At 71.0% G+C, this 85,128-nt stretch carries 76 protein-coding genes and 2 tRNA genes (1 of these 78 only partly in view); 43 read left to right on the top strand and 35 right to left on the bottom strand.

What is annotated here, in order from left to right:
• Window positions 1-334: 334 nt before the first annotated feature.
• Window positions 335-1,078 carry a glycine-rich domain-containing protein gene (locus IEY70_RS03315; RefSeq protein WP_189063546.1) on the bottom strand — a complete coding sequence of 248 codons (744 nt, stop codon included), beginning with the start codon at window positions 1,076-1,078 and terminating at the stop codon, window positions 335-337.
• Between the two features lie 213 nt (window positions 1,079-1,291).
• The gene (locus tag IEY70_RS03310; protein ID WP_189063545.1) at window positions 1,292-2,428 is read right to left on the bottom strand and encodes a GTP pyrophosphokinase; all 1,137 of its coding nucleotides are present in this window, start codon (window positions 2,426-2,428) and stop codon (window positions 1,292-1,294) included.
• A gap of 45 nt (window positions 2,429-2,473) precedes the next feature.
• Between IEY70_RS03310 and IEY70_RS03305 the strand changes: the two genes are divergently transcribed.
• From IEY70_RS03305 to IEY70_RS03280, 6 genes are all read left to right on the top strand, one after another.
• On the top strand, window positions 2,474-4,417 hold the full coding sequence (locus IEY70_RS03305) for an N-acetylmuramoyl-L-alanine amidase family protein (protein WP_189063544.1): 1,944 nt from the start codon (window positions 2,474-2,476) through the stop codon (window positions 4,415-4,417).
• Window positions 4,418-4,752: 335 nt separating this feature from the next.
• On the top strand, window positions 4,753-5,442 hold the full coding sequence (locus tag IEY70_RS03300; protein ID WP_189063543.1) for an SDR family oxidoreductase: 690 nt from the start codon (window positions 4,753-4,755) through the stop codon (window positions 5,440-5,442).
• Window positions 5,443-5,453: 11 nt separating this feature from the next.
• The gene (locus IEY70_RS03295) at window positions 5,454-6,473 is read left to right on the top strand and encodes an NAD(P)/FAD-dependent oxidoreductase (RefSeq protein ID WP_373290738.1); all 1,020 of its coding nucleotides are present in this window, start codon (window positions 5,454-5,456) and stop codon (window positions 6,471-6,473) included.
• Between the two features lie 9 nt (window positions 6,474-6,482).
• Window positions 6,483-7,112 carry an HAD family hydrolase gene (locus IEY70_RS03290; protein WP_189063541.1) on the top strand — a complete coding sequence of 210 codons (630 nt, stop codon included), beginning with the start codon at window positions 6,483-6,485 and terminating at the stop codon, window positions 7,110-7,112.
• Between the two features lie 408 nt (window positions 7,113-7,520).
• Window positions 7,521-10,016, top strand: coding sequence for an ATP-dependent helicase HrpB (hrpB, locus tag IEY70_RS03285; RefSeq protein WP_189063540.1), 2,496 nt, complete (start codon window positions 7,521-7,523; stop codon window positions 10,014-10,016).
• A gap of 3 nt (window positions 10,017-10,019) precedes the next feature.
• Window positions 10,020-10,733, top strand: a complete 714-nt coding sequence (locus IEY70_RS03280; RefSeq protein ID WP_189063539.1) for a class I SAM-dependent methyltransferase — start codon at window positions 10,020-10,022, stop codon at window positions 10,731-10,733.
• A 118-nt stretch (window positions 10,734-10,851) separates the two neighbouring features.
• Here the strand turns inward: IEY70_RS03280 and IEY70_RS03275 are convergent, their stop codons facing one another.
• The gene (locus IEY70_RS03275) at window positions 10,852-11,481 is read right to left on the bottom strand and encodes a Rad52/Rad22 family DNA repair protein (RefSeq protein WP_189063538.1); all 630 of its coding nucleotides are present in this window, start codon (window positions 11,479-11,481) and stop codon (window positions 10,852-10,854) included.
• Window positions 11,482-11,633: 152 nt separating this feature from the next.
• On the opposite strand from IEY70_RS03275, the gene hisB reads away from it, so the two are divergent.
• The 3 genes from hisB (at window position 11,634) to IEY70_RS03260 (ending at window position 13,987) form a co-directional block, all read left to right on the top strand.
• A complete protein-coding gene (hisB, locus tag IEY70_RS03270; RefSeq protein WP_189063537.1) occupies window positions 11,634-12,221 on the top strand; it encodes an imidazoleglycerol-phosphate dehydratase HisB in 588 nt (195 codons plus the stop codon).
• On the top strand, window positions 12,218-12,862 hold the full coding sequence (hisH, locus tag IEY70_RS03265; protein ID WP_189063536.1) for an imidazole glycerol phosphate synthase subunit HisH: 645 nt from the start codon (window positions 12,218-12,220) through the stop codon (window positions 12,860-12,862). The genes hisB and hisH overlap by 4 nt, the downstream gene beginning before the upstream one ends.
• A gap of 84 nt (window positions 12,863-12,946) precedes the next feature.
• A complete protein-coding gene (locus IEY70_RS03260; RefSeq protein WP_189063535.1) occupies window positions 12,947-13,987 on the top strand; it encodes a branched-chain amino acid aminotransferase in 1,041 nt (346 codons plus the stop codon).
• A 50-nt stretch (window positions 13,988-14,037) separates the two neighbouring features.
• Here the strand turns inward: IEY70_RS03260 and IEY70_RS03255 are convergent, their stop codons facing one another.
• A complete protein-coding gene (locus IEY70_RS03255) occupies window positions 14,038-14,850 on the bottom strand; it encodes a hypothetical protein (protein WP_189063534.1) in 813 nt (270 codons plus the stop codon).
• A gap of 129 nt (window positions 14,851-14,979) precedes the next feature.
• Between IEY70_RS03255 and IEY70_RS03250 the strand changes: the two genes are divergently transcribed.
• The 9 genes from IEY70_RS03250 to IEY70_RS03210 all read left to right on the top strand — a co-directional run bounded on the left by IEY70_RS03250 (window position 14,980) and on the right by IEY70_RS03210 (window position 24,136).
• Window positions 14,980-16,977, top strand: coding sequence for a 1,4-alpha-glucan branching enzyme (locus IEY70_RS03250; RefSeq protein WP_189063533.1), 1,998 nt, complete (start codon window positions 14,980-14,982; stop codon window positions 16,975-16,977).
• Between the two features lie 110 nt (window positions 16,978-17,087).
• Window positions 17,088-17,396 carry a hypothetical protein gene (locus IEY70_RS03245; protein ID WP_229777584.1) on the top strand — a complete coding sequence of 103 codons (309 nt, stop codon included), beginning with the start codon at window positions 17,088-17,090 and terminating at the stop codon, window positions 17,394-17,396.
• Window positions 17,397-17,694: 298 nt separating this feature from the next.
• Window positions 17,695-18,705 carry an FAD:protein FMN transferase gene (locus tag IEY70_RS03240; protein WP_189063532.1) on the top strand — a complete coding sequence of 337 codons (1,011 nt, stop codon included), beginning with the start codon at window positions 17,695-17,697 and terminating at the stop codon, window positions 18,703-18,705.
• A 49-nt stretch (window positions 18,706-18,754) separates the two neighbouring features.
• The gene (locus tag IEY70_RS03235) at window positions 18,755-19,381 is read left to right on the top strand and encodes a DUF2271 domain-containing protein (protein ID WP_189063531.1); all 627 of its coding nucleotides are present in this window, start codon (window positions 18,755-18,757) and stop codon (window positions 19,379-19,381) included.
• Entirely contained in the window at window positions 19,359-20,018 is a 660-nt protein-coding gene (locus IEY70_RS03230; RefSeq protein WP_373290736.1) for a PepSY-associated TM helix domain-containing protein, read from the top strand. Before IEY70_RS03235 ends, IEY70_RS03230 begins: the two co-directional genes overlap by 23 nt.
• Window positions 20,019-20,146: 128 nt before the next feature.
• Window positions 20,147-20,935: a nitroreductase family protein gene (locus IEY70_RS03225; RefSeq protein ID WP_189063529.1), complete on the top strand. Its 789-nt coding sequence runs from the start codon at window positions 20,147-20,149 to the stop codon at window positions 20,933-20,935.
• 245 nt (window positions 20,936-21,180) lie between these two features.
• Window positions 21,181-21,561, top strand: a complete 381-nt coding sequence (locus tag IEY70_RS03220) for a hypothetical protein (protein WP_189063528.1) — start codon at window positions 21,181-21,183, stop codon at window positions 21,559-21,561.
• A gap of 260 nt (window positions 21,562-21,821) precedes the next feature.
• Window positions 21,822-23,033 (top strand): trans-sulfuration enzyme family protein, encoded by a 1,212-nt coding sequence (locus IEY70_RS03215; RefSeq protein ID WP_229777582.1) that lies wholly within the window; start codon window positions 21,822-21,824, stop codon window positions 23,031-23,033.
• A 98-nt stretch (window positions 23,034-23,131) separates the two neighbouring features.
• Window positions 23,132-24,136: an NADP-dependent oxidoreductase gene (locus IEY70_RS03210; protein WP_189063527.1), complete on the top strand. Its 1,005-nt coding sequence runs from the start codon at window positions 23,132-23,134 to the stop codon at window positions 24,134-24,136.
• 189 nt (window positions 24,137-24,325) lie between these two features.
• Here IEY70_RS03210 and IEY70_RS03205 read toward each other — a convergent pair whose 3' ends face one another.
• From IEY70_RS03205 to mnmC2, 3 genes are all read right to left on the bottom strand, one after another.
• Window positions 24,326-25,327, bottom strand: a complete 1,002-nt coding sequence (locus IEY70_RS03205) for an isocitrate/isopropylmalate dehydrogenase family protein (RefSeq protein ID WP_189063526.1) — start codon at window positions 25,325-25,327, stop codon at window positions 24,326-24,328.
• A gap of 97 nt (window positions 25,328-25,424) precedes the next feature.
• Window positions 25,425-26,420, bottom strand: coding sequence for an NAD(P)/FAD-dependent oxidoreductase (locus IEY70_RS03200; RefSeq protein ID WP_189063525.1), 996 nt, complete (start codon window positions 26,418-26,420; stop codon window positions 25,425-25,427).
• Entirely contained in the window at window positions 26,420-27,148 is a 729-nt protein-coding gene (gene mnmC2 / locus IEY70_RS03195; RefSeq protein WP_189063524.1) for a tRNA (5-methylaminomethyl-2-thiouridine)(34)-methyltransferase MnmC2, read from the bottom strand. Before mnmC2 ends, IEY70_RS03200 begins: the two co-directional genes overlap by 1 nt.
• A gap of 143 nt (window positions 27,149-27,291) precedes the next feature.
• Between mnmC2 and IEY70_RS03190 the strand changes: the two genes are divergently transcribed.
• The 6 genes from IEY70_RS03190 to IEY70_RS03165 all read left to right on the top strand — a co-directional run bounded on the left by IEY70_RS03190 (window position 27,292) and on the right by IEY70_RS03165 (window position 34,677).
• Complete coding sequence (locus IEY70_RS03190; RefSeq protein ID WP_189063523.1) at window positions 27,292-29,304, top strand: elongation factor G; 2,013 nt, start codon at window positions 27,292-27,294, stop codon at window positions 29,302-29,304.
• Window positions 29,305-29,353: 49 nt separating this feature from the next.
• The gene (locus IEY70_RS03185) at window positions 29,354-29,710 is read left to right on the top strand and encodes a DUF6915 family protein (protein ID WP_078302309.1); all 357 of its coding nucleotides are present in this window, start codon (window positions 29,354-29,356) and stop codon (window positions 29,708-29,710) included.
• Window positions 29,707-31,779: a hypothetical protein gene (locus IEY70_RS03180; protein ID WP_189063522.1), complete on the top strand. Its 2,073-nt coding sequence runs from the start codon at window positions 29,707-29,709 to the stop codon at window positions 31,777-31,779. The genes IEY70_RS03185 and IEY70_RS03180 overlap by 4 nt, the downstream gene beginning before the upstream one ends.
• 37 nt (window positions 31,780-31,816) lie before the next feature.
• The gene (locus IEY70_RS03175) at window positions 31,817-32,833 is read left to right on the top strand and encodes a threonine aldolase family protein (protein ID WP_189063521.1); all 1,017 of its coding nucleotides are present in this window, start codon (window positions 31,817-31,819) and stop codon (window positions 32,831-32,833) included.
• A gap of 94 nt (window positions 32,834-32,927) precedes the next feature.
• Entirely contained in the window at window positions 32,928-33,896 is a 969-nt protein-coding gene (locus tag IEY70_RS03170) for a CPBP family intramembrane glutamic endopeptidase (protein WP_189063520.1), read from the top strand.
• A gap of 52 nt (window positions 33,897-33,948) precedes the next feature.
• Window positions 33,949-34,677 carry a hypothetical protein gene (locus IEY70_RS03165; protein WP_189063519.1) on the top strand — a complete coding sequence of 243 codons (729 nt, stop codon included), beginning with the start codon at window positions 33,949-33,951 and terminating at the stop codon, window positions 34,675-34,677.
• 61 nt (window positions 34,678-34,738) lie between these two features.
• Here IEY70_RS03165 and IEY70_RS03160 read toward each other — a convergent pair whose 3' ends face one another.
• Complete coding sequence (locus IEY70_RS03160; RefSeq protein ID WP_189063518.1) at window positions 34,739-35,239, bottom strand: DUF456 domain-containing protein; 501 nt, start codon at window positions 35,237-35,239, stop codon at window positions 34,739-34,741.
• 94 nt (window positions 35,240-35,333) lie between these two features.
• Window positions 35,334-35,410 (bottom strand) — tRNA-Met (locus IEY70_RS03155).
• Between the two features lie 219 nt (window positions 35,411-35,629).
• Between IEY70_RS03155 and fni the strand changes: the two genes are divergently transcribed.
• A complete protein-coding gene (fni, locus tag IEY70_RS03150; protein WP_189063517.1) occupies window positions 35,630-36,682 on the top strand; it encodes a type 2 isopentenyl-diphosphate Delta-isomerase in 1,053 nt (350 codons plus the stop codon).
• Window positions 36,683-37,022: 340 nt separating this feature from the next.
• Here fni and IEY70_RS03145 read toward each other — a convergent pair whose 3' ends face one another.
• Both IEY70_RS03145 and ruvA read right to left on the bottom strand, forming a co-directional pair.
• Window positions 37,023-38,456, bottom strand: a complete 1,434-nt coding sequence (locus tag IEY70_RS03145) for a low temperature requirement protein A (RefSeq protein WP_229777581.1) — start codon at window positions 38,454-38,456, stop codon at window positions 37,023-37,025.
• A complete protein-coding gene (gene ruvA / locus IEY70_RS03140) occupies window positions 38,453-39,055 on the bottom strand; it encodes a Holliday junction branch migration protein RuvA (RefSeq protein WP_189063516.1) in 603 nt (200 codons plus the stop codon). Before ruvA ends, IEY70_RS03145 begins: the two co-directional genes overlap by 4 nt.
• Window positions 39,056-39,157: 102 nt before the next feature.
• Here ruvA and IEY70_RS03135 point away from each other — a divergent pair, with 102 nt between their 5' ends.
• Window positions 39,158-39,781, top strand: coding sequence for a GNAT family N-acetyltransferase (locus IEY70_RS03135; protein ID WP_189063515.1), 624 nt, complete (start codon window positions 39,158-39,160; stop codon window positions 39,779-39,781).
• Window positions 39,782-39,784: 3 nt separating this feature from the next.
• Here the strand turns inward: IEY70_RS03135 and IEY70_RS03130 are convergent, their stop codons facing one another.
• A complete protein-coding gene (locus IEY70_RS03130; RefSeq protein WP_189063514.1) occupies window positions 39,785-41,005 on the bottom strand; it encodes an MFS transporter in 1,221 nt (406 codons plus the stop codon).
• A 346-nt stretch (window positions 41,006-41,351) separates the two neighbouring features.
• Here IEY70_RS03130 and metG point away from each other — a divergent pair, with 346 nt between their 5' ends.
• The 4 genes from metG (at window position 41,352) to IEY70_RS03110 (ending at window position 47,181) form a co-directional block, all read left to right on the top strand.
• Window positions 41,352-43,394 (top strand): methionine--tRNA ligase, encoded by a 2,043-nt coding sequence (gene metG, locus IEY70_RS03125; protein ID WP_189063513.1) that lies wholly within the window; start codon window positions 41,352-41,354, stop codon window positions 43,392-43,394.
• Between the two features lie 144 nt (window positions 43,395-43,538).
• Window positions 43,539-44,381 (top strand): RNase adapter RapZ, encoded by an 843-nt coding sequence (gene rapZ / locus IEY70_RS03120; RefSeq protein ID WP_189063512.1) that lies wholly within the window; start codon window positions 43,539-43,541, stop codon window positions 44,379-44,381.
• 146 nt (window positions 44,382-44,527) lie between these two features.
• Window positions 44,528-45,796, top strand: coding sequence for a gluconeogenesis factor YvcK family protein (locus IEY70_RS03115; protein WP_189063581.1), 1,269 nt, complete (start codon window positions 44,528-44,530; stop codon window positions 45,794-45,796).
• A 134-nt stretch (window positions 45,797-45,930) separates the two neighbouring features.
• Complete coding sequence (locus IEY70_RS03110) at window positions 45,931-47,181, top strand: glutamate-5-semialdehyde dehydrogenase (protein WP_189063580.1); 1,251 nt, start codon at window positions 45,931-45,933, stop codon at window positions 47,179-47,181.
• Window positions 47,182-47,253: 72 nt separating this feature from the next.
• On the opposite strand, the gene dxs is transcribed toward IEY70_RS03110, so the two are convergent.
• The 4 genes from dxs to IEY70_RS03090 form a co-directional block, all read right to left on the bottom strand.
• Window positions 47,254-49,152 (bottom strand): 1-deoxy-D-xylulose-5-phosphate synthase, encoded by a 1,899-nt coding sequence (gene dxs, locus IEY70_RS03105; RefSeq protein WP_189063511.1) that lies wholly within the window; start codon window positions 49,150-49,152, stop codon window positions 47,254-47,256.
• Window positions 49,153-49,884 (bottom strand): hypothetical protein, encoded by a 732-nt coding sequence (locus IEY70_RS03100; protein WP_229777580.1) that lies wholly within the window; start codon window positions 49,882-49,884, stop codon window positions 49,153-49,155.
• A 272-nt stretch (window positions 49,885-50,156) separates the two neighbouring features.
• A complete protein-coding gene (locus IEY70_RS03095) occupies window positions 50,157-50,828 on the bottom strand; it encodes a PspA/IM30 family protein (protein WP_189063510.1) in 672 nt (223 codons plus the stop codon).
• 188 nt (window positions 50,829-51,016) lie between these two features.
• Complete coding sequence (locus IEY70_RS03090; RefSeq protein ID WP_189063509.1) at window positions 51,017-51,805, bottom strand: hypothetical protein; 789 nt, start codon at window positions 51,803-51,805, stop codon at window positions 51,017-51,019.
• 163 nt (window positions 51,806-51,968) lie between these two features.
• On the opposite strand from IEY70_RS03090, the gene mnmE reads away from it, so the two are divergent.
• Window positions 51,969-53,300, top strand: coding sequence for a tRNA uridine-5-carboxymethylaminomethyl(34) synthesis GTPase MnmE (gene mnmE / locus IEY70_RS03085; protein WP_189063508.1), 1,332 nt, complete (start codon window positions 51,969-51,971; stop codon window positions 53,298-53,300).
• 268 nt (window positions 53,301-53,568) lie between these two features.
• Here the strand turns inward: mnmE and ychF are convergent, their stop codons facing one another.
• The 4 genes from ychF to IEY70_RS03065 all read right to left on the bottom strand — a co-directional run bounded on the left by ychF (window position 53,569) and on the right by IEY70_RS03065 (window position 57,536).
• Window positions 53,569-54,666, bottom strand: a complete 1,098-nt coding sequence (ychF, locus tag IEY70_RS03080) for a redox-regulated ATPase YchF (RefSeq protein ID WP_189063507.1) — start codon at window positions 54,664-54,666, stop codon at window positions 53,569-53,571.
• Window positions 54,667-54,877: 211 nt separating this feature from the next.
• Window positions 54,878-55,309, bottom strand: a complete 432-nt coding sequence (locus IEY70_RS03075) for a hypothetical protein (RefSeq protein WP_189063506.1) — start codon at window positions 55,307-55,309, stop codon at window positions 54,878-54,880.
• A gap of 137 nt (window positions 55,310-55,446) precedes the next feature.
• Window positions 55,447-56,856, bottom strand: coding sequence for a HAMP domain-containing sensor histidine kinase (locus IEY70_RS03070; protein WP_229777579.1), 1,410 nt, complete (start codon window positions 56,854-56,856; stop codon window positions 55,447-55,449).
• Window positions 56,853-57,536, bottom strand: coding sequence for a response regulator transcription factor (locus IEY70_RS03065; RefSeq protein WP_189063505.1), 684 nt, complete (start codon window positions 57,534-57,536; stop codon window positions 56,853-56,855). The genes IEY70_RS03070 and IEY70_RS03065 overlap by 4 nt, the downstream gene beginning before the upstream one ends.
• Before the next feature lie 163 nt (window positions 57,537-57,699).
• Here IEY70_RS03065 and IEY70_RS03060 point away from each other — a divergent pair, with 163 nt between their 5' ends.
• From IEY70_RS03060 to IEY70_RS03035, 6 genes are read left to right on the top strand one after another with little or no spacing between them, the layout of a single operon-like run.
• A complete protein-coding gene (locus IEY70_RS03060) occupies window positions 57,700-59,190 on the top strand; it encodes a TolC family protein (protein ID WP_189063504.1) in 1,491 nt (496 codons plus the stop codon).
• A complete protein-coding gene (locus IEY70_RS03055) occupies window positions 59,187-60,275 on the top strand; it encodes a TolC family protein (RefSeq protein WP_189063503.1) in 1,089 nt (362 codons plus the stop codon). The genes IEY70_RS03060 and IEY70_RS03055 overlap by 4 nt, the downstream gene beginning before the upstream one ends.
• The gene (locus IEY70_RS03050) at window positions 60,272-61,645 is read left to right on the top strand and encodes an efflux RND transporter periplasmic adaptor subunit (RefSeq protein WP_189063502.1); all 1,374 of its coding nucleotides are present in this window, start codon (window positions 60,272-60,274) and stop codon (window positions 61,643-61,645) included. Before IEY70_RS03055 ends, IEY70_RS03050 begins: the two co-directional genes overlap by 4 nt.
• Window positions 61,642-62,409 carry an ABC transporter ATP-binding protein gene (locus tag IEY70_RS03045; RefSeq protein ID WP_189063501.1) on the top strand — a complete coding sequence of 256 codons (768 nt, stop codon included), beginning with the start codon at window positions 61,642-61,644 and terminating at the stop codon, window positions 62,407-62,409. The genes IEY70_RS03050 and IEY70_RS03045 overlap by 4 nt, the downstream gene beginning before the upstream one ends.
• Window positions 62,406-63,737: an ABC transporter permease gene (locus IEY70_RS03040; protein WP_229777578.1), complete on the top strand. Its 1,332-nt coding sequence runs from the start codon at window positions 62,406-62,408 to the stop codon at window positions 63,735-63,737. The genes IEY70_RS03045 and IEY70_RS03040 overlap by 4 nt, the downstream gene beginning before the upstream one ends.
• 18 nt (window positions 63,738-63,755) lie before the next feature.
• The gene (locus tag IEY70_RS03035) at window positions 63,756-64,355 is read left to right on the top strand and encodes a hypothetical protein (RefSeq protein ID WP_189063500.1); all 600 of its coding nucleotides are present in this window, start codon (window positions 63,756-63,758) and stop codon (window positions 64,353-64,355) included.
• 75 nt (window positions 64,356-64,430) lie between these two features.
• On the opposite strand, the gene guaA is transcribed toward IEY70_RS03035, so the two are convergent.
• Window positions 64,431-65,948: a glutamine-hydrolyzing GMP synthase gene (guaA, locus tag IEY70_RS03030; protein WP_189063499.1), complete on the bottom strand. Its 1,518-nt coding sequence runs from the start codon at window positions 65,946-65,948 to the stop codon at window positions 64,431-64,433.
• Between the two features lie 205 nt (window positions 65,949-66,153).
• Window positions 66,154-68,406 carry a PEGA domain-containing protein gene (locus tag IEY70_RS03025; protein ID WP_189063498.1) on the bottom strand — a complete coding sequence of 751 codons (2,253 nt, stop codon included), beginning with the start codon at window positions 68,404-68,406 and terminating at the stop codon, window positions 66,154-66,156.
• A gap of 142 nt (window positions 68,407-68,548) precedes the next feature.
• Between IEY70_RS03025 and IEY70_RS03020 the strand changes: the two genes are divergently transcribed.
• Genes IEY70_RS03020 through IEY70_RS03010 form a run of 3 tightly spaced genes read left to right on the top strand, consistent with a single transcriptional unit; the run spans window position 68,549 to window position 70,841 of the window.
• Window positions 68,549-69,613: an Mrp/NBP35 family ATP-binding protein gene (locus IEY70_RS03020; protein ID WP_189063497.1), complete on the top strand. Its 1,065-nt coding sequence runs from the start codon at window positions 68,549-68,551 to the stop codon at window positions 69,611-69,613.
• Window positions 69,610-70,266 carry a helix-turn-helix transcriptional regulator gene (locus tag IEY70_RS03015; protein WP_189063496.1) on the top strand — a complete coding sequence of 219 codons (657 nt, stop codon included), beginning with the start codon at window positions 69,610-69,612 and terminating at the stop codon, window positions 70,264-70,266. The genes IEY70_RS03020 and IEY70_RS03015 overlap by 4 nt, the downstream gene beginning before the upstream one ends.
• Window positions 70,263-70,841 carry a 2'-5' RNA ligase family protein gene (locus tag IEY70_RS03010; protein ID WP_189063495.1) on the top strand — a complete coding sequence of 193 codons (579 nt, stop codon included), beginning with the start codon at window positions 70,263-70,265 and terminating at the stop codon, window positions 70,839-70,841. Before IEY70_RS03015 ends, IEY70_RS03010 begins: the two co-directional genes overlap by 4 nt.
• Window positions 70,842-71,054: 213 nt before the next feature.
• Here the strand turns inward: IEY70_RS03010 and IEY70_RS03005 are convergent, their stop codons facing one another.
• The 8 genes from IEY70_RS03005 to IEY70_RS02970 all read right to left on the bottom strand — a co-directional run bounded on the left by IEY70_RS03005 (window position 71,055) and on the right by IEY70_RS02970 (window position 79,517).
• Window positions 71,055-72,149 (bottom strand): bifunctional 3-deoxy-7-phosphoheptulonate synthase/chorismate mutase, encoded by a 1,095-nt coding sequence (locus IEY70_RS03005; protein WP_189063494.1) that lies wholly within the window; start codon window positions 72,147-72,149, stop codon window positions 71,055-71,057.
• Between the two features lie 84 nt (window positions 72,150-72,233).
• Window positions 72,234-72,644 (bottom strand): globin domain-containing protein, encoded by a 411-nt coding sequence (locus tag IEY70_RS03000; RefSeq protein WP_189063493.1) that lies wholly within the window; start codon window positions 72,642-72,644, stop codon window positions 72,234-72,236.
• A 146-nt stretch (window positions 72,645-72,790) separates the two neighbouring features.
• The gene (locus IEY70_RS02995) at window positions 72,791-73,564 is read right to left on the bottom strand and encodes a DUF2705 family protein (RefSeq protein ID WP_189063492.1); all 774 of its coding nucleotides are present in this window, start codon (window positions 73,562-73,564) and stop codon (window positions 72,791-72,793) included.
• Between the two features lie 40 nt (window positions 73,565-73,604).
• Complete coding sequence (locus IEY70_RS02990; protein WP_189063491.1) at window positions 73,605-74,543, bottom strand: ABC transporter ATP-binding protein; 939 nt, start codon at window positions 74,541-74,543, stop codon at window positions 73,605-73,607.
• Window positions 74,544-74,709: 166 nt separating this feature from the next.
• Complete coding sequence (locus tag IEY70_RS02985; RefSeq protein ID WP_189063490.1) at window positions 74,710-76,146, bottom strand: superoxide dismutase family protein; 1,437 nt, start codon at window positions 76,144-76,146, stop codon at window positions 74,710-74,712.
• A gap of 1 nt (window position 76,147) precedes the next feature.
• Window positions 76,148-77,386: a PQQ-dependent sugar dehydrogenase gene (locus IEY70_RS02980; protein WP_189063489.1), complete on the bottom strand. Its 1,239-nt coding sequence runs from the start codon at window positions 77,384-77,386 to the stop codon at window positions 76,148-76,150.
• Between the two features lie 109 nt (window positions 77,387-77,495).
• Entirely contained in the window at window positions 77,496-78,377 is an 882-nt protein-coding gene (locus IEY70_RS02975) for an alpha/beta fold hydrolase (protein WP_189063488.1), read from the bottom strand.
• 255 nt (window positions 78,378-78,632) lie between these two features.
• Window positions 78,633-79,517, bottom strand: coding sequence for a 1,4-dihydroxy-6-naphtoate synthase (locus IEY70_RS02970; protein WP_189063487.1), 885 nt, complete (start codon window positions 79,515-79,517; stop codon window positions 78,633-78,635).
• A gap of 173 nt (window positions 79,518-79,690) precedes the next feature.
• On the opposite strand from IEY70_RS02970, the gene IEY70_RS02965 reads away from it, so the two are divergent.
• Entirely contained in the window at window positions 79,691-80,221 is a 531-nt protein-coding gene (locus IEY70_RS02965) for a DUF6174 domain-containing protein (RefSeq protein ID WP_189063486.1), read from the top strand.
• A gap of 97 nt (window positions 80,222-80,318) precedes the next feature.
• On the opposite strand, the gene ribF is transcribed toward IEY70_RS02965, so the two are convergent.
• Both ribF and IEY70_RS02955 read right to left on the bottom strand, forming a co-directional pair.
• Window positions 80,319-81,230, bottom strand: coding sequence for a riboflavin biosynthesis protein RibF (ribF, locus tag IEY70_RS02960; RefSeq protein ID WP_189063485.1), 912 nt, complete (start codon window positions 81,228-81,230; stop codon window positions 80,319-80,321).
• The gene (locus tag IEY70_RS02955) at window positions 81,227-81,784 is read right to left on the bottom strand and encodes an NUDIX domain-containing protein (protein ID WP_189063484.1); all 558 of its coding nucleotides are present in this window, start codon (window positions 81,782-81,784) and stop codon (window positions 81,227-81,229) included. Before IEY70_RS02955 ends, ribF begins: the two co-directional genes overlap by 4 nt.
• Before the next feature lie 59 nt (window positions 81,785-81,843).
• Between IEY70_RS02955 and dgt the strand changes: the two genes are divergently transcribed.
• Window positions 81,844-82,974 carry a dGTP triphosphohydrolase gene (gene dgt / locus IEY70_RS02950; RefSeq protein ID WP_189063483.1) on the top strand — a complete coding sequence of 377 codons (1,131 nt, stop codon included), beginning with the start codon at window positions 81,844-81,846 and terminating at the stop codon, window positions 82,972-82,974.
• A gap of 92 nt (window positions 82,975-83,066) precedes the next feature.
• Window positions 83,067-83,143: transfer RNA gene (locus IEY70_RS02945), tRNA-Ile, on the top strand.
• A 173-nt stretch (window positions 83,144-83,316) separates the two neighbouring features.
• Here IEY70_RS02945 and IEY70_RS02940 read toward each other — a convergent pair.
• The 3 genes in view from IEY70_RS02940 to lipA are tightly spaced (at most 59 nt apart) and all read right to left on the bottom strand, a layout consistent with a single transcriptional unit that may run on beyond the window.
• On the bottom strand, window positions 83,317-84,171 hold the full coding sequence (locus IEY70_RS02940; protein ID WP_189063482.1) for a CBS domain-containing protein: 855 nt from the start codon (window positions 84,169-84,171) through the stop codon (window positions 83,317-83,319).
• A 49-nt stretch (window positions 84,172-84,220) separates the two neighbouring features.
• Window positions 84,221-84,907 carry a hypothetical protein gene (locus IEY70_RS02935; RefSeq protein WP_189063481.1) on the bottom strand — a complete coding sequence of 229 codons (687 nt, stop codon included), beginning with the start codon at window positions 84,905-84,907 and terminating at the stop codon, window positions 84,221-84,223.
• Between the two features lie 59 nt (window positions 84,908-84,966).
• Window positions 84,967-85,128, bottom strand: the end of a protein-coding gene (gene lipA, locus IEY70_RS02930) for a lipoyl synthase (RefSeq protein ID WP_189063480.1). It continues 831 nt past the right edge of the window; 162 of the gene's 993 nt are visible here — the last part of the coding sequence; the start codon falls outside the window, past its right edge; the stop codon is at window positions 84,967-84,969.

Raw genomic sequence — 85,128 nt, 5'->3', positions numbered from 1 at the left:
CACTCAAGAACGGCTGGCACGTCAGTTTTCACTTCATCTCATAAAATCTGTCAGGCGGTCAGGGCCCAGGCGTGACGCGGTCGCCTGCTCGTCCGGCCTCCCGGTCGTGACGACCAGCTGATGACGGGACAGGCGTTCCAGATCACGGTCGGAAGGTCCCGGTTGCCATCCTGGAAGTTCAAAGCGCATACCGCAGCGTAAAACCCGCTGAACGGAAAGAGTATTCGCCGTCTGGCCTACCCTGGATGGCGCACACCCAGCGCAGAGGCGACCGGATGGCACCCGCTCAACGGGTGACCCGGCCGTTCCGTCAGCCACGCAACTGGAGTCCGTTTCAGCTGCTGCACCCGCCACCGCAACTGCTTCCGCAACTGCTTCCGCAACTGCTGCCGCCATCTGAACCGCTGCCGTCCGAACTCCCGCCGTCCAGACCGCCGATGTCCATGCCGCCACCGTCACTGCCGCTGCGGTTCTGCCTGGAGCTGGTGCCCGCCGGGGTCGCCTGTGCGGTCGTCAGGAGAATCAGTGCCAGCACGAATACGCCCAGCGCGGCCAGCACCCCGAAGCGCGTGGACAGGAACGTCAGGAACGCCACGCCGCCCGCCAGGGCCGCCAGCAGCAGCGCCGACAACCTCACCCCCCCAGCCGTGCTGGCCGTGTGCGTGAATGTGTGCGCGGCTGGGGCCGCCCTGACTGCCGGGTCGGGCCACACGTCGACCGGGGCCACCTCGCCGAACACGCGGGCGTAGCTGTCCAGCGTGCGGCGGTACTGCGCGGCGAAGTCCGTGTCGCCCGCCTCGCCGGTGGCGGGTTCGTGGTGCAGCGGCGCGGGCAGCAGCGGCGTCAGGCGCTCCCAGTAATCACGGGTGAAGGTCAGGTGCTCGTGCCACAGGGCGTCCACCGCCCGTGACGGCGTGACCGGATGCCCGGCCGTGGCGGCCAGGATCAGGAACCGGCGGTACTCCTGCGCGACGCATTCCGTGAAGGCTGGCCCCCAGCCGTGTTCCTGCGCGGCGCGGCGCAGCATGGCGGGCGGGAACGCGTACCCGGCCAGCGGGCTGTGCGGGGCGTGGATCATGGGGACGGAGTTGACGGTCCCCTGACCGTTAGGGGGCGACATCCCGGCTGTTCGTGTCATACCCGGCTCCTGGCAGGACCCCGGAGGAAGGGCGGCCTGGAGGGCGCGGAGGCGGGGCCGCCCGCGCGGGTTCCTGCTGATCGCAGCGTGATCCGCTCCTGTCAACGGACCGTCAGGCCCTCCCTGGCCGGGCTGCCCCCGGACCCTTCACGTTCAGGGGGGCGTCTGTTCAGTCGGTGGCAGCTCCGGGAGGGTGCGGGCGTCGGGGGCCGCCTCGTTCAGGAACGCCCGGTACGCCTCCTGCACGGCCTGCACGAGTTCCTGACTGCCCAGCACGCCGCGCATGTCCAGCATCGCCACGATCTCGTGCGGGTCCAGGCTGGGATTCGCGCAGGCGCGCAGCAGCGCGTAATGCACCACGCTGGTGCCGGGCCGCACGCCGCCCGCCGGGGTCCACGCCTCACGCAGCAGCGGCATCAGCTGCCGCGCGAACCGCCGCACGTCCTCCCGCGAACGCCCCAGTTCCTTCTGGAGCGCCCCGACCGAGTTCACGCCCACGTAATGCAGCAGCCGCGCCAGCCGCTGCGGCCGGTCCGGGTCCGGCCAGCCCACCAGGAGCCGCACCTGCAACGCCCCGGCCACGTCCTCGTCCAGCGGCCGGACGGGCGGGATGTTCAGCAGGTGCTTCATGCTCTGCGCGTCGATGAACACGCCCTCCGGTTCGGTCTGCACCCGCTCGGGCAGCGTCGCGGCGTAATCGCGGGACAGACGGTGCAGGGCCATGAATTCCTCGTCCGCCATTTCCAGCAGGCCCGCCAGCCGGTAGAAGCGGCGCTGCACCTCACGCGGAATCGCGTCCCGGTTCTTGTACCCCAGGTCATGCTCGATCTCGGCCCAGGCGTGTTGCAGGATCGAGCGGATCTGCACCTCGAACCCCATGCCCGCGAACGCCGCCAGCCCCGGCGTGTCCGGCGTGAGCCGCACCACGTAATGCACGCCCATGTACCCGAACCGGTCCGGGTCGTGCATCTTGCTCTTGTCGATGGAATGCTCCCAGTCCACCGTGTGGTTCGCCTCGATCAGGCGCGACACGGCCCCCACGTCCGACTCGAAGTACGTGATCACGCGCACCGCCACGAGGTCCGTCACGTCCGGCAGCGACCGGTACCGGCCCGGCTTGCGGCGCAACTTGTCCTCCAGACTCAGGGGTTTCTTCACGCGGCCCGTCACGTGATGAATGCCCAGCCCCGCGCGTTCCAGCATCGCCAGCGTGTGCGCCACCGCCGCGTCCCGCAACGCCTCGAACTGCGGCAGGTTCGACTTGTACTCACTGACCAGCCCGTCGTTCATGAATACCCCCAGCATACCCCCGCCGGGCCGTGCTACACCCTGAAGATGCGCCCCGCCCCGCCCCTGCTGGCCCTGATCGTCCTCCTGAGCGCCGGGACGCCGACCGGCCGGGCCGCCCCGCCCGCCCCGACCGGCGTGTTCGTCGCCTACCCCCCGGACGACCACCGCGTGCCGTTCGATCACGTGATCCTCGAAGGCCGCGTGCCGCCCGGCTCGACCCTCAACGTGTCCGGCCGCGCCGTACCCACCGGCCCGGACGGCCTGTTCATGGAGTGGTGGCCGCTGAAGCCCGGCGTGAACACCCTCACCCTGACCGCCCGGCAGGCAGGGCGCGTGACCGGCAGCCGCACCCTGCGCGTCACCCGCGCCGCCGCGCCCATCCTGCCCGCCCGGCCCACCCGCATCCTGCCCGGCAGCGTCACGCCCGCCCGGCCGGTCGAATTCTGGGACGCGTCCGGCGACACGCCCGCCGAACGCCGCGTGACCGTCAGCGTGCAGGGCAGCGCCGGAGCGCGCGCCACCGCCCGCCTGGGCAGCGCCGCGCCCACGCCGCTGCGCGAGGGGCCGCCCGGCACGTACCGCGCCGACCTGACCGTTCCCGCCACCCCGCAGGCCAGCACCCCGCTGACCGTCACCCTGACCGGCCCGGACGGCCGCACCGTCACCGCCACCGCACCCGGCCGCGTCACCGTGCAGAGCGGCGCCGCCCGCACCGGCACCCAGCGCCCCGGACAGGTCCCCGGCCCCGCCCTGAACGCCAGCAGCACCGTCCTGACCACCCTGACCGGCCAGTCCCTGCTGTACCCCCGCACCAGCATGACCTTCACCGTCGTCGGCCGGCAGGAAGGCGACCTGCGCGTCCGCCTGAGCGGCGGCCAGAGCGCCCTGATCACCGCCACGCAACTCGACCTGGGCGCCCCCGGCACCGCCCCCCTCCCCTGGACCGGCGGGACCGTCCAACTGGACGAACCCCTTTCCGCTCTGACCAGCCCACCTGCCCTGGAACCCGTCCCCACCCCGGCAGCCGTGCCCGGCGTGCCCGCCCTGCCCGTCACCAGCGACCCCGCCGCGCCGCCCACACTGGCAGCGGCACCCGTACCGGCCCCCCCGGCACCCACCCCCGCCAGCGCCAGCAGCGACCTGACCCTCCTGATCCCCACCGGCCCCGCCCGGCCCCCCTTCACCCTCGAACAGACCGACCCGCGCACCCTCGTCCTCACCCTGTTCGGCCCGCCCATCACACCCCTCACCCCGCCCGCCCCACACCCCCTGCTGGCCCGCACCGACCTGAACACCACCCCCGGTACCACCCGCCTCACCCTCACCCTGAACGCCCCCGTCTGGGGCTTCACCGCCGACCACGACGGCCCCCACCTGCGCCTGAATGTCCGCACGCCCCCCACCACCGACCCCACCCGGCCCCTCCAGGGCCGCACCATCACCCTCGACCCCGGCCACGGCGGCACCCAGGGCGGCGGCGCCGGCAGCCTCGGCACCCCAGAAAAGAACCTCGTGCTGCCCATCACCCTCCGCGCCGCCGAACTCCTCCGTGCCCAGGGCGCCACCATCCACCTCACCCGCACCACCGACACCACCGTCGGCCTGTACGAACGCGGCCAGCTCGCCCACGACACGGGCAGCGACCTCCTCATCAGCGTCCACGCCAACGCCCTCCCCGACGGCCGCGACCCACGCGGCATCCGCGGCCCCGAGATCTACTACACCCACCCCCAGGCCCAACCCCTCGCCGCCGCCCTCCTCACCGCCCTGCGCACCGGCCTCCCCGACCTCGGCCCCGGCACCGGCCTGAAACCCGGCGCGGACCTCGCCCTCACCCGACCCACCAGCCAGCCCAGCGTCCTGATCGAAACCGGGTACCTGACCGACCCCGGCAACCTGCGCCTGCTGAGCAGCCCGGCCGGGCAGGAACGGCTCGCTCAGGCCATCGCGGCGGGGGTCGTGGCGTACTACCGGGGGCTTGGGCGGTAGGCGTTGTAGGTGGGCGCCTGCCGCGGGCTTCCCCACCCCCCAGCCCCCTACCCCAGGGGGGCAGGGGGAGCAGCGTTGCACTGGGCAGGTATTTCGCGGGCGTTCGTTGTGGGTGTCGGGCGGGTTCGGCCACGCCTCACACGCCATCCTTCGCACCTGTTGCGTTCGCCCCGCGCGCTGCGCGCACGACGGGCCTGGTTGCCATGACGGTCGCATTCAAGGCTCCCCTTGAGGGGAGCTGTCAGCGAAGCTGACTGAGGGGTCGCCTGCGAAGCAGCTGGGTCCTGCGTAGCAGCTGTGTTCCGCTGCGGAGCAGCCTCCCGTACCATCTGGTTATGAGTGTCGTTCGGCCGGTGACGTTGGTGACGGGAGCTGCGGGTGGGATTGGGGCGGCGTTGGCGCGGCGGTTGGCTGCGGGGCATGACCTGATCCTGTCGGGGCGGAATGTGGGGGCGTTGGAGGCCCTGTGTGCGGAGGTGGGGGGTTCGGCGTTGGTGCTGGACCTGACCCGCCCGGAGTCGTTCGAGGGGGCGCTGGCGGGGGTGGGGCGTGTGTCGAACGTGGTGCATAACGCGGGTGTGGTGGAGCTGGGTGCGGTGGCGGAGCAGGGGCATGCGGTGTGGTCGCACACGCTGGCGGTGAATGTGGTCGCCCCGGCGGAGTTGACGCGGGTGCTGCTGCCGCGCGTGCGTGCCGAGCGGGGGTCGGTGGTGTTCGTGAACAGCGGCGCGGGCCTGCGCGCGAACGCGGGGTGGGGCAGTTACGCGGCCAGCAAGTTCGGCCTGAAGGCGCTGGCGGACGCGCTGCGGGAGGAGGAGGCGAGCGCCGGGGTGCGCGTGTCGAGCGTGTACCCGGGCCGCACGGCGACGCCCATGCAGGCGAAGGTGCGCTCCCAGGAGGGCGCGGCGTACACGCCGGAGGCGTTTATCGATCCGGATTCGGTGGCGGCCACCATCGAGTTCGTGCTGAACGCCCCGCGTGACGCGACGCTGCCGGACGTGAGCGTGCGCCCCGGCCCGCGTTGATGGCGGATTCGGTGGCGGAGTTGCCGCCCCCACGGGCGGGTCGGGTGCAGGCGGACCTGCTGGACGTGGTGATCGTCGGGGCTGGTCCCTCGGGCCTGAGTGCCGCGCTGACGCTGGGCCGTTCGCGGCGGCGGGTGCTGCTGCTGGACGGCGGGCCGCCCCGCAACGCGAGCGTGTCGGCCGGGCACGGACTGCTCACGCGCGACGGAATGCACCCGGCGGACCTGAAAGCGCAGGCGCTGGCGGACCTCGCGCCGTACGACGTGACCGTCTGCTCCGACGGTGCGCGCGAGGTTCGCCGTGAGCCGGACGGGGCGTTCGCCGTGCGGGTCGGTCAGGACTGGCACCGCACGCGCGTGCTGCTGTTCGCCACCGGCGTGCGGGACGTCCTGCCGCCCGTGCCGGGCCTGCGGGAACGCTGGGGGCAGGGCGTGTTCCACTGCCCGTACTGCGACGGCTGGGAACATGAGGGCCGCGCCCTCGCCGTGTACGGCTGCGGCCAGAGCGCCCACCACCTCGCCCTGACGGTCCGGGCGTGGTCGGACCGCGTGACCCTCCTGTGCGACGGCGACCCGGCCCTCACGCCCGAACAGACCCGCGACCTGCGCCGCGTCGGCGTCCGCATCCGCACGGAACCCGTCCGGCACCTGCGCGGCGGCCCACTCGAAGACCAGCCGGTGTGCGTCACGTTCCGGGGCGCGCCGCCCCTCAGCGTGGACGCCGTGTTCCTCGCGCCCGAACAGCAGCAGGGCAGCCACCTGCCCGCCTCGCTCGGCTGCCAGCTCAGCGACCGGGGCCGCGTGCAGGTCGACGACCAGCAGGAAACCAGCGTCCCCGGCGTGTTCGCCGTTGGCGACATGACGGGCGCCCCGCAGTACGTGGTGCAGGCCGCCGCCGCCGGAATGCACGCCGCGCAGGTCATCAACACCCGCCTCATCCACGCGGCCGTGCATTCCCTGGGCGCCGCGTTCCACAAGACCCCCGGTGACAGGGCAGAAGTGACCCGCCCCCCCGAACCTGACGATGAGTAGCATCCCCGCATGAGTACGCGGGCCATCCTCTTCGACCTCGACGGCACCCTCCACGACCGCGCTGCCACCCTCCGCGCGTGGCTGGCCGAACACACCCGGCAGTTCAGCCTCCCCGCTACCTACGCCCCCCGCTTCCTCGAACTCGAAGATCACGGCTACCGTCCCAAAGCCCAGGTCATCCCCAGGCTCGTGCAGGAACTCGGCCTCCCACACGACCCCCAGACCCTCCTCGACACCTACGCCCACCACGTCCGGCACGCCGTCCCCATGCCCCACGCGCACGCCGTCCTGCGCGAACTCCGCGCGCGGGGCGTGCGGGTGGGTGTCGTTACCAACGGCTGGGAAGACCTCCAGCGCACCTGCGCTGACCGCTGCGGCCTCACCTCCCTCACCGACGACCTCGTCATCAGCAAAGCCGTCGGCCTCAGCAAACCCGACCCCGCCATCTACCAGCTCGCGCTGAATCGCCTCGGCGTCAGCGCCCAGCACACATGGTTCGTGGGCGACTCGCCCCGCAACGACATCGCCGGGCCGCAGGCGGTGGGGCTGCGCGCCGCGTGGCTCCCCACCACGCACCCGCTTCAGGGCGAGGTTCCGGACGCAGTTCTTCGTGATCTGCGGGATGTGCTGGAGTTGTAGGTGGGCTTTCCCCACCCCCCAGCCCCCTACCCCAGGGGGGCCACGTCTTCGCCGCGCAGGGCGGCCTGCGCGTTGACGCCAGATCTACACCCGCGCCTGGAACCTGGCAGCGGGGGAGCCTACGTTGGCACTGGGCAGGTATTTCGCGGGCGTTCGTGGTGGGGATTGGGCGTTTACGGCCACGCCTCACACGCCATCCTTCGCACCCGCGCCATGCGCCCCGCGCGCTGCGCGCACGACGGGCCTCGTGGCGACGACGGTCGCCTTTCAAGGCTCCCCTCTAAGGGGAGCTGTCAGCGAAGCTGACTGAGGGGTTCTGCGAAGCAGCTGTGTTCCGCTGCGAAGCAGCCGCCCCTCCCACGCTCCCTTCCCACGCTCCGTACCCCTGCGGCGCGTACCATCGGGGGTGTGAGTTCTTTCGTGTTGCCGATTGCGGAGGTGGTGCCTGCGGTGCGTGGGGCGCTGGCGGCGCATTCGTTGGTTGTGGTGCAGGCGCCTCCGGGGGCGGGGAAGAGTACGGGGTTGCCGCTGGAGTTGCTGGGGGAGCCGTGGTTGGCGGGGCGTGGGATCGTGATGCTGCAGCCTCGGCGGGTGGCGGCGCGGGCGGTGGCGGCGCGGCTGGCGGAGGGGCTTGGGGAGGAGGTCGGTGGGACGGTCGGGTACCGGGTGCGGTTCGATTCGCGGGTGTCGGCGGCGACGCGGTTGGAGGTGGTGACGGAGGGCATCCTGACGCGGCGCCTTCAGCGTGATCCGGAGCTGGCGGGGGTGGGGCTGGTGATTCTGGATGAGTTTCACGAGCGGAGCCTGAACGCGGATCTGGCGCTGGCGCTCCTGCGGGAGGTGCAGGGGGCGCTGCGGGATGACCTGCGGGTGCTGGTGATGAGTGCCACGCTGGACCCGGGTTTGCCGGGGCGGCTGGGGGCGCCGCTGATCGAGAGTGCGGGGCGGGCGTTCCCGGTGGAGGTTCGGTACCTGCCGGTGGACCCGGTGGGCCGGGTGGAGGATCTGGTGGCGCGGCAGGTGCGGGTGGCGCTGGAGGCGGAGCCGGGGGACGTGCTGGCGTTCCTGCCGGGCGTGCGGGAGATCCGCGCGGCGGCGGCGGCGCTGTCGGACGTGGACGCGGCCGTGCTGCCGCTGTACGGGGACCTGCCGGTGCGTGAGCAGGCGCGGGCGCTGCGGCCCGATCCGGGTGGGCGGCGCAAGGTGGTGCTGGCGACCAGCATCGCCGAGACGTCGCTGACCATCGACGGGGTGCGGGTGGTCGTGGACGGTGGCCTGAGCCGCACCCAGCAGTTCGATCCGGCCAGTGGGCTGTCGCGGATGGTGACGGGTCGGGTCACGCGGGACGCGGCGGCGCAGCGGGCGGGCCGCGCGGGTCGCACCGCGCCGGGCGTGGCGTTCCGGTTGTGGAGTGAGCGGACGCAGCCGCTGCTGCCTGCCGCGCGCCCGCCGGAGGTCATGGAGGCGGACCTGGCGCCGTTGACGCTGGAACTCGCGCAGTGGGGCGTGCCGGACCCGGCGGACCTGCACTGGCTGGACGTGCCCCCGGCGCGGCGCATCGAGACGGCGCGGGGCGTGCTGCGGGACCTGGGCGCGCTGGACGCGGCGGGCCGCGTGACGCCGGAGGGCGCGCGGCTGCTGGACTTCCCCACGCACCCGCGTCTGGCGCACCTGCTGACCGCGCCGGGCGACGCGGCGCTCGCGGCGGACGTGGCGGCCCTGCTGGAGGAACGCGACCCGCTCCCGCCGGGGTCCGGTGCGGACCTGACGGACCGCGTGGCGGCCCTGCGTGCGTGGCGGCGCAGTGGGCGCACGCCCGGTGACGTAGCTGTGCTGGAGCGGGTCGAGCGGCTGTCCCGGCAGTGGCGCACCCTCCTGAAGGTCCGGCCGGACGACTCGGCCCCGGACGGGTTCGCGGTGGGCGCGTTGATCGTGCGGGCGTACCCGGAACGCGCCGCGCTCGCCCGCGAGGAGACCAGCGGTCTGCGCCGGGGGCGGTTCCTGCTGGCAGGCGGGCAGGGGGCCGCGCTGCCCGAGGGGGACGGTCTGGCGGGCGTGCAGGCGCTGGCGGTGGCGCACCTGGACGCCGCCCCCCTGAGTGCCGCGCAGGCCGAGGGGCGCATCTTTCTCGCGGCGCCGCTCGACCTGGCCGCGCTGGAGGCGGGGGCCGCGTGGGTGGACGAGGTGCGCTGGGACGCCCGCACGGGCACGCTGGTCGCGCAGCGCGAGCGGCGCTTCGGGGCGCTGGTCCTCGAAACCCGGCCCCTGCGTGACCTGCCCGCACAGGCGCGGCTGGACGCACTGGCCGGGGCGATCCGCGAGGGGGGGTTGCACCTGCTGACCTTCAGCGCCGAGGCGCAGGCACTGCGGGACCGCGTAGGGTCCGTCCGGGCGTGGCGGCCCGACGAGACCGACTGGCCGGACCTCAGTGACGCCGCGCTGCTGGACACCCTGGAGGACTGGCTGGGACCGCACCTGGGCGCGGCCCGTTCGCGGGAGGACCTGGGCCGCCTGAACCTCCTGCCGGCCGTGCAGGCGCTGCTGCCCTGGCCGCTCCCGGCCCGACTGGACGAACTGGCACCCACGCACCTGACGGTGCCCACCGGCAGCCGCGTGCGCCTGACGTACCGTCCCGGCGAGGCGCCGATCCTGGCCGTGAAGTTGCAGGAACTGTTCGGGCTGGCCGACACGCCCAGCGTGAACGGGGGCCGCACGCCCGTGCTGCTGCACCTGCTCTCGCCTGCCGGGCGGCCCGTGCAGGTCACGCAGGACCTGCGTTCCTTCTGGAACTCCTCGTACTTCGAGGTGCGCAAGGACCTGCGCGGCCGTTACCCCAGACACCCCTGGCCCGACGATCCCTGGACGCACGCCCCCATGAAAGGCACCAAGAAACGGGGCGTGTAGGCCGTGCCGTCCCGTCTGGACGCCCTGATCGCCGCGCTGTACGGCCCGGTCGGCTGGCCCCGCGCCCGGGGGGTCGCGCGCAGACTGCGGCCGTATGTCCCCGCTGGCAGCACCCTGCTGGACCTGGGGGCCGGGACCGGGCACACCGGGGCGCTGCTGGCCCGGCGGGGCTGGACCGTCACCCTGGCGGACGTGCCGCCGCATCCCGGCGCGTGGGGGCAACGCCTGATCGCGCACCCGTGCGCCCGCACGCTGGCGCGGCGCGGCGGCCTGACCCGCGTGCTGTTCCAGGGCCGCCTGCCGTTCCCGGACGGTCAGTTCGGCGTGACGCTGCTGGCGTTCGTGCTGCACCACTGCCCGGACCCGCTGGCCGTGCTGCGCGAGGCGGCGCGCGTCTCGGGCCGCGTGATCGTCATCGAGGACCTGGAGGCGGGTGGGTGCAGGCCGGGCCGCGCCGGACAGTGGCTGGACGCCCTGCTGAACCTGGAGGCCGGGCACCCGCACGCGCACCGCTCGCAGGCCGACTGGCACGCCCTGTTCCGCGCCGCCGGATTGCAGCTGCACGCGCAGGAGCACTGGACGACCCGCCCGCTGGGCGTGCGCACCGGGCACACGCTGTTCGACCTGCGCCCGGCAGGGGAGAGCCGTGCAGGAGAGAGGCGGGCAGGGGAGAGCCGGGCAGAAGAAAGCCCGCTGGGAGAGGCGGGCCGGGGCTGAAGGCTGAAGAGTGTCTACAGCAGGCGGGCGAGGGTGCCGCTCAGCAGCATCAGCAGCAGCAGGGTCAGGGTCGCGCCGAGCAGTTGCCGGGCGTCCGGGCGGCGCCGGTCGCCGCTGGTCACGCGGCCCGTCCGGTGTGGCCGTTCTTCGGTTGCCCCAGCGGGGGCTGCTGGTCGGGGTGCAGGCTGCCCAGCGCGGCTTTCAGGTGGCGGTACACCTCGCGTTGCAGGTCGAGGTCCTCGGGCAGTTCGTAGCGCAGCTGGTCCATGGCCTGCATCAGGTGCGCGCCGCCGGGCGTGCGTTCGTGGTCGGGGCGCGCCCAGTCGGGCAGTTCCGGGGTGTGGGTGGGCTGGCGTTTGGTGTCGTCCCAGTCGCCCCAGGTGCGGGGCAGGTCGTACAGGTAGCGGCCGATGCCGAAGTGCACGGCGCAGCGTTTCAGGGCGTCGCTGGCGGCGGCTTTCAGGGTGCTCAGGTCGCCGTCCGGGGCCTGTCCGATGTCCTCGCGGCTGACGCCCAGGACGGTCAGGCGGCCCTTGACGGTGGGGATGGGTGTGCCGGGGATGACTTCCACGCTGAATTCCCAGTGGTCTGGGCAGATGGCGTCCAGGCGGTCCTGAACGGCGCGGGCGTCGATGTGGGCCAGGAGTAGTGCGCGGCTGCGATCCTTGCTGATGGCGACGGCTTTCCACGCCACCATGTGAGCGGGAAACGGGGACTGGAGTCGTTTCTGGACATCGCTCAGTTTCATGGATTTAGTCTATAACAGAATGCAATTACGGTCAAGACAGAATGACCGGGTGTCTGGAAGCCCGCATCTGCTCCCCAGCACCGCCCCTCCCCGCGCCCCTTCCATCGACAACCCCACACTCCTGGCCCGCCGCGCCCTCTACCATGCGTGCCATGAGTCGCGCGGCCACCGTCACCCGAACCACCAGCGAAACCGACATCAGCGTCACGCTGGACCTGGACACCACCACCTACGAGCACCCGCACACCGGGCACGGCTTCCTGGACCACATGCTCGACGCGCTGGCCCGCCACGCCCGCATCGGCCTGACGGTGCGCGCCACCGGCGACCTGCACATCGAACCGCACCACCTGATCGAGGACACCGGCATCACCCTCGGGCAGGCGCTCTCGCAGGCGCTCGGCGACCGCCGGGGCATCGAACGCTACGGCAGTGCCTTCGTGCCCATGGACGAAACGCTGGCGCACGTCGTACTCGACCTGTCGGGCCGCGCACACCTCGCCTTCGAACCCGAGACCCTGAACGTCTGGGGCGACGCGGGCGGCATGACCCACTACCACCTGCGCGAATTCCTGCGCGGCCTGTGCAACCACGCGGGCATCACCATGCACGTCCGGCTCCTCGCGGGCCGCGAGGCTCACCACGTCATCGAGGCCATCGTGAAGGCCGTCGCCCGCGCCCTGCGCGACGCCGTGCAGGTCACCTCGCAGACCATGCCCAGCACCAAGGGCAGCCTGTGACCGCCCCCGCCTCCGAACGCCCGGAAGTCCTGCTGCTCGACTACGGCGCCGGGAACGTCCGCAGCGCCGCCAAGGCCCTGGAACGCGCAGGCATGACCGTGCGCGTCAGCAGCGACCCCGCCGACGTGCCCGGCGCCCGCGCGCTGGTCGTGCCCGGCCAGGGGCACTTCCGGCAGGTCATGGACGCCTTCGACAGCAGCGGCTTCCGCCAGCCCGTTCTGGACGCCGCCGCCGCTGGCACGCCCATCCTGGGCATCTGCGTGGGCATGCAGATGCTCCTCGAAGGCAGCGAGGAAGCGCCGGGCGTGGCGGGCCTCGGCCTGATTCCCGGCACCGTCCTGCGCTTCCCTCAGGACACGCAGCGCAAGGTGCCGCAGATGGGCTGGAACAGCCTCGACAAGGTCGGCGACAGCCCCCTGCTGGCGGACCTCGCCTGCCCCGCCTACGCGTACTTCGTGCACTCGTACTACGTGCCCCTGACCGTCGAGGTGGACGCCGGGGCACTCACCGAGTACGGCGTGCCGTTCTGGGCGGCGCTCAGCCACGGCAACCTGCACGCCACGCAGTTCCACCCGGAAAAGAGCGGCGAGGTCGGACTGGCCATCCTCGAACGCTTCCGCCGCAACGTGCTGGAGGGTTGACGGCCGGTAGACCCCGTGGGCGCCGTCCCGCTATCCGCAACGGGCAATAGACCCGCCGCCCGTGCCTGAGCCACAATGAACGGCATGACCACCCACACCCCCCGCCCGCCCGTGGACCTCGACTGGAACACACTGGGATTCAGTTACATCCGCACCGACGAACGCTACCTCTCGCACTGGCGTGACGGCGCGTGGGACCACGGAACCCTGACCCTCGACAACGTCCTGCACATCAGCGAGGGCAGCACCGCACTGCACTACGGCCAGCAGTGCTTCGAGGGCCTCAAGGCGTACCGCGCCGCCGACGGCAGCATCAACCTCTTCCGCCCCGACCAGAACGCCGCGCGCATGCAGGCCAGCTGCCGCCGTATCCTGATGCCCGAAGTCAGCACCGAACAGTTCATCGACGCCTGCCGTCAGGTCGTGAAAGCCAACGAACACTGGATTCCCCCCTACGGCACGGGCGGCGCGCTGTACCTGCGCCCCTACGTGATCGGCGTGGGCGACAACATCGGCGTGCGCACCGCCCCGGAATTCATCTTCGGGGTGTTCGCCATTCCCGTCGGCGCGTACTTCAAGGGCGGCCTGACCCCCCACAACTTCATCACGTCCGGCATGGACCGCGCCGCGCCGCACGGCACCGGCGCCGCCAAGGTCGGCGGGAACTACGCCGCCAGCCTCCTGCCCGGCGCGCAGGCCAAGGACCGCCACTTCGCGGACGCCATCTACCTCGACCCCGCCACGCACACCAAGATCGAGGAAGTCGGCGCCGCGAACTTCTTCGCCATCACCCGTGACGGCCAGACGTTCATCACGCCCAAATCCCCCAGCATCCTGCCCAGCATCACCAAGTACAGCCTCCTCTGGCTCGCCGAACACCGCCTGGGCCTGAACGTCGTCGAGGGCGACGTGTTCATCGACCGCCTCGACGAGTACGCCGAGGCCGGCGCGTGCGGCACCGCCGCCGTCATCACGCCCATCGGCGGTATCCAGCACGAGGACACCTTCCACGTGTTCCACAGCGAAACCGAGGTCGGCCCCGTCACCCGCCGCCTGTACGACGAACTCGTCGGCATCCAGTACGGCGACCGCGAGGCCCCGGAAGGCTGGATCGTCAAGGTGTAACGGCACCGGAGGCGGGGGGCGGGTTCGCAGTGCGCGGGCCGCTCCCCGCCTCATGCTGGCCGGGAGAGGTAGATGGGGGTGACGGTCACGGCTTGCAGGCCCAGATCTGTGTCCGCCTGCGTTTCTGCGGGCGTATCGCCCCAGGCCTGCATGACCAGTCGCTGCACTCCTTGCAGGTGCGCGGCGTCGCAGGTGGCGCGCAGCAGCGCGTGCCGTAGCGCGGTGTGTCGCAGGTCAGGGTGGACGCCGGGACTGCCGACCGTCAGGGTGTCGCCGTCCAGCCACGCGCGGCAGATGCCGACACCCCGACCGGCCCCGTCCAGCGCGATGTACCCCACGCGGTCGTCGGCTCCGTGGGCGTCCGGAACGATGTCGGTGTCGCTGACCAGCGTGTGGCCCAGGCGGTCGGCGTAGGTGCCCTGCGCCTCCCGCCGGACGGTCAGAGCGGACACGGCGGCCAGCGGCAGGACTCGCAGCCCCGCCGGGACTGACATTTCCGGGGTGGGCAGGGGTCCGTGCCACTCCGTGTACTGCCCCGCGTGTTGCCAGCCGAGCGTCCGCAGGGTGCTGCCGGGCAGCAGGCTGTCGTCCGCGTAGGCACTCAGGGGTGTGCCGGATGCCGAGGCGGCGCGCAGCAGGGCCGCCGCGACCTCTGCCTGCCGCGGGCCGGGCCGGGCGCCGCCCAGCACTTCCAGGTCCGCGCGGGGGGTGCGGCGCAGCGCGATCACGCCTGCGTCATCGGCCGCCAGCCACGCGGCTGTGAGCTGGGGCAGCAGGGGGCGCAGGTCGTCGGCGCCGCATCCCAGCAGGTCGGCCAGGGCCGGGAGGGCCGCGTCGGGTGGGGTGGCTGGCAGGCGTGTCACAGCGGGCAGCATACGCGGCAGGTTTCGCCTCTCACGGCGCACATGCCGCCCCGGTCACGCTCTGACCGTTCCTTCATGTTCGCCGCATGGGCGGCGTGTGTGGCGTGGGGCGCGGCTACACTCGGGGGCATGAGTGAAGCGCTTCCGCTGGATCATGGTCATCTTCAGAAGCTCGTCACGGCGGATCTGGTGCGGCCCGATCACCTGCTGGGCGCGCACGTCGTGACCGAGGACGGCGTGACGGGCGTGCGTTTTGGCGTGTGGGCTCCGAACGCGCATCACGTGAGCGTGGTGGGCGATTTCAACGGCTTCAACGGGTTCGATAACCCCATGCAGCGCCTGGACTTCGGGTTCTGGGGGGTGTTCGTGCCGTCGGCCCGGCATGGGCAGCGGTACAAGTTCCGCATTACCGGCCCGGACGGCCGCACCGAGGACAAGATGGACCCGTACGGGTCGTTCTTCGAGGTGCGTCCGGCGACGGCCAGCATCGTGTGGGATCAGCCGTTCGACTGGACGGACGGCGCGTGGATGGCGGAGCGCAGCGCGGGCCTGGATCATGCGGTCAGCGTGTACGAGGTGCACCTGCCGTCCTGGGCGCGGCGGGAGGACGGCTGGTTCCTGAATTACCGTGATCTGGCGCACCGGCTGGGCGAGTACGTGACGTTCATGGGGTACACGCACGTGGAGTTGCTGGGCGTCATGGAGCACCCGTTCGACGGGTCGTGGGGGTATCAGGTGACCGGGTACTACGCGCCCACGAGCCGCATGGGCAGCCCGGAGGACTTCAAGTACCTCGTGAATCACCTGCATTCGCTGGGGGTCGGCGTGATTCTGGACTGGGTGCCGGGGCACTTCCCGACGGACCCGGCGGGCCTGGGCCGGTTCGACGGCACGCCGCTGTTCGAGTACGCCGACCCGCGCAAGGGGTACCACTACGACTGGAACACGTACATCTTCGATTACGGCCGGAACGAGGTCGTGATGTTCCTGATCGGGTCGGCCCTCAAGTGGTTGCAGGACTTCCACGTGGACGGCCTGCGTGTGGACGCCGTGGCGAGCATGCTGTACCTGGATTTCTCGCGCACCGAGTGGATTCCGAACGTGCACGGTGGCCGTGAGAATCTGGAAGCCATCGCGTTCCTCAAGCGCCTGAACGAGGTCGTGCATCACATGGCGCCGGGCTGCATGATCGTGGCCGAGGAGAGCACGTCGTTCCCCGGCGTGACCACCCCCAGCCCGCACGGCCTGGGCTTCGATTACAAGTGGGCGATGGGCTGGATGAACGACAACCTCCGGTACTTCGAGGAGGACCCGTTGTGGCGCCGGTACCATCACCACGCGCTGACGTTCTTCAACGCGTACCGCACCAGCGAGAACTACGTCCTGGCGATCAGTCACGACGAGGTCGTGCACCTGAAGAAGAGCATGGTCATGAAGATGCCCGGCGACTGGTACGCGCAGCGCGCCGGGTACCGCGCGTTCCTGGCGCTGATGTGGGCCACGCCCGGCAAGAAACTGCTGTTCATGGGGCAGGAGTTCGCGCAGCCCACCGAGTGGAACCACGATCAGGCGCTGCCGCTGCACCTGGCCGACCAGCCGGACCACCGGGGCGTGCTGGAACTGGTGCGGGACCTGAACGGCCTGTACCGGGGCCGCCCGGACTGGCACGTGGCCGACACCCGCGACGAGGGCCTGCAGTGGATCAGCGCGGACGACGTGGAGAACAGCGTGTACGCCTTCCTGCGGCGCGACCCGGTGGGCGGCGCCTGGAGTCTGATCGTGGCGAACCTGACGCCCGTGTACCGCGACCTGTACCCGGTGGGTGTGCCGGTGGGCGGCGAGTACCGCGTGCTGCTGTCCACCGACGACGGCCGGTACGGCGGGTTCGGCACGCAGCAACCGGACCTGACCGCCCACGCCGAAGGCTGGAACGGGCAGCCGCACCACCTGCGGCTGAATCTGCCGCCGAACAGTGTGCTGGTGCTGTCCTCCGCGACCGCCGACGACGCGGCGCAGGCACGGGCAGCGCAGGCACAGGCGGCGCAGGCAGATGCAGTGCCGGTACAGACCACCGGGAAGGCAGCCGGTCAGGATGCTGGCGCGACGGATCCGGGCCTCGCCCCCTGAACAGCTGAGCCGACTGAACAGCTGAATCCTGCCCCCTGAGCGCAGGTCGCCCCGGAGAGAACGGATGCCGGGGCGACCTGCGCCTGTGGCGGGTCTGCTTTAATGCGGCGGTGACGGATTCTCCTTCTCCCTCCTCCGGTTCCGGTGGTCCGGGACCGCAGCGGCCCGCGCCGGACGCGTTGACGGCCGCGAGTTTCGCGCTGCTGGCGGTGCTGGCGGGGCTGCTGCTGTGGCCTCTGATCAGTGGCGGTCCGGCGCCCAGCGCGTACCTGATCGCGGGGTTGCTGGTGGTGCGGCTGGGCATTCAGTTTCTGCGGTCCCGCCGGGACGAGCGGTTGCGGCGGCCCGCGAGCTGGGCGCTGGACATCCTGCTGATCGCGCTGATCTTCTACTCGGCCAGCAACCAGCCGCCCACCTGATGCGGACTCCGATTGAATGGGCGGCAAAGACCGTTCAATCCGAGCGGATGCGAGAAGGAGAGAAACGGGTTCCGGACGTGGAGCTGGCAACCCGGCGCCCTTCCGGGTTGTCAGCGAAACAAACGGAGTCCGTATGATGCGGCGCGGTCGGGTGGTGCTGGCGGGCCTGCTGGCCCTGGCGGGGGCCGGGGTGGTGTGGGCGGCGTGGCGTGCGGCGGCGCGGCAGGCCCGGCGTGGCGGGGGGGGCCGACGGGGGGGTTCTCATTTTTTAACCCGGTTCAAAACAATCTCGGTCAGAATGCCGTTCGTGATTCCGGCCGCCCTGCTGAACGTCCTGCGCCCCCCGCAGCGACTGCACAGCACCTACGAACGACTCCTTGGAACAGAAGTGGAACTTCAGATCGTCGCCGCCACGCACGCCCAGGCCCGCGACGCCGAACACGCCGCCCTGACCGAGATCGAACGCCTCACCCTGATCCTCAACCGCTTCGACCCGAACAGCGAACTGTCCCGCTGGCAGGCCGCGCACGCCCCGCACGTTCCCCTGAGCCTCGACCTGCTGAACGTCCTGCGCCTCGCCGACCACTGGAACGCCCTCAGCGGCGGCGCGCTGCACCCCGGCGCGGACGCCTTCGGGGAACTCTGGAAGCAGGCCAGCCTCAGCGGGCACCCGCCCACCCCGGCCACCCTGGCCCGGCAGGCCAGCGCCCTGCGCGCCGAACCGTGGGAACTGCACCCGGACGGCAGCGGCACCCTGATCGCCCGGTACCCCATCGGCCTGAACGCCCTGGCCAAGGGGTACATCGTGGACTGCGCCGCGACCGTCGCCTCCCGCTGCGCGGGCGTGCGCAGCGTCCTCGTGAACGCCGGAGGTGACCTGCGCGTGATCGGCGGTCGCGGCTTGACCGTGGCCGTCGCCGACCCCTTCACTGCCCGTGACGACGCCCCGCCGCTGACGCAGGTGCGGGTGCGCGGGGGTGCGCTGGCCACCAGCGGCTCCTCGCACCGGGGGTATCAGGTGGGCGACCAGTGGTACTCGCACGTGATCGATCCGCGCAGCGGGCAACCGGTCCGGGACGTGCCGGGCGTGACGGTCATCGCGCCGGAATGCGTGAGCGCCGACGCCCTGGCCACCACCCTGAGCGTCCTGCCGTTCCAGGCGGGACTGGCCCTGGCGGAATCCCTGCCGGGCTGCGAGGCGCTGATCATCACGGCGGGCGGCGAGCAGCACGCCACCAGCGGCTGGCGCTGCGCAGGCCCACGACCGGCCCGGCTGAAACCCGTCCTGGCGCGCGCCGGGCGTCGTTAACAGTTTCTTAGCAGAGCTGCGGCATGCTGCGCTGGCAAGGAGACCCGCCATGACCCACACCGACCAGACCGACGCCCACCCGACCGATATCGACGTTGCCACGACCACCGGCCGCACCACCAACAGCGGCCGCCGCAGCTTCCTGGGCACGCTGGCCGCCGCCACCGCCGCCCTGACCCTCTCCCGCGTCGCACCCGCACAGGCCGCCGCCGCCAGCACCGCCAGGAAATGGGCGACCGGCATGACCCTGGACATCAACTTCACGGTCGCCACCAAGGCCACCGGCCGCGTCAAACGCCCCTACGTGGCCGTCTGGATCGAGGACGAGGCCGGGAACACCGTGCGCACCCTGACCGTCTGGGTGCAGCAGTCCCGCATGAACCCCCGCTGGTTGCAGGAACTGCGCCGCTGGACCCGCCAGAACAGCGGCATGCTCTCCACCGTGTCCTCGGCCACCCGCAACCCCGGCACGTACGCCGTCGCCTGGGACGGCAAGACCGACAAGGGCGCCATGGCCACCCAGGGCACCTACTACGTGTGCGTCGAGGCGGCCCGCGAGCACGGCCCGTACTCGCTGGTCCGCGAGAAGGTCACGGTCGGCGCCGCTTCCTTCAAGAAGACCCTGGGGACCAACAACGACATCGAGGCCTCCAGTGTCACCTTCAGCAAGGCCTGAGCCGGGCGGGGACACCGGGGCCGCGCGGGTCCGGCCCGCGCCCCGCCCCCGCACCCTGAAAGCCCGCATGAACGTCTGGCTGCGCTGGACACACACGTACACCAGCATGATCAGCCTGCTGGTCGTGCTGTTCTTCAGCCTGACCGGCATCACCCTGAACCACCCGGACTGGGTGTTCGGCACGCAGGAAACCACGAAAACGGTGACCGGCACCCTCCCGGCCGGCTGGATCAGCGGCAGCGAGGTCAACTGGCTGACCGTCGCCGAGGAACTCCGCGCGCAGCAGGGCCTCAAGGGCCGCGCCAGCGACCCCCGCGTGGACGGCCAGGAGGCCAGCATCTCGTTCCTGGCGCCCGGCTACAGCGCCGACACCTTCATCGACACGCAGACCGGCCGGTACGAGACGACCATCCTCGCGCAGGGCGCCGTGGCCGTCATGAACGACCTGCACAAGGGCCGCGACACCAGCCCGCTGTGGAAATGGGTGATCGACCTGAGCGCCGTGTTCCTGACCGTCATCTCACTGACCGGCCTGGGCATCCTGCTGTACCTGAAAAAGACCCGGGTGCAGGCCCTGACCGTCATGGGTGTCGGCGCCGCCCTGACCGTGCTGCTGGCGTGGCAGGCCAGCCGGTAGGGTCCCCTCTGGCTGGGGCGGGCGGCGCAGCGTGATTCAGGCGCAGCGTGATCCAGGCGCACCGTAACCCAGGCGGGCCGTAATCCAGATTCCCGTTCCCGCGCGGCGCAGCGCGTATCGTTGCCCGCATGACTGTTGCAACGAAGACCTACACCCCAGCCGAAGTCACCGCGTTCTACGACGCGCACCGCACCGTCCGCCAGTACCAGACCACGGCGGACGGTTCACCGCTGCCCCTGCCCGCCGATCACCTCGAAGCCATCCTGCACGCCACGCAGCGCGCCCCGACCGACGCGACCGCGCAGCTGTACTCCCTGATCCGCATCACCCGCCCGGAACTGCGCGCCCGCATGGCCGAACTGACCACCAACGCGCACATCGCCACCGCCAGCGAGGCGTTCGTCGTGTGCGCCGACGTGCGCCGCGTCGAACGGGTATTGCAGGTCAGCGGCAAGCAGGCCGGACAGTGGCCCGCCATCGCCATTCACTTCGGCATCGGGGACGCCGTCATGGCCGGCACGAACCTCCTGACCGCCGCCGAGATGCTCGGCTACCAGGGCTGCTGGATCGGCGGCGTCCTGAACGGCCTGGACGCCATCATCGACGAACTGGGCCTCCCGCAGGGCGTGCTGCCCTTCGCCGCGCTGACCATCGGCACGCCCGCCGAGAACGCCCCGTACCGCCCCCGCGTGCCGCGCCCGCTGGTCATTCACACCGACACGTACCACGACGGCAGCGACGAGGAAATCCGCGAGGCCGTGCAGGTCATGAACCCCATCGCGGCGCGCGGCGATCAGCCCGGCGACTGGGCCCGCCTGCTCACCATGTACTTCGGGCAGGGCGGCGGCATGGAAGCCCGCGAACCCGGCCTGGTCGCCGCCCTGAAGAAACAGGGCCTCTGGTCGGGCAACGAGTAATACGGACTCCGATTGCATGGCTTATAAAGCCGTTCAATCCGAGCGGATGCGAGCAGGAGCCGAAGCGGGCTGCCGGACGTGGAGCCGGCAGGGGCGGTGAAGTTCCGGATTGTCGGCGGAACAAACGGCAGTCCGTGTAAAACCGCCGTCCCAGGATCAGCAGTCACCCCGCGCCAACTGTCCGGCGCGGGGTGTTTGCCGTGCGGGCCGGGAACTCCGCCGCCGCCCGGCACGTACCGATGAGCATGATGAAATCACCCCTGCGCCGCGCCGACACCGCTCTCGCCGCTGAACCTGCCACGCAGAGCCGCACGCAGGCCCTGCTGGCCCTGGCGGGGCAGGGCGCGGCGCTGGGCGTGCTGGCCAGCCTGATCGGCGCGGCCCTGACCGGCTGGTCCGATCCCGCGCGGGCCGCGCTGGGAGCCGACCGCGCGGGCGTGGCGCTGCTGATCCTGGCAGGCCTGCTGGCCTGGGGCAGCTTCCAGAGTGGCGGGGCTGACGCGGCCGTCAGCGCCGGTCTGGGCCGGGGGCACGCGCCGGTCCGGACAGCCATGCGTCCGCTGCTGCGCCTGCTGGCCGCCGCCGCGACCTGCTTCCTGCTGGAGTACGCCCTGCGGCTGGCCTGATACGGACTGCCGTTTATTTCGCCCTCCACCCGGAGGGGCGCCGGGTTGCCAACTCCACGTCCGGAACCCGCTTCGACTCCTACTCGCTCTGCTTCGCAGCTCTACGAGTCCGCTCGGATTGAACGGCTCTATAAGCCATTCAATCGGAGTCCGTATCACTCGCATCCGCCCGGATCGAAGGGTGGTGCATTCCCCTCTGGCCGCACACCTGCCTGCCCCGGTGCGGGCCGCGTGGGCGCGCCGCTCCGTACAATGCGCACGTGAGCCAATCCAATCCCGATGCCCCCGGCGAACCCGCTGCGCCCGTGAAGTACGACCTGACTACCCTGGCCGCCCGCGCGGGCGAGGAGGCCCGCCCGAACCGCGCGGCCGCGCTGGTGGAACCCATCTACCAGAGCACCGTGTACGCCTTTGCGGATCTGGACGACCTGGACCGTGCCATGAGCGGCGAGGACCCCGCCAGCTTCTACTACCGCAACGGCACCCCGAACGCCGCGACCCTGGAACGCGCCCTGGCGACCCTGGAAGGCACCGGGGCGGCGCTGGTGGCCGGGAGTGGCATGGCGGCCATCAGCGCCGCGCTGCTGGGCGTCCTGAAGGCCGGGGATCACGTGATCACGGACGCCCGCGTGTACGGCGTGACGTACGCGCTGCTGGCCGAGGAGTTCCCCCGCCTGGGCATAGAGGTGTCCTTCGTGGACGCCTGCGACCTGAACGAGGTCGAGGACGCCTTCCGGCCGAACACCCGCGTGGTGCACGTGGAGAGCCTCACGAACCCGCTGCTGACCGTGCCGGACGTGCCCGCCCTGGCCCGCCTTGCTCATGAACGCGGCGCGCTGCTGAGCGTGGACAACACCTTCGCCAGTCCGGCCGTGTTCCGCCCGGCCGAGCACGGCGCGGATCTGGTGACGCACTCGGTCAGCAAGTACCTCAGCGGGCACTCCACGGCGTTCGGGGGCGTGCTGTGCGCCTCGCCGGAACTGGTCGCGCTGGCCCGCACGCGCCTGCTGCGGCTGGGCGGCACGATCAGCGCGTTCGACGCCTGGATGACCATGCAGGGCCTCAAGACGCTGGGCCTGCGCATGCGCGCCCACAGCGGCAACGCGCAGGCGGTCGCGGACGTGCTGGTCAACCACCCGCGCGTGAAGGCCGTATACCACCCGGGCCTGAGTGACCACCCGCAGTTCCACCTCGCCATGGACCTGTTCCCGCAGGGCTTCGGCGGCATGCTGAGTGCCGACATCGAGGACGCGCCCCGTTTCGTGAAGGCGCTGGCCGGGCGGATTCCGCTGGCGCCCTCGCTGGCGGACGTGATCACCACGCTGTCCTGGCCGTGGGGTACCTCGCACCGCCCGCTGCCGGAACCCGAACGCCGCCGCCTGGGCATCACGCCGAACCTGCTGCGCCTGAGTATCGGCATCGAGGACATCGGCGACCTGCTGGGCGACTTCGAGGCCGCGCTGGACGCGTAAAAGATCTGTGGTTCAGGGGGGTGTCCTCGGGTGCGGAACACCCCTAACGTCACCTGCCTCACCGTGTCGGGTTCTCATGAAGGTGCACAGTGGGCCGCATGACGACTTCACGTGAAGTGCAACTCGCGGCCCGACCCCAGGGCGAACCCCAGCACAGCGATTTCAACATCGTTGACATCGAACTGCCCGCCCCCGGCCAGGGCCAGATCCAGGTGCGCAACCTGTTCCTGACCGTCGACCCGTACATGCGCGGCCGCATGAACGACGTCAAGAGCTACACCCCCCCCTTCGCGCTGGGTGAAACCATGACCGGCGGCGCCGTCGGCGTCGTCACGCACAGCGAGGACGCCCGCGTGCCCGTCGGCGCGCACGTCCTGCACGACCAGGGCTGGCGCACCCACGCCAACATCGACGCCGGGCGCGTCAAGGTGCTGCCGGAACTCGACGGCGTGCCGTTCAGCGCGTACCTGGGCGTGCTGGGCATGCCCGGCCTGACCGCCTACGCGGGCCTGCTGCGCACCGCTGAATTCAAGCCCGGCGACGTGGTGTTCGTGTCCGGTGCGGCCGGAGCGGTCGGCAGCGCCGTCGGCCAGATCGCCCGCCTGAAGGGCGCCTCGCGCGTGATCGGCAGCGCAGGCAGCGCCGAGAAGGTCGCGCACCTGACCGGCAACCTCGGCTTCGACGCCGCCTTCAACTACAAGGAAGGCCCCGTCGCCGAGCAGCTCAAGGCCGCCGCGCCGGACGGCATCGACGTGTACTTCGACAACGTCGGCGGCGAGCACCTCGAGGCCGCGATCAGCGCCATGCACTCCATGGGCCGCATTGCCATCTGCGGCATGATCAGCCAGTACAACTCCACCGAACCCACCCCCGGCCCGCGCAACATGGTGCAGATCATCGGCAAGCAGCTCACGGTGCGCGGCTTCCTGGTGACCCCCCACTACGACCTGTTCGACACCTTCGCGCAGGAAGTCGGCGGGTGGATCGCCAGCGGCGAACTGAAATTCGACGAGACCGTCGTGGAAGGCATCGACCAGACGCCCGAGGCGTTCATGGGTCTCCTGAAGGGCCAGAACACCGGCAAGATGATCGTCAAGCTGTAAGACGGACTCCGATTGAATGGCTTTGTAAGCCATTCAATCCGAGCGGAGCGAGTAGGAGCCGAAACGGGTTCCGGACGTGGAGTGGGCAGATCGGTGACCTTCCGATCTGTCCACGAAACAGACGGAACCCGTGCACAGGAGGGGGGCCGGACGCTCAGCGTGTCCGGCCCCCTTCTCGTTGCGCTGCGTTTAGGCCAGCGCGGCGATGACGGCGTTCGTGAATTCCTCGGTGCCGGCGGTGCCGCCGAGGTCGCGGGTGCGGGGACCCTCGACCATGACCTTGTTCACGGCCGCGTCGATGCGGCGGGCCGTTTCGTGGTCGCCGATGTGGTCGAGCATCAGGACGGCCGCGAGGATGGTCGCGGTGGGGTTGCTGATGCCCTGACCGGCGATGTCCGGGGCCGAGCCGTGCACGGATTCGAAGATGCCGAACTTGTCGCCCACGTTGCCGCTGGCGGCGATGCCCAGACCGCCGACCAGTCCGGCGGCGAGGTCGCTCAGGATGTCGCCGAACATGTTCGTCATGACCATCACGTCGAACTGCTGGGGGTTACGGACCAGTTGCATGGCGGCGTTGTCGACGATCATGGTGCCCGTGTTCAGGCCGTCCACGGTCGCGGCGTGGTCCAGGATGGTGTTGAGGAACAGGCCCTGCGTGACGGGCAGCACGTTGGCCTTGTGCACGACCGTCAGGCGCTTGCCGCGCTTCATGGCGAGGTCGGCGGCGAACTTGCCGATGCGTTCGCTGGCGCCCTTGGTGATGACCGTGTCGGCGATGGCGGTGTCGCCGTAACGGCGTTCCTGCTCGACGTACAGCCCCTGGGTGTTCTCACGGACGATCACCAGGTCGACGTTCTCGTACGCGCCGGGCACGGGGCGGGTCTTGGTGGGGCGCACGTTGGCGTACAGGCCGTACTTCTGCCGCAGGTGGCGGATCGCGCCGGAGAACCCGGCGGGTTTCTCGCCGCTGGGGCTGGTGGCCGCGCCGAACAGGGTGGCGTGGGTGTTCTCCACGGCGTCGTAGGTGGCCTGCGGGACGCTGGTGCCGTGGTCGAGGAAGTACTCGTACCCGGCCTCGGCGTGCACGTACTCGGCGCTGAAGCCGGCGGCGTCCAGCACGCGGCGGGTCGCGGGGATGACTTCGTGGCCGATGCCGTCGCCTTCAATTAAACAGATGCGGTAAGTCGCCATAACCTGCACAGTCTAATGCACCTTTGTATTCGTGTTCACCCTTGCGGGGGGCGCGGCACGTCACCCGCCGCGTGACGCACCCCCGACTGGAAGCGTTTCAACCGGCTGGGCGCGGGGATTCCGGGGAGGTCATGAGCTGAGCGGCCAGTTCGCGGCCCAGCAGTGGCCCCAGCAGGAAGCCCTTGCTGCTCAGGCCGGTCAGTCGCCACGAACCGTCGGGTTGCGGCCCGGCGCGCAGCCCGGACAGACGCGACCCGGTCCAGCGGCCCGTGACCCGCGCGCCCCGCAGCCCGGTCAGCGCCTCACCCTTGCCGAGCAGCCAGCCCAGCGACCCCAGCGGCAACGCCTCCGGCGCCCAGGTGGGGGCGGGCGTCTCGAAGGTCGCGCCCAGCACCCCGCCCACCGCTGCCGGGGCGAGGTACGAGCCGAAACTGACGGGCACGCCGGTCACGGCGCGGTCCAGGGTCAGCAGGGTGCCCATGCGGTGCGTGCCCGCCTCGCCCCGCCACGCGCTGCCCACCGACCCGCCGCAGAAGACCACGGCGTCGGCGTGCAGGGTTTCGGCGGGCAGGGTGTCGCCGCCCGCCAGCGTGACGGTGCGCGCCGTCCACTCCTGCGCCCGCCCCCGCACGACCCGCGCACCCGACGCGCCCAGCAGCGCGTCCGCCAGCGCCCCGCCGTCCAGCCAGCCACCTTCCGGCAGGTGCAGCGCGTGCGCCCAGCTGGGGGCCAGGGCTTCCGGCGCGTCGGCCGGGGCCAGCCACTCGTGGCGCAGCGCGGCCGGCAGGTTCCGCTCGAAACGCCCCCGCGTCCGGTCGTCCGGGATGGGGCGCAGCACGCCCGTCTGCCCGTGCGGCACGGCCCAGCCCGCCGCGCCCAGGTCGCGCAGCAGCGCCCAGGTGAATGCCATGCCCTCCAGCGCCCGCGCGTCCACGCCGCCCGACTGCCCGCGCACCGGGTTCACCAGCGCGCTCGGTACCCGGCTGGCCGCGTGCTGCGCGGCGTCCACGACCGTCACCCCTGCGCCCGCGCGGGCCAGGAAGTACGCCACCGACGCCCCCGTGATCCCCGCCCCGATCACGATGACGTGCATCAGCCCTCCCGCACGGCGCGCAGGCACTCGCGTTTGCCCGGCGCACCGGGGCGGCGTTCCACGCGCAGCCCGGCCGCCTCCAGCGCACGGCGCACGTGCCCGGCAGCGCTGTACGTGCCCAGCACCCCGCCCGGCGCGAGCGTGCCCGCCACCCGCGCCACGAACTCCGGCGTCCAGACCTCCGGGTTGCGGGACGGCGAGAACCCGTCCAGGTACAGCGCGCTGGCCCAGGCGTCCGGCAGCGCGGCGGTCAGCACGTCCGCGAAGGTGACGGTCACGCTCACGCCGCCCGCCTGCACCTGTATCTCCTGCGGCAGGTCCTGCGGGCCCAGGCCCGATTCCGGCCACGCCGCGAGCAGCGCCTCCCAGACCGGGTGCGCCGCGCCCTGGCCGCCGCTTCCCACCTCGCGCAGCAGGGCGCGGGGGGCCGGGTCGAACTCGAAGGCGTGGTAGGCCAGCGTCGCGCCGCGCGCCGCCGCGTCCGCCACCGTCGCGCGGAAGTTCACGCCCAGCCCGAAGCCCACCTCCAGCACACGCGGGGCCGGGTGCAGGTGCGTGCCCGTGCCCTCCAGAAAGACATGCCGCGCCTGCGCCGCCGCGCCGTGCCGCGACCCGTACGCCTCACCGAAACGGACGCTATGCGCCGTGCGCGACCCGTCCGGCGTGAGCAGAATCCCGCCGGGCGCGGCGTCAGGCAGGGTGGGCAGGGGAGAGGCGTCGTCCGGCATCACCCCCCACGATACGGGAGGGCCGGGGTGAGGAAGCGCCCGTGACGCGGGGTGTACACTCGGCAGTACCCAGCTTGCGCGTTCACGGTTGCCGGTGTGCGTTCGCCCGCCTCCCAGTCCCCCACAAAGGATCGGTGGTTCGTGTGCCCGTTCGGATCGTCAGTCTCGCCGCCCACAGCGGCGCCGGTAAAACCACGCTCTCCGAGGCCCTGTTGCTGCGCAGCGGGGCCATTTCACGCGCCGGACGCGTCGAGGACGGCACCGCCCGCAGCGACCACACCGACATCGAGAAAGCCCACGGCTTCAGCGTCACGACCGGCGTGCTGCGCCTGACCCACTGCGGGACGGACATCACGCTGCTCGACACGCCCGGTTACGCGGACTTCGTGCGCGAGATCCGGGGCGGCATCCGCGCCGCCGACACCGCCGTGATCGTCGTCAGCGCCGTCAGCGGCGTCGAGGTCGGCACCGAACGCGTCTGGGCGACCGCCGACCGCTTCGGCATGCCGCGCCTGATCGCCGTGAACCAGATGGACCGCGACCGCGCCGACTACCACGCCGTCCTCGCCGACCTGCGCGCCAGCCTGAGCGGGCCGGTCGCCCCGGCCTTCCTGCCGCTCGGCGAGGGCGCCGACTTCCGGGGCGTGATCGACGTCCTGACCGGCGAGGTCAGCCCCCCACAGGACCTGCCGCCCAGCGACCGCGCCGCCCTGGCAGGCGCGCAGGCCGCCCTGACCGACGCCATCGTCGAGACCGACGACGACCTCATGAACCGCTTCCTGGACGGCAGCCCCATCAGCACCGACGAACTGCACGCCGCCTTCACGCGCGCCGTGCACGCCGGGACGCTGTATCCCGTCATTCCGGTCAGTGCGCACAGCGGCGTGGGCGTGGACGCCCTGCTGGACCTGATGGTCACGGGTCTGCGCAGCGCCCGCGAACGCGGCCCGGTCAGCGGCGTGGACGGCCAGACCCGCGACCCCACCCCGGACGCTCCCTTCAGCGCCCGCGTGTGGCGCGTCAGCCTCGACCCCTTCGTGGGCAAACAGGCGTTCATCCGCGTCTGGAGCGGCACGCTGCGCCCCGGCGACACCATCCGCAACACCACCCAGGGCGGCGACCTGCGCGCCGCGCACCTGTACCTCCCCAACGGCCGCGACCTGACCGAGGTGGGCGAACTGCCCGCCGGGAGCATCGGCGTCCTGACCAAACTCCCGGACCTGCACGCCGGAGACACCCTCGCCGACCCCGCCGACCCCATCCTGTACGACCCGCTGTGGCTCCCGGAACCCGCCCACACCGTCGCCATCCACCCCGCCACCCGCGCCGACGAGGACCGCCTGGGCCCCGCCCTGACCCGCCTGACCGACGAGGACCCCACCCTGCACTACGCCCGCGACCCCCAGACCGGCGAGGGCCTGCTGTCCGGCATGGGCGACCTGCACCTGGGCATCGCCGCCGAACGCCTCGCCGCGCTGGGCGTGAACGTCACCGCCACCACCCCCCGCGTCCCGTACCGCGAAACCATCCACGCGCCCGCCCAGGCACAGGGCAAACACCGCAAACAGAGCGGCGGGCACGGCCAGTACGGTGACTGCCACCTCCGCATCGAACCCGGCGAGGGCTACAGCTTCCGCTCGGCGGTGGTGGGCGGCGCCATCCCCGGCAAGTACCTGCCCAGCATCGAGAAAGGCGTGCAGGACGCCATGCAACGCGGCCCGCTCGCCGGGTACCCCCTCCAGGACCTGCACGTCACCGTCCTCGACGGCAGTTACCACGACGTGGACAGCAGCGACCTCGCCTTCCGCGCCGCCGGCGCCCTCGCCCTGAAAAATGCGCTGGAACACGCCCGCCCCGGCCTGCTCGAACCCACCCGCCACCTGAAAGTCCGCGCGCCCGCCCGCTTCACCGGCGACCTCCTCGGCGACCTCCAGACCCGCCGCGCCCGCGTACAGGGCATCGACACCACCGGCACCGTCACCACCATCACCGCACTCGTCCCACAGGCCGAACTGCACGACTACAGCGCCGCCCTGCGCTCCCTGACCGGCGACCGCGCCGCCTTCAGCGTGACCAGCGGCCCCTACCAGCCCGTCCCGGACCACCTGACCAAGAAGATCATCGAAGCCCGGCAGGAAGAACTGGCACAGGCATGAACTGGGCCGGTCGGCGCGCGGCCCCCGCTCCACCCGCTTACCCTGGGGCATGGCGCACCCGTACCACCACGCGATCAGCTCCAGCCGTCAGTTCGGCGGGACGCCCGACGAGTATCTGCCCATCCACAACTGGTTCGACCAGACCAAGGCGCACCTGCCGGACGTCCGCCACCGCGCCGTCCTGCACTCCAGCCTGGGCATCTTCCTGTGCGAACAGGTGTTCGGCCCCACGCTGACCCTCAGTACCGGAAAGAAAGTCCCCGTACGCCTGATCGGCGAGCAGCACGTCCGCGAGGACATGGGCGGCGAGATCCCCACCGTGCAGGACTGGTTGGGCGACCTGCCCCTGCGCCCCTGGATGGCGCGCGGCGCCGCCCGCCTGAGCGAACAGGAGGATAGCCCGTGAGCGTCTTCCCGCAGGACTTCACCCGCCGCCTGCAGCGCGCCGGGGTGGGTCGCGTGCAGTTCGCGTACCACTGGCACAGCGACGAGAGGCACCTGGATCTGGAAGTGCTTGACGAGGACGGTCAGGCGCTGACCCTGACGTCGGAACTGGAAGGGGAGATCCGGGAAGCCGTGTGGAACGCAGACTTGGGCACGTTCGGCACCTACCTGTGGGACCTCGCCAGCGGTGAAGTGATGCCGTTCGGGCAGCTGACGTACCTGACGGGTGACGTGCTGGGCGGCACCTATCAGGTGACCTTCACTGGCGACCCGGAGAAGACGCTGGCGGCCCGCAGTACCCCCGATCCGACGCGGGCACAGGTGAACGCCTGGGTGGCCTCGCCCGACCCGAAGCTGCGTGTGGCGGTCGCCGGGAACCTGTCCGTGCCGGACGCCTGGGTCACGCCGCTGCTCGGGGACCTGGACCCGTTGGTCGTGCAGGTCATGGCGGCGCGTCCGGGCCGTGCCCCTCTGCTGTCCACGCACCTGACCGACGCTGGGAACCCCATGACTCTGCCCCGCGCGCTGGACACCCTGGCCCGCAGCGAGTGGGCGCAGGTCCGGCGTGCGGTCGCCGCGAACCCCAGCACGCCGGGGCGCACCCTGGCCGACCTCGCGGGCGACCCCGAGTGGCGCATCCGGCTCGCCACGCTGAGTAATCCGTCGGTGGGGGACGACGTGCGCTCGGCGCTGCTGGCGTTCTTCAGCGGAGCGGACGTGAACCTACGCCGCACGGTCGCCAGGAACGAACCCATCCCCCCGGACCTGCTGGGCGCATACGCCACCGACCCGGACCCCACCGTCCGCGCCGCCGTCATGGGCCGCGCCGACCTGCCGGGCGATCTGCTCCAGAAGATGAAGTCCGACCCACACCGACTCGTGCAGGAGGCGCTGACCTACCGCCCGGAGAACGGCCTGGAAGAGGAGGACTCCTTTGATGAGTCCTGGCCGCCCGAGGAGCAGTGGCGGGTCGCACAGATGCCCGGCAACGGCGAACTGTGGGGACGATACGACCTCCAGATGCTCGCGTGGGCCCCCAACCTCCTGCCCGAAATTCGCGCCTTGTTCCTGACCCAGCCGGGTATGTACTGGGCGCTGCTCTGCCGCGATGACGTGACCGACGACGAAGTGCTCCATATGGCCAGAAGTGGACCGGCGAACGAGTGGGTGGTCAGGCTGCCGGACCGGACCTTCCCCCCGGCGTTCTTCCGAACGCTCCTGCCGCAGTTGAGTGAATCAGAGCAGCGTGAACTTGTCACGCGCTCAGACCTCCCGGCGGACGTCCGGGAGGAGCTGCTGACCCACGGCAGCCCGGCCGTGCGGGCCAGCATGGCCGAGAAGGGCGCGCTGGACGAACCCCTGGCTCGTCGCCTCGCGGCTGATCCGGTGGACTGGGTGGCGAAGATGCTGCTGCGCAACCGGACGTTGCCACCCGGGGTGGCCCGCGAGGTGCTGGCCCACCTGGGACCGGGTGTGCTCAACCCATATATCCACACGACGGAGCTGCCGCCCGAACTGCTGGGCGTGTACGCCGAGGTCGCCACCGGGGATGTGCTGGTGAACCTCGCCGCCAATCCGTGTACGCCGCCCCTGCCGATCATCGAGCAGCTGCGGTCACTGGGGGCGGACGGGATTCTGCCTCTGCTGAGCGACCCGACCACCCCACCTGGGATGCTGGCGCGGCTGGTGGGGACCGAGCATGACCTCCTGCTGGTGCGTCACCCGAACTTCATGGCGGATCACCTGCACGCCCTGATCACGCAGAGCGTCCGCAGGCACCGCTTCTGGAATAGCAGTTACGGCGACGAGCACCGGCGGATCACGGAATTGCTTCACGTCATGCTGTCCTCCCCATTCATGACTTCGGACCTGTGGGACACGCTGGTTACAACTCAGCTTCTGAACGGGGAGCAGCGGGCCATGATTGCCTCCCGCACTGACCTGCCGGAGTTCATCGCGCGTCGCCTGAAGGAAGACCCCGTCCAGGCCGTCGCGCGGGCGGTGCGGCGCGACCTCTGGCCGGACCTGTAGGACACGGTCCAGTGCGGCGCGGCGTAGCATCCGGGGCATGACTGCCTCCCGCCTGATTGCCGATCTGCGTTCCGATACCGTCACGACCCCCACGCCCGCCATGCGCGAGGCGATGGCGCAGGCGCGGGTGGGGGATGACGTGTATGGCGAGGACCCGACCGTGAACGAGTTGCAGGTCGAGTTGGCGCGCCTGACCGGGCATGAGGCGGGGTTGTTCATGCCGTCGGGGACGATGACGAATCAGGTGGCGATCGCGCTGCACACGCGGCGGGGCGAGGAGGTCATCTGCGCGGAGGGCTCGCACATCTACGAGTGGGAGCTGGGCATGATGGCGGCGTTCAGTGGCGTGGTGCCGCGCTTCGTGCCCGCGCCGCTGGGTGTGCCCGCGCCGGAGGACGTGCGCGCCGCGATTCGCCGCAGCATCCACCAGTCCCCGAGCGGGTTGATCAGCCTGGAGAACACGCACAACAAGGCGGGCGGGACGGTGATTCCGCTGGCGGTGCTGGACGGGATTCGCACGGTGGCGACCGAGGAGGGTCTGCCGCTGCACCTGGACGGGGCGCGGGTGCTGAACGCGGCGGTGTCTCTCGGTGTGCCGCTGAGGGACATCACGGCCCGGTTCGACACGGTCAGCGTGTGCCTCAGCAAGGGCCTGGGCGCCCCGGTGGGCAGCGTGCTGGTCGGCAGCGCGGCCCAGATGCGGCAGGCGCACCGGTACCGGAAGATGATGGGCGGCGGCATGCGGCAGGCGGGCGTGCTGGCGGCGGCGGCACTGGTGGCCCTGCGGGAAGGCCCGGCCCGGCTGGCCGAGGATCACCGCCGCACCCGTGAACTGGCCGGGGCGCTGGTGAACGCGGGCTTCGACGTGAACATGGCGGCCGTGCAGACGAACATCATCTACGCCACCGTGCCGGACGCTGCCGCGCACGCCGACCGCTGGGCGCAGCAGGGCGTGCTGTGCAACGCGCTGGGGCCGGATTCCGTGCGCTTCGTGCTGCACCACCAGATCGACGACGAGGCGCTGGCCGGAGCGGTCCGCGTCCTGACGGCGTAGGGGGTGGGTGGCAGGCGGACACGCTGTTCCCGCCCCCCGCTCCTCAACTTTCCGTTGACGCGCCGTGCCGGGTGGGCGCGGTAGGCTCGGGGGCATGACCGTTCCGGATTCCGTGCCTGCGCCCGCCGATTCGCCTGACGTGCCCGCGCCGCGTGGGGTGCGGGCGGTGGATGGCAACCGGGCGGCGCTGGCGTTGCTGCTGGTGCAGAACGCGGTATCCGCAGGGCTGATTGCGCTGGGGTTGCCGCTGGGCGTGTCGCTGTTGGGAGCGTTCGCAGTGGTGGTGCTGGTGGGCCTGACCGTGTTCCGGGGGCCGCTGGACGCACTGTTCCGGGATGTGCGCTGGCGCACGCCGCCCGCGTGGGGCGTGGCGGTGGCGGCGTTCGTGCTGGCGTTCCTGGCGTCGCGGGCGTTCGTGCTGGCGTTCGTGACGCTGTTCCCGGAGACGGCCGGCAGCACCCCGCAGTTCCTGAGCAGCGGCGTGGACCTGTGGGTGCTGCTGCTGGCGGCGGGCGTGCTGGTCCCGGTGGCCGAGGAGGTCGCGTTCCGGGGCCTGATGATGCGCGGGCACGAGCGCGCGGTGGGGTTCGGGGTGGCGGCGCTCACGTCGTCCGTGGCGTTCGCGGTGGCGCACGGCGCGCCGGTCAGTGTGGTCGGTATCCTGCCGCTGGCGTACGTGCTGGCGCGCGTGACGCAGCACACGGGCAGCGTGTGGAACGCCGTGATCATTCACGTGCTGAACAACACTGTCGCGCTGGGCCTGGGCGCGTTCCTGGCCGGGCGCCTGCCGACCGACCCGGCGCAGGCGACCGAGATGCTGTCGAACCCGGCCCTGAAGGTGCCGCTGGCGATCGGCGCGGCGCTGTTCGGAACGGTCGTGCTGGTCGTACTGCACCTGTGGCTGACCCCGAAAGCCGATCCGCAGGAGCGGTCCGCGCCGGGCCCGTGGCTCAGCGGGGCGTACGTGGTCGTGCTGCTGTTCGGCCTGAGCGCACTGCTGCTGACCGTGCCGGGCGTCGCCGAGTGGCTGGGCACGGTCCGCGCGTCTCTCCAGGGCCGCTGATCATCCCCGTGCGGGGGTGCCTGCGGTGGTGGGGGCTACCATGGCGGAGCTTATGGCCCGTCCTGATTCCCGACCGTCCCGCCGCCCGCAGGCGTCCCGTCCGGCGGCCGCGCCTTCCGAGGCGGCCCCGCTTCCCACCGAGTTCCTGACCGGCCCGCGCGTGTTCGCGCAGCGGCTGGCCCCGACCGACCCGGTCGCGTGGCGTTACCTGGGCGTCGCGGCGCTCAGCGCGGTGCTGTCCGGCGTGGCGTACGCGGCGCTGGTGCGTCCGTCCGTGACCCTGGCGGCCGAGGTGGCGGGCGGCGCGTCCCCGGTGCTGGTGCACGTGACGAACGCCATCGGCGGGGCGTTCCTGGCGATGTTCACGTTCCTGCTAATGTGGCTGCTGGGCTGGCTGGGTGCCGGGCGGGCGGGCCGGGCGGCCGAGGTGTACGGCGCGAGTTTCGCGCTGCTGCCGCCGCTGTACCTGCTGGTGACGGTCGTGGCGTTCCTGACCCCGCAGGCGGCGTGGATGCCTGCCCCCGACGCGCTGGCGCAGGCCGGGCAGGACAGTCAGGCGGTGCAGCGGCTGGCGCTGGCCGGACTGGCCCGCACGCCCGCCGCGTTCCTGCTGCTGGCCGTGACGATGCTGGGCACGGCCGCGCAGTGCGCGCTGAGCTTCCCGGCGTTCCGTGAGTTGACCGGGCGGCCCGGCCGTGCGCTGCTGGGGGCGCTGCTGCCGCTCGTGCCGGCGCTGGCGGTGGGGTTCATCGCGCTGGCGCCCCTGCTGTTCCAGCGCTGAGACAATGCGCGCAGGGGGCCGCCCAGTTGCCGGGCGGCCCCCTGCGCGTGGTGGGTGCGGTTCAGCCGAAGATGGACCGGGCGGGGTCCCACAGCCGCCACAGTTCGTACAGGCCGATCAGCAGGTGCAGCACGAGTTTGGCGGCCAGTCCGGCGAGCAGGCCGATCAGGGTGCCCCACGCGGCCCGCGCGGCGTCCAGCGGGGGTTTACGCACGACCAGCAGTTCCGCGATCAGTGCGCCGGCCAGCGGCCCGACGATCAGCCCGAACGGAATGAAGATACCGACCAGACCGCCGATCAGCGCGCCCCACACGGCCTGGCGGCTCCCACCATACCGGCGGGCCCCCCACGCCGAGGCGACGTTGTCGACCATGCTGATGGCGACCGTGATCAGTAGGAAGGTCAGCAGGAACGGCAGGTCCGGCCACGGCTGGAACCCGTCGACCAGGGTCGCGGCGACGGACCCCAGGAAGATGATGATGGTGGCGGGCACGGCTGGCACGAACGTGCCGATCATGCCGATCACCCAGGCGGCCAGGAAGATCAGGAAGGCGAGACTCACGCCGTACAGTACGCCGCGCAGCCCCCTGCCGTTCCCGGGCCAGCCAGCAACGGGGCCAGCAACAATGAAAAACCCCCACCGGAGTGGGGGCGTTTGGTTGCAGGGACAGGATTTGAACCTGCGACCTCCGGGTTATGAGCCCGACGAGCTACCAGACTGCTCTACCCTGCGTTACTCTGGTTGAACTTTTTGTGCGTCTGCGTCGCGGTTTCTTTCGTTCCCGCCCTCAGTGCTCAGGAATAGTACCTCGGGTTTCCGGAACTGTCAACTTTGTGTCACGCTGCACGTTTTTGCCGTGCTGCACGTCCCACCCCCGACAGGTGCCGGAGGGGGGCCGTTTCGGGGGGAATCCCACCGCCCATCCCGCCCGCGCCCGCTACGCTGAACCCCGTGACCGACGCCCCCCTCACCCCCGCCCAGAGCGGCCCCCCGGCAGGCAGCGCCATCGAGCAGCGCAAACTGCGGCACATCGAGGCCTGCCTGCGCCCGGACAGCCAGTACGCCGCGCGCACCACCGGCCTGGAGGGCGTGCCGTGGCCGTACCGTGCCCTGCCGGAACGTGACCTGGAGGACGTGGACCTGCGCGTGACCTTCCTGGGCCGCCTGCTGCGCGCCCCGGTCCTGATCGGCGCGATGACCGGCGGGGCCGACGCGGCCGGACGCATCAACCGGAACCTCGCCACGGCCGCGCAGCGCCTGGGCATCGGCATGATGCTCGGCTCGCAGCGCGTGATGCTGGAACGCCCGCATGCCCGCGCCAGTTTCATGGTGCGCGAGTGGGCGCCGGACATCCTGCTCGTCGGGAACCTGGGCGGCGCGCAGTTCCTGCTCGGCTACGACGGCACGCACGCTGCGCGGGCCGTGCAGGAGGTCGGCGCGGACGCCCTGGCCATTCACGTCAACCCCCTTCAGGAGGCGCTGCAACCCGGCGGTGACACCCGCTGGACCGGCCTGACCGACCGGCTGGCCGCGCTGGTGCCCACGCTGCCGTTCCCGGTGATCCTGAAGGAAGTCGGGCACGGCCTGGACTGCCGGACCGTGCAGGGCGTGGCGGGTGCGGGTTTCGCGGCGCTGGACGTGGCCGGGGCGGGCGGGACCAGCTGGGCGCGGGTCGAGCAGCTGGTGCATCACGGGCAGGTGCGCACGCCGGACCTGTGCGACCTGGGCATCCCGACCGCGCAGGCGCTACGTGAAGCGCGGCAGGTCGCGCCGGGCACGCCCCTGATCGCGTCCGGCGGGATTCGCACGGGACTGGACGCCGCCCGCGCCCTGAGCCTCGGCGCGCAGGTGGTCGCCGTGGCCCGCCCACTGCTGGAACCCGCCCTGGACAGCGCCGACGCCGCCGAGGACTGGCTGCGGCAGTTCATTCACGAGCTGCGGGTCGCGCTGTTCGTGGGCGGGTACGCGGACCTGGACGACCTGCACGCCCGCCCCCCCCTCTGATACGGACTCCGATTGAATGGGCTGCAAAGACCACTGGGTCCGAGCGGATGCGAGGAGGAGCCGGGCGGGTTCCGGGCGTGGAGCTGGCAGGGGCGGTGAAGTTCCGGATTGTCAGCGAAACAAACGGCAGTCCGTATGACCAATGGTGCGGACACTGTTCAGGCGCTAGAGGGGAAAAGTATGGAACACGTCTTCTGTAACGCCAATCCTGCTCACCCCCTCCCAGCCTCCCCCCTCAAGGGGGAGGGGTAAACTCTGCGTGTTCATCGCTGGTCTGCCCTGAAGTTATGAACCTGTCCGCACCACTGATGACAGGTAAGGGCCAGTTTCGCCCCCACGCTCAGCGGGTCGGGTCGGGCGGGCCGTCCTCCGGGTCGGCGTCCAGGCTCTGTTCCTCGATGACGTGTTCCTCGATGACGTGTTCCTCGATGACGTTCAGGCGGCGCGTGGCGGGGTCGGTGGACACTACGCCCGCCACCGCCACGCTGAGGGCCGTGACCAGCAGCAGCAGCCGGGGCGTATCCAGGTCCGGGACTGCCAGGGTCGCCGCCAGCACCCCGCCCAGCAGCAGGGTCAGCAGGCTGCGGTCCCGCCGGGTGCGCCGCGTGATGCGCAGGGCGTTCAGTCGCAGGAAGGCCAGGGACAGGAACGCCCCGGCCAGCGGGAACGTCAGCAGTTTCTGGTACGCGGCGTCCTCGGCCGGGTCGGCGCTGCCGAGGGTATGGCCCAGGCCCACGCCCAGCATCACCACGCTGACCGTGAACGGCAGGTGCGCGTACAGCCACGCCAGCAGGTGCCGGACCTGCCCGGCGCGGCGGGTTTCCAGCAGCGGCAGCGTACGCGCCTGCGAGAAGTACAGCTGCCACAGCGCCACGACGGTCAGGACGCCCCCCATGGCGGGCAGCAGCGCGGCGGGCGTCAGGGCCTGCTGGCGGCCCCCGGTGACGATCTCGGTCACGATGGCGCCCAGCGCGATGATCTGCAGCAGTCCCACCCGTTCGGGCAGGTGATCGGCGTGCGGCGGGGCGTGCCGCTCGCCGCTGCGGACCAGCGGCACGCGCAACCCGTCGATCAGCAGCGCGGCCAGCCAGGCCAGCAGTTGCGCGGCGCTGCCGCCCGGCAGGAACGCCGAGGCGACCCACACGGCGGCCGCCAGCGCGAACGTGCCGGCCATTCGCCGTGCGAACAGCGCCCGCCCCTCCACGCCGGCGTCCCCGGTGTCCCCGGCTCCCGGCGGCATCTGATCGGCCGTGACCGTCCGGGACGCCCGCAGGTACAGGCCCGCCTGCAACAGGTGATTCACGCCGTACGCCAGGGCGAACCACACGCCGGTGTCGCTCAGGTCGCCGCGCAGCGTCATGGCCAGCAGCGTCATGGTCAGCAGTTGTGCCAGCGTCACCATCCGGTAGGTGCGCCGCTCGTTGCCGTACCGCGCGGCGAACAGGGTGTTGTTCGCCCAGGCCCACCACACCGCCGTGAACGTCAGGCCGAACACCAGCAGGTTCTCGGGGCTGCGCGCGTCCCCCAGCCGCAGGGCCAGCTGATCGAACGCCACCACGAAGATCAGGTCGTAGAACAGTTCCAGCCACGTGACCCGCTGCGTCGGTTCGCTCTGCGCTCCGTTCCCGCTGTCCCCGCTGGTCGGGTTGGCCGGACTGGCCCCGTCTTCGGCCCCGGCGTCCGGTTCCGGCGGGGCGCCGATCGGTGGGACTGGCCCGCTGACGCCCGCCTGCGCGTCACCTCCCGCCTGGGTGTCGTGATTCCCGGAGGTCACCGCAGGCGACCGAGCGCCCGGCGGATCAGGCCGTCGGCGCTCAGGTCCGCGTCGGCGGCCAGCAGTTCGGCCACGACCGCCCGCACCTGCGCCTCCCGGAACCCCAGGGCCAGCAGGGCGTCCACCGCGTCACGCCCGGCGGTGGTCGTGACCCGCGCCGCCTTGACGCCCGCGCCGCCCGCCGCCGGGGCCGCCAGGTGCTCGGGCACCTTGCCCTGCAATTCCAGGACCAGTCGCTCGGCGGTCTTCTTGCCCACGCCGCTGACGCTGCTCAGGAGTTTCACGTCGCCGCCCAGCAGTCCGGCGGCCAGCGCGCTGACCGGCATGGCCGACAGCATCGCCAGTCCCATGCGCGGCCCCACGCCGCTCACGCTGGTCAGCAGGTCGAACAGCCGCCCGCTGTCGGTGTCGTGAAAGCCGAACAGCAGTTGCGCGTCCTCGCGGACGACGAAGCGGGTGTTCAGTTCGGCCGTCTCGCCCGCCGTGAGTTTTCCCAGGGTGCTGGACGGGCACTGCACCTCGTACCCCACGCCGCCCGCCACGATCACGGCGCTGTGTTCACGAATTTCCCGGACCACGCCGGACAGGTAGGCAATCATCCCCACCAGTGTACATTCCGCTGTGAACAGAAACAGCGGCGGGCGGCAGGTTCGCACCACCTCCCACCCCGCGCGGCCCGCCGGTGTGCTGCACTGCGGGGCATGGTCACCCTGCGCCCCGCCCGCGAATCCGACCGCGCCGCTCTGCTCGGCATCTGCCTGCATACCGGCGACAGCGGCCAGGACGCCACGCACCTGTACCGCGACCCGCTGCTGCTGGGGCAGGTGTACGCCGCGCCGTACCTGAGCTTCGCGCCGGACTTCGCCTTCGTGCTGGAGGACACCCTGGGCGTGGGCGGGTACGTGCTGGGCACGCCGGACACCGCCGCCTTCGAGGACACCCTGGAACGCGAGTGGTGGCCGCCACTGCGCCTCCAGTACCCGGACCCGCAGGCCACCCCGCCCGCCGGGCGCACCCCGGACGAGCGGATCGCGCACCTGATCCACCACCCGCCCCGCGCGCCGCGCGAGCTGCTGGGCACGTACCCGTCGCACCTGCACATCGACCTGCTGCCCCGCATGCAGGGAGGCGGCCGGGGCCGCGCCCTGATGCACACGCTGCTGGACGCACTGCGGGCCGCCGGATCGCCCGGCGTGCACCTGGGCGTCGGGACGCGCAACGTCAGCGCCCAGGGCTTCTACCGGCACCTGGGCTTCACGGAACTGCACCCCGCCGAACTGGCGCACACACCGGGCGCACTCACGTTCGGGTTACGGCTGGACTGAAGGTCAGCCTGCCGTGGTGGCCCGTGCGCGGCGCAGGCTGAAGGCCACCAGCGCGGCGCTCATCACGGCGGCCAGCAGCGCGCCCACCCGGAAGATCAGGCCCTCGTGGCCCGGCTGACTGGTCAGCAGGACCGGGCTCAGGAACTGCCCCAGGAAGATGGCGCTGCTCATGCCCGCCGTGACCCGGCCGCGCCACGCGGGGGGCGTCAGGTCGGCCAGCCAGGTGTACAGGTTCGGGAAGACCAGCCCGCCGCCCATGCCGCCCAGGATCAGGCCCAGCAGCGCGCCCGTGACGGTGTCCGCGCCGGACACGGTCAGCCACCCGGCGGCCAGCAGGATCAGGCCCAGCGCCGCCGTCCGCTGCGAGTGAAAGCGCCCGGTGAACCGCGAGTACACCAGCGAGGTGATCGCCGCGACCAGCGTGAACGCCCCCAGCAGCAACCCGGTCACGGCGGGCGCGGCGCCCAGCGTGCGCAGCAGGAACGGTCCCTGGGTGGGCATCAGGTAGAACACGATCATGTACCCGACCGACAGGGCGTAGATCACGCCGATGCTGGCCCAGCGGGGCCTGGAGTCCTGGGCGGTGTCGGTGGGCAGCGGGGCGGGCAGGCCCCCGGCCAGCCGCAGGGTCAGGGGGATCAGCAGCAGCGCGATCAGGTACAGCGCGAACGGGGCGCGCCACGACGCGGCGGCCAGCAGGCCTCCGAGCGGCATCAGGACCGCGCCGCCGAAGTTCCCGAACGCCGCCTGCTGACTCAGGAACTTCCCGCGGGCCGGGCCGCTGAACAGGTCGTTCACGAGCGCCCCGGCGGCCGTCATGGTGCCTGCCACGGCCAGCCCCAGCACGATCCGTCCGGCCAGCAGCGACCCGATGGAGTCCGCGATCAATCCCGCGCCGCCGCCCAGCGCGTACAGCACCAGCGAGGCCAGCAGCACCGGGCGGCGGCCGTAGCGGTCGGCCAGCACGCCGCTGAGCGGGGCGGTCAGCGCGATGACCAGTCCCACGATGGTCAGGGACAGCTTGACCAGGAAGGCGGCGTTCGGGACGTCCGCGAAGTGCGCCTGCATGGCGGGCAGTGCGGGGGCGATGGTGGCGCCGCTCATGATGGTCAGCGTGGAGAGCAGCAGCAGCGTGACCTGGGTCAGGCGGTCGGGCGCGGCGCCTGCGGCTGTCGGCGGGTGGGCAGAGGCGAGCGTGGCGGGACGGGTGAGGGGTGCGGACATACCCACACAGTAACTTTGTTTTCTCAAGTGCAATGATGGGTAAACCTTCAGTCGGGCAGGCCAGATGGCCTAACGCCCACACGCGCCCCGCCCGGTACAGTGAACGCATGCCGCACCGACCCCGCTGCGCCGCACCCACCTCCCGCGCCCGCCCTGTCCACGGGCGAATGCCGGGCCGCGCTGCCTGACCGCACCCCGCGCTGCCCGCACCCCACGCCGCCCGCACCCCGCGCCGCTCCCGAAACCGCTGGCCGGAGGTCACGCCGGGACGCGCAAAATTCCGTATTCTGACAGGGTTGCCCGACCCTCCTCTCATCAGGGAGCCGGTCGGGAAGGAAGGGAGACCATGAGCCAAGCAGCATCCACCCCGTTTTTCATCACGGCCGCCATCGACTACGCCAACGGCGCCCCACATATCGGGCACGTCTACGAGAAGATCCTGACCGACGCCATCGCCCGCTACCAGCGCCTCGCGGGCCGCCCGGTCACGTTCGTCATGGGCACCGACGAGCACGGCGAGAAGATCAGCAAGGCCGCCGCCAAGGCCGGCGTGACCCCCCAGGAACTCGTGGACGACCTCTCCGAGCGCGCCTTCCAGGGCCTGTGGAAGAACCTGGGCATCAGCTACGACGAGTTCGTGCGGACCACCTCCGCGCGCCACAAACGCTTCGTCCAGGAAATCCTCCAGCGCGTGTACGACGCCGGAGACATCTACTTCGCCGAGTACGAGGGCCTGTACTCGGTGGGCGCCGAACGCTACGTCACCGAGAAGGAACTCGTCGAGAACGCCGACGGCGTCCGCCGCTTCCCCGGCGACAAGGACCCCCCCGAACTGCGGCGCGAGGCGAACTACTTCTTCAACATGGAAAAGTACCAGCCGTGGCTGCTGGACTACCTCCAGGCCAATCCGGACCTGATCCAGCCCGCCGGGTACCGCAACGAAGTCCTGGAAATGCTGAAAGAACCCGTCGGGCCGCTCAGCATCAGCCGCCCGAAAAACCGCGTGCCCTGGGGCATCGAACTGCCCTGGGACGCCGACCACGTCACGTACGTGTGGTTCGACGCGCTGCTCAGCTACCTCACGCCGCTCGTCAGTAACGGCCAGGACGCCAGCGTCAGCGGCACCGCCTGGCACGTGATCGGCAAGGACATCCTCAAGCCGCACGCCGTGTTCTGGCCGACCATGCTGCGCGCCGCCGGGCTGCCCATGTACCGCCGGCTGGTCGTGCACAGCCACATCCTCGCCGAGGACGGCCGCAAGATGGGCAAGAGCCTCGGGAACGCCATCGACCCCGAAGCGCTCGTCACCGAGTACTCCATCGACGCGATCCGCTACACCCTGCTGCGCGAGGCGACCCTCAGCGCCGACAGCCCCTACGGCGAGGGCATCCTGATCTCGCGCCTGAACAGCGACCTCGCCAACGACCTGGGCAACCTGCTGTCCCGCACCATCAGCATGATCCAGAAGTACCGGGGTGGCGTCGTGCCCGCCGCGCAGGACCTCGCGGAGCGTGACCGGAGCATCGAGGCGGCCGCGCTGGCCCTCCCCACCCAGATCCTGGCGCTGGTCGACGACCTGAAGATCAACATGGCCATCGAGGCCGCCATGAACTTCGTGCGGGACCTCAACCGCTACATCGCCGAGAGCGCCCCGTGGAACCTCGCCAAGAGCGACGACACCCAGCGCCGCCTGGACACCGTGCTGTACACCGCCGCCGAGGGCCTGCGCGTCGCCAGCGTCGCCCTGGAAGCCGTGATTCCCACCAAGGCCCGCGAACTGCGCGCCCAGCTGGGACTGGCCTCTCAGACCTACGCCCTGGCGCCCGCCTGGGGCCTGACGCCCGCCGGAACGCGCGTGGTGGGCGGCCCGATCCTGTTCCCGAAACCCGAACCGAAAGAAGCCCCCACCCCCGCCGCGGGCGCCCCGAAGCCCGGCAAGAAAGAGAAACCCATGACCCGGACTGCCCCCACCGAGACGGCCCCCACCGAGACGGCCACCCCCACTGCCCCCGCCAGCGCCGCTGCTCCCGCAACTCCGGCCGCCGCCCCCGCCGCGAACGAGAACCTGATCAGCATCGACGACTTCGCCCGCATCGACCTGCGCGTCGCGGAGGTACTGGCCGCCGAGGCCGTCGCCAAGGCCGACAAGCTCCTGAAACTCACCGTGAAACTCGGTGACGAGACCCGCACGGTCGTCAGCGGCATCCGCCAGTGGTTCGAACCCGAGGCGCTCGTGGGCCGCAAGGTCATCCTGGTCGCCAACCTGAAACCCGCCAAGCTGCGCGGCATCGAGTCGCAGGGCATGATCCTCGCCGCCGAGGACGACCAGGGCAACCTGGACCTGATCGGCACCGGGCTGGACCTGCCCAGCGGCACCCGCGTCCGCTGACCCACGGCACGCCCAGCCCGCCCCGTCCAGTCTGCCCCGCCCGGCCCCGTGCCCGGCGGGGTTACTGCTGCCCCGGCCAGCGGCTGACCGTCCTGCTGACCGGGCCGTCACTTGTGCCGGGGCGCGGCAGGCTAGACTGCCCGCATGCCGTTTGTCGTGGTCTCAGGCCTGTCCGGAAGTGGAAAAAGCACCGCCCTGCGCACCCTGGAGGACGCCGGATTCTTCATCACGGACAACCTGCCCCCGGAACTGTGGGGTGCCATGCACGACCTCGTGGAGGCGCGCGGCCTGGACCGCGTGGCGATCAGCACCGACGCCCGCACCCGCCACTTCCTGGACGCCCTGGAAACCAGTTACGTGCGCCTCTCGCGCCGCCGCGAGGACCTGCGCGTGCTGTTCCTGGAGGCGAACGCGGACGTGCTGCTCAAGCGGTACAACTTCACGCGCCGCGAACACCCGCTCGGCGAGAACCTGATGCTGGACTTCGCGCGGGAACGCGAACTGCTCGCCCCGCTGCGCTCCATCGCCGACACCGTGATCGACACCACCGACCTGAGCGCCAAGGACCTGGGCAGCCGCGTGCTGCAACTGTTCCGGCTGGAACAGGACTTCCACCTGCGCCTGATGTCCTTCGGGTTCAAGCACGCCCCCCCGCGCGACGTGGACATGATCCTCGACGTGCGCTCGCTGCCCAACCCGTACTACGACCCCGCCCTGCGCCCCAAGACCGGCCTGGACGCCGACGTGGCCGACTACGCCTTCAGCGGCGCGGACGCCGAGGCGTTCTACGCCGAACTGCGTGACTTCGTGCGGGTGGCCGCCGAACGCGCCCGCGCCACGGGCCGCCACGGGTACACCGTCGGGATCGGCTGCACCGGCGGGCAGCACCGCAGCGTGGCCGTCACCGCCCGCCTCGCCGGGGACCTGAAGGACCTGAACGTGGACGTCATGGACCACCGCGACATGAAAGTCGGCGAGCACGGGTGAGCGACCCGCCCCTCTCGCAACGCAACGCCCGGCCACGCGACCCGGCCAGCCCACCCCAGGCAGCCAGCCCAGCCCCGGCTGAGCCGCCCCTCTCGCGCCGCGCCCGTCTGAAACCGGGCCTGAAACGCAGCGGCCGCCGCGCCCGCATGTGGATGGCGCCCGGCATCGGCGTGAAACGCTGGCTGGCGCTGTTCGTGATCTGCACCCTGATCGGCGGGGTGGGCGTGCTGCACTTCACCTGGACCGGCCCGCTGCACTTCGTGGCGACCCGCTGGATCCTGTGGGTGAACGCCCTGGTCACGCCGGAACTGATGCCGCTGTACACGGGCGGCGCGGCCATCATGCTGCTCGCGCTGACCGGCGCACTCTGGAGCATCATGATGCTCAACCGCTCGGTCCTGAGCGGCATGGGCACCGCCCCGGAAACAGCCGTGGACGTCCTGTACGAACGCCGGAACCTGGCGCGCGGCCCGCACCTCGTGACGCTGGGCGGCGGGACCGGCATGTCCAACCTGCTCTCGGGCCTGCGCGCCCACACCGGGAACACCACGGCCGTCGTGACCGTCTCGGACGACGGCGGCAGCAGCGGCCGCCTGCGAGAGGCACTCGACATGGTCGCGCCGGGCGACCTGACCGACTGCTACGCCGCCCTGAGCGACAGTCCCGTCATGGCCCGGTTGCTGCTGCACCGCTTCCGGCGCGGCGAGGGCCTGGAAGGGCACACCTTCGGGAACCTGCTGCTTGCCACGCTCAGCGAGGAACAGGGCGGCCTGAGCGCCGCCATGAAGGACATTCACGAGGTGCTGCGCATCCGCGGGAACGTCTACCCCGCCACCACCCACCCGGCCACGCTGGTCGCTCACCTCAGTGACGGCCGCGAGATCCGCGGCGAGAGTCAGTTCGCGCCGCAGGTGGGGAAGGCCACCATCCAGCAGGTCACGCTGGACCCCCCGGACCTGCCGACCCTGCCCGAGGTGCTGGCCGCCATCGAGCACGCCGAGCAGATCATCCTGGGGCCCGGCAGCCTGTACACCAGCATCATCCCGGCGCTGCTGGTGCCGGGCATCGCCCGCGCCATCCGCGAGTCGGGCGCGCCGCTGGTGTACGTGGCGAGCCTGATGACCGAACCCGGCGAGACCGACGACCTGACCCTCGAAGGGCACGTGCAGGCCATCACCCGCCACCTGGGCCGCACGCCGGACTGCGTACTCGTGAACAACGCCATGCTGCCCGCCGAGGTGACCGAACGGTACGCCGCGGAGGGCGCGCACCTGCTGACCCTGCACGGCGCCAGCCGGGACCTGCGCGCCCGCTGCGTGCTGCACCCGCTGCTGCAACCCGGCCAGGCGCGGCACGACCCTCACCTGCTGGCGCAGGCGCTGCTGCAACTCACGCCCCGGCGCACGGTCGGCTGAACCGGCACGCCGCTGCCTACTCCGCGCCGTCACGCGGGCCGCGCGGCGCTGCTACGCTCGGACGTATGAGCGCCGCGCAGTCCACCACCCCCCCGCACGAGACCCAGCCCAGCGGAACGCAGCCCGTGCGGCTGATGGGCGTGCAGGCCCGCGCCGCCGCCCGCGTGCTGCGGTCGCTGCCCACCGCGCGCAAGGTCTCGGCGTTGCACGCCATTGCCGCCGGACTGCGCGCGAATGCTGCCGCCATCCTGGCCGCGAACGCACAGGACGTGCAGGCTGCCATTGAGGCCGGGCTGCCCGAGCCGATGGTGGCCCGCCTGCGCCTGGACGCCCGCATGCTGGACGGCATCGCCGCGGACGTGGAGGCCGTGTCGCGCCTGCCCGACCCGGTGGGCGAGACCACCCCCGCGCAGACCCAGCCGAGCGGCATCCGCGTCAGCACCCGGCGCGTGCCGCTGGGCGTGCTGGGCGTCATCTACGAGAGCCGCCCGAACGTGACCGTGGATGTCGCCGCGCTGGCCCTGATGAGCGGGAACGCCGTGATCCTGCGCGGCGGGAAGGAAACCGTGCGCAGCAACGCCGCGCTGGAAGCTGTCATTCACGCCGCGCTGCGGGCGCAGGGGCTCCCGGCGGACGGGGTGCAGGTCATCCGCGACCCGGCCCGCGAACGCATGCTGGAACTGCTGAAACTGGACGATCTGGTCGACGCGATCATCCCGCGCGGCGGGGCCGGACTGCACCGCTACTGCGTGGAGAACGCCACCGTGCCCGTCATCGTGGGCGGCATCGGCGTGGTGCACGTGTACCTCGATCCCAGCTTCACCCGCGACCCCGAGGACCGCGCGCGCGCCCTGGAGATCGTCCGGAACGCGAAGGTGCAGAAACCCAGCGCCTGCAACGCCCTGGACACCCTCCTGATCCACGAGGACGCCCTGGACGCCCTGCCGGACATCGCCCGCGACCTCCAGGCGCACGGCGTGACCCTGCGCACCGACCCGACCGCCCACGCGGCCCTGAGTGCCGCCGGGATCACCACCGACCCCGCCACGGACACCGACTACGGCACGGAATTCCTGGCCCTGACCGCCAGCGTGAAGACCGTCCCCTCCTTCGAGGACGCGCTGGACTTCATCGCCGCGCGCGGCAACCACACCGACGTGATCCTCACCCGCGACGAAGCCCAGGCGGGGCGATTCATTGAGGACGTGGACTCGGCGGCCGTGGTCGTGAACGCCAGCCCCCGCTTCAACGACGGCGGACAACTCGGCCTGGGCGCCGAGGTCGCCATCAGCACCCAGAAACTCCACGCCCGCGGCCCCATGGGCCTGCGCGAACTGACCACCACGAAATGGATCGTAGAAGGCAACGGCGAAGTAAGGATGTAGATGGTTGAAAGTTGATGGTTGATAGAGGGTCGGCTCCCTTCCATCAACCATCAACTATCGACCATCAACCTGCTACACCCCGAGCGGGACGTCCACGCCGAGTTCGGCCAGCACGGTGCGGATGGCCTGCGCGTCGATGCCGGTGCGGGCGTGGACGCTCTCGACGGTCGCGTGCTCCTGGAATTCGTCGGGGATGCCCAGGACGCGCACGGGGGTCCGGATGCCCTCGGCGTTCAGGAATTCCAGCACGGCGCTGCCGAAGCCGCCGACGACGGTGTTGTCCTCGACGGTGATGATCGCGCGGGCGGTGCGGGCCACGTCGCGCAGCATCGCCTCGTCCAGGGGTTTCACGAAGCGGGCGTTCACGACGCCCACGCCGTCCAGTCCGGCGGCGGCCTTCTGCGCGTACTCCAGGCCCTTGCCGCCCGCCAGGATGACCACGTCCGTGCCGTCCTGCACGCGTTCCCAGGTGCCCCACTCCAGTTCAGGCCAGGTGCCCTCCGGGACGGGGGTGGTGTTGCCGCGCGGGTAGCGGATCGCGAACGGGCCGTCGTGCGTCTGCGCGTACTTCAGCATGCCGCGCAGTTCCGCCGCGTCCCTCGGCAGGCCGATCCGCACGCCGGGAATGGAGCGCAGGAAACTCAGGTCGAACACGCCGTTGTGCGTCGCGCCGTCCGCGCCCACGATCCCGGCGCGGTCGATGGCGAACGTGACGTTCAGGTTCTCGATGGCCACGTCGTGCAGCACCTGATCGTACGCGCGTTGCAGGAACGACGAGTAGATCGCCACGACCGGGCGCAGGCCCTGCAGGGCCATCCCGGCGGCAGCGGTCACGGCGACCTCCTCGGCGATCCCGACGTCCAGGTAGCGGTTCGGGTGCGCCTTCGAGTACCCGACCAGCCCGCTGCCCTCGCGCATGGCGGGCGTGATCACGAACGCGCGCGGGTCCTGCGCGGCCAGTTCGGTCATGGCGTCCCCGAAGGCGTTGCTCCACGAGTACGCCTTGCTGGCACTGAACTCCCCGGTCTGCGGGTCGAACTTGCCCGGGCCGTGCCAGTAGATCGGGTCGGCCTCGGCGTAGCTCAGGCCCTTGCCCTTGGTGGTCACGACGTGCAGGATGGTCGGCCCGTCCAGGTCCACCAGTCGCTCCATGAGCCACACGAGTTCCTGCACGTTGTGCCCGTCCACCGGGCCGACGTAGCGCACGCCCATCGCCGCGAAGGGGTTCACGCTGGCCGGGTCGAAGAAGTGCCGCGTGGAGCTCTTGGCGCGGCTCATGAAGCTGGCCAGGGGTTTGCTGACGGCCTCCATGGCCTTCTTGCCCGCGCCCTCGCCTTCCTGGAACCACTTCTGCACCTGCAGGCCGCGCATGAACTTGTTCATCGCGCCCACGTTCTCGCTGATGCTCATCTCGTTGTCGTTCAGGACGATCAGCATGCGGCGGTTCATGTCCCCGATGGTGTTCAGCGCCGCCAGCGCCATGCCGCCCGTCAGGCTGCCGTCCCCGATCACGGCCGCGACCTTGTAGTCCTGGCCCAGTGCGTCGCGGGCCATGGCCATGCCCAGCGCGTTCGCGAGGCTGGTGCTGGCGTGCCCGACCGTGATCGCGTCGTGCGGGTTCTCGCTGACCTTGGTAAAGCCGCTCAGGCCGCCCTCCTTCTTGATGGTTGCCATCTGGTCACGGCGGCCCGTGAGGATCTTGTGCGCGTACGCCTGATGCCCCACATCGAACAGGATCCGGTCACGCGGCGAGTTCAGTACGTAATGCAGCGCCACGATCAGGTCCGTGGCCCCCAGTGAGGAGGCGAGGTGCAGGCCGCCCACCGAGCAGACGCGCACGATCTCGTCCCGCAGTTCCTGCGACAGCGCGGGCAATTGCTCACGCGACAGGCGCTTGAGATCGGCCGGGCTGTTCACGCGGTCCAGCAGGGGTGTGCCGGTACCGGACGGAAGGATGGATTCGGGACTCATTTACTGACCTCCTGGGCGAGCAGCGAAGTTCCGGGCGGTCAGCAGCAGCCCCTCGGGCGTGCGGACCTCCCCCACGAACGGCGTGAACCACAGTTGCTGCGTGGCGGGAAACAGGCCGCCCACCGTGTCGCTGATCTGACGGGTCACGACCCACACGTCGAACGTTCCGCCGGGCGTCTGCACGGTCCGGCGTTCCTGCACCACGTAACTGTAGGTCAGCAGGCCCTTTTTCTGCACGGCGCCGTCATCGCCGCTGATGGTGATCTCACTCTGGCCCTGCCAGGTCAGACCGGGCCGCCACGCACCCTCGGCCGGGTACTCCTGCCAGGGCGGGTCGAGCCGCACGTTCACGCCGGGCTTACGCAGCCCCAGCAACTGCACGCCGCCCGCGCTGACCGTGCGGAACCACGTCTGCTCCGCGCCGCGCCCCGCCAACTGGAACGACAGGACCTTCTGACCCGCGAACACCGTTGGCCCCAGCGACCGCAGCACGTACGGCGCGGTGCCCGCCGCCTCGCCCTCCAGCAGGTACGACCACGCCAGACCGCTCTCCAGCGGGTAGAACGACACGCCGGTCACGGGCGTACTGGCCTGCACCGTGCCCGGCTGCGTGGCCGCCGGAGCGCAGGCGCCCAGCAGCGCCGGAAACAGCAGCGCCGTGACGGCCGCCATCAGCCGCCGGGACGCCCGGCGCGGGTCGGGGTGCGGGTGGGAATGGGGGAGGCCGCGCATGGCCTTCAGGGTAAACCGCTTCATCCCGCCTATTCTGTCAGGAAACATGACATCTCCTTCATGGGAGGCCTGTGCGGCCCTGGCGGGCGCCCACCAGGGCCGCGCGGGCCGGAACCGCGTCCCAGCCGCGCCCAGGGCGCCACCGGGCAGCCAGGTGGAACGCGGCCTTCACGGGGCGTTCCCGGCGCAGGAACAGCCCGGCGGGCAGCGTTCCAGCCAGAAAAGGGGCGGGCAGGGACGCGGCCCCACCCACCCCGCACCGGAGGCGACGCTCAGCTCTTGTCGCCGGACACCTTGGCTTTCAGGGCGGCCATGGCGTCGTCGAGCGCCTGCCCGCGCCCCAGGTCCTTGAGCTGCGCGTCGAAGTCGTTCTCCTGGCGCAGTTCCTGCATGGCGCGGTTGCGATCCTCCATGCCGGAGACCTTCTGCTCCATCTCCTCGAAGGCGTCCATCGCGCCGCCCGCCCTGTCGAAACCCGAGACGCGGTCCAGGGTCGCCCCGGCCTGCGCGGTCTTCTGCCGGGCGGCCAGCAGGCTCTTCTTGCTTTCCATCTCGTCGATCTTGGCTTCCAGGGCACGCAACTGGGTTTTCAGCTGCTCGACGGTGCTGCTCTGCAACGCCAGTTGCTCCTCGAAACCCGCCGCGAGATCCTTGGCGTTCTGCGAGCGGCGCAGCGCCTCCCGCGCGAGGTCCTCGCTGCCGCCACGCAGCGCCTCCTCGGCCTTCTTCTCGTACTCGGCGGCCATGCGGCGGTTACTGCTGGCCTCGCGGTCCAGTTTGGCGTTCTGGCTCATGGCGTCGGCCACCTCGCTGCGGGCCTCGGCGTACGCGGCGCGCATGTCGCGCAGGGCCTGCTCGATGATCAGGCCGGGGTCCTCGGCGCGGCTGATCAGGTCGTTCACGTTGGCGCGCAGCAGTCGGGACAGTCGGTCAAGGATGCTCATGGTGGTTCCTCCTGGGAGTTCGGCCCGCCGCGTCCGCCGCAGGGCGGTCCGGGCACGCGGGCCAGTCGATGTGGGCTCGCCGCCTATCATGACGCGTTTACGCCCCCGGCAGGTGCGAACGACCCCCTCACGCGCAGAGCATGAAGGGGTCGTAAACGGTGCCGGTGCGTCCGCACCCGCCATTCAGGTCAGAACACGATGGGGCGCAGGCCCACGCTGTCGGCCCCGCACGCGACCGTCAGGTTACTGCCCGCCGGGGTCACGGTGCAGCCCAGGGCGCGCAGGCCAGCCAGCGGGAAGATCAGGTTCCGGCCGTCCGTGACGGGCGCCAGCGGCAGTTCCACGGTTCCCCCGGCGGTCTGCGCGGCCTTCTGCCCGGCCGTGACGGTCAGCAGGCCGTCGTCCTCGGTGCTCAGGCGGTACTTGCCGCCGCCCAGCGACGTGACCTTCACGACGCCCACCAGGTCGCTGCCCAGCACGTACGGCTGACCCTTCGTGACACCGGCCGGCACCGTGACCTTCGCGGCGGGAGCGGCGACCTTCAGGCTGTCCACGACAACCAGCGTTTCCCTGTCACCCAGCGGGCTGAGCAGCACGAACGCGTTCGCGGCGCTCCCGGCGGCCGGGGCGGCCGTCAGCACGCTGGACTTCCCGGTGGTCTTCCACTCGCCTGCCCGCGCGCCCAGTTTGCCTTTCAGCAGGGCGCGCAGCGTGCCCGCCCCGGACTGCGAGTACACGCACACGGCGTTCGCGCTGAGCTTCAGGGACGCCGGGCAGCTGATGATCCGGCCCGTCACGGCGGCACTCACCTCGACTGCCAGCGCGCTGACCGGGCGGCTGGTGGCCGACGACGCACCCTTGACCGGTGCGGCCGGAGTGGTGGCGGGGGCCGCTGCCGGGGCGGTCTGCGCCAGCGCCGCAGAGGACAGCAGCGCGCCCAGCAGCAGGGCGGAGCGCGGGGAGACACGAGGGAACACACGAAGCGAGAACACCTTGGAAGGCAACCCCGAACGCGGGGCAGAAAGCAGGCTTGAACGCATGACCGCATGCTATGGCCGCAGCATGAGGGGCGACTATGAGGAGCGACCAGAAGACGCGCGACCCTGGTGACCCCTGCCGGGGCGGTGCTAGCCTGCGCGGGTGACGCGCTCCGGACTGCAAGACACCATCGCCGCCATCGCCACCGCGCCCGGCAGCGCCGGGGTGGGCATCGTGCGCGTCAGCGGCCCGGACGCCCTGCGCGTCGCGGACGGCCTGTTCCGGGGACGGCGCGCCCCGTCCCGCACGCCCGGCGGCCGCTTCCTGTTCGGGCACCTGACCGGCGAGACCGGCGAGATTCTCGACGAGGGCCTGTGCCTGATCTTCAGAGGGCCGCGCAGCTACACCGGCGAGGACGTCGCCGAACTCCAGACGCACGGCAGCCCCGCCGTGCTGGCCCGCGTGCTGGCCCGCACCCTGGAACTCGGCGCGCGCCCCGCCCGCCCCGGCGAGTTCACGCTGCGCGCCTACCTGAGCGGCCGCCTGGACCTCGCGCAGGCCGAGGCGGTCCTGAACCTGATCGAAGCGCAGACCGACGCCGCCCGCCGCCAGGCCACCCTCGGCCTGACCGGCGCCCTGGCAGGACGTGTCGAGCGGGTCGCCGTGAACGTCACCCGCACCCTCGCCGCCCTGCAGGCCATGCTGGACTACCCCGAGGAAGGCGTGCCCGACGAGGACCGCGCCCAGCCACTCACGGCCGCCGAGCACGACCTGACCGAACTGCTCCGCACCGCCCGCGCCGGACAGGTCGCCACGCGCGGCGCCCGCCTCGCCCTGATCGGCCGCCCCAACGCCGGTAAGAGCAGCCTCCTGAACGCCCTGGTCGGCTTCGAGCGCAGCATCGTCACGCCCGTCGCCGGAACCACCCGCGACTACCTCGAGGAAGGCCTGGAACTCGCCGGGGTGCCCGTCACGCTCGTCGATACCGCCGGCATCCGCGACACCGACGACGCCATCGAGGCCGCCGGGGTCCGGCAGGCCGTCACGCTGGCCGCCGCCGCCGACCTGATCCTGATCCTCGAGGACGGCAGCGCCCCCCGCGAACCCCTGCCCGTCACCCTGAACCTCCCCCCGCACGGCGGCCCCCGCGTCATCCGGGTGCGCACCAAGGCCGACCTGAACCCCGCCTGGACCGACCCCGGCGCCCTGAACGTCAGCGCCGTCACCGGAAACGGCCTGCCGGAACTGCGTGAAGCCATCCGCGCCGCGCTGCTCGGCGACGCCGCACGCGGCGAGGCGTGGCTGACCACCGAACGGCAGGCCGACGCCGCCCGCCGCGCCCTGAACCACATCCAGGCCGCCGCGCACGCCCCGGACGACCTCGCCAGCTACGAACTCGAAGAAGCCCTGCGCGCCCTGGCCGAACTGACCGGCCGCGACGTGCAGGAAGACATCGTGGACGCCGTGTTCCGCAACTTCTGCGTCGGGAAGTAGCGGGAAGCAGATGGAAAGCTGAAGGTGGGGCGTTCCAACTGAACCGGAACGCCCCACCTTCAGCTGTTACCTGCTCCTGCTCGCATCCGCTCGGACCCAGCGGCTTTGTAAGCCATTCAATCGGAGTCCATCATTCGGATTCCGTCTGTTTCGCTGACAACCCGGAACTTCACCGGCTCTGTTAGCTCCACGTCCGGAACCCGTTTTTCTCCTACTCGCATCCGCTCGGATTGAACGGTCTTTGCAGCCCATTCAATCGGAGTCCGTATCACATGTTATGCAGCACGTTCATGATGTCACCGTCTTTCATGACGTAGTCCTTGCCTTCGGTGCGGACCCAGCCCTTGCTCTTGGCGGCGGCCCAGCCTCCGGCCTCGACCATCTTGTCCCACTCGATGACCTCGGCGCGAATGAAACCGCGTTGCAGATCGCTGTGGATCTCGCCGGCCGCTTCGGGGGCGGTCTCGCCGCGGCGGATGGTCCACGCGCGGACTTCCTTCTCGCCGCTGGTGATGAAGGTCATCAGGCCCAGCGTCTCGTACCCGACCTTCACGAGCTGATCCAGGCCGCTTTCCTGCACGCCCAGTTCGTCGAGGAACATGCGGGCGTCCTCTTCGGGCATCTCGGAGAGTTCACCCTCGATCTGCGCGCTGATCTTCACGACCTGCGCGCCCTCGGCGGCGGCGTACTCGCGGACCTTCAGGACGTGCTCGTTGTCCTGCGTCAGGTCGTCCTCGCCGACGTTTGCCACATAGATGACGGGTTTGGTGGTGATCAGCCCGAATTCCTTGGGAATGGGCGCGTCGTACGTGCCGGCACGGGCGGGTTTGCCCTCGCCCAGCACGGCAATGATCTGCTCGGCCAGCGCCGCCTGCTCCTTGGCGTCCTTGTCGTTCCCCTTGGCTTTCTTCTGGAGGTTCTGGAGGCGTTTTTCCAGGCCGCCGAGGTCCGCGAGGATCAGTTCGGTGTTGATGGTCTCGATGTCGTCGATGGGGTCCACGCGGCCCGCCACGTGAATGACGTTCCCGTCCTCGAAGCAGCGGACGACGTGCGCGATGGCGTCCGCCTCGCGGATGTTCGCCAGGAACTGGTTGCCCAGCCCCTCGCCCTGACTGGCGCCCTTGACCAGACCGGCGATATCCACGAACTCCACGAAGGTCGGGATGATCGGTGGGACGCGCTCACCCTTGGTGAACACGCGGCTCAGCGCGGCGAGGCGCTCGTCGGGCACCGTGACTCGGCCGACGTTCGGTTCGATGGTCGCGAACGGGTAGTTCGCGGCGAGCGCTCCGGCGCGCGTGATGGCGTTGAACAGCGTGCTTTTCCCGACGTTCGGCAGACCCACAATTCCAATAGCAAGACCCATGATTTCGACTCCTTCACCCGCCACTCGTGCGCGGGGCAACCCTGAGAGTTTACCGCAGTTCCCCGCAGGCGCACCGGACGACCGGCGCGGCGCTGATACGGATTCCGTTTGAATGGGCTGCAAAGACCGCTGGGGCCGAGCGGATGAGGTCAGCACACTGCGTTGACCGCGCAGGTACCGTGTCGATCAACTGCGCGGCGCTTCGACGTGCTCAGGGGCGCGTGGCGAGCAGATCCTCGCGGTCGCAGGCGCGGCCGTTGTGGTTCAGGTCGCGCGCGGCGCTGTAGGTTCCCTCGCTGCGGCGCAGGTCCTTCAGGCCCAGGGGGACCAGCACGGCGCAGTCGCCTTTCAGGTCCACGGTGGGCCGCATGACCCAGCCGCGCAGGTCGTTGCCGGGCACGCTGACCTCGCACCAGCGTTCGAAGCAGCGGTGCAGGGTCACGGCCCGGCGGGCGGGCAGCAGTTGCAGTTTCGGCGAGCGTGGGTCGGGTCTGGTGTACCACGTCGTCTGAACGGTCACCCACGCGGCGGTCGGGGTGGGCGGCGCGGCCAGGTTCAGTGCGGCCAGTGTGGTGATGGCGCGGGGCGGGTCAACCCTGGCGGCAGTGGTCGGGCTCTGTGTGTGCAGGGTCAGCGCGGACACGCCGCACCCCACGGTGATCAGCGCCGTCAGCGCAGCGCGGCGGCGTGTGGCACGGTCCCTGAGCGGCCCCATTCGACTCTGACTGTAATGCAGTGACGGGTGCAGGGGCCAGCCCTTCCCCCCACCGCACCCCCCCTTCAGGCCGTGTGGGAGGGCGCGGGCACGGTCGAGGAAGGCGCGGGGTCGGTCAGGGCCGGGAGGGTCACGGTGAAGCGCGCCCCGCCCAGGCTGGCGCTGCCCGACAGGTGCGCCGCGCCGCCGTGCGCGTCGGCCAGGGCCCGCACGATCGCCAGGCCCAGGCCGCTGCCGCCGGTGTCGCGGGTGCGGCTGCTGTCCAGGCGGGTGAAGCGCGTGAACACCGCCTCGCGGCTGTCCTCGGGCACGCCGGGGCCGTCGTCCTCGACGTGCAGCAGCGCCTGACCCTGCACCGCCTCGATCTGCACGCTGACGCGGCTGCGCGCGTGCCGCAGGGCGTTGTCCACGAGGTTGGTGGTGATCTGCCGCACCCGCACCGGGTCCCCGTGGATCAGGGTCTCGGTCGCCTGCACGCTGAGCGTCACCTGCCGCGCCGAGGCGCGGTCCTGCAGGTCGCGGACCACGTCGCGGCCCAGCGCGCCCAGGTCCAGCGGGCGGGGGTCCAGGGCCAGGCTGCCGCCCTCGGCGAGCGTGATGGTCCGCAGGTCCCCGACCAGCCGGGTCAGCAGTTGCGTCTGGGTGCTCAGCAGCGCGATCTGCTCGGTGTTCAGCGGGTACACGCCGTCCTCCAGGGCGTCCAGGCGGGCCTGCATGACCGCGATGGGCGTGCGCAGTTCGTGCGCGATGTCCGCGACGGCCTGCTGCCGCTCCTGCTCCAGCTGTTGCAGGTTCTCGGCCATCTCGTTGAAGCTCTGCGCCAGGGCCGCCATTTCACGCTCGCCGCTCTGCATGGGCGCGCGGGCGCCCAGGTCACCGCCGGCCAGCCGGGACGCCGCGCGCGACACGGCCGACACCGGCTGCGCGATCCGCCGGGCCAGCAGCCACGCCAGCAGCGCCGAGGCCGTCACGGCGAGTGCGCCCACCTGCACGAGGCTGCGCTGGATGTCCCGCACGAAATCCTGCGAGCGGTTCGGCACGTCACGCGGCTGGTCCCGCAGTCCGCGTGGGCGGCGGCCCTGCGTGACCTCGGCCTGCTCGCCGCTGGGCAGGGCGATCACGCCGTTCACGTCCGGGCTGCTCTGACCGGGTTCCAGGAAGGGGTCCACGATCATCCCGGTGCGGATCTCCGGGACGGGCGGCGTCGGGACGATCACCTCGCCGCGGTGCAGGGCCGCCTGCCGCTCGCGCATGGCGAGCTTGATGTCGTCGGGCAGTCGGTCCACCTGCCGCTGCACGACCAGGTTCGAGAACACCAGCACGCTCCCCACCGACACGCCCACGACCAGCAGCATCGCCAGCAGCAGCGTCACGGCCAGCGGGCGGCGGCTGCGCTGCCACGCCCAGCGGCGCCCGCCGGCCGGCGCGGCGGGAGGGCGCGTGCCCGCCTGTGGGCGGGGAGGGGGGCGGGTCACGCCCCGGCTTCCAGGCGGTAGCCGACGCCGCGCACCGTGTGCAGCAGGCCGCTGGCGTTCACGGCTTCCAGTTTGCGGCGCACGCTGGCCAGGTGGGCGTCCACGACGCGTTCCAGGGCGTCGCTGTCCGGCAGGGCCGCCGCGAGCAGTTCCTCGCGCGAGAACGCCCGGCCCGGCGATTCGGCCAGTTGCGACAGCAGCCGGAACTCGGCCGGGGTGAGGTTCAGGGTCTCGCCGTTCACGCGGATCACGAAGGCGCGCCTGTCCACTTCCAGCGGCCCGACCCGCACCGGGCGTTCGGTGTCCTCGACCGCGGCAGTCGCGCGGCGCAGCACGGCCCGCACGCGCGCCATGACCTCGCGCGGCCGGAACGGCTTGACGACGTAATCGTCCGCGCCGAGTTCCAGTCCCACGATCTGATCGGTCTCCTCGGCGCGGGCGGTGACCAGGATCACGGGCGTGGCGCTGTCGGCCCGCACGGTGCGCAGCACGTCCAGGCCGCTGCGGCCGGGCAGCATGACGTCCAGCAGGATCAGGTCCGGGTTCAGGGCGCGGAAGGCGTGCAGGGCGGCGTTTCCGTCGGCGGCGCGTTCGGTGCGGTAGCCTTCCTGCCGCGCGTAGGCTTCGAGGACCTCGGCCAGTTGCGGTTCGTCCTCGACAATCAGGATCAGGGCGTTCATGCCTGCATGGTAGGTGAGGTACGTGAAGGACGGGCGAAGCGATCCGGGGAACTTTTCGGGCGTTCCGGGGCGTTCCTGACGTCCTGGGCGGTGTCCGGGCGCCTTCGACAAATCTTCATGGAGGCTGCGCGGAGTCTTCGCGGGCCGCCGCCACACTCGGGGCATGAAGTTCATTCCTGCCCGTCCGTCCCGCCGTGGGTTGCCGCTGGCCCTGGCCCTGAGCGCCGCGCTGGCCGCGGCGTCCGGGCCTGCACTGGCACAGGCCCAGGCCACGCCGCCCACACAGCCGCCCGCGCAGTCGTCCACACAGCCGCCCGCGCAGTCGTCCACACAGTCGTCCGCGCAGCCACCTGCCTCCCAGCCCGCCGAACCACTGCCCTACACGCTGGAGCAGGCGTACGCGCAACTCGCCGGGGCGCCCAGCGTGACCCGCGCCGCCCTGAGCGTGCAGGTCGCGCAGCAGAACCTGGAGGCCGCCCGCAGCGCCCTGGGCCTGACCGTTAGCGTGAACGGCAACGCCAGTTACGTGGGCAGCGGCGCCGGGACCACCAGTGACGGCGCGGCCACCACGACCGCCTCCAGCCTCGGCGGGAACGCCGGGGTCAGCGTCAGCCTGGGCCTGCTGCCCTGGTCGAACAACCAGAGTGGCCTGCGCGCCTCGGAACGCAGCCTCGCCCTGGCCCGCGCGACCCTGCAGGAAGCGCAGCGCAGCGCCCGCCTGAACGTCACGCAGGCGTACTTCGACGCGGTGCTGGCCACGCAGGACGTGCAGATGGGCGCGCAGACGGTCGCGCTGCGCGCCCGGCAGCTTCAGGTGGCGCAGGCGCAGGACGCCGCCGGGAACGCCGCGCCCGAGGCAGTCCTGAGCGCCCAGGCGGCCCTGCAGGCGGCGCAGTCGGCCGCCGCGCAGGCGCAGGGCACGCTGGACACCGCGCAGCGCACGCTGGAATCCGCGCTGGGCGTCAGCCTGGGCCGCGTGACGTTCAGCCCCCCCGCCCAGGCGACCCTGACCCTGCCGGACCTGGGTGCCCTGGTCGCCCGCGCCCGCACCGGCCGCGCCGACGTGATCAGCGCGCAGAACACCCTGGCCGCCGCGCAGGACACCCTGGACACAGCCCAGCGGGACGCCACCCTGCCGGACCTGACCGCCAGCGTCGGCTACGGCGGCGGCAGCGCCGGAACGCTCAGCACCAGCCTGAACCTGAAGCAGGGCACCCTGAGCAGCGCCTACAGCGTCCCGGTCGGCAGCAGCTCTGGCAGCGCGTCCGGGCGCCTGACCGCCAGCCTCAGCGGCTCGTACGTCGTGTACTCCCCGGCGCAGCGCGCCAGCCTCAGCGCCGACCAGGCGGCCGTGACGCAGGCGGCGCTGTCCCTGACCGTCGCGCAGCAGAACGTGGAACTCGACGTCCGCAGCCGCTTCATTGCCGCGCAGCAGGCCCTGACCGCCGTGCAGACCCGCAAGACGCAGGTGCAGGTGGCGCAGCAGCAACTCGCGACCGCGCAGGCCCGCGTGCAGGCCGGAACCGCCACCCCCGACGACGTGCAGAGCGCCGAACTGACCCTCGCGCAGGCGCAACGTGACCTGCTGTCCGCCCGCCTGAGTGCCCAGACCACCCTGATTCAACTCGACAACGCCGCCGGAGGCCCCCAATGACGAACCCCACCCCCACGCCCGCCCGCCCCCGCACTGCCCACCCCCGCCGCCTGCACCTGCTGAGCGCCGCGCTGCTGCTGGCCGTCACCCCGGCCGCCAGCGCCCAGAGCACGCAGACCATCAGCGGCGGCACTGCCGTGACCGCCGCCCTGAAGACCGGGGCCGACGTGAACACCGCGCAGGCCAACCTGACCAAGGCGCAGGCCGCCAACCGCGCCGCGCAGGCCGACCCCGCCACCCTGGTCACCGGGAAACTGAACGCGAAGAACGCCGAGACGCTGGCCCAGGCGCAACTCCGGGCCGCCAGACTCGCCGCCCTTCAGAACACCATCGGCGCGTACAACGCCCTGCTCGAAGCGCAGGAGAACGTGGAACTCCAGACCCTGCAGACCCAGGTGGACCAGAAGGCCGCGCAGGTCGCGCAGGTGAAACTGGGCATCGGGAACGCCACCACCCTGGACGTGCAGAACGCGCAGAACACCCTGAGCGGCAGCCAGCAGACCCTCGCCGACGCCCGCGCGCAGGTGAACCTCGCCGCCGCGAAACTCGGCACGCTGACCGGGCTGGGCAGCGCCGTGCGCGCGGGCAGCGTCATCAACGCCCCCAAACTGGGCGTCACCCTGAGCACCCTGCAGGGCAACCTGGGCGGCCTGAGCAGCCTCGTGAGCGCCGCGAACGACCTGAGCAGCGCCCAACTGACCGTGAAACTCGCCGACAACGACTTCACGCCCGCCCGCACCCTCCAGGACGCCCGCACCGCCCTGGCGAACGCGCAGCGCGCCGCCGACACCGCCAGCAAGAACGCACAGCAGACCCTGGCCAGCGCCTACCAGAACGCCCAGAACGCCGCCGAACTGCTGAGCGTCGCGCAGAGCCGCGAGGCCGCCGCCCTGAAAACCTACACGCAGGACAGCGCCCGCCTGAAAAGCGGCACCATCAGCGCCGTCGAGTTGCAGGGCACGCAACTGACCCTTAAGAAAGCCCAGTTCAGCCGCCTTCAGGCGCAGAACAACGTCACCGAGGCGCTGGCGGCGCTGTCCGTCGCCGCCGGGCAGAACCTGACCGGCATCGGGGGAACGCTGTGAGCGCCGCGTCCGCACGCCCGGCCCGCCCGGCACGCCGCGCCCGCTGGCCCTGGATCGTGGGTGGCCTGCTGCTGATCGGCGCGGTCGGCGGGACCGTCGCGTACCGCGCCAGCAACGCCGACACCGCCCAGGCCGTCGCCACGACCAGCACCGCCCGCGCGCAGCAGGGCGTGATCCGCGTGTCCGTCAGCGGTCCCGGCACGCTGGAAGCCGCGCAGACCCGCACGGTCGGCGCGGACCTGACCGCCACGGTCGGCGCGGTCCCGGCCGTCGGGGAGCGCGTCACGCGGGGGCAACTGATCACCACCCTCAGCAGCGACACCGTCGAGCAGAACGTGGCGTCGGCGCAGCTAAACCTCGACAAGGCCCGCGCCGGACTGGACGCCACGCGCGCCTCGCAGGCCAGCAGCGCCGCGCAGCGCCAGAGCAGCGTCACCGGCGCCCAGAATTCCCTCACGCAGGCGCAGCAGACCCTCACGGACGCCCAGCGCACCCTGAACGGCCAGCAGCAACTGGCGGCCATCGGGGCACTCAGCGCCTCGGCCCTGGCGGACGCGCAGTCAGCCGTCCTGAAAGCCCAGCAGAGCGTGGACAGCGCCCGCGCCAGCCTGAGCGCCGCGCAGACCCAGGCGGGCACGGGCGGCACCAGCGACGCCCAGAACCTCCGCAGTCAGGAGATCGCGGTGCAGCAGGCCCAGGAAAGCCTGAAGGCCGCGCAGCAGGACCGCGCCGACCTGAAGGTGTACGCACCCATCACCGGGGTGGTCAGCACCGTCACCGCCACCGAGGGCACCGTCGTGAACAGCGGCGCGACCATCCTGACCGTCCTGGACGACACCACCCTGAACCTGCCCGTGCAGATCGACGAGACCGAGATCGCCGGCGTGCAGGCCGGACAGACCGCCGAGGTCACCCTGGACGCCTTCGACGGGCAGACCTTCACGGGCAAGGTCGTGCGCGTCTCGCCCGGCGCAACCCAGAGCAGCGGCATCAGCGTGTTCACCGCCACCGTGGGGCTCCCCAACCCCGACGGGCAGCTGCGCGCCGGAATGACCGCCGAGGCCGAGATCATCCAGAGCGAGGAAACCGGCCTGCTCGTGCCGAGCAAGGCCATTCAGACCGTGCGGGGCCGCAGTTACGTGGAACTGCCCGCCGGGCAGGGCGCGGAACCCGAACGCATCCGCGTGGAGACCGGCGCGACCGACGGCACGAACACGGTCATCACCAGCGGCCTGGAAGCCGGACAGCAGGTCGTCGTGCCCGGCGCGGCCCGCACCACCGGTACGGGCAGTGGGAACCGTCAGAACAGCCAGGGCGGTTTCGGGACGGGCGGCCCGCCTGCCGGCGGCTTCGGCGGGGGCGCGCCGTGAGTGCCGCGCAGACCGCCGGTCCGGTCGTGGACATCCGCGACGTGCGCAAGGTGTACGAGCAGGGCGACGTGATCTTCGAGGCCCTCAAGGGCGTCAGCGTGCAGATCGCGCAGGGCGAGATGGTCGCCCTGATGGGCCCCTCGGGCAGCGGCAAGACCACCCTGATGCAGGTCATCGGGCTGCTCGACCGGCCCAGCAGCGGCTCGTACCGGCTGGCCGGGCGGGACGTGACCACCCTCAGCGAGAACGAACGCGCCGAGGCCCGCAACACCGACATCGGTTTCGTGTTCCAGGCCTTTCACCTGCTGCCGCGCCTGAGTCTCGTCGAGAACGTCGAGGTGCCCCTCACGTACGCCGGCGTGCCGCCCCGCGAACGCCGCGAGCGGGCCATGCAGGTCCTGGGGCGCGTGGGACTGGCCGACAAGGCCCGCAACCTGCCCAGCCAGATCAGCGGCGGGCAGAAACAGCGTGTGGCCGTCGCCCGCGCCCTGGCGGGCAGCCCGCGCCTGCTGCTGGCCGACGAACCCACAGGCAACCTCGACACCCGCACCAGCGAGGAGGTCATGGCCCTGTTCGGCGCCCTGCACGCCGAGGGCACCACCGTCGTGATCGTCACGCACGAGGACGACATCGGCGCGTACGCCGAGCGGGTCATCCGCGTGCGTGACGGAGTGATCGAATCCGACCGCCGCCAGACGCCCCGCACGTCCATGCCTCACGCGCCCGCCCACACCGCGCCCCACCTGACCGGAGGGCAGCCGTGACCGCCGCCGACCAGCCCACCCCCGACCAGCCCACCATCGACCGCGCCGCGCCCGCCCCGGCCACTCCCCGGCGGGGCGGCGGTATCGGCCTGGGCGGCGCGTTCACCATCGCGTGGCGCGCCATCGTGGGCACCCCGCTGCGCTCGGTCCTGACGGCGCTGGGCGTGATCATCGGCGTGGCCGCCGTCGTCGCCCTGACTGCCATCGGGCAGGGCAGCACCGCCGGGGTCACCAAGAACCTCGAGAGTCTGGGCACCAACCTGCTGACCGTGCAGAGCGCCCGTGGCGGCGGCGGCGGCAGCCTGGTCCGCGCCGGCCCCCGGCAGACCGTCACCGTCAAGGACGCCGAGGCGCTGGCCGCCGCCTTCCCGGACCGCGTGGCGGGCGTGGCCCCCACCGTGAACAGCAACGTGCAGGCCAAGGTCGGCAGCGCCAACACCCAGGCCAGCGTGGTCGGCACCTGGCCCGCCTACGAGACGGTGCGCAACAGCCCGGTCGAGACCGGCGCGTACTTCACGGACGCCGACAACAGGAGCCGCAAACGCGTCGCCGTGATCGGCCATCAGGTCCTGACCGACCTGTGGGGCGAGGACGCGACGCCCGACCAGGCCATCGGGCAGAAGGTCCGACTGGGCAGCGTGTCCTTCACCGTGACCGGCGTCCTGCCCGACAAGGGCAACAGCGGCTTCGGGAACGCCAACAGTCAGGTGCTCGTGCCGCTCGGCACGTACCTGCAACGCTTCGCGCGGACCAACAGCGCGGGCGGCGAACCCACCGTCAGCAGCGTCTACCTCCAGGCAGTCAGCGCCGACGACCTCACCGCGCTTCAGGCGGACGTGACCGACCTGCTCAGCACCCGCCACGACCAGACCGACCCGGACAACCTCGACTTCCAGGTGCAGAACCAGGCGGACAGCCTCGCCAGCCTCAGCAGCGTGACCGGCACCCTGACCCTGCTCGTCGGCGCGATCGCCGGGATCAGCCTGCTCGTCGGCGGCATCGGCATCATGAACATCATGCTGGTGTCCGTCACGGAACGCACCCGCGAGATCGGCGTCCGCAAGGCCCTGGGCGCCAAGCCGCGCGACATCCTCACGCAGTTCCTGGTCGAGGCCAGCCTGCTGTCCATCGGCGGCGGCCTGATCGGCATGCTGCTCGGCGTGGGCGTGGCGTACCTGGGGAACCTCGCGGGCATCGCCCCGGTCTTCAGCCCGACCCCCATGATCGTCGCGTTCCTGTTCAGCGCGCTGGTCGGCGTGTTCTTCGGGTACTACCCGGCCGCCCGCGCCGCCCGCCTCGACCCCGTCGATTCCCTTCGTTACGAGTAACCCTCAAGGAGATCCACCATGAACAAGACCCTTCCCGCCCGCCTCGTTCCCGCCGCCCTCACCCTGACCGCCCTGACCCTGGGCGCCGCCTCGGCGCAGCAGACCGGCCAGCGCCAGATGACCCCGGAAATGCAGGCCCGCATGAAAGCCATGCAACCTATCACGGACCTCGCGCAGACCGTGCGCCTGCTCCCGGACCTCGAGAAGAACAGGGCCACCGCCCTGACCAAGGCGCAGGCCGCGCAACTGCTTCCCATCCTGACCACCCTTCAGAAGGCGGCGGCCGTGCAGCCCAACGACGCGAAGAAGTACCTCACGCAGATCGAGGATAAGATCCTGACCGCCAAGCAACTCACGGCGCTGGACGGCCTGTTCCTGAAAGCCGAGAAGGAACGCGAAGCGCAGCGCGCCCAGCGTCAGAGCAGCGGCCAGAACGCCGGAACCCGCATTCCCGGCCTGCCCGGCGGCGTGGGCGGCTTCGGCGGTAACCGCAGCGGCGGGCAGAACGCCCAGGGTCAGAACGGACAGGGCGGGCAGCCCGGACAGTTCAACCCCTTCAAACAGGAACGCACGGCCGAGCAGCTGAAAGCCTACGTGGCCCTGCTGAAGAAGAAGTAATACGCACTCCGATTAAGCAGGAGGCCCCCACCGCTGATACGGGTGGGGGCCTCCTGCCTGTGTCGCTTCAGCGGGTCATTCCCACTCGATGGTCGCCGGGGGTTTGCCCGTGATGTCGTACACCACGCGGTTGATCTCGTGGACCTGATTCACGATGCGGTTACTCATGGTCGCCAGGAAATCGTACGGCAGGCGTGCCCACTCGGCGGTCATGAAGTCGTCGGTGGTCACGGCCCGCAGCGCCGCCGTGAACGAGTACGTGCGCTCGTCGCCCATCACGCCCACCGACTGGATGGGCGTGAGGATCGCCAGCGCCTGCGAGCACCCGTCATACAGCCCGAACTCGCGCAGGCCGCTGATGAAGATGTCGTCCACGCGGCGCAGGATGTCCAGCTTCTCCTCGCTGATCGCGCCCAGGCAGCGGATCGCCAGCCCCGGCCCCGGGAAGGGGTGACGCATGCGCACGGCGTCCGGCAGGCCCAGCAGGCGCGCGATCTCGCGGACCTCGTCCTTGAACAGCGTGCGGAACGGCTCGACCAGCTTGAACGCGAGGTCGTCCGGCAGGCCGCCCACGTTGTGGTGGCTCTTGATGTTCGCGGCGCCCTCGCCCCCGGCGGACTCGATCACGTCCGGGTACAGGGTGCCCTGCGCCAGGAAGTCGAAGGGACCGTACTTGCGGGCCTCGCGTTCGAAGGCGCGGATGAACTCGCGGCCGATGATCTTGCGTTTCTGCTCGGGGTCGGAGACGCCGTCCAGGGCCGCCATGAATTCCGCGCGAGCGTCCACGGTGACGAGGTTCACGCCCAGCGGCAGCAGCGCCGCCTCGACCTGCTCGCGCTCACCGAGGCGCAGCAGTCCGTGGTCGATGAACACCGCCGTCAGTTTCTCCCCGACTGCCCTGGCCAGCAGCAGGCCCAGCGTGCTGGAGTCCACGCCGCCGCTGATGGCCAGCAGCACCCGGCCGTCCCCGACCTGAGCCTGCACGTCCGCGATCAGCTCGTCGATGATGTGCTCGGCCGTCCAGTCGCGCGTGACGCCGCAGATGTCCAGGAAGTTGCCCAGCAGTTGCCCGCCCTTGGGCGTGTGCACCACTTCCGGGTGGAACTGCACGCCGTAACGGCGCGTGAGGGCGTTCTCGATGGCCGTGACGGGCGTGTCGGCGGTCTGCGCGACGACCTCGTAGCCCTCGGGCAGCGCCGTGACCGAGTCGCTGTGGCTCATCCAGGCGACGAACTCGCCCTGAATCCCGGCGAACAGCTGCCCGCCGTAACTGGTCAGGTCGGCCTTGCCGTACTCGCGTTTCCCGGCGCGTTTCACGTCGCCGCCCGCCTGCTGCGCCAGGAACTGCATGCCGTAGCACACGCCCAGCACCGGCACGTCCAGGTCCAGCACGCCCGGCGCGGGTTTCGGGGCGTTCTCGTCGTACACGCTGCTGGGACCGCCCGACAGGACGATCCCCTGCGGGTTCTCCTGCATGATGCGTTCCAGCGGCGCGCTGCCGGGAAGGATCACGCTGTACGCCCCGAGTTCACGGAACCGCCGCGCGATCAGACGCGTGAATTGACTGCCGAAATCCAGAATGACAACGCTCATCACCCTGATTGTGTCACACGGACCTGCGAGAACACGGGAATCCCATACCCAGGGAATTCATACGGACTGCCGTTTGTTTCGTTAACAGATCGGAACACCACCGATCTGTCAACTCTGTCAACTCCACGTCCGGAGGGGCGTTTCTCTCCTACTCGCATCCGCTCGGACCCAGCGGCTTTACAAGCCATTCAAGTCAGAGTCCGTATCAGTTGCCCAGATCGATGATCTTCGGTTTCGTGGTGGGCACCGTGACGCTCAGGCTGGCCGGCGCGTACCCGCTGATACTGGTCCTCAGGCGGTACGTGCCGGGCAGCGGAAAGCGCACGGTGCCCGGCGCGCGGCCCAGCGACTCGCCCGGCGTGAGATCCGCTCCGGGCGGCGCGGCCTCCACCGTCAGGGCCACCGTGCGGCCCTGCGCGCCCAGCAACCGGAACTCGACCTCGCAGCACGCCGGATCGGCCTGACTGCCAGCCTCAGCAATGGCGCCCCCGGCACTGGCACCGTCAGTCGCCGTCGCGGGCGCGGACGTCGTCGACTCACCCCCCGGCTGTCGAGGTTCGGGCTGCCGGGCGTCGTTCTGCGGCGTGACCTGCCGGGCAGGCGTGCGTCCGGGCAGGGCGCTCAGCGCCCACCACGCGCCGCCCAGCAGCAGCGCGGCCGCGACCACCAGCAGTGTCCAGCGGGGCAGGCGCCGGCGCGGCCGTTCCGGCGGGACGGGAACCTCGCGCACCACCCGCCAGGAATCGTCCTCGTCCCACCCGATGCGGATCGGGTCGCCCGGCGCGCGGCGGGCCGGGAGGCGCGGGGCCGGTTCCGGCTCGGGTTCCGGCAGCGGCTCGCGGCGCAGGCCCGGCGGCAGGCGGTCCACGTCCCGCATCCGCAGTTGCGGGCGCGGCGCGGCCTCACCGTCCACGGGCGGGCCGTCCCAGGCGGGCAGGTCATCGTCACCCAGCACCGTGCCCAGGACCGCTCCCGGCGCAGTGCCGACCACCCCACCGACCACCGCCCCACCGACCACCGGGCCGCCCCCGATCTGAATGGGCGCGTCACCGCCGCTCTCCGCCAGTCGCTGGGCCCGCTCTTCGCGCAGGCGCCTGGCCTTGCGCGCCGCTGCCGCCTGCGCGTCCAGCATGGCCTGCGCGCGCCGCTCCTCGTTCTGCCGTCGCCGCCGCTCCTGCGGAGTCTCCGGCCCACCCGCCGCCGGGGCAGGAGCGCCGGGCACGGGTGCACTGGGCACGGGTGCACTGGGCACGGGTGCACTGGGCACGGGTGCACTGGGCACGGACGCACTGGGCATCACGCCGGATTCCGGCCGTTCAGTCCCGGGACGTTCAGGTTCCGGTAACCCGGCGGGCGGCGTGTCGGCGGTCGCCTCGCGGTCACTGTCGCCCGGCCCGCTCGATTCCGGCCCGGCAGGGTCCAGCTCAGCGGGGTCCGGCCCAGTGGGTTCCAGCTCAGTTGTTTCCGGCCCGACAGGTCCGAGGACAATGGGAGAACCGTCGTGCGGCGCGCTCACTGGCCCCGCCGACCAGTCCATCACGGGCAGCGGCGCGGGCGGCGCGGGCTCGGCTGGAACAGACCCGGCCAGAGAATCAGATGGGGTTGATTCAGTTGGGGCCGGTTGCGTCGGCGCGGGCAGGGCAGAGGCGTTCGCGTCCCTGCGGCCCTGCCGTCCGCGTTTCGAGCCGCCCCGACCGCGCAGCAGTGGCGTCCGGGTCAGCGGTGTCTGAACTGCTGGCGGGGCAGGGGAGTCCTGCGGCCCGGCGCTGACGGCTCCGGCGGGAGGCTCCTGCCCGGACGCCTCCGCCACGGACGGCTCCGGCCCGGTCGCACCTGCTCCGGACGCCTCCTGCGCTGGTGCGATCTGCTCTGGTACGTCCGGCCCGTGTGCGGCCTGGGTCTGCGGTGCGGGCCGGGCGGCCTGCTCGCTGTTCAGGCGGGCCAGGGCCGCCACGGCGCTCAGATGGCCGGGCTGCTCGGTCAGTGGGCGCAGCGCCTCAGGCAGGTGACCCATCTCCGCGAGAATCACGCCCAGCGCGTACAGGTCGTCGCTGGGCAGCGGCTCGCCGCCCCAGGGCAGGCCCGCCCCGGCCAGCAGCACGCGGCCGTCCACGCTCCAGAGTTGCGCGGCGTTCAGGCCGCCGTGCGTCAGTCCGCGCTCGTGCAGGGCGCCCAGGGCGGCCAGCGCGCCGCGCGCGGTCAGCAGGGCGTCGTCGGCGGGGCGGGCCTGAAGGGGCAACTCGGTCACCACGTAGGCCTGCTCGCCGTCCACGCCGCTGTCCACGACGGGCAGCAGGCCCGGATGGTCCGGCAGTTCCGGCAGGGTCAGGGGGTAGGGCAGCACGTGCAGCAGCACCGGCATGCCCGTCAGTCGGTCCGTGGCGCGCAGCGTGCGGACCGGACTGCCTGTCCGGCCCGGCAGTTCGCGGGCGGCCACGTAAGGGCCAATGGGCTTCACGCCGGTCAGTATACGGGCCTCTGCGCCCGCCTACACGCGCACTTCACCGGCCGCGCCCCGAGCGGGCAGGCACGGGCCGCATGAGCGTACTGTGACGGCGTGGCTTGCCGCGCCCCCGCGTATGCGCTACTAATTGCGGGATATGCGTGAAGCCGTGATGGCCGCCCTGAGCACCGTGAATGATCCGGAACTCCACCGTGACCTCGTCTCCCTCGGCATGATCGAGCACGCCAGCGTGGAGGCGGGTGTGGCCAGCGTGAAGGTGAACCTCACCACGCCCGCCTGCCCCCTGAAAGGCAAGATCGAGGGCGACGTCCGCGAGGCCGTCCTGGCCGTGCCCGGCGTCACGCGCGTGGACGTCACCTTCGGCGCGATGGTCCGGCCCCCCGCGCAGCCCGCCATGACCGGCGTCAAGCACGTCCTGCTGGTCGGCAGCGGCAAGGGCGGCGTCGGCAAGAGCAGCGTCTCCGTGAACATCGCCGCCAGCCTCGCTCGCGACGGCGCCCGCGTGGGCCTGCTCGACGCGGACGTGTACGGCCCCAGCGTCGCGCACATGATGGGTCAGGGCGGCGCGAAAGTCACCGCGAACGCCGAACGCAAGATGCAGCCCATCGAGGCGCACGGCGTGAAGTTCGTGTCCATGGCGAACCTCTCCCCGGCCGGGCAGGCGCTGGTGTGGCGCGGCCCGATGCTGCACTCCGCCATCCAGCAGTTCCTGAAAGACGCCGCGTGGGGCGAACTCGACTACCTGATCGTGGACCTGCCCCCGGGCACCGGTGACGTGCAGCTCTCGCTCACGCAGACCATTCAGGTGACGGGCGCCGTGATCGTCACCACCCCGCAGGACGTCGCGCTGATCGACGCGGCCCGCGCCATCGACATGTTCCGCAAGGCCAGCGTGCCCGTGCTGGGCGTCGTGGAGAACATGAGTTACTTCGTGGCGCCCGACACCGGCCACACCTACGACCTGTTCGGCCGGGGCGGCAGCCGCAAACTCGGCGAGGAGTACCCGCTGCTGGGCGAGGTGCCCATCGACATCGACGTACGCCAGGACGGCGACCGGGGCACCCCGGCCGTCCTGGCGCACCCGGACTCTGCGGCCGCGCAGGCCCTGATCCAGGTGGCCCGCAATCTCGCCGGACAGGTCAGCGTCCGCGCCCTGTCGCAGTCCCTGGCCGACCTGCCCGATCAACTGACCGTCGTATGAGCGCCCCGACCGCCGCCCCACCCGCCGCGCCGGAACGCACCAAGACACGGCTGCTGGAACTCGTGAAACGCCACGGCCCGCAGACCGCGCAGGACCTCGCGCAGGCCCTGGACGTCAGCGTGCCCGCCGCCCGCCGTCACCTGTGCGACCTTCAGGAACAGGGACTGATCGAGGCGCGCACCGAGCGTCCCGGCGGGCGGGGCCGACCCCAGCACGTGTTCGTGCTGACCGAGCGCGGCGAGGCCGCCTTCCCGAAGACGTACTCCAGCCTGTGCGTGGACGTCCTGCGGCACATCGAGGGCCTGTTCGGCGAGGGCGCCGTCCTGAAAGTCCTGGACGCCCGCAACAACGAGATCATCTCGCACTTCGAGCAGGACGTCCCGGCCAACCTGCCGCTGGGAGAGCGCGTGCAGGGCCTCGTCAACCGCCTGAACCGGCACGGCTTCGACGCCGTGGTCCACCAGGAAGGCGAGCAGTGGTACTTCACGCAGCGCAACTGCCCCAACCTGACCGTCGCGCGGCAGTACGCGCAACTGTGCGCCGCCGAGGAAACCCTGTACGCCGCGCTGCTGGGCGTCCCGGTGGAACGTGAGACCCGCATGGCCTGCGGGCAGGGCAACTGCCGCTACCGCATCGGTCCCGCCGCCCCATGACCACACCCAGGGCCGACCCCGCACCCGGCGCGCTGCACTCCATCGTCGCGTGGCCCCCCGAGGCGCTGGACACCTGGATGCGCCGCACCCAGAAACGCCTGAACGTCAGCGGGTTCGGCCTGCCGCACCTGAACATCCGCGCGCCGTTCCAGACGCCCCTGAGCGGCCCGGAACTCGTCCTGGCGTGCCGGGAGGCCCTGCGCGGCCAGAGTGAACTGACCGTCCACGTCAAGGGCTGGAAACAGCTTCAGGGCGTGATCTTCCTGGAATGCCACCTGAGCAGCGACCTGCGCGCCCTGCACGAACGCTGCATGCAAATCGGGCCGTCCAGTCGCGCGCAGTACGACGGCGACCTGTACCGCCCGCACCTGACCCTGGCGCTGGGCGTCCTGCCCTGGGCCGCCGAGTACCTCTGGAACGAGGTGCAGCAGTACACGCCGCCCCTGACCAGCTTCACCGTGCAGGCCCTGAGCCTGACCCGCGAGGAACGCGGCGAGGTGCAGGAACTCCACACCTTCCCCCTGACCGGCCCCGCCACCGACACCCGCCACACCCGCGAAGTCGCGCCCAGCTGAGTTCGCGCCACGCAAAACGCCCGCCCGGTCAAGATGCCGGGCGGGCGCTTTCAGAGTGGCGTTGTCAGGGTCCGTATCATACGGATTCCGTCTGTTTCGTTAACAACCCGGGACAGCACCGGGTTGCTAACTCCACGCCCGGAACCCGTTTCTCTCCTGCTCGCGTCCGCTCGGATGGAACGGTTTTTGCAAACCATTCCATCGGAGTCCGTATCAGACGGTGGCGGGCAGTTTCAGCATGCTGGCCAGCGCGTCGCTGAACTTGTCGTACCCGGCGAAGTCCAGCTGCTGCTCGTTGTCGCTCAGGGCGGTGGCGGGGCTGGGGTGCACTTCCACGTGAATGCCGTCGGCACCGACGGCCAGCGCGGCTTTCGCCAGGGGAATCAGCAGGTCGCGGCGCCCGGCGGCGTGCGTGACGTCCACGATCACCGGCAGGTGCGTTTCCTGCTTGGCGATCGCCACGGCGCTCAGGTCCAGGGTGTTGCGGGTCCACTTCTCGTACGTGCGGATGCCGCGCTCGCACAGGATGACCTCGTTGTTCCCTTCCGAGAGGATGTACTCGGCGGCGTACAGCCACTCCTCGATGGTGGCGCTCAGGCCGCGCTTGAGCAGCACCGGGCGGCGGGCGCGGCCCACCTCGCGCAGCAGCGCGAAGTTGTGCATGTTACGCGCCCCGACCTGAAGGATGTCGGCGTACTCGGCGACGATCTCCACGTCGCGGGTGTCCATGACTTCCGTGATGAACAGCATGCCGTGTTCCTTCGCCACGCGGTTCCCGAGGATCAGGCCGTCCACGCCCATGCCCTGGAAGCCGTAGGGGCTGGTGCGGGGCTTGTACGCGCCGCCACGCAGGATCTTGATGCCCTTGCCCGCCAGGTACGCGGCCGTCTGCTCCATCTGCTCTTCACTCTCGATGGAGCACGGCCCGGCGATGATGGTGGGCGCCGAGTCCCCGCCGATTCGCACGCCGTCGATGTCCAGCACGGTGTCGTCGCTCTTGACCTTGCGGGACACCAGCAGCTGCTTCTTGTCGTTGCTTTCTTCCAGTGCGAGGCTGGCCTTGAAGATCTCCTTGAAGATCGCCTTGACGGCCGCGCTGGTGAACGGGCCGGGGTTCAGGGCCTCGATCTCCTTGAGCTGTTTTTCCTCGCGGGCCGGGTCGTAGTGGTTCGGGCGGCCTTCCTGCGTCTTGGCGTGACCGATCTGCGCGACGACCTCGCCACGGCGGGACAGCAGCGTCAGGAGTTCACGGTTGATCGAATCGACCTCGGCGCGGAGGGCCTCGATGTTGGGTTGCGACTGGGTCATGACGAGCAGTGTAGAAAACAGGCCCATGAACGCGCACGAACCCTACTAGTCAAATGCAAAGAGTTGTCCAAGTTGCCGCGCCGCTCAGGTCTGCGCGCCTTCCGGGGCGTTCACCATGTGCGTCGCCACCCGCGACAGCGCCGTGAACAGTTCCTGCCCGTCCTCCGCGCCGATCTCGGGCGTGGCGTCCAGCGCGGCCCGCATGCACGACAGCCACGCCTGCGCGCGCGCCGGAGTGATCGTGAACGGCAGGTGCCGCGCCCGCAACCGGGGGTGCCCGAACCGCTGGTGGTACAGCGGCGGGCCGCCCAGAAAGCCGCTCAGGAACGCCAGTTGCTTCTCGGCGGTCAGGGTCAGGTCCGCCGGGAAGATCGGCGTCAGCAGGGGCTCCCGGGCCACGAGATCGTAGAAGCGGGACACCAGGGCGGCCAGCGCGTCCGGCCCGATCCGGTCGTACAGGCTGCCGCCCGTGGTCAGCGAGAGGGGCGCCGTCATGCCCGTCAGGGTAGCGCCTGAACGTGACCGGCGGGAAGGGGAGGGGCGGGTGCGGGCAGAGGAAACGCGAGACCGGCACACGCGGGTGCGGTGTGCCGGTCCGGAATGAGCCGGGATCGTGGGGCGGCCGTTATACGGAGTCCGTATTACACGTCGCGGCGGTCGAAGGCGAAGATGCTCATCAGGCCGAAGCCGGCGGTGTAGATCAGCAGCAGCACCAGCGGCTGCACGATGTCGCCCTGCTGCACGTACAGGCCCAGGTGGCTGGTCAGCAGGATGCGCTGGATGGTTTCGGGCAGCACGACCAGCAGGCGCATGACGATCAGCGCCGCGAAGGTCGCCAGGGCGGCGGCGGCGGTGTTCAGGTACAGCACCCCGAACAGCAGGGACAGCGCCGCGATGGGCATCAGGACCACGCCGGCCAGCAGCGAGCCGCGCAGCACCTCGGCGAAGGCGGCGTCACTGGTCAGTTCTCCCACGCCCACGAACAGGCCCGGCCCGAGCCCGGTGCCGCCCGTGAACGTCCCGAAGCCCAGCGGAATCCCGGCCAGCAGGGAGCCCAGCACGGTCGTGAAGATCAGCAGGAACGGGTACGCCAGGGCCGTGATCAGTTTGCTGGCAATGACCTTGGTGCGGTCCACGGGGCGCAGCAGCAGCGGCGCCAGGGTGCCCTGCGCGACTTCCGAGCCGATCATCTCGGCGACCGTCACGGCAATGAACAGCGGCAGCAGGTACCCGATGGTCACGCCGATACTCACGGCCGGCAGTTGCCACCCGCTGACCAGGTTCACCTGAATCAGGGCGCTCAGGCGCGGCGCGAACGCCCACAGCAGCGGCATCAGGAACGTGACCAGCAGCGCCAGCCGGACGCTGCGCGCCCCGAACAGCTTGCGGAACTCCAGGGACAGCAGGGTCAGCATGCGCTCACCCGGCCGGTGCGGTGTTGGGTGTCAGGGATCATCAGGCTTGCTCCACGCGTTCGCGGTAGTACTCGTACAGGTCGAAGTGGTCCGGGCTGGCCTCGAACACCCGGATGCCCTCGGCGCTCAGGTGAGACAGGGCGTCGGGCACGCGGGATTCGCCGCCCAGGTGCGCGATGGCGTACGGCGTGCGGGTGCTGACGCGGCGCACGAACGGCAGGCGTTCGAGCACGGCGGCCGCGCCGACCGGGTCGTCCACCCGGAAGCGGTACGCGGCCTGCCGGGCGCGCAGGTCCACGGTGTCCACCAGCCGCCCGCCGGTCAGGATGCCGACCGTGTGCGCGTACGTGGCGATCTCACGCAGGTGGTGGGTGCTCAGGACGACCGCGCAGCCACTGGTGGCCAGACTGGTCACGATCCGGTGGATCAGGCCGATGCCCAGCGGGTCCAGGCCACTGGTGGGTTCGTCCAGGATCAGGACTTTCGGTTCGGCCAGCATGGCGCTCGCCACGCCCAGCCGTTGCCGCTGCCCCAGCGAGTACTCCTGCACGCGCCGGTCGGCCATGCGGGTCAGTTCCAGCAGGGCCAGCACCTCGCGGATGCGGTCGCGGCTGATCTTGCGGCCGCCCGGCGCCATGGCCGACAGGTTCGCGTGCACCTGCAGGTTCTGCGTGCCCGTGAACTGCGGGTAGAACTTCGCGGGGGCCTCCACGACGGCGCCCAGGTAGGCGCGGGCGCGTTGCCCGTCGGTATGCACGTCCCGGCCCAGGAGCCGCACCTCGCCGTCCGTGGGGAAGGCAAGGCCGGTCATGGTCCGGATCAGGGTGGTTTTACCTGCACCGTTCGGCCCGGTCAGCGCGTACACCTCGCCGGGCTTCACGGTCAGATACACGTCCTCCAGGACACTGTTCTGGCCGTATTTCTTGTACAGCCCCCGGACCTCAATGGCCGGAATAGCTGGCGCACCTTGCTTCGTCACCCGAACAGCCTAACTCAATCGTCTCCACACGGTTCTTACTTTTCGCACAGACGCCCCCCACGAGGGGGTTGCCCGTGGGGGAGCTTGACAGGAAAGGACGAATGCGGACTCCGGCTGGGTGGCAGGTAAAAACCGTTCGCTCTGCCCCGGTCAGGGCGGATACCGGTCAGAATTTCTTGAAGCGGGTCAGGCGGAACGGCGTCTCGGGCGTGCCGCCCTGCAACTTGTCGAGCTGCCCCTGGGGCACGATCAGATCGCCGCCGAACGCCGCGAGGGTCGTCGGGAAGCGCAGTCCCGCCAGCGGTTCTTCGGCCACGACCTGCCCGGCGGTCCAGTCGGCGTTCAGGCTGACCTTCGTGATGACCCCCTCGGCGTTACGTACCACGTACAGCGTGCGCCCGTCGAGCAGCAGGCCGTCCCCGCGCGTCAGGCCGGTCATGACGCGCCGCACGGCCTTGGTGCGCAGGTCGATGCGCCACAGGTCGCCGGTGTTCAGCTGCACGGTCAGCAGCGCCCGGCCGTCCGGCGTGGCCACGATGCCGTTCAGGTTGATGCCGGGGGCGTAGCGGATGGGCGTGCCGCTCAGGTCCAGCCACGCGCTGAGTTTCAGGTCCGGCGTGACCCGGAAGATCACGGGTCGGCTGGAATCCGTGACGTACACGTTGCCGTCCGGGGCGGGCGTCAGGTCGTTCACGTACGCGTTCGGGGACTTGGGGGTGTTCAGGATCGCGACCGGGAACCCGTCGGGCCGCAGGACGCTGACGGTGCCGCTCGCGCCGCCCGCCGCCCACACGCGGCCCTGCGCGTCCACCTTCAGGCCCAGCGCGGAGGCCCGCCCCTGCCCCCCACCCTCGGCGAATTTCGTGACGGCGCCGCTGCCCAGGTTCACAGCGTAGATGGTGCCAGTCGCGGCGCTGCCGGTGTACGCCACGCCACGGGCGGCGTCGACGGCCACCCCCTCCGGGAAGTCCTGCGGGCCGGGCAGCGGGTAGTCGCGCACACTGAAGCTGTCGCGCGTGATGACCCCGCAGCGTTCGCGCGCGCCGGTCATGCCGGACGGGTCGCTCCGGTAATCGTCGGGCTGGGCGTGAATGACCAGCGAGCGGTTCAGGACGCCGTCCATGCCGGTCAGGCTGACCTTGTCTGTCACCACTGTCATGCGCCCGGTGCCGTCCGCGCCGACCGTCAGCATGGGCAGGTCCCCGCCGTGCCCGGCGTGGTTGTCCGCCTGCGGGTCGTCGTGGTTGCGGCTCATGCCGGGGTCGAAGTGACCACCGGCCCCGCCGAACGCCACGACCGCGTTCGTGCTCGCGTCCACGCCGGGCGTGCAGCGCCCGTAATCGTGGACGTGCATGCCGTGCTGGCCGGGCTTCAGGCCGGTCACGTTCACTGTGATGCGCACGCCTGCCCCCTGCTGCTCGAAGGTGGCGGTGCCGAGCACCTGGCCGGCGGTGTCACGCAGGGCCGCCGTGGCCTTCAGCGGCGTGGAGGCTGGGGCCGCCATGGACATGCCCGCGCCGCCCGCCAGTCCGATCCCGGCGAGCGCCGCGCCCCCCAGCAGGGCCGCCGTGATCAGGGTGCGCTTTCTTGAGACGCGCTGCATGTCAGTTCCCCCCGGTGTACAGCACGCGGTAGATGACGCCGCTCTGGTCGTCCGTGAACAGCAGGCTGCCGTCCGTGTACGTGGCGACGCCCGCCACCCGCCCGAACTGCTTCCACACGTCCCCGTCCTGGTACACGAACCCGGTGATGAACGGCTCGATCCGTTCGGGCTTGTTCTGCGCGTCGAATACGACCCGCGCGATCTCGTACCCGCTGGGTTCGCTGCGGTTCCAGGAGCCACGGAACGCGATGAACGCGTCGTTGCGGTACTCGGCCGGGAACTGCGTGCCGGTGTAGTAGTTCATGGCGATGGCCGCCGCGTGCGCCGTGTAGTTCAGGACGCTGCCCTGCGTGCCCGCGCAGTACTCGGCCTTCGTGATCTTGCCGGGAATGTTGCCCACGTTCACGTACGGGTCGGGTTGCCGGTCGCCGTAGCAGAAGGGCCAGCCGTAGTTCTTCCCGCGTTCGATCACGTTCAGTTCCTCGGGCGGGATGTTGTCGCCGTGCCAGTCGCTGCCCTGATCCGCGCCGTACAGCACGCCGCTCACCGGGTGCCACCCGAAGCCGATGGTGTGGCGCAGGCCACGCGCGAAGATCTCACGGGTCTTGCCGTCCGGGCTGAGGCGTAGCATCGTCGCCTCCTCCGGGTTGGGGGTAGGGGCGTCGTTGTTCGTCGAGCCGAAGCTGGCGTACAGGTACCCGTCCGGACCCCACTTGAGGGTGCGGGCCGGGTGCTGCCCGGCGTCCGGGAAACCGTCCGCGAACACGCGCGGCACGCTCAGCGACCCGTCGCGGGCGATGTCCATCACCCAGATGGTCTTCTCGCCCACCACGTACATCCGGCCGTCCTTGACGTCCATGCCGTGCGCGAGCTTCATGTTCTGCGCCACCTGACGCCGCTCCGCAGCGCTGATCTGCCCGTCACGGTTGGTGTCTTTCAGGTACCACACGTCACCCTGCGCGCGGCGCGACAGGTAGATCCCGCCGTCCGGCATGACGTGCAGCATGCGGGCGTTGCCCAGTCCGGTCGCCATGACCTTCAGCGTGAACCCCGCCGGGACCTTCAGGCGCTTCAGTTGCTCCGCCGTGAATTCCAGCGGGGTGGGCTCGTTACGGGTCGCAGTGACCGTCACGGGCGGCTCGCCCGGCGCGATCGGGCGGGGCGTGGGCGGAGCGGTCTGGGCCAGCGACGCGCCGCTCAGCAGCGCCGCCCCCAGCAGGTGGGTGAGGATTCGGGTCATGGACACTCCTTGTGTGAACACGGACATCAGGCGGGAGAAATGGCAGGCCAGAGGGAAGGCAAAACAGAGGGTCGGGCGGGCATAGCAGAGCCCGCCCGACCCCGGCCGCTCAGCGGGTGGTGGGCAGCCAGGCGCGCAGGGCGGCGTTGACGGCCAGGGCCTTCTCGAAGGTGGCCGCGTGGCCCGCGCCGGGAATGTTCACCAGTCGGCTGCCGGGAATGGCCATGTTCATCTTCACCTGCAGTTCGGTGGGGGTCAGGTTGTCTTCCATGCCCGCGATGATCAGGGTGGGCACGCGGATGGTCGGCAGGACCGGGTTGGCGTCCGGGCGGTTGGCGAGCGCCACGGCCCCGCCCACCGCGCCGTTCAGGCTGGCGGCCTTGACCAGACCGCCCAGGTGCTGCACCTGATTAGGCATGGTGCTGCGGCTGACCGAGGTCAGCATGCGCGGCATCAGGATGTCGACCAGGCTGGCCACGCCCTTCTGCTCGGCCTGCTGCGCGGTGCCCAGCCAGTTGGCTTTCTCGGCCACGCCGGACGGCTCGGCGGTCGTGTCGATCAGGATCAGGCCCTTGAAGCGGTCGGGGGCGTTCTTGTACATCTGGAGCAGCGTCATGCCGCCCATGCTCATGCCGCCCACCACGGCGCGGTCCAGGCCCACGGCGTCCATGAAGCCCAGCATGGTGGTCGCGTAGTTCTCGATGCTGGCTTCACGGCCCGGCGCGCGGCTCTGGCCGAAGCCCGGCAGGTCCACCGTGATCACGCGGTACCCGGGCAGGGTGCGGTTGTTCTTGAACAGCTCCCCGCTCAGGGGGTACCCGTGAATCAGCAGCAGGGGCTCGCCGGAACCGGTGGCCTTGTAGAAGACGGTCGCGCCGTTCACGGTCACGGTCCCGCGGTCAGGAATGGTCTGGCCCTGCGCGCCGCCCGCCAGGGCAGAAGCACACAGGAGGGCGGTCAGGGTGGTCAGGGTCGTCAGGGATCGTTTCATGGGGTTGGCCTCGCTGGGGAATGAATCAGCCGCTGAACTGTGCGCCGCAGGCACCCGCAGTGGGGCGCCGGTCAGGGCCCGGCAGATTGGGTTGGAACGGACCCACCATCCCAGAGGCCTTCCTGCCGCAACGGGGGCCTCACCACCTTGTGAAGCTTCGTTCAGCGCCCCCACAACGTCAGCTCAGCAGGACGTTCATGAACCGGGCCGCCCCGACACTCCCGCCGTCCCGGCCAGAGCCACCGGCCGCCACGGTCAACCGACGAACAACGTCTGGCTCGTGTCGGGCGCGGCCCCGACCTGTACGGCCCGGCGGTGCAGTTCCCGCACGGCCCGCTCGCCCTCCTCGCCCACGTCCAGGCTGAAGGGATTCACGTACAGGTCGATGTGCGCCTGCATGACCTCGTCCGACATCTCCAGCGCGTGCTGCCGGATGTATGCGCGTGACGCCTCCGGGTGTGCGTACGCGTACTCCAGGCTGCCGCGCACCGCCGCGTTCAGGTCGCGCTGCACATCGTGCGGCAGGTCCCGGCGCACCAGGATCGCGCCCAGCGGCAGCGGCAGGCCGGTGTCCTCCTCCCACCACGCGCCCAGGTCCAGCAGGCGGGTCAACCCGTACTCGTGGAAGGTGAAGCGCGACTCGTGAATGATCAGGCCCGCGTCGATGGGCTGCCCCCCGAACCCGCCGCGCTGCACGGCGGGCATGACCTCGTCGTAGCGCATGCGGATCACGTTCACCTGCGGGTAGACCAGCCGCAGCAGCAGTTCTGCCGTGGTCAGCGCGCCCGGCGAGGCGACCGTGCGGCCGTTCAGGTCCTGCACGTCCCCGCGCGTCACGATCAGCGGCCCCACGCCCCGGCCCAGCGCCCCGCCGGCGCGCAGCGCCACGTAGCGGTCCATCACGCTGAAGTACGCGCGGTAACTGATTTTCGTCATGGGCAGGCGGCCCTGCACGGCCCAGTCGTTCAGGGTCTGCACGTCCTCCAGCACCTCGCGCACCGGCAGCGGCCCCCGCACCAGCCCCGCGTGCAGCGCGTGAAAGATGAACGTGTCGTTCGGGCACAGCGAGTACCCCAGTTCCAGCACCGCCGGAAGGTCAGACGTGACAGGCGTGGGCGAAGACGGCAGGTGCGAACTCATGCCGCCCAGGGTACGCCCGCCCGCCCACCCGGAACGCGAGGCCAGCCACCGTCCCGCCAACTACCGGTCCTGCCAGCCACCGGTCCCGCCAGTCACCGTCCCGCCTCCTGCCGTAACGAACGGCCAGCGCCCGGCTCAGCCGCGCGTCAGCCTGGGCGGGTACGCTGCGCCCCATGCCCCCCCTGCGCGCCGCCCTGCTGCTTCCCGCTGCCCTCGTCGCCCTGAGCGCCCTGACCCCCGCGCAGGCCGGTGGCGGCGGCCCCATGCCCACCCCGGCCGTCACCTGCCGCGACGGGTACGTGCGCCCGGACTTCACGGCCCTGAAAGCGCAACTGGCCCGCGCCCGCGCCCAGTGGAACGCCGGGCGGCCCGCCAGTTACACCTACGACCTGCGCCAGATCGCCGCGCCCGTCCTGTTCCCCGAAACCCGCGTGACCGTCATGGGCGGCCGCGTGACCCGCACCGACCTGCTGCCCGGCCAGGAGGGGGAACCCAACCACCTGGCCCCGCAGACCATCGAGGCGCGCTTCGACGACCTGTTCCAGACCCTGCAACGCCAGTCCCGCGCCGCCTGCCCGGACGTGCAGCTCAGCTTCGACCCGGCCCTCGGCTACCCCACCCGCGTGTACTCCGGCATGGGCGACAACGGCATCGCCGACGGGTTCGGCGAGTGGACCATCCGCAACTTCACGCCCCTGAAGTAAGCCCCTGAAGTAAGCGCGTGACCCCTCACCCGCCACACCCCTCACTCGCCGCTGGCGCGGCGCCCTCTCCCCTGGGGAGAGGGTCCACAGTTTCCTGTCAGCGGACGTCTTTCAGGGTTTCGCGCGCGGCCTGCGCGTCGCGGGCGATCTGGGCTTTCAGTTCGTCCAGGCCGCTGAACTTCTGCTCGCCGCGCAGGTGCGCGAAGAACTTCACCTGCAACTCCTGCCCGTACAGGTCGCCGCTGAAATCGAACAGGTTCACCTCGAAGCGGCGGTCCTGACCGTTCACGGTCGGGCGGAAGCCGACGTTCGCCATGCCGTGCCAGCGCCCCCCGCCTTCCAGTGCCGGGTCCCCGACCGCCACGACCGCGAACACGCCCAGCGGCAGGGCCTTGCCGTCCGGTACGCGGATGTTCGCGGTCGGCCAGCCGATGGTGCGGCCCAAGCGGTCGCCCTGCACGACCACGCCCTGCGCGTCGTAGTGGCGGCCCAGCAGGCGGCCGGCGCCCACCACGTCCCCGGCCCGCAGGTACTCGCGGATGCGGGTACTCTTGATGTCCTCGCCGCCCAGCTGATGCATCGGGAGCGTCACCACTTCCGGCGCGACCCGGCGCAGGTCGTCCACGCCGCCCGCCCGGCCCCGCCCGAAGTGAAAGTCCTCGCCGACCACGACCGTGCGGGGCCGCAACTGCCGCAGGTCGTCCAGGAACGCCTCCTTGGGCCGCGACGCGAACTCCGGCGTGAACGACGCCGCGATCGTCTCGTCCACCCCGTAGCGGCCCAGCAGGTCCAGTTTCTCGGGCAGGGTGGACAGGAACTCCACGCCCTGCGTCAGCACCCGCGTGGGCGGATCGAAGGTGTACACCACGCTCGGCACCCGGTGCTCACGCGCCTTGGCCTTCAACTGCGCGATCAGCGCCTGATGGCCCAGGTGCACGCCGTCGAACGATCCGACCGCCACGACCGTCGCCGTGTCCGGGCGCTGGCCAGGGGAGACGTACGTCTTCACGACGGCTCCTGCCCCGCACGCCCGGCAGTGCTCCCGGCCAGCAGCTGAAGGCCGTACAGCGCCGCCGTGACCGTCGAGGCACTCCCGACCAGCGAGCCGTCCCGCAGGCCCGACAGCACCTGCGCCGGCGGCAGCCACAGCACCTCGATGCCCTCCTCGTCCTCGTCGTGCGGCAACTTGCTCTCGCGCAGGTTCGTCGCGTGGAACACGAACAGCTCCTCGTCACAGAAACCGGGACTGGAGTAGAAGCGCGTCAGGAGTTCCATGTCCCCGTCCAGCCCGGCCTCCTCCTGCAACTCCCGCCGCGCCGCGCCCACCGGTTCCTCGCCCGCGTCGATCAGGCCCGCCGGGGCCTCCACCGTCACTGCGCCCACCGCCCGCCGCGCCTGCCGCACCAGCAGCATCTCGCCGCGCCCGTTCAGGGCCAGGACCGCCACGGCGCTCGCGTGCCGCACGATCTCCCACTTGCCGTCCATGATCTCCAGGCGCACGATGTGCCCGTCGAACACCACCCGCGTGCCCGCCGCGCCCGGCCCGTCCTGACTTCCGCTCATGCCCAGACTGTAAAGCAACCGCCCGCGCCCGGCCGCCCGCCGTCTGCCACACTGACCGCATGATCACGCGCCGCGACCTGGAAGCCCGCGAGGCCAGCACCCTGGCCCCCCACGCCACCCTGAGCCGCGACCACCGGGGCCGTGAACACCCGGAACCCGAGAGCGACACCCGCACCGCCTTCCAGCGCGACCGGGACCGCGTGCTGCACACCACCGCCTTCCGCCGCCTGGAAGCCAAGACGCAGGTGTTCCTCTCGGCCGCCGGGGACCACTACCGCACCCGCCTGACCCACACCCTCGAAGTGCAGCAGGTCGCCCGCAGCGTCGCCCTGAGCCTCGGCCTGAACGAACCCCTGGCCGAAACCATCGCCCTGGCCCATGATCTCGGCCACCCCCCCTTCGGGCATGCCGGGGAACGCGTCCTGAACACCCTCATGCAGGAACACGGCGGCTTCAACCACAACCTCCAGGCGCGGCGCATCGTCACGCTGCTCGAACATCCCAAAAGCGAGTACACGGGCCTGAACCTCACCCTCGACACCCTCGACGGCCTGAACAAACACCACCGGGGCGGCCTGGGCCATCCCAGCCTCGAAGCGCAACTCGTGGACGCCGCCGACGCCCTGGCCTACACCGCCCACGACCTCGACGACGGTCTGCGTAGCGGCCTGATCACCCCCGACCACCTCGCCGGACTGCCCCTCTGGCAGGCACTCCTCGAACGCACGGCCGTCAACCCACACCCCCTGACCGAACAGGGCCGCCGCACCCTGCACCGCCACCTGCTCGGCTGGCTCATCCGCGACCTCACCCACGCCAGCGACCACGCCATCACCACCAGCGGCGTCGCCACCCCCACCCAGGTCCGCGCGCACCCCGGCGGCCTGATCACCTACAGCCCCGACATGCAGACCCTCCTGGGCGGCGCCCGCACCTTCCTGCGCGACAACCTCTACCGCCACTGGCGCGTCGAGATGCAGGTCGAGCAGGCCACCCGCGTCCTCACCACCCTGTTCACCGCCCTTCAGGACCGCCCCAGCATGCTGCCCCCCAGCTACCGCGACCTCGCCCACACCAGCGGCCTGCCCCGCGCCACCTGCGACTACCTGGCCGGCATGACCGACCGCTACGCCCTCGAAATGCACGCCGCCCTGACCGCCACCGGCACCCCCACCACCTGGCCCCGCTGACGCATACCACCCCGGCAGTTGACAGCTTCCCGAACCCCTGATACATTTATGCCCGCCTGCCCGAGAGGACAGCGCGAAGCAAACAGAGGTGCGCGGGTGTAGCTCAGCTGGTTAGAGCGCACGCCTGATAAGCGTGAGGTCCCCAGTTCAAGTCTGGGCATCCGCACCAAGAACAGAAAACCCCGTCATTGACGGGGTTCTTTCGTTTTACCTGCGGGGCGTGCAGGTATGCATCCGACTGCATAGTTGCGAAAGCTTGGGGTCTAAACGACCTGAGCTTGTGGTCAAAACAGCGGGTGCGGGGAGGCGATTATGCAGTTCACCCTGACCCGGCGCGTCCGGTCAGGCGCCCACACCCTCGCCCAGCAGGGTTCGCAGGACGTCGCTGATCGTGAGCACGCCCAGCAGCTCGCCGCCGCCGTCAATGACGGGCAGGCCGTGCACGTCGGCTTCCAGCATGCGGGTCAGGGCGTCACGCATGGGCGTTCCCTCGCGCAGGTACCCGCCGGGCGGGCGCATCAGGTCCCTGACCTTCAGTTCCGGCAGCAGGAAGTGCGCGCCCAGCAGGGTGGGACCATGCGCTCCCCCGGCCCGGTCCAGCGCGGCCGTCACGTCAGTGTCGTGCAGCACGCCCACCAGGGTGGGGCCGTCCATGACCGGCAGCACCCGCAGCCGCGCCACGTGCAACCGCGCCGCGCCGTCACTGAGGGGCGCGTCGGCGGCGACAGTGACCACGTCACGGGTCATGTGCTGATCGGCCGACCCCCACTGCAACCGGGGCTGATGCTCCTCGGCGCGCAGCACGTCCGTCAGGGTCAGCATGCCCAGCAGTTCACCCGTGTCGGGCTGCACGACCGGCAGGCCACCCACGCGGCGCTCCAGCATCACGCGGATAGCGGCAGGCAGGGGCGTGCCGGGCGTGGTGGTCAGCGCAGGCTGCCGCATGATGTGGCTGACCCGCACGCGACCCACGCGATCCGTGAACGCCCAGGCGCTCAGGCCCTCGCTCAGGGCAGGCAGGGCGCGGCGCACCTCGCCGTCCGTGACGATGCCCACCACACGCCCGTCCTGCACCACGGGCAGGCGTTTCACGCCGAGTTCCTGCATGGCGACCACGGCGTCACTGAGAAGTTCGTGCGCGCCGATGGTCACGGCGCGGTGGTGCATGGCGTCCTGCACGAGTCTGGGTTCCGGCATGGGGTGAAACCTCCTGCCCGCAGCGTGCGCCGCCCAGATTACAGAGGCATTACGGGGCGGGAGGGTCGGGGAAGATGCGGTCCAGCCACGCGAAGCGCTGTCCAAGCAGGGGGAGTTCCAGGTGCAGAACTTCCTCTGTCAGGCCCATCAGGTACCGGGTCAGCGAGAAGACATGAACCTGTTTGAACGGCGACCCCTGCGGCAGCGGCACGGTGGTCCAGCTGGTATCCGTATCGTCGGGATGAACGAGCCACCACAGGCACAGGAGGGGTTCGACCCGGTACGCGTCGCTCTCGTATCCGGCGGGCCGCTGCATGGGTCGCAGGACTTTCTGAACGAGTGCTTCCTGAAACTTCGTGTTCTCCTGATCCCAGATCCACCGGTGCCACTGGCGCTGGCCGATCTCGCGGAGTTGCTCTTTCGAGGTGTCCGGCGCGAGGTAGACGCCCCCGATGGCGTTTCCGCCCCACATCTTGATCTCGGTCTGGTACAGGGTGACCCCGTCGCGAATCCAGGCGTCGAGCCTGGGGCCTTTCTTCGCTCCCGTCGTGACCTTCATGCTCACGCACGTTGCGTCCGTATGGTTCTTGCGCAGGTAGTGCAGGATCAGCCCGACCGCCAGCGGCTCGCCGATCAACCCCGTCATGCCGGTGTGGTGCCCGTTGGCGCCTTGGTCGCCGGAGTTCATGAACTTCAGCAGTTCCAGGCGGTTCACGCTCATGGTTGTGGAGGGCATGCATACAGCATAGGGACCGGGCGTCCAATCCCGGTCCCCATGTGTCGTGTGTCCTGCCCTCAGATCAGGCTGAGTTCGCTGCCTTCGCCGAGGTGCGCGAGGTGTTCGGGCAGGTTGCCGGGGCGGTCCATGACGATCTGCTCGGCCTTGTAGGAGCTGCGGACCAGGGGGCCGCTGACGACTTCCAGGAAGCCCATGGCCATGGCCTCGTCGCGCAGTTC

The sequence above is a fragment of the Deinococcus seoulensis genome (assembly GCF_014648115.1).
Classification (GTDB): domain Bacteria; phylum Deinococcota; class Deinococci; order Deinococcales; family Deinococcaceae; genus Deinococcus; species Deinococcus seoulensis.
Note: the sequence above shows the minus strand (reverse complement) of the source record. Positions and strands in the feature narration are given on the sequence as shown.

Bases quoted from the DNA above. Each gene is read 5' to 3' on its own strand.
- IEY70_RS03315 (WP_189063546.1), bottom strand. From the start codon at position 1,078: ATGATCCACGCCCCGCACAGCCCGCTGGCCGGGTACGCGTTCCCGCCC.
- IEY70_RS03310 (WP_189063545.1), bottom strand. From the start codon at position 2,428: ATGAACGACGGGCTGGTCAGTGAGTACAAGTCGAACCTGCCGCAGTTC.
- IEY70_RS03305 (WP_189063544.1), top strand. From the start codon at position 2,474: ATGCGCCCCGCCCCGCCCCTGCTGGCCCTGATCGTCCTCCTGAGCGCC.
- IEY70_RS03300 (WP_189063543.1), top strand. From the start codon at position 4,753: ATGAGTGTCGTTCGGCCGGTGACGTTGGTGACGGGAGCTGCGGGTGGG.
- IEY70_RS03290 (WP_189063541.1), top strand. From the start codon at position 6,483: ATGAGTACGCGGGCCATCCTCTTCGACCTCGACGGCACCCTCCACGAC.
- IEY70_RS03275 (WP_189063538.1), bottom strand. From the start codon at position 11,481: ATGAAACTGAGCGATGTCCAGAAACGACTCCAGTCCCCGTTTCCCGCT.
- hisB (WP_189063537.1), top strand. From the start codon at position 11,634: ATGAGTCGCGCGGCCACCGTCACCCGAACCACCAGCGAAACCGACATC.
- IEY70_RS03260 (WP_189063535.1), top strand. From the start codon at position 12,947: ATGACCACCCACACCCCCCGCCCGCCCGTGGACCTCGACTGGAACACA.
- IEY70_RS03250 (WP_189063533.1), top strand. From the start codon at position 14,980: ATGAGTGAAGCGCTTCCGCTGGATCATGGTCATCTTCAGAAGCTCGTC.
- IEY70_RS03240 (WP_189063532.1), top strand. From the start codon at position 17,695: ATGCCGTTCGTGATTCCGGCCGCCCTGCTGAACGTCCTGCGCCCCCCG.
- IEY70_RS03235 (WP_189063531.1), top strand. From the start codon at position 18,755: ATGACCCACACCGACCAGACCGACGCCCACCCGACCGATATCGACGTT.
- IEY70_RS03225 (WP_189063529.1), top strand. From the start codon at position 20,147: ATGACTGTTGCAACGAAGACCTACACCCCAGCCGAAGTCACCGCGTTC.
- IEY70_RS03220 (WP_189063528.1), top strand. From the start codon at position 21,181: ATGATGAAATCACCCCTGCGCCGCGCCGACACCGCTCTCGCCGCTGAA.
- IEY70_RS03210 (WP_189063527.1), top strand. From the start codon at position 23,132: ATGACGACTTCACGTGAAGTGCAACTCGCGGCCCGACCCCAGGGCGAA.
- IEY70_RS03205 (WP_189063526.1), bottom strand. From the start codon at position 25,327: ATGGCGACTTACCGCATCTGTTTAATTGAAGGCGACGGCATCGGCCAC.
- IEY70_RS03200 (WP_189063525.1), bottom strand. From the start codon at position 26,420: ATGCACGTCATCGTGATCGGGGCGGGGATCACGGGGGCGTCGGTGGCG.
- mnmC2 (WP_189063524.1), bottom strand. From the start codon at position 27,148: ATGCCGGACGACGCCTCTCCCCTGCCCACCCTGCCTGACGCCGCGCCC.
- IEY70_RS03185 (WP_078302309.1), top strand. From the start codon at position 29,354: ATGGCGCACCCGTACCACCACGCGATCAGCTCCAGCCGTCAGTTCGGC.
- IEY70_RS03175 (WP_189063521.1), top strand. From the start codon at position 31,817: ATGACTGCCTCCCGCCTGATTGCCGATCTGCGTTCCGATACCGTCACG.
- IEY70_RS03170 (WP_189063520.1), top strand. From the start codon at position 32,928: ATGACCGTTCCGGATTCCGTGCCTGCGCCCGCCGATTCGCCTGACGTG.
- IEY70_RS03165 (WP_189063519.1), top strand. From the start codon at position 33,949: ATGGCCCGTCCTGATTCCCGACCGTCCCGCCGCCCGCAGGCGTCCCGT.
- ruvA (WP_189063516.1), bottom strand. From the start codon at position 39,055: ATGATTGCCTACCTGTCCGGCGTGGTCCGGGAAATTCGTGAACACAGC.
- IEY70_RS03135 (WP_189063515.1), top strand. From the start codon at position 39,158: ATGGTCACCCTGCGCCCCGCCCGCGAATCCGACCGCGCCGCTCTGCTC.
- IEY70_RS03130 (WP_189063514.1), bottom strand. From the start codon at position 41,005: ATGTCCGCACCCCTCACCCGTCCCGCCACGCTCGCCTCTGCCCACCCG.
- metG (WP_189063513.1), top strand. From the start codon at position 41,352: ATGAGCCAAGCAGCATCCACCCCGTTTTTCATCACGGCCGCCATCGAC.
- rapZ (WP_189063512.1), top strand. From the start codon at position 43,539: ATGCCGTTTGTCGTGGTCTCAGGCCTGTCCGGAAGTGGAAAAAGCACC.
- IEY70_RS03115 (WP_189063581.1), top strand. From the start codon at position 44,528: ATGTGGATGGCGCCCGGCATCGGCGTGAAACGCTGGCTGGCGCTGTTC.
- IEY70_RS03110 (WP_189063580.1), top strand. From the start codon at position 45,931: ATGGGCGTGCAGGCCCGCGCCGCCGCCCGCGTGCTGCGGTCGCTGCCC.
- dxs (WP_189063511.1), bottom strand. From the start codon at position 49,152: ATGAGTCCCGAATCCATCCTTCCGTCCGGTACCGGCACACCCCTGCTG.
- IEY70_RS03100 (WP_229777580.1), bottom strand. From the start codon at position 49,884: ATGCGCGGCCTCCCCCATTCCCACCCGCACCCCGACCCGCGCCGGGCG.
- IEY70_RS03095 (WP_189063510.1), bottom strand. From the start codon at position 50,828: ATGAGCATCCTTGACCGACTGTCCCGACTGCTGCGCGCCAACGTGAAC.
- ychF (WP_189063507.1), bottom strand. From the start codon at position 54,666: ATGGGTCTTGCTATTGGAATTGTGGGTCTGCCGAACGTCGGGAAAAGC.
- IEY70_RS03065 (WP_189063505.1), bottom strand. From the start codon at position 57,536: ATGAACGCCCTGATCCTGATTGTCGAGGACGAACCGCAACTGGCCGAG.
- IEY70_RS03060 (WP_189063504.1), top strand. From the start codon at position 57,700: ATGAAGTTCATTCCTGCCCGTCCGTCCCGCCGTGGGTTGCCGCTGGCC.
- IEY70_RS03055 (WP_189063503.1), top strand. From the start codon at position 59,187: ATGACGAACCCCACCCCCACGCCCGCCCGCCCCCGCACTGCCCACCCC.
- IEY70_RS03035 (WP_189063500.1), top strand. From the start codon at position 63,756: ATGAACAAGACCCTTCCCGCCCGCCTCGTTCCCGCCGCCCTCACCCTG.
- guaA (WP_189063499.1), bottom strand. From the start codon at position 65,948: ATGAGCGTTGTCATTCTGGATTTCGGCAGTCAATTCACGCGTCTGATC.
- IEY70_RS03020 (WP_189063497.1), top strand. From the start codon at position 68,549: ATGCGTGAAGCCGTGATGGCCGCCCTGAGCACCGTGAATGATCCGGAA.
- IEY70_RS03015 (WP_189063496.1), top strand. From the start codon at position 69,610: ATGAGCGCCCCGACCGCCGCCCCACCCGCCGCGCCGGAACGCACCAAG.
- IEY70_RS03010 (WP_189063495.1), top strand. From the start codon at position 70,263: ATGACCACACCCAGGGCCGACCCCGCACCCGGCGCGCTGCACTCCATC.
- IEY70_RS03005 (WP_189063494.1), bottom strand. From the start codon at position 72,149: ATGACCCAGTCGCAACCCAACATCGAGGCCCTCCGCGCCGAGGTCGAT.
- IEY70_RS03000 (WP_189063493.1), bottom strand. From the start codon at position 72,644: ATGACGGCGCCCCTCTCGCTGACCACGGGCGGCAGCCTGTACGACCGG.
- IEY70_RS02995 (WP_189063492.1), bottom strand. From the start codon at position 73,564: ATGCTGACCCTGCTGTCCCTGGAGTTCCGCAAGCTGTTCGGGGCGCGC.
- IEY70_RS02985 (WP_189063490.1), bottom strand. From the start codon at position 76,146: ATGCAGCGCGTCTCAAGAAAGCGCACCCTGATCACGGCGGCCCTGCTG.
- IEY70_RS02980 (WP_189063489.1), bottom strand. From the start codon at position 77,386: ATGACCCGAATCCTCACCCACCTGCTGGGGGCGGCGCTGCTGAGCGGC.
- IEY70_RS02975 (WP_189063488.1), bottom strand. From the start codon at position 78,377: ATGAAACGATCCCTGACGACCCTGACCACCCTGACCGCCCTCCTGTGT.
- IEY70_RS02970 (WP_189063487.1), bottom strand. From the start codon at position 79,517: ATGAGTTCGCACCTGCCGTCTTCGCCCACGCCTGTCACGTCTGACCTT.
- IEY70_RS02965 (WP_189063486.1), top strand. From the start codon at position 79,691: ATGCCCCCCCTGCGCGCCGCCCTGCTGCTTCCCGCTGCCCTCGTCGCC.
- IEY70_RS02955 (WP_189063484.1), bottom strand. From the start codon at position 81,784: ATGAGCGGAAGTCAGGACGGGCCGGGCGCGGCGGGCACGCGGGTGGTG.
- dgt (WP_189063483.1), top strand. From the start codon at position 81,844: ATGATCACGCGCCGCGACCTGGAAGCCCGCGAGGCCAGCACCCTGGCC.
- IEY70_RS02940 (WP_189063482.1), bottom strand. From the start codon at position 84,171: ATGCCGGAACCCAGACTCGTGCAGGACGCCATGCACCACCGCGCCGTG.
- IEY70_RS02935 (WP_189063481.1), bottom strand. From the start codon at position 84,907: ATGCCCTCCACAACCATGAGCGTGAACCGCCTGGAACTGCTGAAGTTC.